The organism is Chryseobacterium sp. G0162 (assembly GCF_003815715.1).
Lineage (GTDB): Bacteria > Bacteroidota > Bacteroidia > Flavobacteriales > Weeksellaceae > Chryseobacterium.
The window spans coordinates 3,763,924-3,879,266 of record NZ_CP033922.1 but is presented as its reverse complement, the minus strand read 5'-3'; the positions used below and the strand labels follow the sequence as shown (position 1 = coordinate 3,879,266).

The window sequence follows — 115,343 nt, the reverse complement described above, 5'->3', positions numbered from 1 at the left end:
TTTTATTTTTCCTATTTTATTCTTCATGGCTGCTTATCAGTAATCTTCTCTGTTTCAATGAAGGCTTTTTCCCAATTACATTGTACCTTTGGGGTATGGAAATTTTGGATATTCTCATTATAGGAGCAGGGCCTATTGGTATCAACTGTGCCATTGAAGCCCAGAAAAACAACTTGAATTATTTAATCATAGAAAAAGGAACCATTGTCAACTCATTATACAATTATCCTTTATATATGCGGTTCTTTTCTACCGCTGAGAAACTGGAAATTGATGGAACTCCCTTTATTTCCACTGCTCCCAAACCGGGAAGGCAGGATGCTTTGGAATATTACCAGGGAATTGCCCGGCAAAAGAATCTGAATATTCACCTTTATGAAAAAGTGTTGAACGTATCCAAAACCCTTGATATATTTGATATCGAAACAACAAAAGGAAATTATAAAGCTAGAAATGTCGTGATTGCCACAGGGTTTTATGATATTCCGAACCTTATGAATATTCCGGGTGAGGAACTTCCGAAGGTGAAGCATTATTATACCGAACCTTATCCGTATGCAAGGCAGAAAGTGGTAGTGATAGGATCAAGCAATTCCGCGGTGGATGCTGCTCTGGAAACGTATAGAAAAGGAGCTGAAGTGACTATGATTATCCGTCATTCAGAGATTTCAAAAAGTGTGAAATATTGGGTAAAACCGGATATTGAAAACAGAATTTCAGAAGGAAGTATTAAAGCGTATTTTAATGCTGAAATGATGGAGGTAAAAGAAAATTTTGTGATTTTCAAGGATGAAAAAAACCAAATTCATGAGATTGAAAATGATTTTGTTCTGGCCATGACAGGCTACCTTCCTGATTTTGAATTTCTGAAAAATTCCGGAATTGACCTGAATGGGGATTGCCTGAATCCGTTTTATAATCCTGAAACTATGGAAACTAATATTCCTGATCTATATCTTGCAGGAGTCGTTTGTGGTGGAAAGGATACACATCTTTGGTTCATCGAAAATTCAAGGATTCATGCCCATATGATTGTTAATTCTATTTTATCTAAATCTTCTGTAAATAAATCATAGCTTTTGCAGTTAAAAAATTAGAAAGTATAAATAATAACCCCTGATTAAGTAATATGTAATCAGGGGTTATCTTATTTTTTCTCATTAATTTTCTTTTAAAACTAAATCCTCCTCCACTTTCTTCTTATCTTTAAGCATCCAGGGAATAACAAAATAAAGAGCTATTGCAATTCCCATGGCCAATACTCCAGTTCCAATCCATAAAGTGTTAAAGCCTAATTTATCCGCAATCAGAGTTCCTATGTAAGGTGTAATGATAAATGCTATGGAAAATGATATCCCGTTCAGTCCCATATATGCTCCTTTATTATTCGCTCCGGATCGTAATGCAGTAATGGTTGACATAAAAGGTAACGTCCAGATTTCTCCAATACACAGCAGTGTCATAGATACCAATAAGGTAATCATGCTATAGTCGAAAGCCAGCATCGCATAGGAAAACCCACAAATGAGAGTACCAATCAGCATGGTAAACGCTAATGTGAAATACTTTTCTGCGATCTGTACCAATCCCATTTCCAATAGAACGATCAGGAATCCGCTATACCCAAGAATATATCCAATATTCTGTTGACTGAGATGTGCAGTATCTTTATAAAAAATGGTCAACGTACTGAATAGCTGGAAGAAACAAACAGAGAATAACATACAAAGTATACAGTAAATCAAAAACTTATTATCTCGATAAGGCGAATTTTCTTTTTTAATAACTATTGCTTCCTTTACTTTTTTCGCTTCCTGTTTAGCCAATTTTGCACGGCCTTTAAAGAACCAAATATACATCAGTCCAGCCAATAAGGCAGCCAGCGCATTACTGTAAAACAGGAATTCATAGGAAATAGCAGACAGAATTCCTCCCAGTGCAGGACCTATAGAAAATCCTAGATTAACGGCCATACGGTTCAGAGAAAAAGCTCTTGTTATATTTTCCGGTTTCGCATATTTGGTAATCGCTACGGAGTTTGCCGGGCGAAACGTTTCGCTTACAATACTCTGAGCAAGAATAATTCCAGCCAACCCAGCTTCTGTCTCAAATAAAGGAATCATACAGAACAAAGGTACGCTGAGCAGTAAACTCAAACTCTGTACCCTATATTCACCAATTTTATCGGTGACCATTCCACCCAGCCATGAACCAATAACCGAACCGATTCCAAAAAAACTCAGGACAATCCCTGAATTCTCAATGCTAAAATGTAAATGATCTGTCATATAAACTCCCAAAAATGGAAGTACCATAGAACCTGCCCTGTTGATGAGCATTACCAACGCCAGCATCCAACTCTCCTGCGAGAGTCCTTTGAAAGAACTCGTGTATATGTTTATTAGTTTCACAATAATATGTTGGGGGGAAAATTTGAAAGTGCAAAGTTAGGTAAAAATCACTGCAACACCCTTTATTTTAAGCCTTTTTTACGAATAACATTTATAAGAATAAACAATCAACTGTATCCTGATAAAAACGAATATTTTCGATATATAAGATTTAAAATCATTTATAAAATTCGTAAATTGCATTAACAACAGGTTTTTTAACCTTAAATTTCATTGAACACCTATAAAAAATCAACCAACAGTAAGAATGGTAACCTACGAAAACTTACACGATACGCTGTCTTTTTATAGTATTGACTGCCGCGAATCCTACTACATATCCTCCGGAAAACCCATTTTTGAATTCCAAAAAACTTCTTTCAGAATGGATTATTATGCGCTTTGTATCTGTACTGCGGGAGAAATAAGTGTTGAAATAGATCATCATCAGTATAAAGCAGATGCACACAGTATTCTGGTGGCTGCTCCGTCTACGATTGTAAAATTTCTGAAAACCAGTCAGGATTTCAGGATGAAATTATTATTCTTCGATAAGAATTTTCTGATCAAAAATATCTCTAACCCTTTTATCATTGAGAAAATGAACCTGTTCTCCAAAGGTTCCTACAGTATTGTAAAAACCACTCCTAAAAATGCTCTGGTATTACAAGATCTTTTGGATTACCTCAAAAAGAAATCCAGAAAACAGGGAAAATTTACTGAAGAAATTGTTCGTACCATTATTTTCAATCTTCTGCTGGAAACCGCCGAAATCCTGGAAACGAAACATACGACAGCTTCTGATAAGGAAGAAGGAAAAAAAGATCTGTTCCTTAAATTCAGTCAACTGATCCGGGAAAATATCAGACAACACAGAACGGTTCAATTCTATGCCGATCAGCTTTGTGTTTCCAATAAATACCTTATCGAGGTCATCAAAAAAGCCAGTGGAAAGACTCCGCATGAAGTTATTGACGAAGCCTTATTGAAAGAAGCTTATGTCATGCTGGGAAATCCGGATCTGACAATTTCAGAAATAGCTTTTGAACTTCAGTTCAATTCCACCTCTGCCTTTGGTCGTTTTTTCAAAAAACATACATCCTTTGCTCCTTCTGAGTACAGAATAACGGAAAATATCCAGTCCTAGGAATTTCGGGATACTAATTCTGACATTAGGGATATACATCGTATTTTGAATAGGGGTACCTTTATCATGTTCATTAAAAACAAAAACAAAATGAGTACGATCAATTCAAAATTCGACAACGTTTTAAATACCTCTGATCAGTTTGGGAAAGTAAATCACGAACCGGATTCAAGCAAAGAAGTTCAGATTAACACTCCTGAAAAGACCATGCCTTTTTCAGACCAGATCGGAAACTATCAAAGAAATAAAGGGATTCCTTTACAATCCTACGAAAACAGCAAAATCTATATTGTCGGAAGCGGAATTGCAGGGATGTCTGCAGCATACTATTTCATCCGTGACGGCCATGTTCCGGGTAAAAACATCATTTTCCTGGACCAGCTTGCTATAGAAGGCGGTTCATTAGATGGAGCCGGGAATCCAAAAGATGGTTATATCATCCGCGGAGGACGTGAAATGGATATGACTTATGAAAATCTATGGGATATATTCCAGGATATTCCTGCTTTGGAATTGCCTGCACCTTACAGTGTCCTGGATGAATACCGTCTCATCAATGATAATGACCCCAACTATTCAAAAGCAAGATTAATTCATAACCAGGGACAAATTCAGGATTTCAGCAAATTCGGATTGGAGAAAAAAGATCAATTGGCTATTGTCAAACTTTTATTAAAGAAAAAAGAGGAGCTTGATGATCTCAGCATTGAAGATTATTTCTCAGAATCATTCCTGAACAGTAATTTCTGGTTCTTCTGGCGTTCAATGTTTGCCTTTGAAAACTGGCACAGCTTACTGGAACTGAAGCTGTATATGCACAGATTCCTCCACGCTATTGATGGAATGAAAGACTTTTCATGCCTTGTATTCCCTAAATACAACCAGTATGATACCTTTGTTACTCCTCTAAAGAACTTCCTGGTAGAGAAAGGAGTACAAATCCAGTTCGATACTTTGGTAAAAGATCTTGATGTTCATATTAATACGGAAGGAAAAACAGTAGAAGGCATTATTACTGAACAAAATGGAGAAGAAGTAAGAATATCCATCGGAAAAGATGATTACGTAATTGTAACTACCGGATCTATGACGGAAAGTACTTTCTACGGAGATAACAATACAGTGCCGGAAGTCACCATAGACAACAGCAGTGCCGGACAAAGTGCCGGATGGAAATTATGGAAAAATCTTGCCGCCAAATCTGAGGTCTTCGGGAAACCTGAAAAATTCTGTAGCCATATTGAAAAGTCTTCATGGGAATCTGCAACATTAACGTGCCGTCCTTCTGCATTTACAGAAAAATTAAAAGAATTATGTGTGAATGATCCTTATTCCGGAAAAACAGCTACTGGAGGTATTATTACAATTACAGATTCTAACTGGGTAATGAGTTTTACCTGCAACAGACAGCCACACTACCCGACCCAGCCGGATGATATCCTAGTAGTATGGGTATATGCCTTATTGATGGATAAAGAAGGAAATTACATCAAAAAAACAATGCCAGAATGTACTGGAAATGAAATTCTTGCTGAATTATGCCATCACCTCGGAATGACAGATCAGCTTGATAATGTGATTGAAAATACAATTGTCCGTACTGCATTTATGCCTTATATTACCTCCATGTTTATGCCTAGAGCTCAGGGAGACCGTCCAAGAGTAGTTCCTGAAGGCTGTACTAACTTAGGTTTGGTTGGGCAATTTGTAGAAACTAACAATGATGTTGTGTTCACTATGGAAAGTTCTGTAAGAACAGCCAGAATAGCGGTATATAATCTTCTTAACCTCAACAAGCAGGTTCCAGATATTAACCCGTTACAGTATGATATCCGACATTTATTAAAAGCGACTCAGGCATTAAATGACTATAAACCGTTCTTAGGAGAAGGAATCTTAAGAAAAATTTTGAAAAACACTTACTTTGAGCATATACTGGTTGACCGTCCTGAAGAAAAAGAGGAACATGAATCTTTCTTTATGGAGCAGGTTGGTAAATTCCAGGATTGGATCAAAGGCGTGAAAGGCTAAAACATTTTGACAATTAATATTGGAAGTCATATTCTATGTATCTATGTGGTAAAATAAAAATTAAATTATTTTGAACATAGTCACATAGAATTTACATAAATAAAAAACAGGACTTATTTCTAAGTCCTGTTTTTTATTTATGGATTATTCCTTATAGCTTATTAAGGCTTAAAAGAATCTTTTAATGTTACTGTACGGTTAAATACCAATGCATCATCCGTAGAATCCTGATCTTTTGTAAAGTATCCGATTCTCTGGAACTGAAGTGGTTCACCCACAGCTACATCTTTCAGGCTTGGTTCAGCAAAACCTTGAATTGTAGCTACAGATTCGGGGTTGATAAAGTTTAAGAAGTCTACATCTTTTTCAGCATCAGGCTGTTCTACTGTAAACAATTGGTTGTAAATTCTTATTTCTACAGGGATTGCATGTTTAGCCGACACCCAGTGAAGTGTTCCTTTTACTTTTCTTAAGCTTTCTTCTGTTCCGCTTCCGGACTTACTCTTCTCATCATAAGTAGCATAGATGGTAGTGATTTCACCATTTTCATCCTTCTCTACTCTTTCAGCTTTGATAATGTATGCTGATTTTAAACGAACTTCCCCCCCTAATTTAAGTCTGAAGAATTTATTATTAGCTTCTTCTTTGAAGTCTTCACGTTCGATATACAGTTCTCTAGAAAAAGGAATTTCTCTGGTTCCTGCATTCTCCTGTTCAGGATTATTTTCAGTTTCTACCCATTCTTCTTTATCTTCAGGATAGTTTTCGATCACTAATTTTACCGGATCTACTACTGTCATTACACGTTTAGCCACCTTATTCAGGTCTTCACGTACACAGAAATCAAGCAATTGGATCTCGATCAGGTTTTCTCTTTTTGCCACCCCTACTTTATCAATAAAATTTCTAATAGAAGTGGGTGTGAAACCTTTTCTTCTCATTCCTGAAATGGTAGGCATTCTTGGATCATCCCATCCTGTCACTACTCCTTCAGCTACTAATCTTTGTAGTTTTCTTTTAGAAGTAATCATGTAAGAAACATTCATTCTTGCAAATTCTCTTTGCTTGTTCTTAACCTTACCTTCTTCATAAACCTGATCCAAATACCAGTTGTACAACGGTCTGTGATTTTCAAACTCCAAAGAACAAAGCGAATGCGAAATTTGCTCTATATAATCGGATTCACCATGAGCCCAATCGTACATTGGATAGATTTTCCAAGCCGTACCCGTTCTATGGTGAGGCTTATTTAAAATTCTATACATAACAGGGTCACGCATATTCATGTTTGGCGAAACCATATCGATTTTTGCACGAAGAGACATTGAACCGCTTTCGAATTCTCCGTTTTTCATTCTTTCGAATAAATCTAAAGACTCTTCAACAGGACGGTTTCTATATGGAGATTCAATTCCTGGTTCTGAAGGGTTTTTTCTTTGCTCGGTAATCACTTCAGAGGGTTGCTCATCTACATAAGCTTTTCCATCTTTAATTAATTGTACTGCCCAATCGTAAAGCTGCTGGAAGTAATCGGATGCGTACAAAACTTTATCCCATTTGAAACCTAACCATTCAACGTCTTTCATGATAGAATCTACGAATTCCTGTTCTTCTTTTTCAGGATTCGTATCGTCGAAACGAAGGTTTACGGGAGCATTGTATTTTTCACCCAGCCCAAAGTTGATGCAGATGGCTTTTGTATGCCCTACATGCAGGTAACCATTAGGTTCAGGTGGAAAACGGAAACGGATTTGATCCTTGTTCAAACCGTTTGCCAGATCATCTTCAATAATTTGCTCAATAAAATTGAGTGATTTTTTTTCTTCTTCCATTAAATTAGCTTTTGTTTATAGCAAAAAAAGTGGTACAAAGTTACGGAAAATTTGGGGTTCAGAAAACCCTAATTTATAACAGCTTTACTATCTTTTTTCATAATTTTTTAAATCATTGATTAAAATGTCCAATCGTCCTTTTGGAGCAACAGTTGATATTTTTTCAGAGCCAGCAGGCTTTACCCCAAAATAAACCCCTTTTTTAGAAAGTTCTTTCTGAAGACTTTCCGCCAAATCCTTATCTCCTATATTGAAATACCGTATCGTATTTTCTCCTGAGAAAGAGACTTTCTGATATCCTGGCACCGTAAACACATAGGTGTTGTTTTTTCTTCCTTCAGAAACTGTGGCACTTACTTTATTGCGGATATAATTACTGATATCATTAACAAACTTTTCATCAACATTTTTAGTATAATTAAGGTAGACTGTAGAAACCTTTTTATCAGTATTCACAAAAATATTTTTATGTACTGCAGTGGAGATACTATCCAAAAACCTGTTATATCTTACAGCATTCTCGTCCAATTCGCGCGTTATATTTTTTTGTTGTGCCAGAATATTAGAGGTCAAGATATTATTAGTTTTAGCTTGTGCTATCCTTCTGCTATCCGAAGCTTCTTTATTCTTTGCGAAATAATCATTCCGACTAGCTTCTATTCTTTTTAAATTACCAATAATAACTCCCGCACCCTTATCTTTTCTTCCATACTGAAGCATTTCGTTAATTGTTTTTGTACTAATTAACCTTGTGGTAGCAAATTTCTCAGAATTTTTGAGGGGTAAATATTCATCAATACTTCCTTCTTCTTGCTTTGACATATTCACTTCTTCTTCTAATGCTTTCAATGCATCTTCAGCATGTCCTTTAAAAGGAGTTTTATACGTTTGGCTTATCGTATAATAGATCATAGATTTACCAAAAATATTAAAGGTATTTTCTTTAGCAGGTTCTATATTTTTTTTCTTTTTTAATTCTCCCTCATCTTCTGAAATGAAACACATAAGTATGAACCGGATTTGTCTATTGGGATATAGATCTGCAAGGTCTTTTTTATAATACCTTTTGAGCTTTTTATAAACAGCCAGTGTAGTAGATGTTCCTGTGTTTTCATAAAACCCACCATCACCAAGATTTCCTATTCCGGGCACCAAATTATAGGTACTTAATATTGGAAATGCCTGACTTTGAGCAACGGCAGCAGAAATGGGAATATAACTACTATTACCTTCTTTTGTTTTGGCAAATTCTTCAGCAATATCTTTTGCGCGAATCCCTTGATTACAAAACTTAACAGGAGAAAAAATAGCTTTCTCGCCTGTATTCATTAATGTTGTATTAAGAAAAAGTAAAGGATTTAAAGGTTTTGATGAACTCATCTTATTTTTAGGATACCACAAATTGAAATAATCCTGATCAAAATAAGATCTAACAGAATCCAAATTCTTTGCATGTACTAATTCAGCAGCTTCCACCATCGCATTGGCTTCTTCCTTTTGCAGGATATAATTTCGATCAACCTTTTTACTGGAAATGGAAATAAGAGGATTAATCGTGAAATCAGAAAACATCAACCCTAAAAAATTGCTGCTAAAATAATTCCTGTTATAAATTTTACGTACTATATTATCCCGTTCTTCCTTCATAAAACTGGCGTCGATATCTTCAGACAAAACATTATTAGTTTTAATGGCAAGGTAAAAATTGGCTCCATTCGATGATCCTGAAACAGTGGAAATACTAAAAATATTTTTATAAAACTGAGGATTGGTAGCATCCGCATTAAGTAGTCCCGAAAGCAGCCATGTTCCAGCTGTAGAGCCACCTCCTTGCCCGGAAATAAGAAACACATCAATAGGTTCATTATTATTTGGATCATCAATATGATGATTATGACGTAGCCATTCATAAAATCTGTCTTCTAAGGTATCTCTATTATCAATTAATGTATTTGCCTTTTTTTCAAATTGAGATACATCTTGATTTGATCTTTTTATCATGTAGATTTTTTTATCCTGAAGAAGTAAAAAATAGAGAGCAAGCAGAACCAAACTTCCAAAAAAAATGTACTCCTGCCAATCATATTTAGCTGTTGGTTTCTTTCTGCTATAGCTGATCGTAATAATAATTCTTGGAGTTGTATATAATAATTCAAAGACCAATACCAAAACAGCAGAAACAATAATTAATATCACTGTAGGAGATATCCATATCAGCTTGGAATATAAACTCAGCACACAGAAAATTAATAAAAAAAGTCCACTCAAAATCAGTACTGCTCGATGAATTTTTCTACTGAATTCATATCTGGATTTTGTATCTGCTCTCTCTTTTTCCTTATAAATCAAAAATAAAAATGTCATCAAAATGCATAAGAAATTGTAGATGATCAGAGCAATCAAAAAGTAGCAATAGGATATTTCTGTACTTAATTCCAATTGTACATCTTTAAAAATGAAAACTATTAACGGAAATACAAGAAAAATAACAAAAAACATCAAAAATGCATTCAATACCTTTTTGTGATTTCTATTGGCTATAAAAAGACGATATAGCTTACTTGACTTTTGATTTAATACAGCTAAAACAGTAAAGGATAAAAACAATATAAGTACAAATAAGGCAATATATGTTAAGTCTTTATCCATCCACTCTTTACGTTCCTCTTTCTTTATCAACTCAACTAAAGATTTTGCCAAACACACCACTAATGTAGTGTTGTAAATAATCCAGGGAGCTATCGCTATATACTTTACCGGAACCTGGTTGCGTTTTTTGTTTCTCCGGCCGTTATAAATCTTTTCGAAACCACGATAATAAAATTCTACGACCTTAGGTTCTGTTTTAGAACCTAAAAATGTTTTTAAAAATGCTCCAGGAATCACCCATAAGGAAATAGTAAGCAATATAAATGCTAACACAATATAAAAAACATTAGGTAGATTTCCAGCATCACTCAAAGCATAAATAAAATCATTACTTACATCTGAAACTACGAATAGTAAAAAAACAAAGAAAACAGACAAAAAGATATAAATCCCATTCGCTTTAATGGTATTATAAATCTTTTCCACATAGTAGATAAAGGTTTCCATGGTATTAGTTTTAGTGGTATTAAAATTACCTAAACCAGGAGTTTTAACAAATCACCCGAAAGGGGTATTTTGATTCATTATTTTTATTAACTTTATAAAAAACTAATCATGGCCGTTTACATCTTAAGCAATCGGAAAATCGTCCGTCATAAAGGCGAAAAAGTAGATTCTTTTTCCAATGACGAATATTCAATTCCTAACTTCAGGATTGCAAAATGTGATTTTGACAGTTATAAGGAACCTACAGCTGCGGCCAAAAAGAAAAAAGACTATACCAACAGAAACATTCTGAATTACAAATTGTTCTCTGAACCTGAAAAGCAAGGCTATGAAGAAGTTTTGAACGTTTTACTGAATGAAAAAGGGATTCAATCCTCTCCCCTTACAGCCAATAATCTTGGCGGAACCCAACGACTATTCTACGAATTATACAAAAATATGTCTGCCACCAAGGACAGAAGTGATGTTCTAATATTCATCCATGGTTATCTGTATGACTTTGATGATGAATTAAAGGCTATTCTTGATCTAAAAAAAATATTCATTGACAATCCCGCTTCTCCTGTTGAACATATTTTATTTGTGAGCTGGCCGGCTTCCGGCAGTATTATTCCATTGAGCTATTTTGATGACAAGGCATCAAGCATCAACTCCGGAACATCATTGTTGAGGCTCTTCTATTTTTACACTCAGTTTTTAAAGGATATTTTTTCCAATCGTGATCTGATCCCATGCAACCAGAGAATTCACATTATGGCTCATTCTATGGGAAACAGAGTTCTTCAAAGTATGTTATACAGTTTAAAAAGGGAAAATATTCTTAGAGTAATTGATCAAGTCATTCTTTTGAATGCTGATGTTTCTTATAAAGTATTTGAAGACTCTGAGGATTCTTTCAATAAATTACCTCTGCTGGCTAACCGGATTTCTATTTATCTGAACAGGCAGGATCTCATCCTGGGAGTCTCCCAGTTTACCAAGAATATTCTTACCCCAAGACTTGGTAAAAACGGACCGAGTGATATTACGCCTTATAAAGATATCGTTTCTATCGTCGATTGTACTTTCGTGAAAGATGATGTATTAAGCAGTTTTAAATTTGAAGTCGGAAACCATTGGGGATACCTTTCCAGTTCGCAGGTACAGAATGATATTTTTCAAAATTTATATGGAGTAGATAGGAATCTTATTAGCAATAGAATTAAAAATAACGAAAATATTTTCACAATTATTTCTTAACGATTAATTAAAAAAATCCTATAAAATCAGCCTTATGTTAAAGTTGACACTGACCTTATAAATGGCATAATGATTGCCAATTCAAATAATAGAGAATTACAATTTTTTTATCATGAAAAATATAAAAAAAAGGTTTTCATATATTTTAAGTTATATAAAGAAAGCCATTTTCGTAAAAGATGTGATTTAAATGAATAATAACCTTTTTAAAAAAACAATTAATTATCCGACCCTATAATTACTTTACCCCTTTAAATATCTCCGGACTCCATTATTATAATTCCTACATTATTTTGCAGGGATTTTTGTTAGTGACTTTTTTATGAATGATGATTAATATATTTCAACTTTCACTTTTGATATATTGATATAAAAATTCTATTATTCTGTTAAAAATCAATAAATTAATTCACCACATATTGTATAATTTAAAATGATTTTAGATATTTACTTATCAAACAAATTAAAATATATACAATGAAAAATCTAAGAAAATTAAACAAAGGAGAATTAAAGAGAATTAATGGAGGAAGACCTCCACTGGGATGTAATAACTGGAATCCGGCTGCAGCTTGTTGTAGAGCATGGGCAGAAGGCTACTGTGGTGGTACCACTTGTCCGGATTCACCTCCTCCATATTGCTAATTAATTACTTCATTCCTATTTTGAGCCCAAATAAACTCTTTCTGAGATTAAAACGGGATTCGAAATTATTTACAAATAAAGCTCCAATGCCTAAACTTTGTGGCATTGGATTTTTTATTAATACTCTTCTATTGGCTCTGAGATGAAATTATTCTACAGCATACTGTAAATTTTGGGGTTCCCCCTTCCCTTACATCTCCTGAATAATTTCATTCCCAAACTATGCCTAATTATCAATTATTTAAAAATATCAGTTATGAAAAATCTAAAAAGACTTCAGAGAGCAGAACTAAAAATCGTCAAAGGAGGAGATATTCCTATTGGCTGTGACACGTGGGATGCAGGAAAAAGATGTTGTAGGGAGTGGCAAACAGAATACTGTAACAGTCCTACATGCCCAGATGCCCCACCACCATTTTGTGGCTAATCTTATTCATCACTCAATAAAAACTATTAAATAACAATCATGAAAAATCTACAGAATAACTCAAAAAAACTAAGCAAAAGAGAATTGAAAATGATCAAAGGAGGAGTTATCCCTCGTGACTGTATGAATTGGGATACAAGATTGAGATGCTGCAGACAATGGCTTCCTGAATCATCGGACAAACCTGTTTGCCCGGACAGTCCTTTTTAATTTAACGGCATTCTTGTATTAAGAGCTAAACCAACAAACTATTTAAAATATTTATTATGAAAAATCTAAGAAAACTAGAAAAAAGAGAATTAAAAAAAATTAATGGAGGAAATACCCCGGAAATCCCTATAGGCTGTGACAGATGGGATTTTAGAGCAAGATGTTGCAAAGAATGGGATTTGGAGAATCAAGGCAGGCCAACTTGCTAATTCCATTTTATATATTGAACTATTATGACTCATTTCTGAGATCTAAGCTGAATCAGAATTATTGATTCATAAAACTCCAATGCTTAAAACTTTATAACATTGGAGTTTTTTATTAAGTCAAGATCCAATTACCTCATCATAAAAAAAATTAATTATGAAAAATCTAAAAAAATTAGAAAAAAGAGAATTGAAAATCATTAACGGAGGAAATATTCCGGTTGTACCCATAGGTTGCAATATATGGGACTCCAGAGCCAGATGTTGCAAAGAATGGGATTGGGAACATTCAGGTAACCCAACTTGCTAATTATTTTTTGAACCACAACAGCTCATTTCTAAGCTCCAGATTGGATTCGAAATTATTTGTAAATAAAGCTCCGGTGCCTAAACCTTGTGGCATTGGGCTTTTTTTTGTGAAGGTATATTGTGCAATGGCATTTAAGCCGATATTACTTTCCAATGCTGAAGTAATCCACCACCCAATATTCTGCTCCTCTGCCAGGGAAATCCATTCATCGGAACCAGCAAAACCTCCTACTAGCGCAGGTTTCAAAATAATATACTGCGGCTTTATGGTTTCTAAAAGCTTTTTCTTCTCTTCCAAGTCTGTAATTCCAATCAATTCCTCATCCAGAGCAATAGGAGTAGGCGTCTGAGCACACAATTCTGCCATACCCTTCCAATTTCCGGCTTTAATAGGCTGTTCAATAGAATGAATATGTAAATCTGCCAATTGTTGCAGAACTATTCCAGCTTCATCTATACTGAAGCCACCATTAGCATCTACCCGGAGCTCCAGCTGCTCTTTTGAAAATTTCCTTCTTAATTCCTGAAGAATAATATGTTCAGATTTCCAATCGACACCAATTTTTAATTTAATGCAGTGAAATCCTTTTTCGAGTTTATCCTGGATCTGTTCTTCCATATATCCAACATCACCCATCCAGATCAACCCATTGATGGTAATAGCAGATTTTCCTTCTGTAAACTCACTTGGAAAATAAAGATTTTCATCCAACTTTAGATTCTGAACAGCCTGTTCATATCCGAACCAAATGGATGGAAAGTCTTTTAATTCTTCTTTTAAGAAATCCGGATTTAGGTCAATATTTTCACAAAGCCATATTAACTTTTCTTCATAGTCCGGCTTATCATCAAAGCTCAGCCCTCTGAAGACTGCACACTCTCCTATTCCTTTCTTTCCATCTTCTGAAATTTCAAGGATAAAGGTCTCCTTATCAAGCAAAACGCCACGAGATGTTCCACTCGGGCGTTTGAATTCTAATACATATTTAAAATAGGATGCTTTCATTATTTTACGCTGTCAATACGCATAAACTCTTCTGCTTTCTCCACCATGTCGATGCTTCCGCAGAAAAACGGAATTCTCTGGTGAAGTTCTGTAGGTTCTACTTCCAGAATTCTTCTGAAACCATCTGTAGCTTTTCCCCCAGCCTGCTCTGCAAGGAAAGCCATTGGATTACATTCGTATAATAACCTTAACTTACCATTAGGTGCCTGAGAATAAGATGGATAAATATAAATTCCACCTTTCAGCATATTTCTATGGAAATCTGCCACCAAAGAACCGATATACCTGGAAGTATACGGGCGGTCGCCTTCTTCCATCTGGCAATATTTAAGATAATTTTTTACTCCCTGAGGGAATTTGATATAGTTTCCTTCGTTGATAGAATAGATCTTTCCTGTTTTAGGGAAAGTCATGTTTGGATGAGAAAGATAATAAGTTCCCAAAGAAGGATCTAATGTAAATCCATTCACTCCGTTTCCTGTTGTATAAACAATCATGGTAGAAGATCCGTAGATTACATATCCTGCTGCAATCTGATTCACTCCTTTTTGTAAGAAATCTTCAAGCTGTACAGGTGTTCCCGGTTCGGTAACTCTTCTGTAAATTGAGAAAATGGTTCCTACGGAAACATTCACATCGATGTTTGAAGACCCATCCAAAGGATCAATCAACACCACATATTTACTTAAATGACCGTTTTCTCCACATTTAATATCAATAAAATCATCATTTTCCTCAGAAGCAATACCACAAACAACCTCTCTTTGAGACAAAGCTGTAATAAAAATTTCATTTGCAATGACATCCAGTTTCTGCTGTTCTTCCCCTTGAATATTCTGGTTTCCTGCAGCTCCTGTAATATCTACAATTCCGGCTTTATTTACTTCTCTATTAACCACTTTTGAAGCCAATCTTATAGCACTCAGAAGACGAGAAAATTCACCTGTTGAATATTGAAAATCGTCCTGCTTATCGATAAGAAATTCTCCTAAAGTCTGTAATGGTTGATTTGACATATTTTTTCTTTTTACTTTTCCCCCAAATTTCGGAAAATTTATTGCATTAAGAAAATTTAATTACAAAAGAGATTAAACACTGTATATCAACATAATACAAACCCAACAAAACATAATAATAAATATCAGCTAATCATTTCTCCCCCATTTCGTTATCCCAAACCAATGAAAAATTCAGATAATTTATTTTAATGTAAAGCATAAATATAGAATGGAAAAACAGGCCTACTTCTATTGCCTATTTTTTCAACCCAAGTTTAGGTTTTTGCAAAAGCCAGCTGAATTTTTATTTTTTATTAAATAGGCTAAAGTACATTTCTATTGAAGTTCAAACATTATAGATGTTCTCTCACTTTTTGAAGTTCAATAAATAAATATTAAATAATATATGGAACAAATAAGAGTCTTAACGATATCTTAATTCCCTCTATTCCTGCATTCAACCATGACCAACTATTTTATTCAAGGGTATTTTAAGGAAATCTTAATTCAACGGTATCATCAGCCTATTTCATATCTCGCTGTAAATTTATAATTTTGTCGTCCGTAAAAAACTCATGTAATTTTTATCTAACAATTTTATTTTTAACAATTTAATGAAAATTTTCAAGTTTGGTGGCGCGTCTGTGAAAGACGCCGACAGTGTGAAAAATGTGTCCATGGTTCTAGAAAGCCAGGGATTTGCCAAATGTTTGCTGGTAATTTCAGCAATGGGCAAAACGACCAATGAGTTGGAAAAAGTTGTAGAACTTTATTTCAAGAAGGATAACTATCAAACTGAGATTGAAAAGATAAAACGAAAACACATTGAGATTGCGGAGGGTCTTTTTCCTGAAAATCATGCGGTTTTTGCTGAAATCAATCTCTTTTTTGACGATATTGATTCTTTCTTAAGAAGAAATAAGTCTCCCAATTACAACTTTGTATATGACCAGGTGGTAAGCTGCGGAGAAATGATTTCTACCAAAATCGTAAGTGAGTATCTGAATGAGATCCAATTTACCAATCAATGGCTGGATGCAAGAGATTATGTAAAAACAGATAACTCTTACAGAGAGGGAGTTGTAGACTGGACAAAAACTGAAGAGTTTATTTCCAATTTAAATCCTGAACTTTGCTATGTAACGCAAGGTTTCATTGGTTCAGACGAAAATAATTTTACAGTAACGCTAGGGAGAGAAGGTTCTGACTATTCAGGAGCTATTTTTGCTTACTGTTTAAATGCTGATGCCATGACGATCTGGAAGGATGTACCGGGAGTAATGACCGGAGATCCTAGAAAATTTAGTGATGTATCTCTGCTTTCTAATATCTCTTATGAAGAGGCTATTGAAATGGCTTATTATGGAGCAAGCGTAATTCACCCGAAGACGCTGCAACCTTTGCAACAAAAAAACATTCCTTTTTATGTCAAATCTTTTGTAGACCCTACTAAAGAAGGCACTAAAATAGGAGCTTCAGACAAAAACCAGCAGGAGGAATCTTATATCCTAAAAGAAAATCAGGATCTTTTAAAAATCTCGACAAGAGACTTCTCTTTCATCGCAGAAGATCATATGAGCTTGATATTCGGACACTTGTCTAAATATAAGATCAAAGTTTCCCTGATGCAGAATTCTGCTATTTCACTGGCATTATGTCTGGAGGATAAATTTAATCATCTTGAAGAGCTTAACGAAGAGCTTCAAAAAATTTTTAAAACCGAAGCAATTAAAAATGTATCTTTATTCACAGTAAGAAATGCGAAGATGGATCACATTGATAAATTTTACCATGAAAAAAATGTATTATTGGAACAAATTTCCAAGAATACACTTCAAATGGTAACACAATAATATTAATTGCGACTAAACACACATGAGTTTAATTTCGAAAAACGATCTGATCAAAGCTTCCGGCTTAAGTAAAATTGGGTTCCTAAAGAATCCAGTAGCATCTGCTGTGATGAGCATTGCTAAAATAAATGAAGTAAATAGACTATACGATAAACTAAAAGATAAGGAAGGCAAAGACTTTTTCGACTCATTTGTAAGAGAAAGAAACCTAAGCTATGTAGCTTTTGAAGAGGATCTGGCAAAAATTCCGAAAACCGGACCGTTTGTTCTGGTTTCCAATCATCCACTGGGTGCTATTGACGGAATTCTGATGTGCAAGATCTTATCGGAGGTTCGTCCGGATTTTAAGGTAATGGGAAATTTCCTTTTGGAAAAGATCAAACCTATGGAACCGTACGTAATCGCTGTAAATCCTTTTGAAAACAGAAAAGAAGCTTACAGCAGTTCTTCTGGAATGCGTGAAACACTCAAGCATTTACAGGAAGGAGGCTGCGTAGGTATTTTTCCTGCTGGAGAAGTTTCTAACAAAAACAATCCTTATGGAGAAATTTTAGATAAAGAATGGGAAAAAACGGCACTTAAGCTTATCAGAATGGCTAAAGTGCCCGTTGTTCCTATGTATTTCCATGCAAAGAACAGCCGTCTTTTTTATCAGGTAGCTAAACTTCATCCAAGTTTGCAAACGCTTATGCTTCCTGCAGAAATGATGAATGATAGAGAGAAACCTATCAGAATCAGGATTGGAAAACCAATCTCTGTAAAAGCGATGGATGAGATGGAAACCATTGAGGAACTGGGAGAATTTCTAAAACGTAAGGTTTATATGATGAAATCTTACTACGAAAAAAGAAAATCTCTGGCTCAAAGCATTAACCTTCAGAATCTCTCTGTTAAATTTCCTTTGTTAAAAGAAGAAAATATTGTTCAGAACATCATTGATGAAACTCCTATAGAAGATATCGTCAAAGATGTTGATAAGCTAAGAGGAACAGAAAAAATGCTGTTCAGCAACGGAAACTACGAGATTTACTTTACCACCTATGAAGAAATTCCTTCAATTATGAGGGAGATCGGACGTCAGAGAGAATTAACTTTCCGTGCGGTAGGAGAAGGAAGTAATCTTCCGTTTGACCTTGATGAATATGATAAGCATTACCATCACCTTTTCCTTTGGGATAATGGTGAGAAAAAGCTGGCTGGAGCTTATAGAATGGCTTTGGGTAGAGAGGTAATGAAGAAATATGGTATCAAAGGCTTTTATACAAGCTCCTTATTTGAATTTGAGCAAGATATTCACCCTTTCTTTAAAAAGGTAATTGAAATGGGCCGTGCATACATCTGTCAGGAATATCAGCAGAAGCCACTTCCCCTTTTCCTTTTATGGAGAGGAATTGTACATGTATGCCTTAGAAACCCTGATCATAAATTCCTGATGGGAGGAGTAAGTATCTCGAATAAGTTCTCTGAGTTCTCCAAATCTCTGATGATTGAGTTTATGCGTTCTAATTATTTTGATTCCGCAGTAGCTCAGTATATCACTCCGAGAAATGAGTATAAGGTAAAGCTTCGAGACAGAGACAAAAGTCTTTTCTTTGACGAAATGGAATCAGATCTTAACAAATTGGATAAGATTATTGACGACCTGGAACCTGAATTAAGATTACCTGTTCTGATCAAAAAATACATTAAACAGAATGCCAAAGTAATTGCATTTAATGTTGACCCGAACTTTAATGATGCTATTGACGGATTGATGTATATTAGAATCAGTGATCTTCCTGAAAGTACGATAAAACCTGTACTGGAGGAAATGAGTGAACAAATCAGAAAGGAGCAGGAAAATAATCCAGCTGATAATCAATAAGTTTTTAGTTTTAATTAAAAAAAGCACGATGAATACTTGCTTTGTATACTAAAACTTACTACTTTTGCATCACTTTAAAACAACGAAGTAAGTCAAACAAAATATAATGGTTTCTTAGCTCAGTTGGTAGAGCAATGGATTGAAAATCCATGTGTCCCTGGTTCGATTCCTGGAGAAACCACTTGAAAACCTCTGATTAGTCAGAGGTTTTTTTGTTTTGTTATTTGTCTACAAATTATATATCTGATTAAGGTTACTAATTTATATTGTAGCATTTTATTCTTCTGTTAATCTTTTAACAGCATTTCTATCGACTATAACAGCCTTAACATCATTGATGATGACTTTATTATTTTTAGGTTCTTTTTGCAGGAATAAATATCCTTCATCGGGCCAATGAATAAAAAGAATTTTACTTTTTTCATTCATTAGCTTTTTTTTGGATTGATATATATTAAATAAAGATGTTCATCCTATCTCCCGACGATTCGAATATAATATAAAAAAGTGTTGTATTTCGATAATCAATTCAGACACAATAAGATTCTTGCTAAAAAGATTCAAAAAAGAAATCCAAAGGATTTTAATATCGAATAATAACAGAGAAAAACACATAAAAACTTGCATAGTATTACAAAATAGTATAATTTTGCACCACTTTAAAAACGACAAAGTAAATCAACAATATAATGGTTTCTTAGCTCAGTTGGTAGAGCAATGGATTGAAAATCCATGTGTCCCTGGTTCGATTCCTGGAGAAACCACTTGAAAAGCCTCTGAATATTCAGAGGCTTTTTATTTTATATAGAATCATAGGATTAAATGTCCTAAAAGTTATTAAAAAAAGAATACGTTTATTCTAAACAGCATGGCTTCCTTTTACCTGATATATTCCAAATACAAAATCGCTTGGATTTGATTTCAGGAAATCATCTTCTAATTGGAAAATATCCTTTAATATTCTTTGTTTTTCAGAATCTGGCATCTCATTTCCTACAAAATGATGTGCAATATCTTTAAATACACTTTGCAGGAGATTGTTCCCCATTGCTTTTTCGTCAACAACTTCAAAATATTCATGAATAGCAGGCATTATACTTTCAGAATCTACACATTCTGAAGGATCTGCAATAATCATTCTTACAACCCCACTTCCATAGTAATTATTTTTAAAAAGATTTGTTTTATATATCCTTTTATATTGCTGAGGGATAAGTTTCAAAGCCTTATTGATATATTGAATTTGCTGTTTGGAATACTGAAGTCTATTTTTTCCAACAAATTCATTAATAATTAAGCAGCCTGTAGGTTTTAAACTTTTAATGACCACATCTTTTAAGAATTGAAAAATATTTTCAAAATGATGGAGAGAGGCATGAAAAAAAACAATATCATATTTTCCCGGCTCAAAATCATACGTCAAAACATTTTCTGCATGAAAAGAAATGTTACGCAGACCTTTATCTTTTGCAATCCCACTTGCAATGGAGAGAAGTTTATCTGAAAAATCAAAGCAATCTATTTTCCAATGAGGATTAAGTTCTGCTAAGCGAAGTTCGTGGCTACAACCTCCTGAACCTAAAGCCAGCACTTTTATCTCTGCTGAATCCTGAAAATAATTTTCGCTGAGATATTCTTCATACGTTTTATTGATATCTCCCGTAACCAGTTTATTCCATCTTGATCTCACTTCGGGAATACTCCAAAAATTAGCTGATTCAATTTCTTTTACATTAAAGGCACTTTTAGTTCTTTGATAAGAATCAATTTTTAATTTAGAGAATAGAAAAGGTAATCCTCTTTGATGAAATTTAATATAAATATCTCTGATGTCTTCTAATGTTAAAAGGCGCATTGCTAATTTTTATCTTTGCAAGTTAATTAAAAAATAAAAGAATGGAAAAAATATTCTTTCTCATCAACATGATCTATTCTCAACCATTATTCATTAAAAAAGTCATACAACAAAACAACAATGAAAACGGAGTATGCATCTGAATGATTCTGAGTTTTTTGTTAGCTTTTTATTCAAAAACTTTCTACATTTGAAAAGCACAATCAATTAATGAACTATTATTTTAAAATTAAATATAAAACATTTATTGCTCTCTCCTTTAATCCAAAATAGTTTATGAAAAATTTAATCCTTCTTCTTTTATTATCGCCATTACTGTGTATGGCACAATTGAATTATAAAGACCTTTCTTTTTTGGCCAGTAACAAAATTGATAAAAATATCGAATACATAAAAAATAAAGGCTATACTTTCAGACAGGAAAGAGCAACAGGCGATGGCACAAAACAAGTTTACTATGAAAAAGGAAAACTGAGCCGCACCATGGTTGTAATGCGGATATTAGATAGTCAAAGTGTTGTGATCTCCTATGTTCCTGAAGACAAAAATAATTTTGAAAATATACAGAACGAAATCCATACAACAGGGTTTAATCTGAAAGGTTCTACCTCCAGCGACAAAGATGTCTGCTCTTCTTACCAATCAAAAGAATATTTTGCTAAACTTTGTGAAGTAAAATTTCCCGGAGCTTCTGAAACATCTTACAACATTACTTTTTACAGAAAGGATATTCATTAAAAGCGATCATATAATAAGTAAGGTACTATTTTCACGATTAAAGTACAATTAACAAGTCACTGATGAGCAAGCTCTTGGAATTAAAAACAGATAAATACAATATTTTCTCAGAAAAAACACCAAGAAAAACTTGCGCGGTATTACAAAATGTTATACTTTTGCAACACTTTAAAACAACGAAGTAAGTCAATACTAAATATATGGTTTCTTAGCTCAGTTGGTAGAGCAATGGATTGAAAATCCATGTGTCCCTGGTTCGATTCCTGGAGAAACCACTTTAAAGCCTCTGATCAGTCAGAGGTTTTTTTGTTTTTATATAATTAATATTTTTGATCAACAATAAACTCCCTCAAATTAAATTTGAGGGAGTCTTTATATTGAAAAGTTATATTGAATCGTATTATTTTTTAATAATAGCTTTCAGGTTTTCTATTTCTTTATTCTGAGAAATGACATAAAGTGTTAACTCTTCAATCTTCTGAAGTAATTTCATTTGAAAATCACCCAGATTCACGCCATCTTTTACAATAGCTTCTCCGGAAGGAATTTCCGGAAGGTGTTTATTTTCTCGTACAAAAGATTCCAATTCCTGAATTGTTGGCATTTGATACTCTGGTCTGATGGAAGATTGCCCGTCAAAATATTTTTGAAAGACATAATCAGCAGGGACATTCATGTCCACAACAACATCTTCAGCATGGATTTTTCCTTTTACCGTAAGCTTCTGATCCGGATTTTGAGTTCCTATTCCTACATTTCCTCCGTCTTTGTTTAAAATCACATTATTTCCGAGCGGATTAATATGCAATGGGGACGTTCCATGACCTTGCATCCAACTGTATCGATCAGAACAACCCAATCTTAAATTGACCTGTGAGGTATCGCCTACTATTAAAGCTCCTTCGCTGTCAGGAAAAACATAGCCTGAAACAAGATGCATTTTTGCTGCCGGTGTTTCAGTGCCTATTCCTACATTTCCGGATCCTTTAATAATAAAAGGTATATTATTGCTTCCGCCAACATCTCTTACTCTAAAATAATGACTTTTATTGGCATTCTGAGGGTTTCCAAAGGATCCCACATCAATAGTCATAGCATCAATAGGATCTGAACTTGGGCTCTGGGAGATATGCAACTTTCCTGTTGGTAAGGTGGTTCCTACACCAATATTTCCATTTGGCATTATACTTAACCTTGTTTGTTTTTTGGTAACCATATTAATAGCGCCATAAGTACCATCATCAATATTATTAACAATGTTAAAGTCACCATAAGAACCATATCTGAAATTAGTACCACTATAAAAAGAGTTTAATTCAAGATCTGCTGTAGAATGATACTTCAATTGCACAATATTACTTCCTCCGGCGGCTTCACTTCTGTCAAAAAGACCTCCAACTACATTGGAATGTCCCTTATCTTTTGGAGCTTTCACATGAAGACTTGTTTCCGGCAAGGTAGTTCCGATTCCCAGGTTATCATTATAATGGGTATAATGTACTCTTTGTCCTGTAAGGGGGCTAGTGTAGACATCTGAAAGCTTTACCTCACTAAAATCCTGTGTATCAAACGGGCAATGATAAGTAATTCTGACATCATATATATTCCCTGAATGGTGAGTGTGAAAAATAGTTATTTTATATTGATTAATATTGGCATCCCAAACAATATCTCCAATATAAATATGATTCGTAATAGGTCCTCCGGTTTCCACAATTCTTGACGTAGTTGGATACCATATCGCATTATCCGGATTGAGTCCTAACTGAAACAGTTTCTTAATATTTCCGACAGTATTTGTGTACATCCATGTACCCACAATTTCTATTTCAAGACGTCCAGACATTCCTCTGTTTCCAAGAAGGATATCCACAGCCTGATCAAATACGTCATTGGGAAAATCAATATTTAGTCTTTTTTTAATATAACTCTTAGGAAATAATTGTGGATCTTCCAGATTGGCAAAGCTATCCATTACGTCACCAAACTGCGCTTCTGTAGGCCTTTTTCCTGCTTTGAAATAAGCTTTTAATTCTGTAATTGTTTTTTTTGCCATGATTAATTTGTTTTTAAAACATCGATCTCTTTTTTCATGGAGATCATGTAGAGTGTTAATTCTTCAATTTTTTGAAGGAGTTTGATCTGAAAATCGCCTACGGATAATCCACTATCAGTCATTTCTTTTGCAGAAGGAATTTCCGGAAGATGGCTTTTTTCAGAAATAAATTTTTCAAGTTCAGCTATCTCTCGCAATTTATAATCAGCTGCAAAAACATGATCTGCTGTAGGAGTCGTAGACACTACAAAGTCTTTAGCTTCTACTTTTCCCTTAAAAGCTGCATTACCATTTCTATTCACTACAAGCTGCCTTCCTCCATCATATGATCCGGTAGATACTACAAATGTATCTTCATGGGCATTTCCAAAGAACCAATTGTTGGCACCATTAGATAATCTTGTCTGGATTCCTTGGGTATATCCTCCATAATCAACACTTCTATCTAAATAAATAGTTGGTGAATAGTCGAAAACTCTTTGGCTTTGAGACTTTACTTCTCCAGCTACTTCCATATTTCCACTGAAAGCACTGTGATTATTTTCCGGATTAAATGAGGCAACTTTGCTTTCATACTTTCCGATATAATAGAGATTAACCTTATCCTTTACACCCACAGCTGCAAAGCCTCCTGCATTTTGGGTTGCATCGGATGAAAGAAAATGATACCCTCTAGCCCACATCGTCTCATAGCCTTTGATCGCAACACCTCCTATAACAGGAGATTCAGTATCAAATAGTATCTTTCCCTGAACATCCAGCGGAGCGATAGGTTTTTTTGTTTTTATCCCTACATTTTCATTATAGTGTACATAATGTTTCTTCTGTCCTGAAAGAGAATTGGTATAAATATCTGAAAGAACTGCTTTGTCAACAACCGCATTTGTTGTTGAGTGGTGTACCAACCTTACTACATACTCATTCCCTCTTGAATTGGTGTGGTAAATAGTTATTTTATATTGTTTAATGGTATTATCCCAAACAATATCACTGATATAAATATTATCAACAATTTCTCCCGAAGCTTCTATAATTCTTGATACCGGAGGTCTCCAAATATTATTATCATTAAAAGCTCCAATAACAATTTGTTTTTTAATTGTCCCTACACTGTTTTGAAAATTATAAAACCCAGCAACTTCAATTTCAAAGCACCCATGAATTATTACATTTCCAAGCAATACATCAATTGCCTGATCTGCTTTTTGTTCGGGAAAGACAAATTTAAAGTTACTTTTCTCTTTATAGTTGGGTGAAAATATATTAGCATCATCCAGATGAGCAAAGCTGTCAATAAAATCCCCAAATTGGCTTTCTGTAGGTCTCTTTCCAGCCTTAAAGTATTCCTTTAATACTGTAATTTCTTTTTTCGCCATGATTAATTAGGTTTTGCATCAATCTCTTTTTTCATGGAGATCATGTATAATGTTAATTCTTCAATTTTTTGAAGGAGTTTGATCTGAAAATCGCCTACGGATAATCCACTATCAGTCATTTCTTTTGCAGAAGGAATTTCCGGAAGATGGCTTTTTTCAGAAATAAATTTTTCAAGTTCAGCTATCTCTCGCAATTTATAATCAGCTGCAAAAACATGATCTGCTGTAGGAGTAGCTGTAATCAATACATCTTTTGCTTCGAGTTTACCATGTAATGCCATATTTCCGGCATCAGATAATACGAGTCTGGCACCACCTCCACCATCTGAAAAGTAATTCCAGAATTGTAAACTATTGGAATATTGCCCTGTCATATTATAAATGGCCCATCTGTTTGCTGTACCCGGTGCTGTTTTAGTCTTATTATCTAAATAGATAGCTCCCCCTTCATTGCTACTGATCTGGGACATAATTGCTCCTTGTACATCAAGTTTCTGCTGTGGAGTTTCTGTGCCAATTCCTACATTTCCATTTGGACTAATTCTCATCAGTTCATTCATGCTGACTGGAAGATCTAAACCGGTCTGCTGAAAACCTGAACTTAAAAATTTAATTCCTTCACTTCCTGTAACTACCGCTGTATTAAAGCGAGGAAAGGAACTAGTTGTCGATAGCCATTTTAATCCAGCATTAGGATCAGCTTTAACTCCAAAACTCATATAAGTTTCTGCACTGCTTCTTAATGATCCCCAGTTATTTACCGAGCCATCTTCATAACGGATCGCCATTGCATTATTCCCTTGTGTACCATCTCCGTTCCCTGCATAAATAGTTCCCCTAACATCCAACTTAGATAATGGATTAACGGTTCCTATTCCTACATTTCCATTAGGTTTTACAGTCATTTTAATATTTTGACTGGTTACGAAATTGATAGATCCAAAGTTAGGGTCATAAGAATTATCATTTTCTATATTGAAGTCAAAGTAATCTCCATACCTTCTTCCTAAGCCTGAAAACCCGGAATTTAATTCCAAATTGGCTTTATTATGGTAAGAGAGGCTCAATATATTACTTCCACCTGTAGCTCCGATGGTGGTAAATTTTGCAACCGTTGCGTTCTGATTATTAGAGTTTTCATGCACTACATTAAGTTTCGTTTCAGGGGTAGCAGTTCCAATACCTACATTTCCATCTCTATTTACTTTTAATGCTATTTTAGCACTTTCTTTAGAGGCTAGATTTCCAACCAATAGGCTCCATTCATTGGTCATCGGCTGAAGAGGAGCAGAAGTGGAGCTATTGCCTCTGTTATCTATTGCTGCCCATCCATCGTTTTTATTAATTGATCTTATTTTAATAAAAACTTTTAGCACCTGGTCTGCTACTCCATAGGTATGAATCGCTCTGATTCGAAGCCTACATTTTCTCCCATTTACATCAACGGTAAAATTATAATTGGGTTCACTATCGATATAATTATTCTTATTAACTGTTCCACATTCTCTCCAGATATCCGGATTTGAATGTGAAACTGCTGCAATATGAGTGGCTCCACAAGCAATATTTCCTCTTGTGTAGGCCAGAGATATTTCATAGAAGCCTCCTGCACTTGCACTGGAAGGTGCAAAATCTAAAAACTCTATATAATCTCCTATCTGATAATTTGCAGGAAATTCTACAAAAGTGGAATACTCTGAAAACTCATCTAGATGAGCATAACTGTCTATTAAGTCTCCAAACTGGCTTTCAGTAGGTCTCTTTCCTGCTTTGAAATATGTTTTTAATTCTTGTTTATTTTTCTTTGCCATGGTTATTTTGATTTTAAAACATCAATCTCTTTGTCTAAAGAAATGATATACAGTGACATTTCTTCAATTTTCTGTAGGAGTTTTATCTGAAAATCTGCCACGGAAAGCCCTGTATCCGTCATCTCTATTGCGGAAGGAATTTCCGGGAGGTGTTTGTTTTCATTAATAAATCTTCCAAGATCCTTGATTCCTCTTAAATTATAATCTGATGCAAAAACATAATCCGCTGTAGGAGTTTGGGTGATGACTACATCTTTTGCTTCTAACTTACCCTGGATAGCAACATTCCCGCTTTCTTTCCAGTTTAAAACATTGAATTCAATATCACCTTTCTTAATTCCTAAGGCACCTCCTGTCCAACCATAAAGAAAAGGGCCATCCAGCAAAGAATTATCACTGTTTTGTCTTTTATATTTTAAGCCATGAGATGAAGTATTTCCACCTAATTGAATAGGAGATCCTGCAGCAATATTAATTCCTCCTTCAACATCCAATTTAGCCTGAGGGCTTGCGTTTCCAATCCCCACATTCCCATTATCAGCAATAGTCATTCTGGAACCATAATTATTACCATCTGCGGCATAGCTCCAGAACTGCAATCCGTTGCCATATCCTCCGGTCATATTATAGATAGCCCATTGGTGAGCGGTTCCAGGCGCTGTTTTATTGGGATTCTGGAAAAAGATAGATCCACCTTCATTACTCCCTACCTGCGATACAATTGATCCTCTTACATCCAGCTTTTGCTGTGGATTTTCTGTACCAATACCTACACTTCCATTGGGTGTTATTCTCATAAGTTCAGAAAGAGCAACCGGTGAATCCTGTGCTGCCTGCTGATAACTAGAAGATAAAAACTTAATTCCTTCTCCACCAACAGTTACCGCCGTTTTATAGCCTGCGTAAGATCCATTACCTGATAACCAGCCATACGCTGTTTTATTATCAGCTTTAACTCCGTAACTCATATAAGTTTCCGCACCACTTCTTAATGAACCCCAGTTATTTACAGATCCATTTTCATAACGGATGGCAAATGCATTAATTCCTTCCGTAGCATCACTTCTGCCGGCAAGAACATTCCCCCAAACATCCAGTTTAGACTTTGGATTATCTGTTCCTAATCCAAGATTTCCAGTATAGTAAACCGAATGTTTTTTTTGCTCAGCCAACGGTTTAACATAGACATCCGAAAGCCTTGCCTGATCTACAAATGCTTTATCATAAGAAAACTGCTTGACTCTTATAGCATAGGGATTCTGATTAGTACTTGTATGATAAATGGTCAGTTTATATTCATTTCTTATTGAATCCCATACAATATCTCCAATGTAAATATTATCTAAAATTGTTCCCGCTGCTTCTACAATTCTAGCCGTAGTGGGATACCAAACAACCCCATCAGGATTAAGACCAAGCTCAAATTGTTTTTTTATAATCCCAACACTTGTCTGATGAGCAAACGTACCTGTAATTTCAATTTCCAAACTTCCGTTCAGATAATTATTTCCCAAGAGAACATCCACCGCCATGTCGCCTTGCTGGTGAGGAAATTCAACATATAGATCTTTATATTTATGGTTATCAGGGAAAATAGTTTTATCGTCTAAATTGGCGTAGCTATCGATAAGATCACCAAACTGACTTTCTGTTGGTCTCTTTCCAACCTTAAAATATTCTTTTAAAGCTGCAATTGTTTTTTTTGCCATAATTTTTGTTTTTTGGTGAATAGTTCCTCCTTTTCCTACTGGACAGGAGGAACTATTTTATATTTATTAATTTATGAAAGGTTAATTAAGGTCTTACAATGAAAGTCCCCTGTAAGATCATACCATCTGTTCCGTCGTGAGAAATTCCACCGATATCAGTCCAGGTTTCTTTTTTGTATATCGTAAGAATCTTTTCTTCAGTACTGAACATATTAGATGTATTCTGAGACACCATTTTGAAATGATGATAAAGTACTCTTCCTTCTTCATCTTTAATCTTCATAGGATCCAGTCCTAATTTTTCAACAGGAAGGAAAAACTCATTTCCGGTCATATCAAATGCTTCTGCAAAGAACCATTCTTCTGTATTGGTTGCCGGATTATTACCATATAAATACAGTTTTGCTTTTGAAGTATCTTTTTCATCTGTATCTATTCTGGCAATTTCTTTCCAGTTCCCCAGAGGACTCATTTTATAAAGGTGATATTTCCCTTTATAGCAAACCTGATCCCAGGATAAGATTACCCAATTGATCACATCAGAATCTACTGGCTCCGAATGATATCTTAAGACAGGTGCTGGCGGATTATAATTTTCTACCAACATGGTTACCGTAGTCTTTGAAGGTAATGAAGGAGCCTGTTCCTGTACCGTTTTAGCTGCAGGAGGTGAAACAGCATAATCTATTGTGGTATACTCCACTTTTCTGGAAGCTACCACACGATAGAAAAGTGGATCACCATAAGGTTTTTCATCCAGATCTTCAAATTCATCATACACTGTCCATGATCCATTTTCAGGGTTTACTTCTACATCAGTAATCTTCACGGTTTTAATATGTTTCATACTTAATATGGAATCTGCATCCAGTTTGTTGGTCGCCCTGTAAATAGAGATTTCATTGATCTTGTGAACATCGGTATAAGAATTGACTTCAATTCTTACTTTGGCAGAAATTCCTAATGTAGCATTATCTACTATCGGTAGTAAGCTTAAAATCTTTGGTGGTTCAGCCGGATTGGTATTAACCAGTTTAATAGGTCCCTGGAATTTACTGAACTCTCCCATTTGCAATTGATTCCCCAATTCTCTTACTCCATAGAAGTAGAAGTTATCCGAAGCCCCATCAAGCGTAAAGTCAGTAAACAATGTTGAATGAGCAGTACCTCCCTGACCTTGGCTGTATACGGCCGCCATTGGAGCCATATCAAAATCATCATGTGTAGTAGGTAGTAAATACCCTGAAGCATCCCTGATATTCTGTTTTTTATTTTTAGGTCTGTGCCCTGCCAGATCATTGAAATCAAAATTATGAATCTGCTGATAAATAATAGGTACTTCCGTAAGTGGTAGGAAACAATTGATCATTGCTTCTTTAATAAAATGACCTAAACGCAGCTGACCTGCCTCACCCGGTACTGCCTCAATAACAGGATAATTAATCGGATACTTTCCATTTTTCCACTTTATTTCATCCAATAAGTTAGCATATCCACTTTGTCCTACTTGTAGCCCAAAATGTTCGTTATGATTCATAATGAAATAATTAATTGCTTCAAATAATATTTTACTGTTCGGAAGTGGCATAGTAAATTTCACAGGACCATCCGGTGGAAACGCTTCAAATTCTGTTTTAGTTGTATTAAGAAGCATTTCAAAGTCTACAAAATTCATCCATCTGTCAGTAAAAAACTCTTCATCATTGCCTCCAAGAGCATTAAGGTTGTTTTTAATTTCCTCAATCTTTGTTGGTTCATATAAAGAAGCTAACAATACAGCATTATTCGCTCTGAAGAACTGTACTGAATATGGCTTATGCTCATATTCTGTGATAAAGCTATAGGTTGACTTTCCGAATTTATCCGGTCTGGTCGCATATTGAGACCCCTTTGGCTTTCTCGGTGGTTTAGGTTCTACAATTCTGTTAGCAAACATCACAGCAGGAACACTGAATTTAGACTTATATTGAGCTCCCTGCATATCTACATTGTCATGATCCACACTCTTAAATCCAAAGATAGAGTATCTTACATCTTCATTTTCAGGTGGTAAGACAACGTCCTCAATTAAATTATTAGCAGCATTCTTATATAGGTATACTCTATAGGAAGGGTAATAATTCACAAGCATATTTTTGCCCATAACAGGATCAGTAAGATATACTGGTGGGGTTAATGGCTTAGATATCATTGTTGCCAGATCATCAGGATGATAATTAAATATAGGTAAGTGAGCTGTATCTTCTTTAATTCTGAAATTTTCATCATAAATATATACTACAAGATCCTTATTTGTTCCAATATTTTCTGTTTTTACTACTTTGAAAACCGATCTGGATTCTTTGGGAACTCCATTATTATAATCTTCTAATGTAAATAACCTTACAATACCATTCAGCCATTCTACAGAATCTGAATTGGATGAAAACTGAGAATGTTGTGCCAGCTTGAATCCAGGGAATGTCACTTTATAAACCCCTCTATGAACCCTATATTCTTTAACAGGTTTATCTATCACTACTCCCTCACTGTTTTGATACTTATCAATTGTCTCATAATGCATCTCTATTTCAGTATTTTTCCAGAATCCTCTACTTTTTTCAAGGAATCTCTGAACAGATCCGTCCGATTGTTGGGTATGAATAATTTCTCTATGAATTCCCCAATCATTGGTTCCGATTTTTACTTTCAATGAGTTCGGATTTTTTGGCCCCCAGGTTGGCGTATTCTGCATATTTTCAGTGGCATTGAACAATCCTTCAGTACCAGGACTGAATGTAGGAAGTACGAGGCTGCTCTGATCGATTACCGGTGAAGTCCCTGAAATAATAGCAGCACTTGGTGCTTTTTTGAACACTGTAAATTTCAATCCTGAAGGTTGTACTTCAATTCCGTTAATGATATAACTTTCACCATCTAATAAGAAAATTCCTCCGATAAAATCATTAATAGTTGTTCCTGCCGGAATTTCCGATTTTAAGATATTTAATGGAATTGAAGGCTGGGCAGACGGAGTTCCTCCCCCTGAACTTGGAAGGGTATAATCTACCGTTTTGATCTCTGCTAAAAGCTGATTATTCGGATGATGATTGATACTGGCTACCTTCGCAGAAATCTCTTTCATTGTATAATTTCTGTAGAAGATTTCCACTTCATCAGCCATAACTTCTTTATCATCCGGGAATATTGCATCCGGATTCAGATAGTAACCATCCTGAAGCGTAGAATCAAATGGAATAGAATATACAATTTCATCCTGATAAATATGATGATCAAAACCAAGTCTTACTAATGTTTTATCCGAATCCGCGATTGCATTTCTACGATCCTGTTCTCCCTGAGAAGTAAGGGTTACAGGATATTCTTTCTGGATAAGGAAGGCTGTTGTTGCCGTTGGAGGTAATAACCTGTTGTTAGGTTTAATCTTGGTGTCAATTGACAGTTCCTCTCCTCCAATCTGCGCTCTGGAGAACCAGTTGATTCCATATCCTTTGTAAAAATAAGTTCCACTTTTATCCTGCTTATGCATATACAATGGAGCATAGGTATCCGGAATCTGAAGCGGTAACGTTTCAAAAGAGTCTGCTGCATTATCAATATTTGCATATTTGGTATCATGACATAGTTCCGGCTTGATCCACATGTAATCATCTGTTTTGCCTGGTTCTACAACACGGTATTCAAGACCTGCATATACCGGGAATGTAAATGAAGAGGCATCCAGTTTATCAGATGATCCAAAGAATGTAGGGTTTACTTCAAGTTCTGGTACCTGTAGATTATAAATACTGATATAACGGTATTTCCCATTATGAGAATATCCTTCGCTATCATACAATCCGGCAGATTGCGGATTATTAGAATCCATTCCTTTATTCAGTTTCATCAGTTTCACAGGCAATGAAAGCCTTTCAATTTCTGTAGAAACAGGAAGAGACATGGAGAGCAGCTGATAGGTCTTATCATCCGAATTGATATCCAGATTTTTATTGGTATAATATTCTGTGATATAAATATATTCGTTTCCAAAAACTTCATCATTGATATCCAGATATCCTAACCCCAGCATTCGTGCTACGTGATAATCCAAAGCAGCAATATTTAAAATATCGAGATTGGACACCTGCATATCTCCATCCTGAGGAAGATTCGTGCTAATATCAACTACCTGTTGTGAACCAGTAGGAGAAAGATTGATTGAAATGGTTTCATTGGCTTTTGGATTCGGCTGATCATTACTCAGCTCTACATATCTTTTGACTACCGTTTGAATATCTCTGTCTAAAGGACCGGTAGAGGCATGTTCCCACTTCGTACGATAATTATCCGTATTTACATACGCACCATCATTATATCTTAACCATGCTCCATGAACAGGATTCTCTTTAGGCAGAGGATCTAGTCTCTCAAAAGCCTTATCGCGCTCGTCAGTAAGAGAGAATTCACCCATTAACTCCCATGCATTTGCCTGATTTCTGCTGATGATAAAATCTGAATAGAACTCAAATTTAATCCCGGTAACAAGACAATTGGTAGGTCTGAAACGCAATGTCTTTCCATTTTCAGCATTAAAATAGGTGTTAGAAAGCTCATTAAAACTATAAGGGTGAGCTCTATAAGAAAGCTGCTGTTGGGATATATTATTCGGGTCTGCTACAGAAAGCGCTTCCAACTCAACTACTGAATTTGACTGTTGATTTTCTACTTCTAACTCTGCAGCAAAGAAAATATCTGTTTTACAAAGAATCTCTACAATTTCATTACCATATTGCTGCATGAATTTAAGAGGGTCCAACATCGGGTTAACAGATTGTCTTACCTGTGTATATTTTGTTTTATTTTTGAAATAGACATAAAAAATTCTCTTGTCACCATTAAACTTATATACCCACATCTTCTTACTTTCGTCAATAAGCTGAGGAGCTTGTCTAAAATCAAAGTGGAAAATATTCTTTTCATAAAGGGCTCTATATACTTTAACGAAATCTTCAGGTTTATTGAAGTTATTTTTGTTGTCGGTAAGTTTTCCTTTAGGTAGGTGATTTTCTCCCAATTCACCTCCGAATCCCCATCTCAAGTGAATTCCTTTGGTACTGTCATCTCCTTTGGATCCTGCAGCCTGAAGGTAGAAATTAGGGGTCTGCAATCCTGAAAACTCATTAAAGGTAATCTCTGTTCCATCACCGCCATTCGTACCACATGTATTGTCACTAGCGTAAGGCTTAGTAATAATATCAAATTTAATGTCCTCTTCCTTTACATCTAATTTGAGATAGCCATAGGGTGCATCGTGGAGCTTAAAAGACGTTTCCGATACATCAACATTATTAACATGTGAGGTAACACAAGTATTAATCCCACTGGATACAAGCCCTGTAAACTCTGAAGTATGTATTCCTTTTACGGTCACCTCATTTCCTACAATCTGATCAATATAAAATCCTTTGATTAATGATTGCTGTGTCCATACAGGTTTATAATTATAAGTGGAATAACAGAAACTAGAACCTGCACCTGTAGTTGCGTAGAAAAAATCTTTGCCATGAATGAATTGTACTGATTGATATTCCCATTCTTTAAATAAAAATGCTCTTGCTCCAGCTACATCTGCTAAGAGTACAGGAGTATTATTAATTTTACCTCCCCAATGCAATTCATAATTCCCTTGTGGGATCGGGTGGCAGTAAACTCCGTTTAATACAACAGGAGTATCATTTACAGAAGGATATTGAGCAGAAAGTACCGGTTCATTTACCTGTCCGTAGAAGGAAACACCGCGTTTTACACCATTATAGGTTTCATTACCACAGATATGAACAACTTCATTAAAGGTAGAGATTCCGGTAACTTCCAGGGTTGCCCCTGGATTACCTTTATTAATAAGATTTGTTCTTGATTCTACACTTCCGTCTGAGCCCAACACAAGAGTTCCGCTGGTTTTTGTGCTTACACTATAAAAAGTAATATAAACTAAAGAATCAGCAAGTATTTCAGCATAAATACGTCTTTCATCGGTTACGATCGAAGGAAATTTTTTACACCATAGTACTTCTCCGCTCACATTAATTCTCATTACAAGAGGGGTTGTTGAGGAATCTATTCCCACAATGGCAAAATCACCGTTTTTGAATGGCATTACCTTCACAAAGGTAGTGTATCCTCCTTGGGAGGGTTTAAAACCTCTGTTCCATTTCATCTTACCACTTTCATCAAGGACTGTAATCAGTCCGGATAGATCTATGCTTCCTACCTGCATTACCCTCCCTTGGTTCCTCGTAGAAGAGTTAACTGATCCTTTGGAACTTATATAATTATGATTTTTTAAAAAACTCATTTTAGATTTAATTAATTGTTTAGTTTTAATTCGTTAATTACCACTCTGCTTCCCGGAAATTCAGTGTATACTGATCCATTCCAGTATTTATACATAAACTGCAGTTTTAATTTCTGATCTTTGATCTTATTACTCTTATGCACGACTAAAATCTGAGAATAGTCTTTAGCATAGATAAGTTGGAAATCTTCAATATGTTCGTTTACTGCATTAAGAACCTGAAGGCATTCTTTCACTTTCTTCAATGGAATTTTCGGATCATTAAACGGTTCCGGATTCCTGATGAGTAATGCCACCACATCATTATTGGTATTAACTATTTTGACAAATTCCGTATTGGTAGGAGGATTTAATGGCTTTAGTCCCATTACTCCTTCAAAAGCCCTGTCAAATACTTCTGAATAGGTATTTGCAAGCCCTTTTAAGTTTGGATTTTCAATACCTTCTGAAGCTAAGATATAAAGGTCATTAAGCTGTTGTGGCTTAAGATCTGCTTTCACTTCATAGATCGCATCCTTCTGTCCAATCACTTCATTTTTATCATTATATTCTTTTAGCTTATAACTTTCTACCTGCTCTTTAAAGTCCTTGTATCTTGAAGTTCTGAATACAAACTCATGAATCTTCTGGTTCTCTTCATATACTTTGTAAGGATCTTCCAATGTTGGTGTAGGCTGTGGCTCATATTTTCCATCTCCGTCATCATCAAAGGCATTGTAGATCATAGCTGTATATAGTTTTTCCGGACTCAGATCCTCCAGTTTAACGGAGTATTTATATGCTTTTGGTGTAACCGGTTTCCCAAGGTTAATGCTACAAGCCATGCCTGTGTTCCCCTGATTAACGTGATTCACATAATTAAGCATCTGCTGAACTCCCAATGGTAAATTTGGATCATCATCACCTTCCCAGTATTCCTTCGTTACCGGTATTGTTTCATGCTTTTTCCAGGTCGAAGGTAATGGATATGGAATACTGATACCTGTTATAGGATCTTTAATCGCGATATTAATACTTCCGATGATCTCCTCAACGTCTATTTCAGTATCATGATGAGCAGCCCACGTTTTCAGCATATTATAGATATAAGGCTTAGTAAATGATAGGACAATTTTACTCTGTTCATTACCATAGAATAATGGTTTTGCCATCAGAAGGTCTCCGTCTACGTTAGGATATGATTTTTTCATATCGATATATGATTTCAGAGAAGTAATTGGATATTCATCTATATTCTTCTTCTTATTAGGGATCTTATTTCCATCTTTATCTTTAAGATCTTCAATGTAGTCTTCATTTTTCTTCTCAAAGTGTCCGATAGGTCCTGCTGTTTTAAAGGCGAAATAATAATCAATGATATGAGGTGTATCTCCATTTACATTATCTTTCAGTTTAAGGTTGATATAGTATACACTATTTGGTCTCCAAACCGGTTGTACCACTTTACTCATGGCTTCCTGCATCAGCTGCATATCTTCTGTTACAGCATCTTGTGACGGGATGGTCTGTTGATATTCATAATCTTCAGCAGTCATCCATCTCACCTGATGAAATAAAGTATGACAAAGGTTAACTGTATTACCATCATCATCACCACATCCACAGTTTCCTAGTTTAAAAATGATATCATAAATGTCTTTTGTTAATTGTACCGCTACAGACATTTTAGCACCTTCAGTATTCAGGTAGCTTCTCAACTTCTCTACAAGGTCTCTTACATATCCTGCTCCCTGGATGAGATTATATTGTGGAAACGCTTTATCAAACTGGTAGATGGCATCGATGAACATGAAGAAACACTTTGAACTATATCTTAATTGAGTTACTTCATCTACTCCCTGATAAACAATGCATTTATTAAGATTATACATAAGCCCGGTAAGGAAATCACAAAGTTTTGTATCTTTTGTACAAGGTTCTGCTTTAGAATTACATCCACAATCAGGAGTAAACTTCAGGTTAAGAGGTTTTTGTGTAGTTTTACTTACCTTAATGATCACTACTTTATTGATGTTTTCTTTCGGATAATCACTTGAGTAACAGATATCAATACCATTAGATTGATCTGTAATTTTTGAGATCACACTATTATGCTTAATCAATCGACTAAGAGGGCCGCTAGGTAAAAACAGGAAGATCACAGAATGTGTATTGAAGTCAACATATGGTGGAGTATTCCCTGAGGTTATCATCATATATTGAGTTTCGTAATCTGTCCATTTAGTGGCTACATTAGACATATCAAAGTTTATGTTCCCATTGCCCCAAAATCCATTATATCCATTTTCAACATGCATTACATCAAAGTCAAGCTCATTGCATTGAGAGGCAGTACATCCTCCGGCTTTCAATTTCTTCATCTGCTCAACAAGTTTGTCGTAGTTAGCTTGTTCATCTGGAGAAAGAACTACACTACTGACCTCACCCGTTGTATTGGCTGTTGCATTCGCCCAGATCTGGTCAATTTGTGCATTGATATCATCAATTTCCTGCTGGTTGGCATTGTATGGAATAATTTCAATCTTACTTACATATTGACCTCCATGATTAGCTGCTTCATAAATCAGTTCTGATGCCAGTTCTGCTTTAGTTTTGGTTACTTCCTCAATCAGGGCATAATTCTGATAAATTGTAGTAGAGAATACATCTTTATAGTATCTGACTGTCACTGAGCTGGCCATTGTTGAAAGTAATAATTCTATACTTGCCGATGCTTCAGGAAGTAAGAGAACCATTGTATTTCCATTGGTAATCTTCAATGATTTAGAAAAATTATGCGGGTTGGATGCATTGGAAACCGTCATATAATCCGCAGCGTCCGATACTGTTCCTAAAAGGTTGTAATAGGCTCCGTTAATGAAGTTATATGGTGCTCCTGCCGGTGGATAATATACCGTTCCAACAGCCTTATCTTTTACATTAGACTCATGCCATACTTTTTCTGTTTTTGTACAAAATAGTGACGAAGCCGTAATTCCGTATTGTTCAGGAATAAACCATCCCGGTTGTGCAGCATCTAAGAATGAGAATGGTGTAGATGCCAAAATTCTGATGGTATCATACTTATCATTTGTTTTCTGCCAGAATCCTAATTTAAATTTATCAAGATTAGTGATTTGATCTGCTTCATCTTTGGTTAATACAGCCTTGTAAGGATTGTATTTATTCCATTTCCCTTGTTTATTAAGGATTTTAATTTCTACATCTTCAATAGAATACTGGTGCTTCACCTGGCGAAGTACGTGGCCTCCCGGCTGCGTTTTCTGAGGCGGGATAAGATCTGTAAATTCAGTCGCTCCGCTAGTATGTCCTCCAATTTTCTCTCCTGCAGCTGTAGTTGGAATAAGCCCTTTTTCAATTTTAATATCAATATAGGTATCTAATGGAATGGTAGGCAGTTTTTCATGATCTTTAACTGCTGATGTCGGAACCTCATTAACCAGTACTACTGGAAGATCAAAAGTTTCATTGGTAAGCATGTGAACTCCTTTGACTGCATTTTTCAATCGCTCTTCTTTCGGATAATCAACATTTGGTGGATCAGATACATAAGTAAGAGGCGGTACAGCACTCGTATCTACCTTATTCTCTCCTTTCTCCCATTTGATACTTAAATGAACTTTAAGCTTAATTTTAAAGATCACCAGCTTAATCTTGAGTTCGAATTTGAATTCTGCCAGGATCAGGAACGGGAATATAAGTTCTACTCTGAAATAGATCGAGATAAATAAGGCAACACTTACAATGAAAAGATTGATCTCTGCTCCTCCTTCCACATAAATATATCCTCCTACCTGTGGTCTTTCAAAACTGATGTGAGCTCCCACTTCAATAGCGGCATACACTTTTACAATAATCAGATTCAGGTTGAAATCTACCCTTGCTCCCGCTTCAATTCCTTTGGCAGCAATCATCAGATAAGATTCTGCCTTAATATTCACCGAATCTTTAAATAGACTAGCCCTGATCGGTTTGTCCCTTGTTCCGAAATTGACATACCATGGCCTTTGATTTTTAAAGAAGAATCCCATCTGAACTTCGGCCTTAATATCAATAAATGACCCGTTATTTTTATTAAGCTGGAAGTTACCTCCTGCTCCAATTTCCAGTGAATTGTCACCGACGATAACGAATGCATAGAATGGCGGAACTTTAGGGTCATCCTCCGTCAATCCGAGACGCTCACTGATAATCGTTAATCCGGCGTCAATCGCAAACATACTTGGTACTGAAAGCAATACCATGGCACGCAATGAAGCAAGACGTCCGTCTAAGGTTGCCAGAGATGCCCCTGCTCCAAAGGAGAATGGTGCGCTATACTCCTGAGTATACTGAGGTCCGATAAATTTATCGGTATTGATTCCTCGCTGCGGATGTACATAATAATCATACCAGGTATCATTTTCTGTCATTCCAATAGCTTTCTTATGAGCAACATATCGGTATCCGATAAGCCCCCTGAATCCGAAGATACCAAATGAACCTAATGGGATCACGAATGGCAATTCGACGCTTGCATCTACCAGGAATCCCGGATATTTAGGATCAAAAGCCATTTCTGCAGAACCGGAAATATTCATTTTCGGCAGCTGAAGAGAAACTTTACCTCTATATTCTGTAGATTTTCCTGGTTCAGGAATGGTAAGAGCCCCTTTGATAATAGCTACTGCAGCACTTGCACTGGCTGTTCCCGGAATTACTAAATCAACTTCTAAGGTTGAAATATGGAAATAATCATCTTTAGTTCCACCGAATTCATCGTTATCAGCAGTATAATAGTATTTTACCCCATTACCTCTTACATCAAGACCTAGTGGATTGATATTAATACCACCATCAAATCCGATATAATTATAGGTACGCATATTACCATTGAACATTCTCTGGATGGTTCCCATATGGATGGCTGTAACTGCCATACGTACCGGACCTAAGTTCAGGTGAAGGTTGGTTGGAATAATAGAGCTCCCGCCTGCGATTTCAAATTTACCGTTAGCATAATAACGGATAGCCGGAAGATCAATTCCTTCTTTTCCTAACAATCTTTCTCCGAATGAACCCTCAGGGAAGGTAATCTTAGTATCTGCTTCCACATAGAAGTTATCATTTTTCTTTCCGACTTCTATTCTTTGCAAATAAAAGTTAAGGATGTTAAAAAGGTTCATTTTCAGACCAAAAGGCAGAATGGCTGCAGAAAGCTTGAAATTTTCTTTGCTTTCCCATTCTCCAACAACATCAATGACCATGTCCGCACCCTGATAATCTTTGAATTTTTTAATTTTCAGCCCAGCATGTAATGAGGAGTGTACTACCTGTCCCTGGTGGAAATCAATATCAAATTTACTGAATCCTAATTCCCATGATTTTTCGGTATCTTTTCCAAGGTTAAACCATAAGGTACGGTTATCATTATCAAGACTGTCTGTAGAAAGACTTGCCAGGAATTTATAATAGTCTTCTTCTTTCTGGAATTCCCTGTAATCTCCGGCAACGGTTCTTAGTCCCATTGGGTAAACAAACTTAAGTTCAGAAGGCGATGCCAAACCATCCATAAAAGTCATCAGTTCATCCATGTTATGAATAGTTGTTTCATTAGAGCTACTCATGGATTTCACTTTTAGATTATCATAATCAAGCTTAAAAAACTTACTGTAATAATCAACAACTTTTGTCTCGGTTCCTACTGTTTTAACGGCGTAGGTAGGTCTAATGGCAATATTTCCTGAAAGCCCTCCGGTTCCGATCAGCATATGATTGGCTGAAATACCGATGGTCTGTTGACTATTCCCTTCAGGATTTTTCTTTTTAAACCATTTTTTCGGAAGGAAAATCTCGGTGTATTCCATATAGACCCCCATAAATTCCTTAGGTCTTCCGTCTGCATCAGCTTCGGCGATATTTTCCGTTTTGCTGAGGTCAATTTTCAGGTTGTGAATATCAATCACAAAGCCTGTGTTTCCAATCTGAGCAGGATTACTCATATTCAGAACCAGATCCATATTGTATCCGAAACCTTTTTCAGTATCCGCATAGAATAAAGCTTCTCCAAAACTAAGGGTTACTTTTTTAGTTTCATCCTCAATGACTTCTAAAGGAGCTGTCGGGTGTTTTAATGGATTTACCGGTTTTAAAATACTTCTGGGAAATTCAATAGCTGCCGACAGCATTAAGGTTGCCTTAAATTTCGGAATGGCTACCTCTTTGATGAACTCATCAATATCCTGTGGCATTAAAGCTTTAAAAAAGGTTTTTACCTTTTCTGCTGTCTCCTGCATGTCGCTGGAAAGCAAGTAGGTTGCAAAAGCAACTAATGAAGCATACTTTCCTGCCGTTTTATTAAAAATATCCTGTACCACGTCTGTAACTGTCGTAGCATCGGATGGCAATGTAAGTCCCAAACTATGTGAGTCATTAATATCCTTCACAAACTGCATCAGAGGCGTGATATTCTGATTCGCTGGTGAGACAAATGTGTTCACAAAGTGCGCGATGGCCTGTTCTTCCGTTACGTTAAGCACCCTAAGGGCTACCTCGAAGATCTGCTGAGGTTCAAAGGAAAAGTTTCCTAAGCTGAAGTAGCGTAAATACGCCAGGATCTTCCATTGGTATTCAACGGTAATGGGAAATGCGGAGATCGCGGTGTCATCTGTTCCGTTCAGGACTAATGAAATCCCTGTTCCCGGAATTTCAATATCGATTCTCTTGGAAACGACAGATAAACTGTAAAACGCTGAATCTCCTTTCGGCCCTTTACTATACTGTAAATCTTTATAATAGATTTTATCGAGGAGGTTAGTAATCCCCGGTTTTAAGAATCCCAGAATGTCCGGGATGTCGTCTTTTGTAACCACAGAGGATAACCTCGGGTAATACCTGTGTGTTACCGGTGTTTGATTTGACATAAAAATAATTTTGTGTTTGGGTGAGTGGAAGGCTTTCGTTTAGGCAAACAAAAGCCTTATTAAGTAGGATTTACTTAATTTCCCGTGGTGATAGAATGTTTCAGGTAAGTTGTTAGATTTTTCATCCTACCTTATTTCTAATATAAATAAACCAATTAGTTTACTAAAAAGGATTATATCCCTCCTTCTTTATATCAATACGATATTTTATCAATTGAGATAATTTTTTCCCTAATAAACTGCTAATAAATTGCATATCACTTCTATCAAACAAATATGCTTGTCGAACTACAGGATCATCTCCTTCATCTAAATAAACAAATAAAAATGACTCTTCAATATTTCTTGCTTCAATAACATAGAAGGGCCGATTTATTATTTTATTATTTTCTTGGAGCCATAATCTAGGCTCTTCTTGGAGCTCATGCTGATTTTCAAATATATTATATGTTAATACATAACATCGTTTTCCTGCAAGAAATAAAAGTTCTCTTAATGCTTTTGGAAATATATTTCCATTATTGTATATAGCTTCCAACTGTTGTATTTCAGAAAGAGAGAGAGGTTCAATTCTTCCTTCGTATTCAATATTACCGGGTTTTGCTGCCGGATTATCTTGTAAATATTTTAAAAATTCTATATTCATAATGTTCTATTCTATTAATTTTAATACAGCATCCATATCTACAGCTTCTGTATGAGCTAAAAATTTAAATTCGATAATTTTATTTTGAGATTTGGCATATTTTTGAGCAGCTTGTAAATATTTTTGACAATTTCTACAAGTATAAAGAATAGATTCCATTTCTACCACAAATCTATTACCTTTATGAAAATGATTTGCAAAAAAATTATACAAAAACTTCACTTCAGTTTCATTAAATCTTGAATCTCCCGCATCATCAAAAGCATTTCGTGCAAAAGTCCTAAATTTCCCCCAATCGTCAGGATCGACAAAATGATGTTGAGCTTTTAAATTAGGAGCTGCACTATATAATTTCTCTGCGGTTGTTTTATAACCTGAAAGGTAATTTTCTAAAATAGTAGGCTCAACTAAAACACCAGATTCGTAACAATTTATTTTAACAAATAAGCGATTTGATCCTTTATAAGAATTAAAAGTTCTTTTCGATATATTTGCAAACAGATCAAAATGCCTCTCATAAAGACTTTTCAGTTGATTTTTTGACAGTGGAATAATTTCTATATTAACAGGATAATTTTTAATTGATTTAGCCCATGTTAATCTATTCTTTTGAAATAAAGTTCCTAAGTGTGATTCACTTGGTAATTTTGACGCCAAAATTTCTATAACATCATCTGCATCAAACATTTCAATAGAATTTTTAGGTAGTGTCTTTGTATCTAATAAAAAATGAATTCCAAGCGGTTTTTCTTTTAATTCATTATATACAATATTATCAATATTTCCGAAATTATCTAAAAACCTCCATCTTGAATCAAAATACATTGCCTCTAATTCTTTTCTTAGAATAGGTTCAGCATAGAATCTTAAAATGTCATCTACTTTTCCTTGATTAGCAATCACTTCAACCATTTTTCTATCGATAATAGATTTGGTATATAAATCACGCCAATTTGCTGCAGTATTAATCGTAGAACTATTAAGTTTAGCAAGTTGATTAGGCTTAAGATTTTTAAACTCTGCTTGAAAAACTTTTTGATAATCTACTCCTCCAATATTTGGTAGTTGAATATAATAACTATAAAAGTAAGGATATTCATTCTGAAGTTTTGCTTTATAAGTAAACATTGCCATATCTTCTGCTCCGACTAAATGATTGGCAACACTTTTAATCTCATCAGATAGTGTATTAAATGTAGTCTGGTTTGAAACAAGGTCTCTTGCCGCATTAGCTGCTTTTCTTCTTGCATAAATAGTAGCCCCAGCACTTAACATTGTTAACCAAAAAAATACTCGAGCCACTTTTTGTGCTGTTTCATTATCACTTGTGGTAGCAATATAATTGGCAGCACTATAACACATAGCTGAAGTTACAGAAAACACTTCAAACCCCGCTTCAACCCCCCTTAAAGTAAGTACAACGTCCTGAGTAGCCGATGTTGCGCGAATAGCTTTACCAATCTTTGTTACATATTTAAGGTATTTTAAATCTTTAATAAGTCCAACACCTCCAGTAGTAAAGAAAATTAAAATTTCAGCTGCTATATCTATTCCTGTAGACCAGGCTGTGTTAATCTCTTTAATTCTTTCATAATCTTGGCAATAATAATATACAAAAGCAGGCAAAATCGGGTCCTTTGGAAGATATTCTTTAAGATTTTCAAACTCTTTAAAACCGATCATATTCAAAGGTTGATAAAGATGGAATTCCATTTCCTTCTTCTCAATTTGTACTGATGCATTAGGGTCTAAAAAAATGTATTCTTTACTACTTCTGTTATGAGTAATAACCCTTGTTATTGTTACTTTCTCTCTATTTAAATCTTTATTAATAGTATATTCTGTATCAGAATTAATTTTAAAGTTAGGATTGTTAGATACTTCATTATATGCAAATTCAAGAGTTACATAATAGTTGTCATCATTGTCCGGTTTATAGTATTGCTCACCTTGGGAAGTCTGAAAGTATGCATTAGGATTTGTTCCATCTTCAGTTGGAGTAACTCCTGAAGGAATAAATCTAAAATCATATTTACTTTTTTTCCAAACTTGATATAACCCATAAATAAAATTCCTTCTATATGTCTTTTCATTTGCAAAAAAGCCTACTACTGGAGAGATATATTGTTTAGTATCATCATCAAAAAGCCTAAATAATAAATCAAAATTAGTATACACCCCACTTCTCGTTTTTAAAAGAAATATTAGAAAGGTTTCCCCATCTTCAGGAAAAAGATAAAAAGAATGAATTATTTTTAAAATATTAAATTGAGCTTCATAGGAAAGACTTGTTTCATTAATAAAAGTCTCAATAACTTTAATTCTTTCAGAAGCACTAAGTAGTGATATTGCGCTAGAAGGTAAGACATGACATAAATACTGAAATCTTTTATTATCTTGTTCTAATAATATTGTAGAATCCCATGTTGCAGGTAATGTAGCTGGTGAACCGAAAAGAAGACTTTCATCTTTATAAGAAAGATTATTATGGAAGTTTACAAGTGCATTATAATAATTATCAAAAGGCCTATAGACTCCATTATAAAATTGATCCTCATTTACATCAAAGGCTAACTCTTTTGTATTCAATAAATCTTTATATCCCCAATCTATTAACAAATGAGCTATTGTCTTATCTGTTTTTGTTAAATAAGATGTAGTAATTGGTGAAGCAATATTATCTATATAATTATGTGCATCTACTCCTACTGGAATTCCATTAATTAGATTTAAAATACTCTGAAGCTTCTCTATTGCTAATATATCTAAAACTTCACGATATATTTTATCAATTCTGAAACATATTTTAATAATTCCTTCATATAAAATTTCCTTAGAAGCATCTGAAATTTTAATACCATCAATTTTATTTTTAAAATTTTTTGTAAAGAAATTTCCTTCTTCTATATTAGAATAATTGGACTGTAAGTCTCGATCTGTTCTTACTTTTTTACTATAGTTTGGACTATTTACATTTAAATTCTCAGGAGGATATTGGTCACTATTTGAAAAGTCAATTTCTAAATTATTTATTTTAAATTCATATTGTGAATAAATAAAATACTTCTTATATCCATTTGTTAAACTTCCTTTAAACTCAACTCGATCAATCTTAAAAAGATCTCCTTTTTTCGCAAATTCAAAATCTTCAAACCAGTTTTCTGGTTTCAATAAATTATCTATTTGATTTTCGTATTTCTTATAATTTACATATACAGAGGATTTACAATATCCTTTTTTTAACTTTTTGTGCTTTCTATCACTTTCATAGTAATCAATTTCTCCTATATATGTATATAAGATCCCTTTATAATAAAAATTAAGTAATTCACCCTTTATATTATAATAACTAGGTGAAATTTCATAATTAGCACCATTGATTTGTGGGGAAATTCCCTTTAATCTTACGGGAATTCCATTTTTAGCTGTTAATATTGCTGATTCCATTTTTACGATTTAATTTTTTCATAAATATTATTATCAACACTCGATACAAATAATGGTATCCATTTTGAATATTCCTCAGAAGCAAAGACCATATCATCTGTTGTCGTTACATATACTTTATTCGTAGGTGTTATCAGAACTAAACCTCCTGATTGATTCTCACCTACTATTGCCAAGCTATATTTCTTATATTTTACTCCATCAATTGAGGTATAAGCATCATTCTCATTTAGAAGCTCGTTTTTGAAATAAAATTTAGCATTGTTAATCTGATTGCCTATAAGATTTATAAAAACATTATTCTCATCTTCTGTTATTCCTAATACCTTTTTACTTGGTAAAGTACCATCTGCTACATGCAATGATAACCCTGTTATAGATGTTCCATTAGAATCATTGTATACTTCTGTTTGGAAATAATAAGGAGTTTCAGGTTGATAAAAATTATTCCGTTTATCACTATAGGAAACTGTACCACTGTTAGAATTATCCTGATAAGCAGCTCTACTTTCAAAAAATGCACCTACATTCTGCCGGATATTATTCAACAACGTCTCATAAGTAACCCTTTTCAGACTATCCGTATCATTTTTCATGATCAGATCCTCTACTTTCTTGGTAGTTACTGTTGCAATATCTTTACCTCCTGCCTTATTTTCAAAATCAATCAATAATAAATTCTGATCAATTACATAAACAAGCTCACTTCCTCCTTTAGACTGAATTTTTGGAGTCACATTAATCAATCCGAAAATATCATCAATGTCTTTCAAATCATAAGTTGTACTTACAGCAGGATCACCTGGATTTGGACCAGGAGTTTCAGAAGTAATTTTCACGGTTTTTCCTTCATAAATCAACTGTATAAAAGAAGCAACCGTTTTACCAGCACTTGTTTTATCTAATCTGAAAGTAATAGGTTTTGTGAAATTGGTGTCCACTCCATTAGCTGTTCCCTGTAGTAAATTTTTACCTCTGATAAAATAATCTTCATTGGGAGTATCTTGTAAAACGCCTTGTTTTACGTACATCGCAGCAGCATCGTTATTATCAGTTGTAAGTTGAACTACCAATGATGGTTGTGCAACCAACTCTTTTACCGGCCATCCTGCTTCAAACTGCTCTAAAGAAAGGTTCGTCGTGGTTTGTCCAATTTTAATATTATGGGTACTTCCTTCCAGATTCTGATTTCCATAGAAATTATAAGATCTCTGTCGGCTTCCCTGAATGTACAGATAAGTTGTATCAGCTGTTTTAAAACCTGAAATCTGATTACCAATTTCTTCTACAGTTTGCCGAACAGAGTTATCACTCATATGGATTTTTCCTTTCCCCTGCGTATGCAAACCATAAAAGGCTGCAATATCAAGGAATTGGGTGGCTGTTTCTCTGATGAGTTTCTTTTTAAAAGAAGTATTTCCTATGGCCTGATCTAAAACGTGGTCTGCACTTCGGGCAAAAGCCAGATTTAATTGAAATGGGTTTGGATCGTTCGCTACCGTATAGTCTCCTTCGTTCAATACGATATCAATTCCTACACTTCCTGTAGCATTTCCAAGATGCGTTCCTCTTGGGATCATAGGCAGTTCAAAAGCTTTTTTAGGCTGTTCAGTAGCATTACCTCCTGTGACCTCAACTTTAGAGATCTTAAGGAAATAATCATCAATAAGATCAGTTTCTAATTGGGAATTTCCTACCGGAAACCCGATATGCTGAGCCGTAAACTGAGGGACAGTAATTCCCAGCATATTATAGAGTCCCTTAAATTCTTTTCTGATGACGTCTACAAAACCTGTTACTCCTGTTCCATCCTTAATGATGAGGTTAGAGTCAAAGAAGTTGGATCTGTTCAGGCCTCTGTATACGATATATTTGATCGCTAATCCTTTAATCGGCTGATTAAAAGGCTTCAGGATCGCATTTACTTTAGTGGCATCTGTACCACAAGGTTGTAAAAATACCTGTCCCTGGCAAATAGTATATATTTTGCCGGTACCGCTAAGGCTTACTTTGGAGGTGGTCCTGAATACAGTACCATTGGCTCCAAACTTTTCGGCCGGGCTTTGTGAGAATGCTTTTCCTTTCTCCAAGAAGAAGAAAGACTCCGGCAAAAGATCCGGCCGTACATTAAGCCCCTTGCTGTCGGGAGCTGTCGATAAGCTTCCCGATGGAATATTTTGTGGCATTTTTGTGATTTTTGGTGTTAATAAAAGATAAGACGGTGGTAATAATAAGTCTGGTAAAACTGAAAAAGTATTCTGAACCCTTAAGGTTAATGAAGGCTGTAAGAATAATAAGCCAGGTTATTTTTTAAAGAGTGTTTTCTTAAAATTTAATATGATTTTTCTTCATGCATCTTAGCGGCTTCAATAATTTTTTTATTCAGAATTTTTTAGGTTTTAACAACTGTTCAATAAGGAAGAAAAGTTTTATTTTTCCGGAAAAGACAAAACCCTTCCTTTACAATCATTCCGGTTGATTGTAATATTGATTTTCACAGTGAAATAATCCCGGGACTATTTCGTAAAAATTACATATCCGTCTTTATCTTTTGGTAAATTTTGTAAGTTTCTCCAGGTCGCGTTGATCTTACGCTCTCCTTTCCAGATAAATCTGCGCTCAAAGTGCGACAGGTCTTTAAAGGTTTTCCAGTTTCCGCCCCATTCCCAGCCATGTCTGGCAAAGATTTTCACACATTCGTACCAGTCGGCTACGCCATCATTATCCCAGTCTTTCGCAGTGTCCCAACTTGCTGCTTTTCCGTCGATAATCAGGCAGATGTCTACCGCTAATCCGTAATTGTGAATACTTTGACCGGCTTTGGCATTGGTGACTTTCTTTCCGGCTTTTGTTCTTCCCTGCGCATATAATGCATCCTGTTCCTTAAAGGACCTTAATCCCTGAGTAATCCTCACTTTTGCTCTCCCGGTAAGGGCTTCATCACATTCTTTTACAATCTGTGTGACTTCTTTCCTTACCAATGGATGGAGATTTTTTATTCTGTTTTCACTTGGTTTATCCATGGATGGTTTACTATTTTGTGATTTGGTGTTTGATTCTTAAGCAAAGCTATTTCAGACTGACGTCAAAACTTGGCGTGTTATATTGCATTATAAAAAAATGTGAAATGGTGTACTACCGCAGACCTGAACCTTTATCATCAGACAGGATAGCGATGCTAGGCATTTGGATAAGCAAGTGTGCAGTCATTATAGCTTGTTGTTTAATTCTAAAGCAAAAGTATAGGTCTTTAACGTCAAAACTTGACGCAATATATTTTTTTCGAAAAAATTTAATCACAGAAGCAGGACTCACCGAAACTGGCTATTTAATAATGGTGGAAGAGGGAAATTAGAAAGTTTCTACTCTATCATTAAAACAAGAATCCGGCAACAGACTTACCATTCTATTGCCGGATTTATTTATTTCTGTATTCAGTTACTTCTTACATTTACTATAGTCCGAAATAATCTGTATCAGATTTTGTTCGTTTTTAAGATCAAGATTTTCACTTTTAAGCTGGTCAGAAACAGACTTACAATCTTTAAGATAGTCTGCCAGCTTTTCAGATAGTTTATCATTGGATCTGTTGTCCAACATTTGCCCTTTAGGCTGCAAATCTGTTTTGATGACATATTTCTGATGCTCCACAGGATCCTGAAGGAGCATAATCTTATTCTCTTTTGCTACCAATCTGTAGAAATAGGAATTATTACCATACAGACTTCCATAATTCTGCATTTTCTTCATGAACTCTCCTTTTACATCCAGTCCGTAGTAACATTCTTCATTTCCATTGGGGGAAACACAAAAATGTACTCCTGAATCGGCATCATATACTTTGGTAGCCATACTATTCATTCCTGGAAGCTTTTTCTTTACAGTTACCCTTTGACCAAACTTGTCGGCTCCATCCTGAGGTAATTTTTGGCCGGTTCTTTCCGGATCCAGCATTTCAAACCAGATGGTAATGGCTCCTTCTGTTTTCTTTCCTGATTTCTCCACCACATATCCAGGAACATCATATAAATTAATACTTCGATTGACAGCATCATTCATTTTTGCCTGATGAAGTTCCTGATTTTTATAGTAAGCCTGATGTTCAAGCGTATAGCCTTCAATAAAAAGATTGGCAACAAACTCATTGATAAATGCATAATCTGAAGGCGCATAAGGTCTTGTAGCTGTAAAGGTAAATTCATTATTATCAAAGGTTTTTACCAAATAAGTTTTTAATCCCTGATTAGTCTGATACATAGAAGCCACCTTCACACCATCCAGATCAGTCACTTCCAGACAGGATCCTGTATTATTGAATCCTACACAGTTAAACGCTTTTGAATACCCAATAATTTTAGACTGATAGCCTCTACTATTGATGAGAATTTCTCCGTTTGATCCCATTCTCGGATTATAGAGGCTTCTGATATTGTCAAGTCTGCTTTTTCTCGCATTATCTTCAGCAATACTGTTGGTTTTTGCAGCCAGGTATTTGTCGCCCAAATTTTCTCTCGGAGTACTAAAGAACTTCTCCAATTCGGCTTTATCAAAACCATTTTCATTGAAAAGGTGATATTTTACGGCCAATTGATAAGCTACAATTCTATCTACCTTAAATGAGGTAACCAATACTTCATAAGGAATCTGGGTGGTTTTTCCGTCTGCTGATTTCATATCCAGGTAATATAAAAATTGCTCTTTTGCCAGGGTAACTCCTTTTAAGTCTGCATCAAAAACTTTTTCATTAGCCAGATTATAAAACTCAAAATGGTCTCTGTAAGGTGATTTCAGGATTCCTACTTCCTTTTCATTGAAGAGAATCTTATCTTTTTTCAGCTGTATCTTTTGTGAAAATACTACCCCCGAAAGCATTAAAGTAAGCAATACATATATTTTCATAGTTCCTTGTTTAAACAATTAGTTTTAAGTAGGGAAAATACGAAAAAAATGGATAGGGAAAAGTAGAGAAACTGGAAATGGGACATTGAGATTCTTCCTTCGTAAGAAGGACAAATCTTGAAAATTCAAAAAAGGATTTATGACAATATAAAAAGAACTTAAAAATGTATTCTTATTACAAGAACTTCCCTATTCCAGCATCAATCTTAGAGTCTTTACTGATTCTTAAGCCAATTCAGACATTCTGTAATCTGCATTTTACTGATAAATACCTCAGCGCTCACTTCCGGTTTCGGAGAAAGTTTTAATTCTACTTTCTGGCTAGAATGTTTGATAATTTCTGTAATCGCTTCTTTATTGATAATAAACTTACGGTTTACTTTAAAGAAAACCTGAGGATTCAACTTTTGGATAATATCCTTGATGGTATCATCATAAATATAGGTTTGGTTATCCATTGTTGTCAGGAAAAGGTATTTCCCGGATGCAAAGAAATAAGCTGTATTTTGTTCATCTACAGGCTTCAGTTTATTTCCTTCTCTTACCATAAAACGTTTCATCACTTCAGCATCGTCTCCCTGACGTAACGTGGAAATAGATTTCAATACAGGTTCAGGGTCAAAATTATTCCTGATGGAAACAAATTTCTGCAATGCCTGATGAAGATCTTCCTCCTCAAAAGGCTTTAGTAGATAATCTATTGTAAAATGCTTGAAAACGCGCATTGCATATTCATCAAATGCCGTAATAAAAATAATAGGAGTAAAAAGTTCTACCTGTTCAAAGATCTCCAGACTCATCCCGTCACCAAGATGAATATCCATAAAAATAAGATCGGCAGCATCATTTTCAAAGAAGTCTATTGCCTTTTTTTTGGAACGAAGAACTACGACTTCCGTAACAGGAACGATGCTTTGTTTATCCAAAAGATCTTTCAGATAATTAACAGCCAGCAATTCATCTTCTATAATGGCAATTTTCATAAATGCAAAAGTACAAAAAAACCGCTAGAACGATTAAGCTCTAGCGGTTTCAGGGGTTGTTAATATGAATATGTTATAAATTAGGATTATTCTTCTTCGCACTCATTGGATATTCTATCGTATATCTCGGATCATTCTGCTGAAGAATATAGTCCTTACCGTTAATGGTATGTTTAATTTCTTTCTGGTTGGCTCTTCTCAGATCAAACCATCTGTGCCCTTCTACAGCAAACTCTCTGGTTCTTTCATCAAGGATGAAACTCATAAAGTCTGCAGCATTCATTGAGGTTATCGTATTCTGAACAGTAGTATATCCTTCCGGAGTATATCTGTTTTTAAGAACTTTTAATAACGTTTGTTTTGCTTCATCAAGTTTATTCAATTTCAGTAAAGCTTCAGATTTTATAAAATACATTTCTGTAGTTCTGAAAGATACCTTAAATTCTGAACTTCCTTTTTTGATGATCTTATACTGACTTCCATTTTTTTCAAAAGAAAGTTTAAACCTTTTATCTGTATTGCTATTAAATTTTGAGATCAGTTCAGAAGAGGCAAAAGATAAGTTCTGTGCTGCACTGTCAAATACATCATCCAACGCCATAATAGATTCTACAGACATATAATGATGAGGTGCAGTAGCACTTGTATTCAGGTCAACCAAATCCCCTTTCATAGCTAATGCCTGTTCTGCATAATACAAAGCTTTGTTCCAGTCACTTTGATAAAGAGCTGTTCTGGCCTGTAAAGCCATTAATGCAATTTTAGAGAATCTATAGTTGATACCCGCAGTCTGCTTCTGCTCTACCATAAGACCTTCTGCCTTACTCATATCTGCATGAATCAGATTATAAACTTCCTGTACGCTGGATGGCTTTAATACAGCTTCAATATCCATTTCAAGATTGATAGGAATACCTCTGTCTGTAGAAGCTGTAGCACTATTGTACGGTTTTGCATACAGATTAACCATATCAAAATAGGTATAAGCACGCAATGCATAGGCTTCTGCAAGAATTTGCTGTTTCTCAGGAGAATCTGCCATTGTTTTAACGCCTTCGTTAATGATCTGATTCAGGTAAAAAATTACTGAATAAAATCTCACCCATGGAAATTCTGCCGTTGCGGAATCATTATTCGCATCTTTCCACATCGCAATTTCACGATAAACATTGAAATCACTGATATTTTCGTTGATCGTTATCTCATCAGTACGAAGAACTGACAAAGATTTGTGGTTAGGATATTTTGCATACGCTGAGGTAAGAACCTTACGGTAATCTTCAACATTGGTTGGAATTACTTTTCCTTCTGGCTGAATATCCAAAAATCTGTCACATCCTACAGAGGTAAAACTGATAATGGCCAATGCTATAATAGTTGTTATTTTTTTCATTTTTTCAAGTTTTAAAAAGAAACATTAAATCCTACTGTCACAGATTTAGCAATAGGCTGTGCATAAATATTACCATACGTTTCCGGATCAAAATATCCTTTGTATCCATTACTAAATACAAATAGGTTACGTCCTTCCACACTCAGTCTCAAACTGCTGATTCCCATAGGTGCCGTAAACTCTTTTGGAAGCGTATAGCCCAGACGGATACTGCTGATTCTTACATAACTGATTTCCTTTGCCCATACATCAAGCAATCCATACGTATTGGAACGGTTCCCTGCAAACCATTTATTAGCCATCCAGCCATTTGGATTGGCATCCATATCAGGACTTGTAATTCCTGGTAATGAACCTCCGGCTTCATAGATTTCTCTTGTATAATTTCTTCCTCTGTCCAGCTCCATTCCTCTGTAAGAAGGACTACGCATTACCGTCTGCTTAAAATTGAATGTTGCAGAAACAGTAAGGTCAAAATTCTTAACTTTAAAGTTGTTGATGATTCCTCCTGTAAACTTAGGATCCCTGTCTCCTACATAAGTAAACAGATTTCTCAGTTCTTCATTTGTTAATTTTGTATCTACGAACTGCCCTGGCAGGAAGTCTGCATATACATCATATAGTTTGAAGAAATCTTCAGCAGATACCTTTTCATTTCCTCTCCAGAATAATGGGTTTCCTGAAGCATCCATCCCAGCTGTTTTTAAAGCAAAAATGGCATTTACAGGAAGTCCCTCTCTAGATGGCAACATCGCATTATCACGAGGCTGTTCACTCAATACTCTACTCTTATTGTGAGCAAAGTTGATGGTAGTAGACCATTTGAAGTTTTCTTTATCGATGTTTCTTGTAGATAACGCCAATTCAAAACCTTTGTTCGTAAGGCTTCCCCAGTTCATCATGGTATACTCAAAACCTGATTCAAGAGGAGTTTCTTTCATACTGATCATATCCGTTCCTTTTCTGCTGTATACATCAGCAGTAAGGTTAATTCGGTTTTTGAATAATCCTAAATCAAGACCAAAGTTGACATTGGTTGTTTTTTCCCAACGAAGTTTATCATTTGGCGGACTGATCACATTGATGACATCTTCTCTCATTCCCGGAAGAATATTCGCATAATTGTATTCCCCAATAAAGAAAGGCGAAGTATTACGGTCAATATTTCCCTGTAGACCATAAGACGCTCTCAATCTCAGGTTGGAAACAGGTGTTACATTCTGCATGAAATTCTCCTTCGTTACCAGCCATGAACCGGAAACAGCCCATATTGGAAGATATTTATACTTTTTGTTAACTCCAAATAAGTTCGTCCCGTCATATCTTACACTTCCGAAGAAAGTATATTTCTGATCGTAAGTATAGGATGCTGTAGCAAACATAGAAGCATATGCATTCTCTACAGGTGGCATTTCGCGGTATGTTTCATACTTCTTTTCAGCAGCGAAATTAGCACTTGGGAAAGCAATTGGAGTTGCTGTTCTTGTATTTTTGTTATATCCAAAAGCTCTGGTAAGCGTTGTGTTATCTTCCGTTTTACGAAGCTCCGTTCCTGCCATCAAATCAATTTCATGTACAGAATTGATTTTCGTACTGTAAGTTCCCTGTAATTTCCAGTTGTATTGGAAGAAATCATTATCCCAGTTTTGTTTGATATCTCCGGCAGGCAGAAAATATTTATATCCACCGTCTTTATAATAACGGGTTGCCTCCTTCATCTTTCTGGTAAAATACGTCTCTTGTCCGGCATATTTTTCAGTCTTGTTAGTATCATACTGAATACCTAATTGAGACGTGAATTTCAGATTTTTTGAAACTTTATATTCTAAATCCAAAATCGCCTTTAATGAATGGTTTTTCAGCGTATAACTTGTATTCTGTCTTTCTTCAAGGAAGTTGAAAGGAATATAAGTATCTGCAAAACCATCGATATCTTTATCATATCTGTAGCTTCCATCCGGATTAAACGGATTCATGTACGGATTGGCATTTCTTGAATAATTAATAGGGCTTGCAGCAGCATCTGCATCCGTCATAAATGATTCTTTCTCACTTTGAGTCCCGAAAACAGAGATCCCAGCCGTTAATTTATCGCTTAACTTATAATTATTCTTTAAAGTAAGGTTATAACGCTTAAATCCTGTACCAATCGTTGTTCCTTCTTCATCATAATACCCTAAAGAGAAATAGTAATCTGAAGTTTCTCCACCTCCGGAAATACTTACTCCATACTGTTTATTGATGGCATTTCTGTATAACAGTTTTCCCCAATCAGTGGTATTGTTTCTTAACGCATTGATTTGGTTAAGAGTCAATGGACTTAAAGCTCCCAGACCACCAGTTCTAAAATCATTAAGCTGGTTATTCTGAGTTAAAATTCTCATCACCTCTCCTTTATCTGCACGGTAAGTAAGATCTGCACGCTGGGCAAGCATCAATTCAAGATCTACTTTCTCTGATGCATTCATCAGGTTTAATTTTTCAAAATCAGGACGGGCAGTTACGAAAGTATCCGCAGAGAAGTTTAACCTCATACTCCCTTTCTTTCCTCTTTTTGTGGTAATGGAAATTACCCCGTTTGCTGCTCTGGCTCCATAAATAGCCGTTGCTGCAGCATCTTTCAGAATAGTGATATCTTCAATATCATTCGGGTTCAACCCTGCAATGGAAAAGTTCTGAAGCTGGTCAATATTATCTTTATCACTGAAGTTTGGAACATCATTTCCTTCTAATGGAAGACCATCAATTACCCATAGCGGATCCTGCGGTCCAGACAGAGAAGCTGTCCCACGGATTCTGATCTTTGCAGGCCCACCCGGAGACCCTGTTTCCGGAGTCACTACTACCCCGGCAATCTGCCCGGATAGCATCTGGTCTACACTCGCCACCCCAGCCTGGCTGATGTTATCCATTTTTACGGTAGCAACCGCTGAAGTCTGCTTACGTTTTTCAATTTTCTGATATCCCGTAATGATTACTTCCTGAATTTTATTTTTATCTGAAACTTCAGAAACCAATCTTACGATATAGTTTGTTTTATCTTCATTGATCTGGATGATACGGGATTCGTACCCTGGAGAACTTACCAGGATAGATTTAGTTCCTACCGGAATTTCCAGTATAAATTTCCCGTCCTTATCAGCTACTGTACCTACAGATACACTTTCGATAATTCCGTCCAGATCAGTTTTTGTAGAAACAGACTGCGTTTCTATTTTGATAGATGCTCCTGCAATTACGCTGGAAGTATTACCGTCTTCTATCTTTCCTGTAATGGTCTTTTTTTCCTGAGCCAACGCAACCTGAGCCGCTAAAAGAGGTAAAAGGATTAGAGTTTTTTTCATTGCTGTTTATTTGTTTAAAGCCTCTTCAATACGAATGATTAAATCTGTGTAATGTGCTCTTGAAGCGTCATCACCTCTGTATCTGGTATTGTTCAGTAAATTCAGAACCTTTTGCAGCTCTGCTCTTTTATACGTTGTTACTTCAGATACTCTCTTCATGGATGAATAATTGATGTTTCTAAGATTTTTACCTTCTTCATGATAGTTGCAGATCATTGGCATATTTAATGTCTGATCTGTCTTCAATGTTTTTACGGCTGTTTTTTCGAATAATTTGTTCACCGAAACAATCAATGCATCCACGTAGTTCTTTTGTGCCATCTTCTCAAGCATCGTAAGGCTTCCTTTCTTGTTAAAAATGGCTGTTCTTACCTGTTCAAATAAGTTTTCTACTGTATAGATCTTATCTTTTGAACCAGAAACCTCATGCTTCAACTCGTTCTCAAGGAGTCTAAGCAATCTGTCATCCATAAACAGGGAGTAGATATTAGCATACTGCATTCCTCTCGCTAAAGTATATGGAGTCTGCTCAAATGGTCCCATAGGTGAATTTTTAACCGAATATGTTTTCTCAGTAATCGGATTAAAGAATAACCATTCCGGAAGATTGATCGAGTTTTTAACCAGATAATCCACTGCTCTTTTCTGGGTTTCAGCGGGAACTGCTTCATAGGCCTTTTTCTTATTACCAAAAACCGTATTATTCAGGTAAATCCCTCCTACATTAGCCATTACATGTCCCGTATACAGATCCCATTGGCCAATAACGCCCATGTATAACCTTCCTGCATCTGTATAATCTTTTCCGTCCTCATAGGTCCATTTTAAAAGATTATTGGCTACAACTTTTAGGTTTTTCATTCCATATTCGCTGGCTTTCATCGCGTCATCACCCAGATCTTCAGACTGCGAGCGCGGATCTATTGTTTCCAGGTAACTTTGTTGTTCACCATAGAAATACAATGGATCATCTTCATGCTTTTCTATTAAATTTCTAAGCGCCTTTTTCTCTACGAATTCATCAGGATACCAACGGTAGCCCCACTCAATTGCATATTTATCATAGATTCCGATCTTCGGAGTGATTGCAGTAACACCATCTTCCGGCTGTGCCACGTAATTGTAACGGGCATAATCCATGATAGAAGGAGCTGTCCCCCCCATTTTATCGGTAAATTCTTTAGAACGAAGAGATTCTACCGGGAATGCAAAAGAAGATCCCATATTGTGCTTCAATCCGAAAGTATGCCCCACTTCATGAGAGGATACAAAACGAATGGCTTCACCCATATATTCATCACTGAATTTATTTCCTCTCGCTCTAGCATCAATAGGCCCTATCTGAATTCTCATCCACTCCTGAAGAGAAGTCATTACATTGTGCCACCAAATGATGTCTGCTTCAATAATTTCACCACTTCTCGGATCTACTACAGATGGTCCCATCGCATTAGACTTAGGAGAAGCAGCGTATGTGATTACGGAATATCTTACATCATCAATATCAAAGTCTTCATCTTTTTCATCCGGCATTTTAGCGATGACAGCGTTTTTGAACCCTGCCTGCTCGAATGCCACCTGCCAGTCATGAACTCCTGCAATGATCTTTTCACGCCATTGTTTTGGTGTGGAAGGATCTATATAATAAACAATCTGTTTTTTAGGCTCTACCAGTTCACCTCTCAGATATTTTTCTTTGTCTTCATCTTTAGGCTCTAAATTCCAACGCGTGATGAAAAATTTCTCATCCATTTTCTGCTGCTGGTCATTAAAGAACCAATGCTTTTCACTGAAAAATCCTACTCTTGCATCTGCCACCCTTGGTTTCATTGGAACTTTAGGAAGCAATACCAGATTGCTGGTTACTCCAAGTGTTACCGGAAGATCCACACCACCTTCATTCACTGAAGTACTCAGTTGAGATTTAACAACAAGGTTTTCCGGAAATGTTTTTACTCCTTCAATAAAGGAAAGACTTGATTTTACTGAACCACCAAGACCTACATTAGCCAACACATCATTAAAACTTTTCTGATTTCCATCAAAAACCTTATTTACTTTAATGGCTACCGAAGTAGAATCACTGTTTTGGGCTTCAATATCAAAAACCTCAATGACAGATTCTGAAAAGTTGTCTTTAACAGATTTCGTAATAGCATCATTTTTAGGAGAAGACACCTTCGCTTCAGAAGTTTTCACCCATACCTTTTTAGCGACTCTGTCCCTGTGAAAAGAAATGATCTTATTTTCATAGTTCATTCCCTTATTAAGGCCTGCCTCATTTACCTGCATTGGGACCTGAGAGAGTTTGTTCACTACCAAAAACTGACGTCCCATCAAACTGTCAGGAATTTCAAAATAAAGATCTGTTTTTACCTGAATGGTATTGAAAATCCCTTTTTTGTAAGTCCCTTTCTTAATCAGTTCGTCAATTTTTTTTGTCTTTTTTGATGATGAAAGATCTGTTTTTTCGGTTTTGTCCTTGGTCGTTTTTACAGTGTCTTTTTTCTGTGCCAGAACTGCCGGCGATGCCATGGCTAGTCCAAGATACAGTGCAAGCCTGTAATTCTTCATTAAAATAGTCCGATTCATTCCAAATAGTAAATATCTTAGTTTCAGTTGGCAAAGCTATAGGTATAGTGACTTATATTATATGTATTAGGGAGTGAAAGGTGATTATTCGGGAGTGAGTGGATTTTTTCATTTTAATTCATTAATGGCAAAAAACATATAAAGTTTTCACCATCTACAGAAATATGAAGCGAATTTTGTTTAAAATATTCATAAACCTGATTCAAATAATCAATTCCGAATTTCTCTCCCAGAACAGCCTCCGTTTTGGGCTGATAAGTATTCCTCACAGTAACTCCTTTCTCATCCACTTCTATCGTAATTTCCAAGGGTTGATCTATGGTCGCAACATTGTGTTTTATAGCATTTTCCGTTACAATCTGAAGTGACAAATACGGGATTCGTTTCTTTAAACTTTCAGGATTTTTTATAACCAGTTGAAAATTCAGTTCTTCATCAAACCTGCTTTTCAGAAGTTCCATATATTTCTGAATAAAATCAATCTCTTTGGCAACAGCTACAATATTTTCCTTAGGCGGAACAATCAGGTACCTATAGATTTTTGAAAGATTCATGGTAAATTTCTGGGCATTGTCTTTATTAATTCCTATCAGCATATAAAGAGAGTTCAATGAATTGAACAGAAAATGCGGATTGATATTATTCTTAAGCTGCTGAAGCTGGTTAATCACTTCTGCCTTGTGCATTTTTTCATTCTCAATAAACAGCAGATTTTTTTCAGACTGTATTTTTTCTTTTTCCCTGTAAGCTATATTTGTAGACCGCTGGAATAAAATAAAAACCGTTACAATAAGAAATAAGGCAGCCAGAAATATATAAACGGTATAAGCTTTCACCTTATTTGTATTTTCATCAATGATAAAATTGACATGATTCACCACCGCATACCCGTCAAAGTTATCTGTTTTCAAAGGTTTTATAAAGCGTGTAACTTCCATCCCCAAATACTCTGAACTAGCAACTCCTTCTGTGTATCCTGATTTTGTACTACTACACAAAGTATCCTTCGATTGAATATCTGTAAAATTGAAAACATTTTTCCCGATGTACTTCTTTTCAGGATGGGTAATACAAATTCCTTCTTTAGTAAAAACGTAGGCATACGTATTCGAACTTTTATCTACATTGGTAAAATATTGATGAAGATCATCTAAACTTACTGTAGAACCGTAATAAAGAATATTTTTTTCTGGCAGTACAAGAGAGTCATAACTTACCCAGTACATACTATCTTTACGGCTTATCAGAAGGTCTTTAAAATGTCCGGAACCATTATTTTGTATGGTGATAGAGTTTTCTGTTTTATTCCTCTCTTTGAAAAGACCGGATAGAGGGTTATTACTTTCATATTTTCCGGTGTTACTATTGTCATAATAATACCAGCTGTATGTTAACAGGTTTCTTTTTTTATTCAAATCATTTAAAACCAAAGAATAATCTCTATAGTTTTTCAATCCGTCTTTTTGAATCAATTCACGAAGCAGATACTGATAATCTTCAATATTCCTGAATTCACTTTCTACAGATTCATATTTCCTGAAAAATGTTTTTTTTGCAAAATCCTCATTATTTTTACGGTTATCTTCGGCAATTAAAAGGCTTAAAACTGCAAAAGCCACTACTGCAATCAGGCAGGTGGATAAAGCGGCAACGTAAATAGATTTTTGGGATAAGGCGTGTTTAAAGCTAATACTCAATTCTTCTGCATTCTTTATTTCTACAAAAGATCCGGTAATACCTGAAGGTAAAATCTATAATTTCACAATCTTATTTGTAGATAATTTATTCGTTTGCAAAGATATAACAAACATCCCAGGACCATAGAGTGAAATAAAATTATATTAAAACTATGTTAAATACAAACAATTCTGGCAAAAAATAATTAAGATAAAATGGTTTCCTTTCTAAAAAACAAAAACTGCCATAGATATAGCAGTTTAAATAGATTCAAGTTTTTAACTTTCTCCTACATCTTTTTTAATAATTCTTCGGCATTCAGGACAGTTGAAAATTCTTCATGCAAATTGGCAAGTGCCATGAGATGAACCAATTCTGCGTCGTATTTTTCTCCATGTATGCCCACTCTGTCAAAAGCCGCAGTAGCATCTGAAATAACATAAGTTTCATATCCGAAATTCCCAGCCATTCTTGTTGTGGTAGAAACACAATGATTGGTTGTAATTCCTAAAATAACTACAGTATTTATTCCCTGAAAATCTAATTTTTCTTTCAAATCAGTTCCTATAAAAGCACTGTTTACATTTTTAGTGATAATACACTCATCATTTTGAGGCAAGGCATGATCATTAAATTCAAATCCCGGATCAGATTCATGCAATTTAGATTGAGGATGGGCTGAGCTATGCCGGATATGAAATACCGGTAAATTCAATTCACGCCATCTTTCCAATATTTTTCCACTTATTTTTTCTGCTTCTCTATTATTTCTGTTTCCACCCCAATAGCTTTCATCAAGAAATCCTTTTTGAATATCAATAAGAATTAAAGCTGGTTTTTTATCTCGTAGTTTCATATTTTTTTATTTAAAAAGTCTGCTCATCATAAACTTTTTGTATTCATCGGTCAAAGAACAATCAAAAAGATCAAATACATGTACTGCTCCGGGAACTACCCATAATTCAGTAGCAACACCTGCCTGATATAAAAGTTGGGAAAACTCAATACCTTCATCTCTCAAAGGATCTAGTTCACAAGCTACAATTGTAGTTTGAGGTAACACAGAAAAGTTACGATAGAGGGTAAGATCTGAATACATTATGCTTTTTCCTCTATTTTCTTTGTCCAGAAAATGCTGCCATGCTATTTCAGCATATCTTCTACTCCATAACGGTGAATCTGTAAATTCTTGCATAGAAGGAGTATTCAGCTTATTATGAATGACCGGATACAATAAAAACTGATGTTTTATATTATTAATATTCTGATCGGCAGCCATCTGAGTGACCGCTGCAGCTAAATGCCCACCAGCGCTTGCCCCCATTATGGTAATCTGTTCAACATTTATTCCCAACTGTCTTTCTCCTTCTCCAATCACCCATTTCAAGGCATCAAAACCGTCTAAAATAGGAACGGGAAACCGATGCTGAGGAGACAATCTGTAATCTACAGATATAATTGTTGCCCGTAATTCATCAGCAATCTCAAACATTTGGCTGTCTACCTGTTCCGGCAAGCCGAAAACATAACCACCGCCGTGAAAATAAATCAATGTTCTATTCCTGTCATACTGCTCAGGTTGATAAATATGAAGCCGTATTTCTCTGCCATCCACCAAACTTGGGATGAAAATATCTTTTACCTTGATAGAATCTGGTCGGTGAACAGGATGAGTTTCTGCAAATTCTATTCTTTCCTTTTGGAGCACTTCTGGAGCATTCAAAAATATATTCTCATCGATTTCCAATGAATACGGAACATTATCAATACATGCTTTCAGCTCCTTATTAATTCTATTTAAATCCATAACATTACCCTATAATAAAAGTCTATGAAAACAGCGCATATACACTATATCTCCTGTTTTATTTGTAAATTTAAATCATCAATCCTGAACAGTACAAGTCTGCAACAGATTGTATGGAGCAAACAAAAATGTTAGTATGAGTATTAAAGAAACATCCACCAATAACGAGAATAAAAAAACGCTAGAATCCAGCTGTTCTGAAATTTATGCAGTGAATCTTATCAGTGGTCGATGGATCCTTTCTATCTGCTATCATCTCAAACAAGAAAAGCTAAGATTTTTTGAACTGAAAAACAGAATTCCCAATATTTCCGAAAGAATGCTTACGCTTCAGCTCAAAAAAATGGAACAGGAAAACCTGGTAGTGAAAACAGTGTATGCTGAGGTTCCTCTCAGAGTAGAATATGAATTATCTGAAATAGGAAAAAAATTGCTTCCTGTCTTAAGCCAATTGGAAGTTTGGGGCAAGGAACATAAAGAGTCTAAGAAAAAGGAATAATTATTTATTATGATTTTGTTATGAAAGAAAAAATATGGACTTACTCTATCCTACTTTTTAAATTGCCTACATAATCAGGATCTCAGGGTCCAAGTCTTAAAATTAGTTAATATCATCATTCAACTTCCCGATTCCCATCTTTATATTTTGAAAATTATTTATCTTCGCTTCAAATCTTATTTGAAAATGAAGAAGATCATCTCCGGGATATCTATTTTTTGCTCTATTGTCATCTCTGCTCAGGAGACCATACAGTTTCAGGAACTACCATTTAAGGAAATTATCGCAAAAGCCAAAAAAGAAAAGAAATTGGTTTTTATTGATGCTTATGCTTCCTGGTGTGGCCCATGCAAAATGATGGAAAAAAATGTTTTTCCTCAGAAATCAGTGAGTGAATATTTCAATACCAATTTCATCAATGCAAGATTTGATATGGAAAAAGGAGAAGGAAGAGATCTTGCATCTAAATTTGGTGTACGATCCTATCCCACTTATCTTTTCCTAAATGGCGAAGGCGAGCTTGTTTCCAGAAATACAGGCTATATGGAAGAAAGTATGTTTGTAGCAATGGCCCAGGATATCAATTCACAAGGAAATAAAAAAGGATCTCTGAAAGAAAGATTTGCTAACGGAGAAAAAGATCCAGAGTTTCTAATCAATATTATGAAACTTAACTCCGATACAGATTACGGGTTTGCAAAAAAGGCTTCTGAAAGATACTTTGAAAATAAAAAAGCAGCTGACCCTCTTTCAAAAGATGAAATAGGATTTATGCTATTTTTCCTGAAATCTACAGAAGATTCCAACTATAAAGCTTTTGCTTCCAGAAAAGCAGAGATCATCAAATACCTTCCTGAAGAAACGTACAACGAATTTGATGCCCAATTAAAGCTTTCAAAAATTGTAGAACAGTCCATTGATGATAAGAACAAAAAAATCAATGATGAGTACTTTATGAAAATGGCTGAACCATTGGTAGGAAAACAAACAGCGATGACGAAGCTCAATCAGACCAAGCTTACCTATTACGAACGAAATGCCAATTTTCCGGAATACGAAAAAGCAGCATTGGATTATTACAAAGCTTCGGATACATTTAACCCTGATGAACTTTTAAGAGCAGCATGGGTATTTGTTGATAACATCCAAACACCATCTTCATTAAAGAAAGCAACCGAATGGGCTGAAAAATCGGTGATGATGGGAGAAAATTCAGAAAACACTTATATCCTGGCTAAACTTTATTTCTTAACAGGAAATAAAGAAATGGCCAAAAATTACGCTGAAATGTCTAGGAATATAGCTATTCAGGCTAAAAGAGATTCCAAATTAGCGGAGGAATTATTAAATAAAATAAAATAAACACATTGATGAAATACAGAGTATTAATGGGAGCTTTGGCATTTCTGAGCATAGGTTCACTAAAAGCTCAGGAGCAAGATCAAAGCGAAGAGAAAAGTTTGTATGTAAAAGGTAATGCTCTTTTTTTACCAATAGGTATTCTCAATCTCGGCGTAGAAAAGCAGATTAGTCCCAAATATACTCTTCAGGGAGATGTCTTTATCTCACCATGGAAGTCTTTTTCAGGACATGAATTGCAATTTTACTCTGTTTCTGCTGAAGGAAGATATTATTTCAAAGAAGCTTTCAAACACTGGTATATTGGAGCTAACGTCTCTGTTGCTGCTTATAATGCACAGAAATGGAATTACTGGAATGACAATAGCGTCTCTGTAGCAGACAACGGAGAAACTTTTATTATTTCAAATCTGTATCAAAGAGGTTTTTCTATTATGTTAGGAGTCACAGGAGGTTATCAATTTCAGTTATCTGAAAGATGGAATCTTGATCTTTATGCCACTATTGGAACTGCACAAAGTTTTTATAAAGGGTATGACAGAACTACAGGAAAACGTTATGACATTGGGGTAGAAGGACTTAATAAAAGTGGTGAAATTTTGCCTTACAGAGGTGGAGTTATGATCTCTTACAAATTTAAATAATACAATGAAGCCATTCGGAAAAAATCATATTATCATTTCTGTTATCACGTTTGTGATCCTTTTTTTAATGAATTACCTTGGAAATGATCTTCCAGATAAATTACAAAGAGCCTTATTAACTGCTTTTGCAGGGGTTGTAGGTTTAACAATCGGACTCTTTATATTAAATAAGGGCAAAAATGATAAAAATCCGCCCCAAAATTTTGATTAATGAAAGGTTGGAAGCAGAAACCGTGAGGCTGGAAGTTACTTTTAGTCATATTATCACTCAATGACCTCCATAACTTCCAGCCCCAAACCTCCGACCTATTTTAGTTAATCTTCGTACACCATATATCGGGTTCTAATCTTTTCAAAATCTTCCAGATCTTTTTTCCACGAAGCTTTAATTTCCGGAATTGATTTTCCAGCAATAATCTGCTTTCTGAATTCATCAGTCCCGGAAAGAGTATCAAACCAAAGATTTTTCAAAAAGAAATCCAGCTGAGGATTTTTGTAGTTTTGATAAGCCTTGATTACCCATTCAAGATTCAATTCTCTTAAATCCTTAGGATAATTGGACAAGTCTTCACCATAACATAATTTCCCGTTCAAAAATGGATCTTTTGCTCCGTAGCTTGGCTTTGGAGTAAATTTGTATGGAAGATTTTCAGTCCATGGTGAACCATAGATCTGGAAAGGCTGATCCGTTCCTCTTCCTACAGAAACCTGGGTCCCTTCAAAAAAACACAAACTTGGGTATAAATTAATTGCTTTATCATTAGGCAAATTCGGTGATGGCTTATCCAGCATCAGATAACGTTGTTTTTTGTGGTAGTTCTTCATTGGGATTAAGGTATATTTTGCCTGAACTCCATTTTTCAGCCACTTTTCTCCATTCACCATTTTTCCATACTCACCAATAGTCAGCCCATAAACAACCGGAACCTCGTGCATTCCCACAAAACTAGCCCATTTTTTTCTCAAAACAGGTCCGTCAGTATATCCATCATGTGGATTGGGACGGTCCAGGACCATTACTTCAACATTATTTTCAGCACCCGCTTCCATTAAATAAGTTAACGTAGAAATGTAAGTATAAAATCTTACACCCACATCCTGAATATCAAAAACTACAAGATCTATTCCTGCCAATTGTTCAGGCTTTGGTTTTTTATTACTGGCATACAGGGAAACAATAGGAATTCCGGTCTTCACGTCTACTCCATTTTTTACTTTTGCTCCTGCATCAGCATCTCCTCTGAAACCATGTTCAGGCGCAAAAATAGCTTTGATTTTTACTCCATTCTTGACTAAAAAATCTACCAAATGAGTTCTGTCACTCATTAAGCCTGTCTGATTCGTCACTACTCCAATGGTTTTATCCTTCAATAGAGGTAGATAAAGCTCAGGCTGATCTGCCCCGGTTTTAAAATCCGGCTGAACTTGAGTTTGAGAATAATATTGGTTGAATACTCCTAAAAAAATTAGGCAAATCAGAAGTAAATTTTTAATTTTGAAATCTAAATTCATAAGCTTGAAGTTTCCTTTATATTTCTCTAGAAAAATAGCGTTTTCCAAAGATAACAAAAATAACCTATCAAGGGTTATCATCTTCATTGGCAGGCTTTCCGTAGCACTGGGAATTATTGTTTCTCTAATTACTGTAGCCACCGGATTCGGTTCTAAAAAAGCTATTAAAGAGAGACTGGCAGATTTCAGCGGACACATCACAGTAAGATCTACCCGATCCAACTCTTCCTATAATACTTCGGTTTTAGATAATCAGGGATTGAATATTGCCAAGATCAAAGAACTTCCGGATGTGGAAATTATCCAAAAATATGTAACGGTTACCGGAATTATGCGTAATGAACATAATTTTGCAGGAATTATATTTAAAGGAATTGGAAAGGATTTCGACAGTTTAAGGTTTAAAAAATTCCTAATTGCCGGAACTACACCCAAGGTGACAGAAATAGGGTTCAACAATGATGTTGCTATTTCACAAAAAATAGCCAATGATCTTCACCTTAAAGTCAATGACAGTATCGTTACCGTCTTCTTAAAAGCCGATCAAAAGCCTCTTTACCGAAAGTTTAAAATTATCGGAATCTACAGAACAGACATTAAGCTCATCGATGAACAGTTTGTAATTGGTGGAATCAATCATGCAAGAAAAATTCAGGATATGAAACCTGACGAAATTGGCGGAATTGATATTTTCCTGAAAAATGTCAATGATATTGATAAAGATTTCCCGGACATTGAAAAACTGATCGGATATAAAAACTATGCTGAAAAGGCAACAGAAAAATTTCCACAAATCACTGACTGGATAAGCATCTTTGATACCAATATTGCGCTCATCATCATCATCATGCTGGTTGTAGTGGTTATCAATATTATTATGGTCCTTCTGATCCTCATTATTGAAAGAACCAACTCCATCGGTTTACTTAAGACTTTAGGTGCAAGCAATGCTCAGATCAGGGCTACTTTTATCAATTATACCCTTATCATCATGATCCCAGGGCTTTTATATGGAAATGCTATTGGGTTGGGATTAATTCTTATCCAGAAATTCTTTGGAGTGATTAAGCTTAATCCGGAAAATTACTACGTAAGTACAGTACCGGTAGATCTTAACCCTATTGCTATCATTTCTATTTCATTAGGGATTTTGGCGATATCTGCTCTTGCCTTAATTATTCCGAGTTATCTGATCAGTAAGATTTCTCCGGTGAAAGCCATTAAGTATAATTAACCTTATTATTGGGTTTAAAATTAAGCTTTTACTCATCTGTTTTGAGCTTTAATCACTCATGATCTCCATACAGATAATTTTAAAAGCATTATCTTTGCACCGCATATAAAACATTTATGAAATACGCAAAAAATATCCTTGAAACTATAGGAAACACACCATTGGTAAAACTTAACAATGTACTGGGTGAAGATTTTCCAGCATTAGTTTTAGCAAAAGTTGAGACATTCAACCCTGGAAACTCTGTAAAGGACAGAATGGCTCTTAAAATGATCGAAGATGCCGAGAAAGACGGCAGATTAAAACCTGGAGGAACCATTATTGAGGGAACTTCAGGAAATACAGGAATGGGATTGGCATTGGCTGCCATCATCAAAGGGTACAAATGTATCTTTGTTACCAATTCCAAACAATCTAAAGAAAAGTGTGATATTCTTCGTGCTGTAGGTGCTGAAGTAATTGTTTGCCCTACGGATGTGAAGCCTACAGATCCGCGCTCTTATTATTCTGTATCGAAAAGACTGGCTAAGGAAACAGAAAACGGTTGGTATGTAAACCAATATGACAATTTATCCAACAGAACTGCTCACTATGAGTCTACAGCACCTGAGATCTGGGAACAGACGGAAGGAAAACTGACTCACTTTGTAGCAGGAGCTGGAACAGGAGGAACTATTACAGGATGTGGAACGTTCTTCAAGGAAAAAAATAAGGATATTAAGATAATTGGAGTTGACACTTACGGTTCTATCCTTAAAGAATTCCACGAAACCGGAGAATTACACTACGACCACGCGTATACGTACATCACGGAAGGAATTGGAGAAGATATCATCCCTGAAAACTACGACATGTCTGTTATCGATCACTTTGAGAAAGTAACGGATAAAGACGGAGCGATCTATGCAAGGAAACTGGCTAAGGAAGAAGGAATTTTCTGTGGATATTCTGCAGGAAGTGCCATTGCCTCATTGATTCAGATGAAAGATCAGTTTACTAAAGATGATGTCATTGTCGTTTTACTTCATGACCACGGTTCAAGATATGTAGGAAAAATCTACAATGACGAGTGGATGAAGGAAATGGGCTGGCTGGAATAAGCAGTAAGGCAACAATATTATAAAGTAAAAAATCAGAGCATTTTGCTCTGATTTTTTTATGGTTGAATATTATCTTTTAAAATAGTCTTGAGTAAAGAATAGTCTCTTTCACTCATTGATTTTCTGGGAAACATATAACTGTATTTTCCTTCAAGGGAAATGAAGTCATGGTTGCTATCAAAAAATTCAAAGTCTTTCCATTCACTGGTTTCTTTTTCACCATCAATATTGACTGTGAAAAAATTCTGTTCAATTCTTATTTCGTAAATCTTACACTTTTCCAAAATATTCAGGTAGTGATTAACCTGCTTTTTCCATCTTGAGACCTTATTAACACTTACAGATAAGTAAACAGCACAAAGCAACAAGATAAAACTAAAAAAGTACAAGATACCTTGGCTTTCCTTGCTGAAATTATCTTTCAGAAGAAATGCAATCAGTAAAATAACAGCAGCAGCAATGGTTGTTATTGTTTTACTTTTTGTGGTAGGAGAAAAAAGCAGACTCCCTTGATTTCCGCTAAAATAAATATCTTCAAAAATCGCTCTCTCAGGTTTTAAAGTAATCACTTTTTCCTCACTCATAATATTGTTGCTTTAAAAAGCTACAAAACTAAGCTAAATATCTTCATATTGGTCACTGATAGCCGAAAGTTTGTTCATCAGCTCTCTGTTTCTTCGTTTTAAAGCATCCAGTTTTTTCAACATATTATGAATAACTTCCAGACCTGGAAGATTAATTTCAAGGTCATAATGCCAGTTGGCAAATTTTTCCAGATCCGGCAGGTCTTCATACATGAGGTAATGAACTTCATTTTCAATGTGTATATTCAGCAGACCATAATCTACAAGTTCATCAAAAAAGGTGATTTCTATATTGTATATTCTTACGAGTTCTTCCCGTGATATTCTTTCACTCATAGCCTAGGAATTTTTAAGTTGTTCAAAAAGCTCTCTCTGCTTATCGGTAAGGTTAACAGGCATTTTCACTTCGTAGGTTACAAAAAGATCGCCATGTTCCCCATCTTTCTTATAGACAGGAAAACCTTTACCTTTCAGTCTTACAGTCATTCCGCTTTGGGTTTCCGGTTTTACTTTAAGATTAACACTTCCATCCAGTGTATTTACTTTTACGTCTCCGCCTAAAACTGCGGTATACAAATCAATAGCAACTTTTGTTTTAAGATCATCACCTACTCTTTCAAAATCATGATCTACAGGAATATTGAATGTGATATAAAGATCACCGTTGGGACCTCCATTCACTCCAGGATTTCCATGTCCTTTTAATTTAATTTTCTGCCCATCATAGACTCCGGCAGGAATCGTAATTCTTACTTTTTTACCATTGATTTCAAAAGTTTGCGGATGAGTTACAGCAGCATCTCTCAAATTCAGGGTTAATTCTGCCTGTACATCTTGTCCTTTGAACTTTCCCGAAGCTCTTCCTCTTGAACTTTTACCAAAGCCTCCTGAAGAACCGCCAAACATATTTTGGAAGAAGTCTGAAAAGTCTTCACCTTCACCAAAGTCTGCACCGGAATAACCACCACCGTAGTTCTGCTGCTGGTACTGCCTTTGTTGTTGCTGAGCTTTTTCATACTCTTCCCCATGTTTCCAGTTTTCTCCATACTTATCGTATTTTGCACGATTTTCCGGATTGCTGAGAACTTCATTGGCTTCATTCAGCTCTTTGAATTTTCTTTCTGATTCTTTATCATCAGGATTAAGGTCCGGATGCAGCTTTCTGGCTAATTTCCGGTACGCCTTTTTAATATCATCCTGGGTTGCGCTTTTATCTACGCCTAAAATTTTATAGTAATCTATATAAGCCATAGAAACGATGTTTACTCAAATTTATGAAATTTAGGTCTGAAAATTGCATAACAAAGTGTTAAAAATAAACCTATCTTTGATAAAAACCGCTACATGAAAGAGGTACTGAAAAACTACTCCGGAATCATATTTTTACTTCTGGGGATCACAATCGGAAGCATTATAGGAATCGTTGCTCCGGGTTTTGTGGAATACATTAAACCGTTGGGAGACATTTTCCTGAATCTTCTCTTTGTAAGTGTTGTACCTTTGGTCTTCTTTGCTGTATCTAATTCTATAGCATCTCTGGAACAGCAATCTAAATTCGGGAAGATCATTCTTATCATGGCACTTACCTTTCTGTTCTTTATTCTTACTGCTGCTATATTTACCATCTGTGCCGTCTATCTGTTTCCGGTTTCCGGAGTTTCGGGAAGTTCTGAAATGATTACAGAAGCGGCAAATGAGGACAATTGGGGAAATAGAATTGTAAGTTTCTTTACCGTGGGAGAATTCACTGCCTTGTTTTCAAGACAAAATATGCTGGCACTCCTTATTTTTGCTTTCATGACAGGTTTTGCAGCCAGAAAAACGGGAGAAGCAGGAAAACCTTTCAGAGTTTTTATAGCATCAGGATATGAAGTGATGAAGGAACTTCTTTTATTGGTGATGAAATTGGCACCTATTGGGTTGGGAGCTTATTTTGCCTATCAGGTTGCTACATTAGGTCCACAGCTTTTTGGATTTTATGCTAAACCTTTAGGGTTATATTATGTTGCAGGAATTATTTATTTTCTTGTTTTCTTTTCCATTTATGCGTTTATGGCGAGCGGACAGAAAGGAGTGAAAAGTTTTTGGACTAATGCTATTTACCCAACTCTTACTGCAATAAGTACCTGCAGCAGTTTTGCCACTATGCCCTCGAATTTACAGGCTGCATCTAAGATCGGAATTCCGAATTCTATTGCCAATCTAGTGATCCCAATTGGGACAACGCTGCATAAAAATGGATCTTCTATGTCATCGATTATCAAAATTTATGTAGCTTTTTTAATTATTGGAAAAGATTTCTTTGACCCTGCCAACTTACTCTTAGCCTTGGGCATCACTGTTTTTGTAAGTATTGTGGCTGGTGGAATTCCTAATGGTGGATATATTGGAGAAATGCTGATGATCTCAGTGTATAAATTGCCTCAGGAAGCTATTCCAGCAGTGATGATTATCGGTACCCTGGTAGATCCTTTAGCTACTGTTTTGAATTCTGTGGGAGATATTGTCGCCGCCATGTTTGTCAACCGGTTCGTGAAGGATTGATAATTGACATACATCTGGCTATGCATGAGATTTCCTTTGTCAGAATGACAACAACGTGAAATGATGCTATATAGCACCAAGCTTTAGAGCTTATTCGCTGCGTTGTACCGGTTCCAGGTTTTTATACTCTTCCGGAGTAAAAAGTCTGTATTGCACTTTGAATGTCTTTCCTAAAGGAGTTTCTAATGAGAAACCTCCCGGTCCGAAACCGTCAGTCACATCCAACGTAAAATGGGAGTATTTCCAGTATTCAAAAAGATCACGGTCTATCCAGAATTCATGTCCATTAATGGTTCCGATCATGGCATCATTCATTCTTGGGAAAAAACCTCCTTTTTCGAAACATTGCGGCTGGGTACCTTCACAGCAGCCTCCTGCCTGGTAAAACATCAAAGGACCATATTTTTCTTCAAGTTCACGGATGACTTCAAGTGCTTTTTCTGTTGCAGAAAGTCTTGATATTCGCGTTTCCATTATTGTTTATTTAAAATTACTGTTATTCTTTATAAAAAGTCCGGCAAATATAATTTGCCGGACCTGCTCATTCATCATGTTTAAATTGAGCCTGTGATTCTGTCATTGAGCCTCATCATATTTTAGCAAATTTGGGTTTCCCCATTTTATTGTAGTCATCTGAGATATCAGAAATGTTTCTTATTGCGTGAGGGATAGTAAGGGCGGCGAGGAACGAGCCGGTGCGCAATGTAATGAAGTACCGAAACGAAGTGAAGCCCTGCATAGCCCGACCGTTTGCCTCGGGAAAAGCCAAGGCAATCGGGCACGTCCTACATAATATTAAAAGAAACCTAACTTATTTTTGTTATAGGAGATCAGCATATTTTTGGTCTGACGGTAATGGTCAAGCATCATTTTATGATTCTCCCTTCCAATTCCGGATTGCTTATAACCTCCAAAAGGAGCTCCTGCCGGATATGAGTGGTATTGATTTACCCAGACTCTTCCTGCCTCAATCTGACGTGGAATATTATACAACTGGTGTGCATCTCTCGTCCACACCCCTGCTCCTAATCCATAGATGGTATCGTTGGCAATTTTCACCGCTTCTTCTTCATCCTTAAAGGTAGTAAAGGCCAATACAGGACCGAAAATCTCTTCCTGGAAAATTCTCATCTTGTTGTTCCCTTTGAAGATTGTAGGCTGAATATAGAATCCTTCTTCCAAGTCTTCCCCAAGGTGATTAATATCTCCTCCTACCAGTACTTCAGCTCCTTCATCTACCCCCAGCTGGATATAGGAAAGGATTTTTTCTTTTTGAATTTTGGAAGCCTGAGCTCCCATCATTACAGTTTTATCCAGAGGGTTACCTACTTTGATCGCTTTTACTCTTTCAATTACTCTTTCGATGAAAGCATCTGCTATTCCTTCCTGAACCAAAAGTCTTGACGGGCATGTACAGATTTCACCCTGATTAAGGGCAAAAAGAACGGCACCTTCAATAGCTTTATCTAAGAATTCATCATCAGCATCCATCACGGAGTTGAAGAATACATTAGGTGATTTTCCTCCCAACTCAAGCGTCACAGGAATAATGTTTTCTGTTGCATACTGCATTACCAAACGTCCTGTAGCTGTAGATCCTGTGAAAGCCGCTTTGGCAACTTTAGGATTTGTTACCAATGCTCTTCCAAGCTCTGCACCGAAGCCATTAACAATATTGATAACTCCAGCGGGTAAGAGATCTCCTATCAGCTCCATTAAGATCATAATAGAAACAGGAGTGCTTTCTGCAGGCTTTAAGACCACACAGTTTCCAGCAGCCAATGCAGGAGCCAGCTTCCATGTTGCCATAAGGATCGGGAAGTTCCATGGAATAATCTGAGCAATGACTCCCAGAGGCTCATGAACAATCAAAGATACAGTATCCTTGTCCAATTCATTGTGAGACCCTTCTTCTGCGCGAATGACGGATGCAAAATACCTGAAATGATCGATAGCTAGCGGAAGATCAGCAGCCAGTGTCTCTCGTACTGCTTTACCGTTGTCTATGGTTTCTACTGTGGCAAGGTATTCTAAATTCTGCTCTATCCTGTCTGCAATTTTATTAAGAATAATACTTCTTTCTGTGGATGATGTATTCTTCCAAGTCTGGAATGCTTTGTCTGCTGCATCTACCGCTAGCTCCAGGTCTTCTTTTGAGGAGTGGGCTACCTGGGTAAAATTCTTACCATCAACGGGTGACACCACATCAAAATATTGTCCTTTAACAGGTGGTGTGAATTTCCCGTCAATATAATTATCGTATCTGCTTTTGAACTCGGGACGCTCTAAAAGAGTCGTTGATCTTGTTTCTGTAAGAGTGCTCATATCAGTATTTATTTTAATTTTTCAATACCGCCAAATTACACGGATGCATGAAAAACCTATAGCACAATCGTATAAAAAAAGTGCAAAATAGTACAGAACTCAATTTTATTATTTTCTTAACAGCAACGTTGAATCAAATTCATTATATTTGAGTTACTGCCTTTGTCAAAAAATTTAGAAATGAATAACAATAGTAAGATTTTATTAAATACTCCTGAATTACACAAGGAAAACCAGCTATTGAGTCTTGTTGAAAACCAGACAAAATTCAATCTAAACAACTGTGAATTCAGTATCTACGAGACGCATAAAACTGCTTTCGGAGTAAAGCTTCATTTTGAAAACATTGCCTTTACCGCAATGCTGAGAGGTAAAAAACATATGAAGCTGGATAACAAAACCAATTACTTTGATTATTTCCCTGGAGAAAGTATTTTAGTTGCTCCCGGTGAAACTATGGTTATTGATTTTCCTGAAGCCGATGACACTCCTACACAATGCATCTCTTTAAGTTTGAATCCAGATTTTATTGAAGATTCTCTTAATTACTTAAACTATCATCTTCCCAAGGTAGATGAGGTCTCACAATGGAACATTCAACTGGATGAGTATTTTCTTTTTAACAATAAGGCATTGGCATCTGCCACCAACAATATTATGAGAATAGCCATGGATGATAACACTCAAAAGGATATCATGGCCGACTTCGCCCTGAAAGAACTGCTGATACGGCTTATGCAGACACAGGCCAGAAGCATGGTGGAAAGGAATATTGTAAAGAATAAATCGAGAATTGGATTTGTAGTGGATTACATTAAAAGAAATCTGCACCAGAAACTTTCTATTGAGAGTATTGCGAAACTTGCTTATGTGAGTAAATCGAATTTCTTTAAAATGTTCAAAGATGAGCTCGGAACTTCCCCGAATGATTTTATTCTACAGGAAAGAATCAGTAAGGCCAAGGAATTACTGGCTACCCAAAACAGCATTAAAGAAACAGCCTACCAGACCGGGTTTTCAGATACTAATTATTTTACCAGAGTTTTTAAGCAACTGGAAGGAGTAACGCCTAAGAGCTATCAGAATAATAGGATGATTGTACGAGAGTAAATTTATGTAAGGAAGTTAATAATCCCTTTTACTTAATTTAGTTTTCTTACTAATTCAAATAAAAAAGAGCTCCATTTTCATGGAGCTCTTCTTATTTATATTAAAAATATTAATTCTTAATAATCAGCATTCTGCTTAATATTCGGGTTAGCCTGAATTGCAGTAATAGGAATTGGCCATTGCCATTTAGTGCTTCCAGCATCAAGAGTTTGTTTAACAGCTGGTGCTCCTGTACCATCAAAAAGATCTCCTTTACCTGATCTCTGAACAGAAAGACCTAATCTTTTCAAGGTATACCATCTGTCATTTTCAAATGCAAGCTCCAATCTTCTTTCTTTCAGGATAGCATCTAGAAGAGCCTGCCCTACTTCCGCTCCAGGAGTAAATGTAGTATATCTTTCAGCTCTTAACTTATTTAGTAAAGTAAGAGCTGTCGCTTGATTACCTGATCTATAATATGCCTCAGCAACATTCAATAATACTTCAGCTGATCTAAGATATTTAATTGGTACTATATTAGATGGACCTCCATTTCCAGCATATTTGGTAACGTGATTGTATTTCTGCTTACTATAAACACTGGTAGTGAAATAAGCAGTTTTTCTAACATCCTTATCAGTATATGCTGTATATAAATCATAATCTACAACAAATTCTGATCTCAAACTAGGTACTGCCTGATTATATGCTGCTCCCACTGTATTTTGTTCAGCCGGTGCATTCAATATCTGGAATAAAACACCATCAGTAATTTTAGACAATCCTTCGTTTTGTTTCCAAATACTGAAAAAATTATCTTTCGCTGTAATGCTTGGTGAAAGTCCTAATGCTAATTCTCCATACTTTGTTGTATTATCGTACTCACCTTTATAAAGATAAACTCTTGATAATAATCCGTATATAGCAGCTTTACTCAATCTTCCTTTATCTGCGTCATTTTGTGTAATATTGTCAGCTGCAGATAAAAGATCAGCAATAATCTTATTATATACTTGCTCAACAGTCAGGTTTCTGGATGACGTACTATTTAAAGGAGAATATGTTTCTGAATAATAAATTCCGATTGAATTCTTTGCTCCTGCAGATTGTGTTGGAATTTGAGAATATGCTCTTACAATATCAAAATGAACAATTGCTCTAAGAGCTTTTGCTTCGGCTTCAATATTTGCTTTTTGTGCACCTGATAATACTCCATTATTGATATACTTCAAAACAAAGTTAGCTCTGCTGATAGCAAGATAAGCAGTATTATACAAGCCTGTAGTCTGTGAATTATCTGAAGAAAACTCGAAGTTTGATGCTGCGAAATTTGTATTTCTTCCCGAAGCCGTACGAATTAAGTTATCTGTAGTAAGATCTCCCATAATTAGTTGACTCCCTGTATCTCCACTATAGTACCCTCCTACTTTAAGTGCTGTATACGCTCCATCCATAGCTTGTCTGAATGATTCAGCTCTGGTCATTGCCTGGTCCTGATCTTCATTAACGGATGATATCTGGTCTAAATTTCTGTCACAAGATGTTAACGAAACAAAGGCTGTTAACGCTGCTAAACTTATTTTTATTATATTCTTTTTCATAAAGCTATTCAATATTAAAATTCTAATTGTAGTCCCATTAGGATTGTTCTTACAGCAGGATAAGTGTAAAGGTTAAATGATCCCGGTACAAATAATGATGTAGAGTCAGCAGATCCTACAGAAACTTCTGGTTCTCCGTGGAATTTAGTTACAGTAAATAAATTCTGTCCCTGTACATATACTCTAAGTTTATTAATAGGTGATTCTTCTCCAAGAAATGCTTTATCAAATGTATATCCTAATGTAAGGGATCTTAATCTTAAGTAATCTGATTTCTCAATCCATTGATCAGAATCACGCATACCATTACTGTCTACTTTTTGGAATACTCCCGTATCACCAGGTTTTTGCCAAACATTAGAAGCAGCTTGCGCCATATTTCTTCCTGCAACAGCCAAAGTTGGATCAACTGCCGCCGCGTACATATTGTTATAAGTATATCCTCCTAACTTGAATGCGAAATCTGCACTGAAATCAAGTCCTTTATATTGAATTGTAGTTCCGAATCCTCCAAAGCTTTTAGGGAATGGAGATTTATCAGTAAGAGGAACTGCATTGGATGCACTATAAACATTGGTAACATTTCCTGCTTTATCATAATATAAAGCATTTCCATTATTAGGATCAACACCTGCAAATCTCACATTATAGAATACATAAGGAGTTTCACCTACTTTAAGATACGTATATCCTAAGTTTCTTTCGGTTTGCCCACCTGCTAACTTGTCAAGAGTTGATTTCTGGAAAGAGATGTTAGCATGTAAATTCCATTGGAAGTCTTTCTTTTTGATAACATCTACACTAAGCTCAGCTTCAAGACCTTTTTGAGACATATCCCCTGCATTAACATATTGATAAAGTCCTCCTTCTTGTTTATCTAAAGGTACAAGTTGTACAAAGTCTTTTCTCTTATTCTGATACACCTCTACAGATCCACGAATCCTTCTTTTCCACATTACGAAATCTACTCCTACGTTGGTAATAGCATTAGACTCCCATTTAAGATCTGTGTTACCAATAATGTAGTTACCTTGTGAAGATGTTCCAGGATATAAAGCACCATTAGCACCATATAAGCCGTAACTGATGTTGTTTACATTATAATAATCCGGCAATGTTCCGTCATTACCAGTTGTTCCGTATGATCCTCTAAGTTTTAAATCATTAATAAAGCCTCCTTTCATGAAGTCTTCTTTTGCAATATTCCATGCAGCACTTGCAGACCAAAATACACCACTTTGATTGTTAGCTCCGAATCTTGATGAAGCATCTCTTCTCAATGATCCTGTTACTAAATATTTACCTGCATAATCATAATTGATCATACCAGCTAAACTGAACAAAGTATTTCTAGTCTTAATTCCCGTAAATGTGTTTCTATCCGAAGGTGTAGTGATAGTAGGAACATTAAGTACAGGAGATTTCAGCCCGTAAGCACCACCATTCATTGTTTCATTGAAATTATCATTATATTCGATAAATCCTAAGAAATCAAAGTTATGGCTTCCAAATGATTTTTTATAATTAATAGAGTTATTCCATGTATAGTTAAATCCATAGAATGAGTTCTTATTCAATGAACCTGTTGGAACACCATTTACGGTTAAATCAAGGTTTGACCCTTTTTTCAACCATGAAGTACCCATGTACCAATCGTAAAGTCCGTTAAAATTAGTTTTAAATTTAAGGCCATCGATAATTTTGTATTCTCCAAATAAGGTTACGGGAATTCTCAATCTCTGATCCTCCAATGTATAATTACGAATTTGCTCTACAACGTTTGACCCTGCTCTCATTGTCTGATTATAACTTCCATCTGGGTTATAAATCGGTTCGTATGGTGCATATTTATACATGGCCCCAAACGGGTTCTGAGTATTGTTTCTGTCTCTGAAATTCTGAGTAACCTGATACTGAACTCCAAGGTTGATTCCTACATTAAGTTTTTCACTTAATTTGTTCGTAAATCCGAAGTTACCTGTATATCTTTTAAGTCCATCGATATCTCTGATAATTCCGTTATCAGAATCATACCCTAATGAGTAATAGAAAGTACTTTCTCTTGACCCACCTTGCGCACTGAATAAGTAAGATTGGATACTTGAAGGCTTCAACAAATCTTTTTGCCAATTATGATCGAACGCAGCTAACCTGTCCATCTCATCCTGAGGTCTTGCTTTAAAGCCTAGATACCCCAATTGATTTTGGAAAGTCATTAACTCTCTCGAATTCATCATGGTATAGTTATTGTCCTTCAATCTTTCACTGAATCCAAATTTAGTTTCAAATGAATAATGGGTTTTTCCAACTTTTCCAGCTTTTGTAGTCACTACAACTACTCCATTTGCTCCTCTTGCACCATATTGTGCTGTAGCAGCAGCATCCTTAAGAATTGAAATAGACTCTACATCCGCAGGGTTAATTGCACTAAACTGTCTTGCAGTCATGTACATTCCATTTACAACATAAGTAGGCTCTGAAGAACCACCAACACCAGCAACCCCTCTTACCTGGATTGTAGCGGCAGCACCTGGTTGCCCTGTTGTACTTTGTACAAATACTCCAGAAGCTCGACCCTGTAAAGAGTTACCAATAGATGTTGTAGGAGAATTTCGTCTGATTTCATCCCCTCCAACAACAGCCTGAGCCTGGGTAATTTCATCTGCTTTTTTCTTCTGATATCCAGTAACGATTACCTCATCGATCTTATTCTCCTTCAGAATAGAATCATTCTTAGATTTTTGCGCATAGGCAGCTTGTCCTAAAAAAAACAAAGCTCCTGCACTTAATACATGTAACTTCACATTCATATTAACAGATTTTAATATATTCAAGGGGACAAATATGTTAATAAATATTAACACCATCAATTTATTAAAACCTGAAAACCGCCTTCTACAAAAGGATTATCCGCATATAACTCTAAAAAACGATAAAAAAAAACTTCAATTATGTTTGAAATTTTAAAGAATACCAAAGTATTTTAAACATTCAAGATATTTTAATGAAAAACAAAATAAAAATTAATATACACCGATTAAGATAATAAAGTGAAAAAAATAAACAAATAAGAATTATATAAATGAAAAAAATAAAACAAACTCTAATGAGTTTTGAGTCAAAATCAGTAAAAAAATGAGTGCTTTTTAGTGAAATAACACCAAAAATAACCTGATAAAAATCAGGAAGACCGTCTAAAAAGACAGTCTCTGTAAAAATAAAATTAAAAATCCGTTAATATATCATATCCAAAAATTAGTCTAAAACGGCAAACTTTTGAGAGTGTTTCCTGACTTTATTTTTGTCATTTAAACTATATTTTTCACAAAATAAATTAACCCCTTTCTCTTTTTTAGTGTAACGATTATCTTTTACAAAAAAGATAATCGTCAATCAACACATATCATATTAGCATATCACTATTGCTACCTTTCAGCAAACAACAGTAAGGATCATAAATTCTGTAAGGACCCTTAATAAAGAACATGGAAACAATATATTTTCCACACTGACAAGGTTTTATATAAATTATTGTATATTAATTTAAAAATGAAATAAGAGAAATTAATAACAAGTTTATATATAAAACAATAAGTATTATCGGTTTTATAACAGAATCATTGAAAAAATGAGTGTTTTTAGTGAAATACTATCAACCTATAAAAAGAATGAGACTACCCAAAAAAGAGCAGCCTCATTTAAAATAATTAAAATTTGTTAGTTTTTATACTTCATTTCAGAAGCTAGTTGTTTATTATTTTAATACCCAGGATTTTGATTGGTATTTGGATTGTTGATCAATTGCCAAGCAGGTATTGGCCATAAGTCTAGTCTTTTAGAAAAATAAGGACGTCCCTTACCTTCTATCACTTGCTGTGCTTTTCCAAATCTCTTTACTGAAAACCATCTGTCTGCTTCTCCATACAGTTCTTTTCTTCTTTCCATTAAAACATCATCTAATGTCACCGCAGCTAACGGGGCAATTCCCGCTCTGGCTCTCACCTGATTCACAGGGGTTAATGCATCCCCGGATGTTTTCAATCTACATTCAGCAAGAGATAAAAGTACATCTGCATATCTTATAATAGGTACATTATCTGCACCACTACCAGGGTTACTATATTTTCTAAAATAATTTCTCCCTTGAGCAATAGCAAACATTTTTCTTGTATCACTTGCATCAAAAATACTCATAAACTGTGTACGTAATGAAACTTCACCTCTCCCACCTACAAGAGCAGGATAAAAAAAGAACGCCTGGTTTCCGCCATCTGTTTCTGTAAAATTAATTTTGAAAATATGCTCTGTTGAAGTGGAAGCTGTAAACAATGCTGTATAGCTTGCAGAAAGTGAATAACCTTTAATATTTTCCAGAATGGTTTTCGCATCATTATACAAACCTATTTCCATATAGGTTTTAGCCAATATCACCTGAGCAGCATCCAGGCTTAGGAAAGTTTCGGACTTTTCGTTATTATTTTTGAAAAATTCTATTGATTTTTTCAAATCGTTGATGATAGATTGATACACAATCTCTTGTGAATCTCTTTTAGGACGGATAACATCGTCTGCAATATAAATCGGAGTTGTAACATAGGCCACTCCTCCAAATAGGCGTACTAAATTTAAATACATTAATGCTCTTGCAGCATAAGCCTCCCCTAGTACCTGGTTTTTTACAGGATTAGTAATTGTATTTCCCTGGATTGGCCTTGTTTCCACCTGGTCAATAATAGCATTACAAGTTCTAATTACAGTGTAATGTCCTCCATAAATACGTCTTACAGACAAATTAGTATCTAAAAAATTACTGGCACCTGCTTCAGCAAATTCGGAAAAAGTACCGGTATGTGTAAAGTCATCTGCAAAAAGGCCATCAAAAAAATGTAATTCTCCTCCATAGACATATCGATTCTGCATGTTATTATATATCCCATTTGTTGCAGTTCTGGCAATAGCATCCGTTTTTATGAATCCATCTCCTACCTGTCTGTCAGTATCCACTGTCTCGCTCCCCACCATATCTCTTCCACAACTTACTATAGTAAGTAAAGAAGAAGAAACTATCAGATATTTAATTATATTTTTTTTCATTTTTAGTTTTAGAAATTTAAGTTAATACCGAATTTAATTGTTCTGTTCATTCCTTGGGTAAAGAAATCTGTTCCGGTGGCTACGTTTGATTGCCCAAAAGCATTTACTTCGGGCTCCGGTCCACTGTATTTTGTCCAGGTCCAAAGATTATCCGCCGCTATAAAGAATCTCAATGTCATGTCACCTATCCCCAGCGTTTTTCTAGGCAAAGTATATCCAAGCTGAACTTCTCTTAATCTGATATAAGAAGCATCTTCAACGAATCGGGAAGACGCTCTGTTATTCCATGACTGATTAAACCCTCTCACAGGGCGTGGTAAGCTTGCATTAGGATTATCCGGTGTCCAGTAATCTGTCTGATCAGCTAGCTTTCCAAATAAAGGGTTTCCTGAAATACCAGCAAATGTTTTAGAAGAGTTATACATATCTTGTCCAAAAACAAATATTATATTAGCTGACAAATCAAAATTTTTGTACCTAAATGTATTCCTGAAATTTCCAAAGAAATCTGGTTGTGATTTTCCTAAGAAAATCCGGTCATTTGAATCGATAACTCCATCTCCGTTAACATCTTCATACTTCACATCACCGGCCCTGATCCCCTGATCAAACAAAGCTTTAGGAATTTCATCATTTGATCTGTAAATTCCTATTGCATTAAGCCCAAAAAATGCTCCTGACGGCTGACCGACATCAATTCTCGTTGCAAATCCAAAATCTATCGGAACAGGCTGATCTCCTAAAAGCTTAGTAATCTCATTTTTATTAAACGTAATATTAAACTGTGAGTTCCATCCTAAATTTGTTGCTTTTAGTATGGCAGCATTAATACCAATTTCATGTCCTCTATTATACATTTCTGCAGCATTAGATCTATAAGTTTCAGCTCCATTATCCAAAGATAATGTTCCATTTACCAAAAGTTTACGTGATTTTTTATAATAAAAATCATACGTAAGATTGATTCTATTCTTAAATAAACCTAATTCTAGTCCCGCATCCGTCTGACCAGTTCTTTCCCAAACCAGATTAGGATTAGCAAGAACCCCTGTAGTACCATAGATTGGGTTCATATTATACGTGGGTAACAGACCATATGTATAAATTTGGGCCGTAGGAGATACATCAAAGTTTCCTAAACCTGATTGGTTTCCAAGTTCTCCCCATCCAGCTTTTACTTTTAACGAACTCACTACATCTTTTTTAAACCATTCATTATCCGAGATCACATACGCAGCTGAAACTGACGGGAAGTATTCGGTTCTATTATCATAAGCCAGCTTTGAAGAGGAATCTGCCCTGAAGGTAGCATCAATAAATAAATTATTGAAAATCTCTAAACTTAACCTTGAAAAGTAAGAAAATGTTCTGTTTCCCAATGATGGATAATAGGAAGCAATGGTTTTTTGAGAACCTGCGTCTGGTGAAGTAGCCCCTAAAGGTATATTTTGAGTTTGAATATCGGTAGCAAATGTTCTACGGTTAAAATATTCCAATCCTCCCATTAATGTGAAACCAAATTTATCACTTATCCTTTCACTGTATGTTATGGTATTAAACGCTGTAAAAGTATTGTACAACCGTCCATTGTAGTCTGCCTGTCCTTTGGCTCCTCTTCCCTGATAAGTATCTAATGGAAACAGACGTGATTCATCATAATTGATCCTTTCCAAATTAAATCGTGTCACCATATTGAGCTTGGAAGAAAATTTAGATTCAAGCCCCAATGAAGTGTTTACCCCGAAAACTTTTGTCAAACTTTTTACATCTGTAGCATTCTGTACTGGGTTTGAAAAGGTCCATGTGCTTGTATTATAGCTGCCGTCAGGATTCCAAATATTTTGTCCGGGTGCTTCTAAAACGGCAGCACTTAAAGGTGCATATATATTATTATCCCCGTTAATTCTATTGATGTTTTCATTAGAAAGTCTCACAGAACTTACCACTTTGAATATATCATTAAGTTTCTGATCCAGATTCAACGTAAAAGTCTGTCTATTGTACTCCTGCCCTTTTATCACTCCTGACTGGTCAAAATTGGAGAAACCAAGATAAAAAGTAGTCTTATCAGTGCCTCCCGACGCGCTGGCACTCAATTCATATAGTGGCTGGTCTTTTCTATAAATCTGACGGATATAATCATCTCCAAAATCAGAACGGTAAAAATCTTCAATAGACTGTCCGGAACTAGGATTCCAGACACCATTAGTTGTAGACCAGTATGTTCTTCCTCTGCTGGGAGTAGTATTAAATTCAGCTAAATCAAGCATCTTGTAATAATCTCCAGCTCTCATTTTTTCAAATGTTTTGATAGGATTCTGAAAACCTACAGTTGAATTTAAACTGAAATTTATTTTCCCTCTTTTTCCTTTTTTGGTAGTGATCAAAACAACTCCATTAGCAGCACGGGATCCATAAATAGCGGCAGCAGCGGCATCTTTTAATACTTCAATATTTTCTACATCAGCAAGATTCAATTGAGATAATAAATTTCCGGTTTGTCCTCCATAGCTCACATTTCCACTGGGAGAATTAGATGATATAGGAACTCCGTCCACAACATATAAAGGATCATTACTGGATGTTATACTGGAAACTCCTCGGAGCCTTACATTAAATCCCGCTCCCGGCGCTCCTGATGTGGGAGAAACCTGTAGTCCTGTCGTGGCTCCTTGCAACAGTGCATCTGTGCTGGCTGCGGATACTTTCGTCAAATCATCTGCTTTTACCTTAGAGATTGATGTCGTAACTTTTTTCGACGACTTGGTACCATAGCCTACTACTACAATTTCATCAATGTCTTGTACCGAAGTCGTGTCTTTTTTCACTTTTTGTGCCCAAGCTGCCTGTCCCATAAAAAACAGCGCCCCCACACTTAATACTCGTAATTTCACATTCATCTTTAACAGTTTTTAATATCTAGATCACAAATATGTTAATAAAAACCATCAGACTCAACTTTCAAAACACTAATAAACAAGCGTTTAAACAGAAATAATTTCATAAAAAACAAATAATTAAATGAAACTAATTAGCAACATGTTGGGAAAAGATAAAAAAAAACAACACTCTTAAATATTAACAGAATTTTAACAATTTTAAAAAATTTAAGCCCCTTACTTATATATAAGAAATTAAATAAAAAAAATAAACCAAACGATTATCTTTAATAAATAACATTCAATACCAAATAGTAAACATTCTCAGTAAAACAACATAATTATTATAAAATAATCACACAAACTCACCTTAAATAATAAAAAAAGCACCTCATTCAATGAAATGCTTTATTCTTATTAATTATGACAATATTTATTTTTGACAGCCATAATATCTAGCCCCAATTAAAACAGGATTTTCAGCTTCTATGGAAGTAAGACCAAATCCTTTATAGTCTGGATTCACAGACTGACTTAACTGCTTTCTATGAAGCTTTTCATAGGTTTCAAAATCGATAGCCTTTCTATGGTTAAGATTTTCAAATAAATTCCATTTTTCTACTACAGCTTTCCAATTAGAAGATACTTTACCGGCAAATACCTTTGATTTTGAACCGCTGCCGTATCCCAGAAATCCGATTTCTTTTCCAGACAAATCTTCGTTTTCATTAAAAGAAGTCTGAAGACCAGAGAGAAATGCCATAAAAATAGAAGCTGTATACATATTTCCTATTTCTGAAGAAGCTCTTTGGGTCTTTTCAATCGCCTCATTTATCAGTTGCTGATACCCTTCAGATTTGGCAACTGCTTTCTGCTCGTCCGGAGTTTCATAGGAAATTCCATTTTCCAAGCTATAGATTTCTGTAAAGACTCTTTTTCCATGAAAAGCGTAAGGAAGATGAAAAATAATATACTTCCAATTCTGATAAGGTTTTTCTTTATCTGTAATCTCTTTATAATGTTGATAGGCTTCTCTTATTCTATCCTGATAACACTGATTGGAATACTGCCCATCAAAAACTGGTTCATCCGTAAAGATCTCTATTTTGTCAGGATACATTTCCGGAGCTACACTCAGATCATCTTTTTTATATTGCCTTCTTGGTTTAAAGAAATCAAAAACACTTTCTGTAGCGACTCCCCAGTTATTTTCAATTTCTAGAAGATCAGGTTTGGCAGAAACCAATAGAGCAACCGCACCACCTCCTTGGGTATATTCTCCTGAAGAAGCCAATTCATATTTTGCATAATCACTGGCAATTATCACCGCTTTTTTATCAGGATTTACTCTTACAAAATCTAATGCATTATGCAAAGCATCTACTCCACCAACACAAGCAAAGGTCATGTCTATTACATCACAGTTTCTGAAAACTCTTTCACCATATTCTGCTTTCAATACTTCTTCAACCATCTGCATTGCATAAGAAGCAGTAGGTTTTGCGGCATCCAAAGCACTTTCTGTCCCTAGATAAATTCTTGAAATCTCTTTAGGATTGATCTGGTAATCCTGAATTAATCTTAATAATGCTTCTGCCGCAAAGGTTGCAGCATCTTCATGCACATCAGGCAATCCCATTTTATGAAGCCCCAGCCCCTTCTCCAGTTTTGCCGGTTCTATGCCTCTTTTTTCAGCCAATTCTTTAATTTCCAAATACAAAGAAGGCACATAATAGCTCGCCGCTTCAATTCCAAAACTCATAATTTTTTAAATTTTAAACGAATTTATGAAAGATAACGCAAAAAACAGCAGTGAAAATAACTGATTTTTGTAATATTATTAAAAATAAACAAGATCCAGCTAAATTTCATAAAATCACTTTTTCACCCTTTTCTTTTAGGTGTAAAATCCATTCAATATCGTAAGCAATACTGTTCAGATCCATCTATAAAAAGAAAGCCGGCATAATAGCCGGCTCTAGATCTTATTTATATATTATTTATAATTTTCAATAGTCTTGTTGATAATATCAATCTGTTTATTGATACTTACTGCGTTTTGTGGATTTTGTTTCAGCAATTCCATTTTTTTACTTAAACCATCCTTCAGCATTTGTACCACCATCATTTTAGCCTGTGGATTATCTCCTATCTGATTTTTTGCGTATCCTAAAATTTTAGTCACGCTTTCAGTAGCTTTTAAGTTATCAGATGACATGATCCAGTTGTATCCTTCTTCTGCAGATTTGCCCAGTTCCGGATTCTGAAATTTGATAAACGGATAAAATGCTGCCAATGGAGCAATTTTTGGCATTTGAGAAATTACTTTATTTTTTACAATAATGGGAAGTAACTGCGCCTGCAAATCATCTGAAGCACCATCCAGATCTATTTTATCAGCTAATGAATTAGCTTTTGAAGGATCGTTAGTAAGAATAGCTCCTAACGAACTTCTTTTTACAGCATTAGAAACGGCCCCCATTCCTTTTTCAAAGAGCGGAAGATATTTTTTATCTTTTGTTTTTGCCAAAGCAGCAATTGCTGCAGCCTGCGTTAATGTTTTAGGATCATTGGATGCTAATTTTTCAACCTCAGCTCCCAGAGCTTTCATTTGTTCAGGATTGCTAAGATCAACTAATTCCAAAGCCTGAATTCTCACTCTGAAGAACGGATCTTTCAATGCTGCTGCCAATAATTTTGTTACAGCAGGACTTTTTCCTGTCTGATCTTTTATTCCTGCTAAAGCATTATATCTGTTTTTAAACTCTTTGGAATTTGTAAACTGTAAAAGATTTTGTTCCGGAGTTTTCTTATCAGTAATATCTGCTAATAAAACACCATCTGCATAATATTTACCAGATCCGGGGCTTTGGAAACATCAAAATTGAATGTATTCTTTGCATCAGCGTTTACCCAAACATTATACCTCTTCGGCTTGCCATTATCATAAACATCAATAGCCAAAGGAAATTCAAACATCTGGTCCTGGGTTTGATTAATCGTCACAGCAACCTGTTTTTTTACAGGTTCAAATGTAAATGAATAGTTGATTTTTGGATTTCCGCTTCCGAAATACCATTGATTAAAGAACCAATTCAAATCTTTTCCGGAAACTTTTTCAAAGGAAAGTCTCAACTGATGAGCTTCTGCATTCTGATATTCATTGGTCTTCAGATAATCATTCATTCCGGCAAAGAAAGCATCATCTCCTAAATAGTTTCTTAGCATATTCAGAATTCCGCCTCCTTTCTGATAGGTTACCAGATCAAATACATCTTCACGTGATGCATAATTGAATCTTACCAGGTTTTTATTAAAATCTGACGGATTATGAATGTATCTGTTCACATCAGTCATCAGGTGATAATCGGCTTGGTCTTTTCCATATTTATGTTCATTCCAAAGGTATTCGGAATAATTAGCGAAAGATTCATTGACTGTAAGATTGCTCCAGCTTTCTGCTGTAACCAGATCTCCAAACCAGTGGTGAAACAATTCGTGGGCAATGGTATCTTCCCATGTATTCTCATCAATAAGCTGTCCCGGTTTTTGAAGAATATCACTTCCGTGAAGGGTTGCTGTTGTATTTTCCATGGCACCACTCACATAGTTTCTACCGGAAATCTGAGCGTATTTAGCCCATGGATAATCATAATTCATTCTTTTAGAGAAAAAATCAATCATTTCCGGGGTATTCCCATAAATCTGTTTTGCGTAAGGTTCGTATTCTTTCTCGATATAATAATCAACCGGAATGTTTTTCCATTTATCTTTTACAATAGCATACTCTCCTACTCCCATGAAGAAGAGGTAAGTTGAGTGTCTTTTATCCATTACCCAGTGATCGGTTCTAAGTCCGTTGGATTCTTTTTGAGAATCTTTCAGTATCCCATTCGAAAGGGTCACATATTTATCAGGAACCGTCATATAGATTTCCTGTGTGGTCTTTTGATTAGGTTTATCAATGGTTGGAAACCACGCAGAAGACGCTTCAGTTTCTCCCTGTGTCCATATTTGTGTAGGAAGTTCCGGATCTGTTCCTTGAGCATTAATGAAATAAAGACCTTTTGCATCATTAATAGCTACACTTCCTTGTTGTTTCACTTCGTTCGGACGTGAGGTATATTTGATATAAACTGTATAATCCTGATTTCTCTGATAGGTTTTATCCAGTGTAATTTTCAGAATATCATCTTTATATTCGTATTTTAAAGGAGATTTTTTTCCATTATTATCAAGAGCTACTTCATGAATCAACATTGCTTTTGCATCGAGGATCAGCTCATTGGTCGCATAAAAATAAGGTGAGGCAGTCAGCCATTCTTCCCCATTCATCTGTTCTTTCTGATAGTCGAAGTTTACCTTCAGCTTTGTATGTTTCAGTTCTGTCACCTTGGTATGGGTAGCCCTGTACACTTTTTCTCTTCCTGAAGTTTCGGTTTGAGCTGATACATTGGCGGAAAACAAAATTCCAAGTATTGCAATCGATAAAATGGCCTTTCTCATCTGTCTACTTTATAATTTTAGAGTTTATTTTTTTATTATGATGTCGAAAATATCATTGACTAATGTCTCATAGTCTCCTGTTTTCAATTGTTCTTTTGTTTTGGCAAAAGCTTTTTTCAATTCACTTTCCGGATTTTCGTCGTCAACAATTTCTGCTGAAGCAACCCCTTTTAACTGAAGCACAATATTTTTCAGTACTTCAGGATCGGCATTTTCTTCAATATTTATTTTTAAATACTTCATGATCTTGTGATTGGATTTATAATTATCCCTTTTCTTAAAGGGTTGAAACCAAGTTCTTTCAAATTTAAAACTTATTTTAGAAACAATGGGTCTGTAAGTCCTTTTTAAAAGAGATTTTTATGGAAAAAGTAGTGTTAAGGAAGCTGGAAGCGATTATGAGCCTAAATTGAATCTTCAGTCATTCTAAAATAGTCCTTCTCTGCGCTGGAAAATACTATAAATTATAAATAGATTCTCCATTTTACTGCGTTTCATTCAGAATGAGAGTGAGCAATCATTATTAACAATCAAAATAAAACATTGGTCATTTTATGCCCCAAAGGATTTCCTTACTTTATGTATTATTTTTCCCTGATTACTTTTCCGTTTTTATACAAAAACACCCTCTCACAGTTCATCTGTCTGTCAGCATTATAAACCTGCACATTTTTAGCATTAATACCATTCATTTCAGACAGCATACGGGTCTCCCAATTGTTATAAAAAATAGGCTCTCTCAGTATAAAATGTGGATTGGTTTTCAGTTCGGTAAACATATCATATCTTAAACATACCACCCCACTTTCAATATTTTCGGCTTTCAATGTTTTACTCAGTTCATTAAACATTTTAAGATTAAACTGATTGGCATAGATCCAGGCATTCTTCACACTCATGTTAGTGATAAGTAGAAGAAAGGCTATTGTTGCAAAAAGAGAACTGATTGTTTTATTTCCCAATTTGAATTTAAAGCAGAAATAAATAACTCCTGAAATAACCAAAAGTGTATAAAAAAGTCTTATAGCTCCGAGGCTTCGGTTATCAAATCCAAAAAGGGTAGGAATATAGGCAGAAACATAGAAAACACTTACAGCTAGTACTATTGAAATTAAAGAAATTAATCCTATATTTTTAATGTCTTTTAATTTGCTTCTAAAATCATACCCGGAGAAAACTTTATAGACTATAGAAGACATGAGCAATGCTAATAGTATCTCTATAACATGTAGGTTTTTAAGATTCACCACACCTTTATAAATTCCAACAAAAATATCTTTTACAAACAGCTTTACCGTTAAAATAGTCACATGCAGCACTCTCTTCAATTGAAAGATATTCCCTACTTCATCTCTTTGATAAGAGTGAGCAAATATTCCCGGCTGAATCACTTTTCTAAAAAGAACAATTGATCCAAGTGCTAATCCCAGGAATACCATTCTTTTTTTATTCTCTTTAATGAAATAAAGATTCAGAAGAATAAGTGGAAGAAAAATCTCATAACTTAATACTGAAAGAATAAAAAACAAAGAACTGAGCCAAATATTTTTCCGGATATAGATATAATAAACACTCAGACTAAAAAATATTGTTGCCAGATTTGAATTCAGCATGATTGGAGAAAACTGAATACTTGTACCTATTAAGGAACAGGAATACAGCAAAATAATCAGACTCGCCAATTCTCTTGACATCATTTTTTTTGCGACCCAATAAATAGCGATCAACGAAAGAGGAAAAAAAAGTATTCCTAAAAGATAAATAGACGCGTCATACTTTGAAAGAAAAACTAAAGTCCCCGTCACCCATCCGGATACCGGTCTTGCCGCCATATTAGAAGAATCCAGATAGGAATAGATATAACTGAAATAAGGTTCCGAGATATGTCTGGCGTTGTAAGCTTCTTTTAAGTCATCCGTTACAATAACATTTTCTGTAAAAACACACAGTGCTATATAAAGATTGTAAACAACGATCAGAATATTCAGAAATATCAGATACGTATTGTTTAATTTTTTTTCCATATTATTTTTTCAAAATTTGTGGTGAAATAAACTCTCACAAACTTCAAAAATAGCAGAAATCCGTCAATTACAAAAGATAATAAACAGTTGAAACTATATTAAATAGCTACAGGAGCCTTAATTCCCGGATGTGGATCATAGTTTTCTAAAGTAAAATCTTCAAAATTGAAATCAAAAATATTTTTCACTTCAGGATTCAGTTTCATTGTAGGAAGTGGTCTTGTTTCTCTTGAAAGCTGTCTGTTCACCTGTTCAAAATGGTTATTATAGATGTGAACATCTCCAAAACTATGAACATAATCCCCTACTTCAAGGTCACAAACCTGTGCTACCATCATCAATAACAATGCGTAACTGGCAATATTGAAAGGAACCCCCAGAAAGACATCTGCACTTCTCTGATACAACTGCAATGATAATTTTCCATCGGCTACATAAAACTGGAATAATGCGTGACAAGGTGCCAATGCCATATTAGGAATTTCAGCGACATTCCATGCGGAAACAATTAGCCTTCTGGAATCCGGATTCTTTTTGATCTGGTCAATGACTTCTGTGATCTGATCTACTACTTTTCCGCCTGCTCCATTCCAACTTCTCCATTGTGCCCCATAAACAGGTCCCAAATCACCATTTTCATCGGCCCATTCATCCCAGATGCTTACTCCGTTATCTTTAAGGTATTTAATATTAGTCTCTCCTTTCAGGAACCAAAGCAATTCATAGATAATGGATTTCAAATGCACTTTTTTAGTGGTTACCAATGGAAAACCTTTTGACAGATCATATCTTAACTGATACCCGAAAACACTTCTTGTGCCGGTACCGGTTCTATCGGTTTTATCAGTTCCGTTGTCTAAAATATGCTGTAAAAGATCCAGGTAGTTTTGCATTTCGAAAGGAATTTTATGCCCCAAATTTAGTAAAAAAGCATGAAAAAAAGCATCCATTATATGAATGCTTTGTATAAGATGCATATCCGTTTTCTATTAAACAATTGTATATCTGTTATCTACGGATATTAAAAATTTCTATTTATTTTTGATACTATTATAACACGGTAACACTAATTTTTTCACTATTTCCACTGATCGATTTCAGCTGACCGAATCTGTTTTTGTCAATAAATTTATCGTTTGAATAATCCAATTCCACCGGACCAAATTTTACCAATTTCTTGAATTTACTTTGATCGATAATATCTTTTGTTCCGTAATCTATGGAGATATCACCTATTGTTTTCAATTTTCCAAGTCTGCTGTTATCCATGATATCATCTCCCCAGTAATCTATAGTAAGATTTCCTATCTTCTTTACTTTACCTGCCTTCTCTCTGTTAAAAGCAGTGTCATCCCAGTAATCTACAGCAATATTTCCGATACTTTTTAGCTTACCTGCTTTTTCTCTATGGGTGAAAGAATCATCCCAATAGTCTATTTTGACTCCTCCAATGCTTTTAAGTTTCCCGTATTTAATCTTATCAAAAACATTATCCTCATAATATTCAATCTTCCCGTTCAGATCAGGAGCATTGAAATCGGAAATCGATCCGTCTGCATTAAGGGTTATTACAAAACCTTCTACAGTAAGTTTTACCGTTTCAAGATCATAAGTTTTCCCTGAAACAGCAGCACGAACCTGCGCATTGATCACCAAGCTACCTAATAAAAAGGCAAAGAGAAGTAAATTTTTAAATTTCATAGCATTAAAGATTGATTTACCAGATATGCTCAATATTCTGATTCATATTGTTGATGGTAAATATCTCTCCCATTTTCTTGCCAAACATTGCTTTTACTAAAGGAGATTCTGCAGAAACAGTCATGATTTTCTGTTTTTCACAAAGAATTTCTCCCATAGAAGCTGAAACATAGAATAATCCCTTATTGGTTTTCACCAAAGCACCATTCTGCACTTTCTCAGAAGGATCTGAAGTGATCTTTTGCAAAACAGCTTGTTGGTTCAATACTTCATTAAGCTGTCTCTGAAGATTATTAATTTCCTGCTGAAGCATTTCTCTGCCGGTTTCATACTTGTCACCCATTGAACTTTTGGTGTCATTATTAGAAGCACGGGTTTCTGCGATCAAATTTTCAAAATACTGGATCTTATCTGTTATTTTAGCCTTAATGATGTTTATTATTTCCTGTTTATTCATTATAATGCTCAAGTAGTTGTATTGTAGACGGATAAGGTCATCCCACCAAAATCGTAGATTTTGCCCCCTTTCAAAAAAAGGGGAATGGAGTACCATTTAAAAACTGATTGTTAAAATTTTATTTTTCAAATACGGCGTAGTCTGAAACTTTGAAATTAAAGTCTTTGCCTTCATCGAAGTTTCTTTTTGTTTTTTCAAATACATTTCTGAATGTTCCTGAAATATTCCCATCTTCAATCGTAAAGTTTACAGGCTCTTTTGACATGTTTAAAACAACCAGCACTTCATCTTTTCCATTTTTTCTTACGTATGCTAAGATCTTGTCATTAGCAGTGGTATTCAGCAAATAAGTGGTCACATTCGGATCACCACCTCTCAAAGCAGGGTTGAAAGTCTTTAAATTCAATAATGTTTTATAGAAATCAGCAACCTGATAGGTTTTGGTCCATTTAATAGGATCTTTCTCAAAAAACTCGAGCCTTTTCATATTGGGAAGTTCCTGACCTGAGTACAGCAATGGAATACCGTTCCATGTGGCTGAGAATACCGCCATTGGTTTTGTAATGACTGCATATTTTTCATATTCTGTGCCGTTCCAAGAATTCTCATCATGATTCGCTGTGAACCAGGCTCTCATTGAGTTGTCTCCAATATTGGAATACTGCACCAATAAGTCCTTAAGCTCCTGAAGCGGTTCATTCTTTTTATAATAATCAGCAGATTTGTGCATCCATTTCCAGGAATAGCTTGCATCGAAAACTTTTCCGTATTCAGGGCTTTCCAGCTCATCAAATTCTCCTAACCAGAAAAGAGGCTTTACCTTTTCAACTTCCGGACGTGCCTGCTGCCAGAAATCAACTTCTACCCATGAAGCTAAGTCACATCTGAAACCATCAATATCCGTTTCTGTTATCCAGAATTTCATTGCATCAATCATTGCCTGGCGCATTTCCTGATTTTTATAATCCAGTTCAATGATATCATCCATTCCGGAAGCAATATGGAATTTCCCGTCCGGATCTTTCAGATAAAATTCAGGATGGGTTTTGGTCCAGACATGATCCCAACCTGTATGATTGGCAACCCAGTCAATAATAACTTTAAATCCAAGTCTGTGTGCTTCATTCACCATCGCTTTAAAATCCTCCATTGTCCCGAATTCAGGATTAATGGAAGTATAATCTGCTGCTGCATAAGGGCTCCCCATGCTTCCTTTTTTATTTTGCTGAGCAATTGGGGTAATTGGCATAAACCAGAGCGTTTTTACTCCCATTGCTTTCAGTCGGGGCATTTCTTTTGCGAATGCTTTAAAAGTTCCTTCCTGAGTATATTGTCTGATATTTACTTCGTAGATATTAGTAGTATGTTTCCATTCTTTTGGCAGTTCTGTCATCTTCCCAGTATTTTTTTGAGTGGTACAGGAAACAATTCCCAGACCAATTACGGCTAATAAAATTAATTTCTTCATTAATCTATTTTTAACAAAAGTAAGGATTGTTTTTCAGGGAAAGAGGCTAAAAAGTAAAATTACAGAAGCTATTTTGAAATAATACAGATCATAAAAACATTTGACTTATGGGACATTTTACTTTATGATGGAAAGAGTTAGATCAGTCCTATAAATTTGAGGCAAAGCTTTTAAATAGATTCTGTTCTATTTTTTAGAAGCAAATATGGGAACCAATTTTATTTCATGCAGGCGTATTCAGTATTAATAAAAAAGCCCCGGATTCAAAAATCCGGGGCTCTATTTTATATCTCCATCTTATCTTTCTTCATCGTTATCATCTTCATCATCAAAGATGTCATCGTTGTAGTCTTCTTCCTCATCATCATCGAAGCTGTCATCTTCATCTGAGAAGTTTCCTCCAGCCCCAAAATCATCCTCAAAGCTAAAATCATCCTCCATAAGAGGCATGGCTGATTTCTTTTTAGATCCTCCAGCGTTTCCGCTTTTGCTAGGCGCTTTCAAAGGAACATTTCCAAATCTGAAAACGGTAATAGGATAGGTAACTCCTTTCTTCTCGTCAATGATTTCTACAAGTTCACAATAAAACTCCCAAAGATCAAGAAGTCCATATTGAAACTGTGCTTTGTCTCCTACATTTTCAAAAGCTTCATCAATATATACATCTGACATAATCTCCCCATCACCATCATCACTCATATCTTCGAGTGGGACACTTTTTACGATTGTTCCATCACTCTCTAACAGATTAAAAGCAGAAAGTTCTTCTCCTTGCAGATTGAACGCACTTTTAATTCCTAAATGTAAATTCCATAATGTTTGTTTTCCTTTAACTTCAATATCACGGAAAATATCCTCTTTCGCATCTAATATTACGCGGACTTTGTAAACCATATCAGTTTCTTAAATTACTTTTTTGCCTTTATAATTATGATAAATCTCTGGTGCAAATATATAATAAATGACAGGTGACAAAAAAATATTTCAGGATTTTTTAAAATATTTTTTTTTCTTACATTTTGCCGGAATTATTTACTTTTTTCTAGCATAAAACTGAACTTCGTTCCTTCAAGATAAACACTTTCTACGGTAATGTTTTCGTTATGAGCCTCAAGGATATGCTTTACGATGGCCAGTCCTAATCCGGAACCGCCCTCTCTTCTGCTTCTGCTGGTTTCTACACGATAGAAACGCTCGAAGATTCTTGGAAGAATTTCAGACTTGATTCCCATTCCGTTATCAATAACTTCAATCAGTACTTTATTTCTTAAAATACTTGTTTTTACAATCACTTTTGCTTCCTGTCTGTTGGCATAGTGAATGGCATTTGAAATAAGGTTGATAAAGACCTGTGAAATTTTCTGTTTATCAGCCTCCACCAAGATTTGTGGATGCAAAGTCTGGATCTGTAATGTGGTATTATGTTTTTCAGCTTCAAATTCAAGAAGGTCAAAAATTTCCTTGATCAGAAGATTCACATCAAATTTGGAAACGGTAAGATTAATCTCCCCGGCTTCGAGTCTGTTGATCATATCAAGATCAGTAACAATGGCAATAAGCCTTTCCACAGATTTATCGATTCTTTCAAGATATTTATCACGAATGGTCAGGTTATCCACTCCACCGTCTCTTAGGGTTTCTACGTAGCCCTGGATAGAAAACAAAGGTGTTTTAAGTTCATGGGAAACATTACCGATATATTCTTTACGGTAGCTTTCCATTTCCTTCATCATATCAATTTCAGTAGCTCTCTGCTGATTAAGGTCTGAAAATCGTTCTCCCAATTCTTTAATGGTGATATTCTCATCATTATCATTCACCATTTCCTGCGGAAGTATCCCGGAAAGCCCTTTCACCTGCTTTCTTCCGTAATAATTGAAAAGAAGCTCCAATACGACGCAATTGATAATAAAGATAAGCACAATACAGATTAAAAGACCCGTCTTAAATAAAGGGGTCTCATAATAAATATCTTTAAGTGAGTCGAAAATGACCACTAAGAAAAGCATTACCAATGTCAGCAGACAAGAGGCAACAAGTGTAAGCCTGTAAAATTTCAATTTTACAAAGTTTTAAAGATTGAACGTAAAGGTAAGGTTTTTAAAGGATTAAACAATTAGTTTATATCCAATTCCTTTTAAAGTCTGAATGGTATTAATGCCCAATTTTTCTCTCAATCTTCTGATGTGAACATCAATAGTTCTTTCTCCTACGATCACATCATTACCCCAAACTTTTTCAAGAATTTCTTCTCTTTTGAAAACCTTTTCAGTGTTAGAAGCCAAAAGGTAAAGTAAGTCAAATTCCTTTTTAGGAAGAAGAAACTGCTGTCCGCTTTTGGAAACTCTGAAGTTATCTTTATCAATCACAAGATCACCGATTTCGATCAGCTTGGCATTGTCAGAAACCTGAGAGGTTAGTTTCAATAAAGCGTTTACTTTAGAAATTAAAATTTTCGGTTTGATCAGTTTTACAACATAATCATTAGCTCCTGCCTGGAAGCCTGCTAACTGAGAAAACTCTTCGCTTCTTGCAGAAAGGAAAACAATAAGTGTCTTTTGGAGTTCTTTCACTTTACGAAGTTCCTGACAAGTTTCAATACCATCTTTTTCTGGCATCATTACGTCCAGTAGAATAAGATCAGGAATTATTTCCTTAGCTTTTTCTATTCCCTCATTACCATTGGTAGCAGTATAGATTTCATATCCTTCCTTTTCAAGGTTGTAAGATAGAATCTCTAAAATGTCCAGTTCGTCGTCTATTAAAAGAATTTTTTTGCTCATCTTCTAGTTTAAGAATTCCCACAAAAGTAACTATTTTCATTGATTTCATCTATTCGCCCAATGTTAACTAATTATTAAAAAGCAAATCCTGTCATTTGAATTAAAAAATCAACAATAAAAAGAATAAATAAATACATTAAAATCAAATATACGAAACATTTTTTAAAAAACAAACAAAATAAAACCTTAAAAAAAACAAAGATCAATAAGTTAAAAGAACTATAATTCATTAATACAAACTTCACAATTAATTAAAATTCTCCTAAACTTTTCTTAAAAACTTAGCCCTTATTTTGCCCTTGAAAAAGAAGTAAAAGAAGTAAAATGAAAAAACAACTCCACAAGAGCATTATGCTGCTTGCCTTGTTTTCTGCTGGTTATGCTTTTGCACAAAGCCAAATTCTTGAAGGTAGGGTACTGGATGAGAAAGACAACACTCCTATAGAAGGTGTAAAAGTAAAGGTAAATGACCAAGAAGTAGTTACAGACCTTTCCGGATACTATTCTATCAACTTATCCCCTGGTACGAACTATATAATAACAGTAAGCTCCAACGGGTACAACAAAAAGGAGATCAGTGAAGTTATTGTAAAAAATGACGGCAATACTCATCTTGATATTGTTTTGGAAAAACCAACTGCTAAAGAGAAAGAGATTGAGGGAGTTGTCATTAAATCTAATGCAAGAAAAGAAACCATAGCTTCTACCATCGGATTACAGAAAAATGCGGGTGTAGTTTCTCAGGTTATCGGTATTGAAGCAATTAAAAGAAGTCCGGACAGAAACACTGGTGAAGTTCTGAAAAGAGTTTCCGGGGTGAGTTTATTTGACGGAAAATATATTGTAGTAAGAGGATTATCTGACCGTTATAACCAAGCCATGTTAAATGGTATTCAGTTATCCAGTACGGAGCCGGACAGAAAGACATTCTCTTTTGACCTTTTCCCTGCCAATGTTATCGAAACGCTTGTCATCAACAAAACCTTTATTCCTGAATATACCGGTGAATGGGGAGGTGGTCTGATTCAGGTAAACACTAAAGATATTCCCAATAAAGATTTCTTCAATGTACAAGTGGGTGTAGGAGGTAACAACATTACCATGAACCATGAGTTCTTTATGCAGAAAGGAGGAAAATGGGACTTTCTAGGAATTGATGACGGTTATAGAAAATTACCTACCAATATGCCTGCAAAGAATGCTTTCAGTATTCTGAATGAAGGTCAAAAAACAGATATTGGTAAAGGGTTTACTAAAAATTTAGGATACAATACGGTAGGATATCCTGAAAATGTAAGCTTACAGTTAGACGGAGGTTTCAATACAAAGGTTTTCGGAAAAGATTTGGGGGTTATTGCAGTTTTAAACTACAGTAACAACAAAAGAAGAACCGTAACCAACAACCGTTTCTTTACCATCAACGACGAAATAGCCAATACAAACTTCGATTATTATACTGAAAAATATACCAACGATGTTATTCTTGGCGGGATGTTGAATCTAGCCCTGAAGTTTAACAGCAACAATAAAATCTCCCTAAAGAACATCATCACCAACAATACGGTGAACCACATGTCATTCAGATCAGGAAAGGATTTTGAGTTCGATCCTATCAATGGAACCAATATTGAGGCAAGAGAAATAGGATTTAAAGAAACCATTTTTTATAATTCTACCCTTTCAGGAACTCACAAAATAGATGCTCTTGGCGGATTTACCGTAAACTGGTACGGAAGCTTCGGGATCCTGGATCAGTATATTCCTTTGTTACAGCGTTTGCAGTACAACCAATATACGAATATGCAAGGAAGTCCTTATCTGGCGTTAATCTCGAATGGTCTTTCCCAGAAATCAGGAAGTGTTTTCTATTCTACATTGAGCGATTATCTATACAATGCAGGAGGTGATATTTCTAAATCATTTACTTTATTCGGACAGAAGCAAACCATTAAGGGTGGATATTTATTCCAGGTAAAAGACAGGATATACAACTCAAGACCTTTCTCTGTAAGGCTTGAAAAATATAATCAGGGATTACTTTCCCAACCTTTTGAGACGATTTTTAATCCTGAAAACTTCGGAACTGACGGTAGATTTACATTTGATGAAATTGCCGGAAACCAATACCGATATATTGCCAACACAATCCTTAATGCAGGATATTTACAGTTTGACAACAACTTTACACCATGGTTAAGAGCTATTTGGGGGTTAAGAGTTGAAAACTTTGATCAGTTGGTAGGGAGTACAAAAAGAAGCGATGATCGATTTGTAAATACAAGGGTTACAGACTTCTTACCAGCAGTTAACCTGACTTTCAAAGTAAATCCTAAAATGAATATACGTCTTGCCGGTTCTCAGACTGTGGTAAGACCTGAGTTCCGAGAAGTTTCTCCTTTGGCATATTATGATTTTGATTTGGGAGCTACAGTAATTGGTAGTAAAGATATTGAAAGAACTAAAATCACCAATGCAGACCTTCGTTGGGAATTCTATCCAAGAAACGGTGAGATCCTTTCCGTAGCTGCTTTCTATAAAAATTTCAAAAAACCGATCGAATTGTACTTTAACCAATCGGGGGTAGGAACAAGTAACACGTTCAATTATCTGAATGTAGATAAGGCTGATGCTTATGGAGTTGAATTGGAATTCAGAAAAAAACTGGATTTCGTAAGCACTCTTAAAGACTTCACATTGGGTGGTAATTTCGCTTATATTAAAAATAAAGTAACCGATGAGGCTACCAGAATTGACAGACCCATGCAGGGGCAGTCTCCATACACCATCAACTTAAGTCTTCAGTATGATGCTGAGAAGTCAGGATGGTCTTCTACTGTACTATTCAATATGATTGGAAGAAGAATCCTTTACGTAGGAAATGATCAGGTTCCACCAATCTGGGAAGCTCCAAGACCACTTTTAGATTTCCAGATTGCTAAAAAAATATGGAATAAAAAAGGAGAGATCAAGCTAAACGTTTCTGATATTCTGAACCGTCGTGCAAAATTCTATCACGATCTGAACAATAACAAGAAGTACGATACTACTGATGCTCTTGCCATAGATCGATTAACAGGTACCAACTTCAGTTTAACACTTGGGTACAGTTTTTAATAATTCATTCAAAATAATCTAATAAAAATAATTTAATTCTTACAATATGAAAAAGTTCGTTTTATATTCTTTAATGCTTGGTGCTTTAGTGTCAACTACTGCATGTAGAAATATAGAAGAAGATGGACCGACCATCGTTCAAAATGGAGGTAACGGAAACGGAGGGGATACTGAAAACCTAATTCTTTCAGGAAAAATCACATCTGATCTTACCCTTAAAGCTAATAAAATCTATAAGCTGAGAGGATTAGTATATGTAACTAAAGGAGCAACATTAACTATTGAGCCTGGTACAAAAATCGTAGGTGAAGCTGATAAAAATGGAGCTTTAATCATTACGAGAGGAAGTAAAATCATGGCTAAAGGAACTGCTACCAATCCAATTATCTTTACTTCAGAAAAACCTAGTCCAAAAAGAGGTGACTGGGCAGGTCTTGTTATCTTAGGAAATGCACCTACCAATGCCACTTTTAAAGGACAAAACGGTGTTGGAGAAATGGAAGGAGGTATCAATGACGCTGATGGTCTTGGACTTTATGGAGGAAATAACCCAGCTGATAACAGTGGTGTATTACAATATGTAAGAGTAGAATATGCAGGATATGCTTTCTTACCGGATAAAGAGATCAACGGGATCACATTCGGAGGAGTAGGTAACGGAACTCTTGTAGACTATGTTGAGGTTGCTTACGCTAATGATGACAGCTTCGAGTGGTTCGGAGGAACGGTAAACTGTTCTCACCTTATTGCCTACAAAGGTCTTGATGATGATTTCGATACTGATAATGGTTATTCAGGGAATGTTCAGTTCGGTATTGCTGTAAGAGATTCTCAGGTTGCGGACGTTTCCGGATCTAATGCATTTGAATCTGATAATGATGCTAATGGTTCTGTTACTGCCCCTCAAACCTCAGCTACATTCTCTAACATGACCATTATTGGGCCAATCAACTCTGCTGCCCCTGGTCAAATCAATGCTTTATTCCAAAATGCATTACAGATCAGAAGAAACTCTTCTATCTCTGTATTCAACTCTGTATTCACAGGATATCCTGTAGGTCTGTTTATTGATGCTACTAAAGGAACTGCAACGGATCTTAATATTACAGGAAATAGATTATTCTTTGAAAACAATGTTTTAGCAGGAAATACAACTCCTCTGAAATTCGGACCTTCTACTCCTACAACGTATTCAATAGAACTTCTTACCACTTGGTTTAATAATGGTGGAAACTCAATCTTAGGTTCTACAGCTGATATAAAACTTACTAACGCATGGGCTCCTGGCGGAACTACTCCGAACTTTGCTCCTGCTTCAGGTTCTCCACTATTGACTGGAGCTAAATTCACCAATACTAAAGTAAGTAACTGGTTCCAAAAAGTAGCTTACAAAGGTGCTGTGGCAGACATTAATGATACTTGGTACGCTGGATGGACCAACTACAATTTATAAAATAATATAGTAATTAGATTTTATTCATAAAAAGCCTTCGGAAGTTTTTTCCGAAGGCTTTTTTTAGCATGATTATCCAAAATAACGGATTATAGCAGTTTTCAATATTAAGACATTTTAACATGTAAAGCCTCAACCTTATCTTTTGTAGCCTTAAAAATGATGGTTTGACTAACCTATTAACCTTCTGATTTTAAGTTTTGGCTAAAGCCCAGCCCTTTTTGATATTGATATCAATAAAAACAGCCACCGGAAATCCCGGTGGCTGATTCACAAAAAACAAGTGTATAAAAAATATATATACATTCTATTTAACTTCTCCAGAACAGGTTCCCGTCGTGCATCAGGGCTTCTATTTTAGATATTCTGGAAACAGCTTCAGCAGAACATGAAGCGTCTGCTAAAACAATTGCGGCGGCATCCCCCGCTTTAGGCCACTGCTGATTTCCTTTGTCATCCAAAGGAACAATGCTTTGAGTCGCAAACTGTAATGCTCTTGACAAGGCAAATTCAGTAGCATAACCATAGAGTTCTGCAATCAGATTGGCTTTCTGTAACATACTTCCGGATCCGAAAGTACTCCAGAAATCCTGTACATTATCATTCCCGATCAAAACATTTACACCATATTTTTTCAACGTTGGGATTGGCATGATGGTCTTTTTAAAGGGTACTGATGAAGCGATTCCTACTTTTCCGGCTGCCAGTTTCTCTGAAATTTCCTCTGCCTCTTTTGGAGAAAGATGAGCCAATGCAAATGCATGACTTACAAATGTCTTCCCTTGAAGTGCAGGATTTTCAATCGTTTTATCAATCAGATAGTTGATCGTCTTCATTCCGGACTCTCCTACTTCATGCAGGTGAATATCAATTCCTTTATTATGATCCAGTGCCAGCTGCACTGTAAAATCCATTACTTTTTCAATACTTCCATCAAGGCTAAACGGATCTACACCGCCAATAAAAGCTACACTTTTTAATTTTGCGGCTTCCTTCATTAAAGGAGCTGTTTCTGTATAATACACCCCATGTTGTGGAAACGCAACCAACTCTGCTTTAAAGGAATCTTTTTTATTTTGAAGCGCTTGTTCTAAATGTTCCAATGATTTTAATCCTGAGGTAGGATCAATATTGAAATGGGTTCTTGCAAAATGAGTCCCATAATGCTGTTGCAGACTGATAAGCTGTTCCGCCCTTTCCACTGAAGTTTTTAATAGCTCAGGAATGATCTCCTGTTCATAAGCGATCATATCCTTTACCGTTTTTCTTTTAGAAGAAAGTGCCTGCCAGGGAAGACCATACCACGTTTTATCCAGATGAATGTGCATATCCCTGAAAGCAGGAAGCATCAGATACCCATTGGCATCAATAGCTTTGGAAGCTGGATCATTAGCCTTTACCGATTTAATTTTTCCATTTTCAATTTCGATACTGAAAAGGTCTGTTTTTGTTCCGATAACCTCTTCATTTTCGTATTCAAAACCTGTTTCCAGGCGGACATTTTTAAGGGAATAGTTTCCTTTTGCAGTTAATTGATAGGGAAATTGCATGATTTAATATTTTAACCCTACAAAATTACACCGGCTTCTTATGAAAACCGGTGTATCAATTATGTCTTGTTTTGTATAAATTATTCCTTGAATTGAGATGGCGTCATTCCCGTTTGCATTTTAAAGAATTTCGAAAAACTGGCATGATCGTAAAAACCCAAGTCATACACAATATCTTTTACAGACATTTCCGAAACTTTCAAAAGACGCTTTGCTTCCAGTAAAATACGATCCTGAATAAGAGATGATGCAGAAGCATTGAGATTTTTTTTACAGACGATATTCAGATAATTGGCAGAAATATTCAGTTTATCTGCATAAAAGGAAACAGATCTTTCAGTTCTGAAATGTTCATCAATCAGGTGTAAAAATTTAGAAATAATGGGATTTGAATTGTAAACTTCAAAATCCTTAAAAGCGCCTTCCACAGTTTGGCTCACCAATAAACCAATCAATTCACTTCTCTTTTTGATCAGTTCCCAAAATATGTTTTCACTACTCAATTCTTTTTGAATGGCCTGAAATTCATACAGGAAGGTTTTAAAAACATCTTGGGAAAGATTAATTACAGGATGATTCTGATAATAAGAAGCTGAAAATCTCAGTGATGGCAAAAAACTTTCAAACCAATCCCTGCTAATCATCAATTGATAGCCTACCGTCTCTTTTTCAATCACCCATTGATGTACCTGATCCGGAAAAACAAGATGAATCTGATAATCCTTTACCTGATGTTCCGTAAAATCTATAGTATGGGAACCTACTCCATGTTCAAAAAGATTGATGATAAAAAAATCATGTTTATGGGGATCATCAATGGAACGTGCCCCATAGAGTTCATTAAACAGCAAATGACAGCCACTAAGCTGGTTCTCGCTAAACTCCTGAATTCCTAAAATGGGAAAATAATCTGTATGATAATTCACGCTACCTGAATTTCTTCTAAAATTAATAAAATTTATGTGAGAAAAAATTAAAATAGCCACAAAAGAAGTATAAGTATCCTTTGTGGCTAAAACACCAACTCAATTATATATCTGAATTTTATGATTCTTTACTATTGAAACATCTCTAGATCATTTCCAATAAGACGAAAAATCTTATACTTCCACCATCAATAATTCATTTGTAATTAATCTATATGCCTATATGGTAACAAAAATTATTTCTCAACCAATAGGTACATAGGTGATAATACTTAAAAGCAAATATTGGGAATCGCAACGGCGCTAAGGTTTAGTTCATGATGCTGTATTTAAGGCGCAAAGATTTTATCTCCGATAAAATTTAATACCACTTTTATAATCTGTAAATATTATTTTTTATGATTTCAGGATCATAGCTATTTCTTTAAAGCCTAATGATTCGGCATGTTGTAAAGGTGTTTTTCCTGCATGATCAGGAATCGTAAGATCCGCTCCATGATCTTTCAGGATCTGGACAATTTCCTGGTATTTTTGGGTTCCGTTTCCAAGAATTACCGCTTCCATTAAAGCTGTCCAGCCTAATTTGTTCACATGATTGACCGGAAAACCTTTTGTTTTAACGAGCACCTTCACGGTTTCCACATACCCACGTTCACAGGCAGGAATCAAAGCTGTTCCATTATAACGATTAAACAAATCGAAACGGGCTCCATTTTCAAGATATAGCTTTACCAATTCCGTTTGTCCGCTTGCTCCGGCGTATAAAAATGCACTGTCTAACTGGTTATCCTGAAGATTAACATTTGCTTTATAGGAAACCAACAGCTTTGCCATTTCGGTTTGTTTCTCTACGGTTGCGATCAGCAATAGAGAACGGCCTTTTCCATCTCGTGTGTTCACATCTGTTCCGTTTTCCAAAGCAGATTTAACAGCAGAAATATTATTCTTCTTTACCTGATTGATGATGTCTTTTTCCTGCATGATATTCTCATTTGAAAAATTCCCGGATCTCTCCTGACAGGCACTCAGACTCCCGAATGCTAAAAGAAATACCAATATTTTCTTCATTTTAAATTAAATTTAAAAAACTACATTTCCCTGATATACCAATGATTCAACATTAGAGATTCTTGATACCGCTTCCGCAGAACAACTGGCATTCAGCAAAACAAAATCTGCTTTATCACCTGTTTTAGGCCATTGCTGAGTTCCTTTATCATCCAATGGAAGGATATTTCCGGTTGCCAGTTTTAAACTTCTTGATAATAAAAACTCAGTTGAATATCCGTACAGCTGTGCCATTAAATTGGCTTTCTGAAGTACACTTCCGGTTCCAAAAGTATTCCAATGATCTACAATGCTGTCATTTCCTGTCAGTATCGTTACCTTATGTTTGTATAAAGTAGGAATTGGCATAATCAGTCTTCCGAAAGGAATAGTAGAAACAACTCCAATCTGTGCATTGGCCAGTTTTGCAGCAATATCTTCCTGCTTTGCTTCATCTAATTTCGCCAGTATAAAACAATGGCTCAAGTATGTTTTCCCTTTTAAAGAAGGGTTTTCATTTACTTTTTTTATCAGATATTCTACCGTCTTCAATCCGGAATCTCCCGTTTCATGGAGGTGAATATCTATTCCTTTCTTATGGTCTAAAGCTAGCTGAACTGTAAAATCCATTACTTTTTCAATATTCCCATCGACATTGAAAGGATCTACTCCACCAATAAAATCAATATCCATCTTCGCAGCCTCTGTCAGATACGGTGCCGAATCTGTATAGAATACTCCGTGTTGCGGAAAAGCCACCAGCTCTGCTCCGAAACCTTCCTTTTTATTTTCTAAAGCTTTCTGTAGATTTTTTAAAGACTGAAGCTTTGAAGTAGGTTCAATATTCACATGGCTTCTGGCATAAGATGTTCCTTTTGATTGCAATAATTCAATCATTTTCTCAGCTTTGAATGTTGATTTTTTCAGCATTTCGGGGAGCATTTTCTGCTCCAGCTCAATCATCCCCTTTATTCCACCGGTTCTTTTCCTTACAGCCTGCCATTTATCTCCATAAAATGTTTTATCCAGATGGATATGCATGTCTTTAAAGGCGGGAAGCATTAATAAACCTTTCGCATCTATAGCCTTTGCATTAGGTTGGTTTGCAGTAATTTTAGAGATTCTCCCATTTTCAACTTCTACATAAAACAGATCAGTCTTTGTGGCGGAAACTTCTCCTTCGTCATATTCAAAACCAGTTTCTAAACGAACATTTTTTAGGCTCAATTTTCCTTTTGCTACACTGTTTTTCTCATCCAAAAAAGGGGATGCTGTCATGATATTAGGTATTAAAGTTAATCCTGCCATTGCCAGTGCTGAATTTCTGATAAAATCCTTGCGGGACATATTCTTGTCTGAAGTCTTCATTTCCAATCTATTTATGACAAAATTAAAAAGAAGTGTTCTGAACAAAGTGTATAGTTTATTACAAAATCTGTATAATTTATACTTTTTTATCACTGTAATAAAAATCTCTATAATAATACATTATTAATTATTTTCTCACCAAAATATCTTCTTATATACATATCATTACACTATAAATCAGTCTCTTTAATACATTTCAAGTAATGAAACATGAACTTTATTTTTTTTGTATAATTTATATTTGTAAGAAAAAAAAACATGAAAAAATTGATTAGCTTGATTTTAATAGGTATCACATCTATTGCGTTTGCTCAAGTAGGTATTAATACTGAAAATCCTAAAGCAACCTTGGATGTTACCGCAAAAAAAAACGCTTTAGCAATTGAAGGCTTATTACCTCCAAGATTGACGCGTGCAGAACTTACAGAGAAAGGTAATACTTTATATGGAACAGAACAGGATGGTGCCATAATATATATTACGGAGGCTTCCGGAGGAGATCGACAAAGCCAAAGAGAATATATTGAAGGTAAGGGACTTTATATCTTTGATGCGGAAGCTTCCAACAATGAAGGAAGATGGATGTGCCTATATTGTTACGCTTTTCTTTAATCAAATTAATAAATAAAAAAGAGACTGGATTTTAAATTTACCTTTGAAAAAATATATGAAAAAATTAATTAGCATTATTTCGATATGTGTAACTTCTGTTGTATTTGCCCAAACAGGAATCAATACAGAAACCCCTAAAGCGACCCTTGACGTTACTGCCAAAAAAGATGTCCTAACCATTGATGGATTATTACCTCCCCGATTAACCCGTGCAGAACTTACGGCTAAAGGAAACTCATTATATGGAAAAGAGCAGGATGGTACCCTAATATATATTACGGATGCTTCTGAAGGAGACGCACTTAGCCAAAGAGAACATATACAAAGTAAAGGTCTTTATATTTTCGATGCTGATGAGGCGAATCATGAAGGACGATGGATGTGCTTACTCTGCTATGGTTTGGCTTAATAAATTTAATTCTTGATACAAAACAAGAGACTGCCTTTTAAGACAGTCTCTTGTTATTTATAAATTAGAATATTCAAATTTTCTTACGGCTTCCAGCGTCATATCAATTTCTTTTTCTTTGATCGCATCACTGATAAAGTATGTTTCATAACCACTTGGTGGCAGGTACACTCCATTTTGAAGCATCTGATGGAAGAAATTATTGAACAATGAATGATTTGCTTCCTGTGCCTCATCAAAGTTTGAAACCCTGTTGGTATGGAAGAACACAGACATCATAGATCCTTTTCTGTTGATTTTATGAGCAATTCCTTTTTCATTTAAAATCTTTCCAATTTCAAGATCTAAGGTTTGGGTTGTTTTGCTTAATCTGTTGAAAAATTCAGCATCGTTTTTAATCAATTGAAGCGTTTTTAATCCTGCTCTCATCGCCAACGGATTTCCACTTAATGTTCCAGCCTGATATACACCACCTTTTGGAGCCAGATGATCCATAATTTCGTTTCTTCCGGCAAAAGCTCCCACTGGAAGTCCACCTCCGATTACTTTTCCATACGTTACCAGGTCAGCTTTTACATTGAAAAGCTCCTGTGCTCCACCGAATGCTAATCTGAAACCAGTCATTACCTCATCAAAAATCAATAAAGCTCCGTTTTCATCACAGATCTTTCTTAAGTTTTGTAAGAAATCATTCTCAGGCAATACACATCCCATATTTCCTGCAACCGGCTCTATAATTACAGCAGCAATTTCTCCCGGATTGAGACGGAATAAATCCTGAACCTGTTCAAAATCATTATAACGAGCTAATAAAGTATCTTTTGCGGTACCTTCTGTTACTCCTGGAGAATTTGGATTTCCAAAGGTAGCAGCTCCACTTCCTGCTTTAATTAAGAATGAATCCGAATGTCCGTGATAGCAGCCTTCAAATTTTACGATCTTATCTCTTTTAGTATAGCCTCTTGCCAGTCTTACAGCACTCATACACGCTTCCGTTCCTGAAGAAACCATTCTGATCTGGTCAATATTCGGAACGTTTTCGATGATGAATTTAGCAATTTCAGTTTCCAGTTCTGTAGGGGCACCGAAAGAGAATCCTTTTTCTGCCTGGATTTTCAGTTCTTCCAATACTTCAGGATGCGTGTGACCTAAAATAGCAGGTCCCCATGAATTGATGTAATCGATATACGTATTATCATCAGCATCGGTAAGGTAAGCTCCTTTTGCAGATTTCATGAAAACAGGAACTCCTCCCACTGATTTGAATGCTCTTACCGGAGAATTTACTCCTCCCGGAATGTATTTGTAGGCTTCATCAAATAAAGCCGAACTTCTTTGATACTTCATATATATTTGTCGTTGGTTGACAGTTACGGGTTGGCGGTTAAGTGTCAACAATAAACTCTCAACAAAAAATTTAAATTAGTTTCTTGGTTTTTTATCAATCAGATAAATCAGCTGTCCTGCAGATGGCTGCTGTCCTTCATCCATTCTGTTTTTAGCGTATAATTTATGTAACTTGATTCCGAATTTCTGGGCGATATCATGCATATCCTCTCCAGATACGGCTTTATAAGTGGCTGTATTTCCTGATGAATTTTTAGATTCAAGAAAAACGATATCATTTTTCTTCAATGTTTCATTGTCCAGTTCATTCCATTTCATCAGGCGGCTTTCGCTGACCTTGAATTTATTAGCAATGAATTTAATATCGGTATCTTCAGGAATGATAATATATTTCAGCCCGTCGTTCGGGTGACTTTTGATAAGAATAGAATTCAAAATCTCAGCTTTTGTTTTGATTCTCTCCACTCTTTTCTGTTGCTGTGCGTAAGAAGTCTGCTTATAAGGAACTTCTACGGTCACCGGCTCTTTGGCTTTCTTTGTCGCTTTTGAAGGCTCCAGTTGTGCCATAAAAGTTCTGTCATCTTTCAGATCCGGGTACATTTTAAGAACAGCATACAACACTTCATTAGAACTGGTGTTGTCGTATTCGTATAACTTATACTTTTCAATTTTGGTGATCAGAATGGAAGCATAACGAGGATTGGTTGCATATCCGGCCTTTTTTAAGCCATATGCCCACGCTCTGTAATCCTTCATATCCAGGTTGAAAAGATTAGCGTAATATTTTCTGGTAGATAAAAATATAGAGTGATCTTCGTAAGATTGTCTTGGATCGTCATACACCCGGAAGCACTCGTTAGGAGCATCGTCTGTATGTTTCATTGTTTTACCGGTCCAATCTTCTTTACATTTGATTCCGAAGTGGTTTTTACCTTCCTGTGCCAGCCTGCTTTGCCCGCCTCCTGTTTCAAGAAGTCCTTGCGCAAGAGTAATAGAAGCAGGAATTTTATATTTTTCCATTTCCTCTACTGCATATTTTGCAAATTTTTGGATGTATTGATCTTCGGTTGCCCAACTCTGGGCAGAAAATTTTGATAAAACTAAAAGGCTTATGGATAGAAAAAGTCTTTTCATGTTTTTCAATTTTACTTATATAATTAAATTTCTATTCTGTTTTTCTAAAAGCAGATTAGCTCCCTCAATCCCCTGTAATCCACCAGTATGAAAGCACAAAATCCTGCTATTTTCAGGAAAATAATCTTCTTCAATCAATTCAAAAACCTTCTGCATCATCTTTCCTGTATAAATCGGTTCCAGAGGAATGTTGTATTTCTCTTTGAAATCATTGATAAAACGGATATTCTCATCACTTATTTTACCATAACCTCCAAAACATGAATCTATTAGATTAAAATTCTGTTTCAAAGTTAATTCAAATATTCTATTTTCAAGTGAAGCATCGTTAACGACCTTAAATCCTATAACTTTCTGATTATCTTCACAAAATTTTGAAATTCCGGCAATGGTTCCTCCCGTTCCAACTGCGGTGCAAAGATAGTCAAAATCTTTTGTTTGCTCATTGAGCATCATTTTCACCCCCTCCACGGCCTCTCCATTAGTTCCTCCTTCAGGAACAACCAGAGCATTAGAAAACTCCTGCTGCAGGAATTCTGTCAGCTTTTCTTTATGACGGTATTCTTCACGGGTGACAAATTTCAGGTTCATTCCGTTTCTTTTGGCAAACAGTAAAGTTGGATTATCCCGCCATTTGTCCTGTAATTCTTCTCCTCTGATAATTCCTAATGTTGGAATACCCGCTAGATTACCTACCGCAGAAACAGCAGCAATATGATTGGAAAAAGCTCCTCCAAATGTAATAATATAAGGTTTTTCAGGGTTTCCTTCCAGATAACGATTAACATTATAAAACAACTTCCAATATTTATTTCCAGAAATCTGGGGATGGATAAGATCTTCTCTCTTGATGAAGAGTGTTACATTTTTATGAATCTGGATTTCCTGAATGGGAATAGTTTCTGTTGGGAATTGTAATAGCATTTTAGTTTTTTAGACTGCTCATGGGTTATAGGGTACAAAAATAATAAAAGATTAATTATTAAGTTTCCCACGGATTGCACAGGTTTTCACGGATGATGATGTTGTACTGATGCGTAATATATTTAAATTTTTAGGTTGGGCTAAAGCCCACCCTATTGATGTTTTTTACAAATATTTCCTAAAGTTCCAGAACTTTCTCTTACGCAAATAATTCAGATTGTTTTCATTAGCATAGGCTTCTCTTTCAAATGAGATCCTTCTGTATGCCTGGTAGCCATCTTTTAGTTTGAAAAACCAGTAATAATATTCAATAACATAGAAAATGTAGAAGAATATGATGAGCATTTCCAACTGTTGCCGCAGGTGGATTTTTTCGTGGTTAATAAGTGTATTATTTTCCTTATCTTCGGGTTTCCTAATGAAGATAAAGGGAAAAAGAGCAATGCCGTTAATTTTTAATTTTTTTAATGGCTTTTGGCATACAATTATCATACTAACAAATATAAAAAGTTTTTTGACTTTGCATTTAACTTATGGCCCATTATGACATCAAAGAAGGTGAAGACTTTTATTATAATGAACAGGGATACAAAGTTTTTACAGAAAAATTTCATCTGAAAAGAGGATATTGCTGTAAAAGCGGCTGCAGACACTGTCCTTACGGGTACGATAAAAAGACTGATACATTCATTAAAAATGATAAAAAAAATAAATAAAATGAAAAAATATATTTTTATTTTGTTGGCATCTGCTACATTAGGTTTAACTTCTTGTAGCCCGTTTCAGGTACGTTCAGATTATGCTGAAACCGCCAATTTCAATTCTTACAAAACTTATAAAATAAGAATTGATGATCTAAAATTGAATGATATTGATAAAGACAGAGTTCTGAATGAGCTTTCGAGACAACTTCAAAGCAAAGGACTTCAATCCGGAGAAAATCCTGATCTTATTATCAACGTAAAAGCAAACCATAAAAAAATTACGGATATACAAAGTTCTTCCCCTTACGGAATGTGGGGTTGGGGTGGACCTTTCGGATGGGGTGTTGGAATGAACAGAACATGGACAAGCAATTATAATGAAGGCGCCTTAATCGTTGACCTTATTGATGCAAAATCCAATAAATTGGTTTGGCAAGGTATAGGAAGCGGAATTTCTGTAGATTCTCCAAAATCTAAACAGAGACAGATTCCTGAAATTTTGGCTGAGATTATGAAAAATTATCCGCCACAGAGAAAATAAAAAATTATAGCTATTATTATATAAGCCGGTACTTTTGTGCCGGTTTTTTTATTTTTATGACCGGGATTATTCAAGTATAGGTTTCGAGATTCGAAGGACAAGTTCAGAAATACAGGTTTTAGGTTTATGGATCACAATATTAAATGTCTCCAAGATGAAAGCGATCGAGAAATTTCCTATCATGTATGTTTACTAATTGGAGATCATTTATCATAATCAATCATCATTTATAATTCAATGGTGAAAGCTAAATGCGGTACATTCAAAATTAATAATAATGTAATTTCTTATTCATGAAAATGTAGTAATCTTGTGGGAAATTATATTAATATGAAAAAAATTATCTTATTCTCTGTATTCTCGGGACTTGTCTATGCCCAGGCTCCTACAGGATACTACAACTCGGCCAATGGATTGAGTGGTGCTGCACTTAAAACTGCTTTGAGCAGCATTATTACCAGCGGACACCAGGACAAAGGCTACAATGGATTATGGACTGCCTATAAAACGACCGACATTGATAAAGACTACGAAAATGATGGTTCTATCCTTGATATTTATTCAGAAAAACCTGTAGGTGCTGACCCTTATAAATATACTCCAGGATCAAACCAGTGCGGGACTTATTCTACAGAAGGAAACTGTTATAACAGAGAACATATTATCCCTCAAAGTTTATTTAATCAGGCTTCACCAATGGTGGCTGACATTCATTTTATCAGAGCTACAGATGGCAAAGTAAACGGAATGAGAAGTAATTATCCGTTTGGAAAGGTTGGAAGTGCAACTTTTACCTCTAAGAATGGATCAAAGCTGGGTAATTCTGTTTCTTCAGGATATTCCGGGGTCGTTTTTGAGCCGATTGATGAGTTTAAAGGGGATGTTGCCCGTATGATCTTTTATTTTGTAACGCGTTATCAGAGTAAGCTTTCTTCTTTTTCTTCAGGAAATATGCTGGGAAGTTCTACATTTCCCGGACTTCAGACCTGGGAATTGAATGTTCTTTTAGCATGGCATAATCAAGATCCGGTATCTCAAGCCGAAATTAAAAGGAATAATGCATCATATACTTATCAGGGTAACAGAAATCCTTTCATTGATAACCCAAGCTATGTAAATCTTATCTGGGGATCTCAACAACCAACCAGTGATACTCAAGCTCCTACAACTGCTACAGGTTTAGCCATTTCTTCCAAAACATCCAACAGTATTTCTCTTACATGGAATGCTGCTTCGGATAATGTGGGAGTTTCTGCTTACAATGTTTATATGAACGGAAGTCTTCAAACTACAATAAGTTCAACTTCTACAACGATTTCAGGATTAAATCCTTCAACTACTTACAATTTCTATGTTGTCGCCAAAGATGCTGCTGGCAATTCATCGTCAAACAGTTCTACCGTTTCAGGAACAACGAATACAGGAACGTCAACTCCTAATCCATCTACAGACTGTGCCAATGAAAATTTCGAATCCATTCCTGCTGCAAGCTCTACTTATTCCACCAAAACATGGAGCAATGGCGGTATTTCCTGGACTGCTACAGACTCCAGAACAGACCAAACGATCAATAATAAGGCTATTACTGTAAGAAATGGATCATTAACATCCGGAAGTTCGGCAAATGGAATTGGCTCTTTAACAGTAACTACACAGTTGAAATTTTCAGGAAGCAACGGGGTTCTTGATGTAAAAGTAAACGGAACAACAGTGGGTACGGTTCCTTATAGTATGGCTGCTACTACAACAACTATTAATAATATTAATGTTTCCGGGAATGTAACGGTAAGCCTGGTAAATAACTCAGCCAGCAACAGAGTGGCTGTTGATGATCTGAAATGGACATGTTATTCAAACTCTGCTGCCAGGCAAGCTAAAAGTGTTACCCAAGCGACCACGCAAAACTTTAAAATTACTCCTAACCCGATCACCAATCAGGAGATCATTGTAAAAGGTGAAATTAAAGATATTAAAAGAGCTGAAATCTAT

The 115,343-nt window shown here is 35.5% G+C and carries 80 protein-coding genes, 3 tRNA genes and 1 pseudogene (1 of these 84 running past the window's edge); 30 read left to right on the top strand and 54 right to left on the bottom strand.

Annotated elements, in window-relative coordinates; translation table 11 throughout:
• The first annotated feature begins 95 nt into the window (after positions 1-95).
• Positions 96-1,076 carry a YpdA family putative bacillithiol disulfide reductase gene (locus EG344_RS17460; RefSeq protein WP_123910656.1) on the top strand — a complete coding sequence of 327 codons (981 nt, stop codon included), beginning with the start codon at positions 96-98 and terminating at the stop codon, positions 1,074-1,076.
• 84 nt (positions 1,077-1,160) lie between these two features.
• Here EG344_RS17460 and EG344_RS17455 read toward each other — a convergent pair whose 3' ends face one another.
• Entirely contained in the window at positions 1,161-2,354 is a 1,194-nt protein-coding gene (locus EG344_RS17455) for an MFS transporter (protein WP_123911841.1), read from the bottom strand.
• 421 nt (positions 2,355-2,775) lie between these two features.
• Here EG344_RS17455 and EG344_RS17450 point away from each other — a divergent pair, with 421 nt between their 5' ends.
• Both EG344_RS17450 and EG344_RS17445 read left to right on the top strand, forming a co-directional pair.
• Positions 2,776-3,537 carry an AraC family transcriptional regulator gene (locus EG344_RS17450; RefSeq protein WP_317126478.1) on the top strand — a complete coding sequence of 254 codons (762 nt, stop codon included), beginning with the start codon at positions 2,776-2,778 and terminating at the stop codon, positions 3,535-3,537.
• A 90-nt stretch (positions 3,538-3,627) separates the two neighbouring features.
• On the top strand, positions 3,628-5,568 hold the full coding sequence (locus tag EG344_RS17445) for an oleate hydratase (RefSeq protein WP_123910654.1): 1,941 nt from the start codon (positions 3,628-3,630) through the stop codon (positions 5,566-5,568).
• Positions 5,569-5,729: 161 nt separating this feature from the next.
• Here the strand turns inward: EG344_RS17445 and EG344_RS17440 are convergent, their stop codons facing one another.
• Both EG344_RS17440 and EG344_RS17435 read right to left on the bottom strand, forming a co-directional pair.
• Positions 5,730-7,400 (bottom strand): glutamine--tRNA ligase/YqeY domain fusion protein, encoded by a 1,671-nt coding sequence (locus EG344_RS17440; RefSeq protein ID WP_123857167.1) that lies wholly within the window; start codon positions 7,398-7,400, stop codon positions 5,730-5,732.
• Between the two features lie 87 nt (positions 7,401-7,487).
• Positions 7,488-10,496, bottom strand: a complete 3,009-nt coding sequence (locus EG344_RS17435; RefSeq protein ID WP_123910653.1) for a G-protein coupled receptor — start codon at positions 10,494-10,496, stop codon at positions 7,488-7,490.
• A 108-nt stretch (positions 10,497-10,604) separates the two neighbouring features.
• On the opposite strand from EG344_RS17435, the gene EG344_RS17430 reads away from it, so the two are divergent.
• The 6 genes from EG344_RS17430 to EG344_RS24025 all read left to right on the top strand — a co-directional run bounded on the left by EG344_RS17430 (position 10,605) and on the right by EG344_RS24025 (position 13,533).
• Positions 10,605-11,735: an alpha/beta hydrolase gene (locus EG344_RS17430; protein WP_123910652.1), complete on the top strand. Its 1,131-nt coding sequence runs from the start codon at positions 10,605-10,607 to the stop codon at positions 11,733-11,735.
• Between the two features lie 477 nt (positions 11,736-12,212).
• Complete coding sequence (locus EG344_RS24045; RefSeq protein ID WP_164464460.1) at positions 12,213-12,380, top strand: bacteriocin-like protein; 168 nt, start codon at positions 12,213-12,215, stop codon at positions 12,378-12,380.
• A 256-nt stretch (positions 12,381-12,636) separates the two neighbouring features.
• Entirely contained in the window at positions 12,637-12,807 is a 171-nt protein-coding gene (locus EG344_RS24040; protein ID WP_164464459.1) for a bacteriocin-like protein, read from the top strand.
• Between the two features lie 39 nt (positions 12,808-12,846).
• Positions 12,847-13,017 carry a hypothetical protein gene (locus tag EG344_RS24035; RefSeq protein WP_164464362.1) on the top strand — a complete coding sequence of 57 codons (171 nt, stop codon included), beginning with the start codon at positions 12,847-12,849 and terminating at the stop codon, positions 13,015-13,017.
• A gap of 56 nt (positions 13,018-13,073) precedes the next feature.
• Entirely contained in the window at positions 13,074-13,226 is a 153-nt protein-coding gene (locus EG344_RS24030) for a bacteriocin-like protein (RefSeq protein ID WP_164464458.1), read from the top strand.
• Between the two features lie 154 nt (positions 13,227-13,380).
• Complete coding sequence (locus EG344_RS24025; RefSeq protein ID WP_164464457.1) at positions 13,381-13,533, top strand: bacteriocin-like protein; 153 nt, start codon at positions 13,381-13,383, stop codon at positions 13,531-13,533.
• On the opposite strand, the gene EG344_RS17425 is transcribed toward EG344_RS24025, so the two are convergent.
• Both EG344_RS17425 and fbp read right to left on the bottom strand, forming a co-directional pair.
• Positions 13,534-14,538: an o-succinylbenzoate synthase gene (locus EG344_RS17425; RefSeq protein WP_123910651.1), complete on the bottom strand. Its 1,005-nt coding sequence runs from the start codon at positions 14,536-14,538 to the stop codon at positions 13,534-13,536. It abuts the gene before it with no gap.
• Positions 14,538-15,554, bottom strand: a complete 1,017-nt coding sequence (fbp, locus tag EG344_RS17420) for a class 1 fructose-bisphosphatase (protein WP_068944199.1) — start codon at positions 15,552-15,554, stop codon at positions 14,538-14,540. The genes EG344_RS17425 and fbp overlap by 1 nt, the downstream gene beginning before the upstream one ends.
• A gap of 596 nt (positions 15,555-16,150) precedes the next feature.
• Here fbp and EG344_RS17415 point away from each other — a divergent pair.
• The 3 genes from EG344_RS17415 (at position 16,151) to EG344_RS17405 (ending at position 19,434) form a co-directional block, all read left to right on the top strand.
• Positions 16,151-17,389, top strand: a complete 1,239-nt coding sequence (locus EG344_RS17415; protein WP_123910650.1) for an aspartate kinase — start codon at positions 16,151-16,153, stop codon at positions 17,387-17,389.
• A 22-nt stretch (positions 17,390-17,411) separates the two neighbouring features.
• Entirely contained in the window at positions 17,412-19,253 is a 1,842-nt protein-coding gene (locus EG344_RS17410; protein WP_123910649.1) for a lysophospholipid acyltransferase family protein, read from the top strand.
• A gap of 108 nt (positions 19,254-19,361) precedes the next feature.
• Positions 19,362-19,434: transfer RNA gene (locus tag EG344_RS17405), tRNA-Phe, on the top strand.
• A 95-nt stretch (positions 19,435-19,529) separates the two neighbouring features.
• Here EG344_RS17405 and EG344_RS24020 read toward each other — a convergent pair.
• The gene (locus EG344_RS24020; RefSeq protein ID WP_164464456.1) at positions 19,530-19,682 is read right to left on the bottom strand and encodes a hypothetical protein; all 153 of its coding nucleotides are present in this window, start codon (positions 19,680-19,682) and stop codon (positions 19,530-19,532) included.
• 262 nt (positions 19,683-19,944) lie between these two features.
• Here EG344_RS24020 and EG344_RS17400 point away from each other — a divergent pair.
• A tRNA-Phe gene (locus tag EG344_RS17400) sits at positions 19,945-20,017 on the top strand.
• Positions 20,018-20,112: 95 nt separating this feature from the next.
• Here EG344_RS17400 and EG344_RS17395 read toward each other — a convergent pair.
• A complete protein-coding gene (locus EG344_RS17395) occupies positions 20,113-21,108 on the bottom strand; it encodes a class I SAM-dependent methyltransferase (RefSeq protein ID WP_123910648.1) in 996 nt (331 codons plus the stop codon).
• Between the two features lie 276 nt (positions 21,109-21,384).
• Between EG344_RS17395 and EG344_RS17390 the strand changes: the two genes are divergently transcribed.
• On the top strand, positions 21,385-21,846 hold the full coding sequence (locus EG344_RS17390; protein ID WP_123910647.1) for a hypothetical protein: 462 nt from the start codon (positions 21,385-21,387) through the stop codon (positions 21,844-21,846).
• 202 nt (positions 21,847-22,048) lie between these two features.
• A tRNA-Phe gene (locus EG344_RS17385) sits at positions 22,049-22,121 on the top strand.
• Between the two features lie 125 nt (positions 22,122-22,246).
• Here EG344_RS17385 and EG344_RS17380 read toward each other — a convergent pair.
• The 18 genes from EG344_RS17380 to EG344_RS17295 all read right to left on the bottom strand — a co-directional run bounded on the left by EG344_RS17380 (position 22,247) and on the right by EG344_RS17295 (position 62,822).
• Positions 22,247-23,902, bottom strand: coding sequence for a hypothetical protein (locus EG344_RS17380; protein WP_123910646.1), 1,656 nt, complete (start codon positions 23,900-23,902; stop codon positions 22,247-22,249).
• A 2-nt stretch (positions 23,903-23,904) separates the two neighbouring features.
• Positions 23,905-25,278: a hypothetical protein gene (locus tag EG344_RS17375; protein WP_123910645.1), complete on the bottom strand. Its 1,374-nt coding sequence runs from the start codon at positions 25,276-25,278 to the stop codon at positions 23,905-23,907.
• A gap of 2 nt (positions 25,279-25,280) precedes the next feature.
• Positions 25,281-27,089: a hypothetical protein gene (locus EG344_RS17370; protein WP_123910644.1), complete on the bottom strand. Its 1,809-nt coding sequence runs from the start codon at positions 27,087-27,089 to the stop codon at positions 25,281-25,283.
• A gap of 2 nt (positions 27,090-27,091) precedes the next feature.
• The gene (locus EG344_RS17365) at positions 27,092-28,798 is read right to left on the bottom strand and encodes a hypothetical protein (RefSeq protein ID WP_123910643.1); all 1,707 of its coding nucleotides are present in this window, start codon (positions 28,796-28,798) and stop codon (positions 27,092-27,094) included.
• Positions 28,799-28,883: 85 nt separating this feature from the next.
• Positions 28,884-35,132 (bottom strand): hypothetical protein, encoded by a 6,249-nt coding sequence (locus EG344_RS17360; RefSeq protein WP_123910642.1) that lies wholly within the window; start codon positions 35,130-35,132, stop codon positions 28,884-28,886.
• A gap of 11 nt (positions 35,133-35,143) precedes the next feature.
• Complete coding sequence (locus EG344_RS17355; protein WP_123910641.1) at positions 35,144-42,034, bottom strand: hypothetical protein; 6,891 nt, start codon at positions 42,032-42,034, stop codon at positions 35,144-35,146.
• Positions 42,035-42,197: 163 nt separating this feature from the next.
• Entirely contained in the window at positions 42,198-42,680 is a 483-nt protein-coding gene (locus tag EG344_RS17350) for a hypothetical protein (protein ID WP_123910640.1), read from the bottom strand.
• Positions 42,681-42,686: 6 nt separating this feature from the next.
• A complete protein-coding gene (locus EG344_RS17345; RefSeq protein ID WP_123910639.1) occupies positions 42,687-46,127 on the bottom strand; it encodes a hypothetical protein in 3,441 nt (1,146 codons plus the stop codon).
• Between the two features lie 2 nt (positions 46,128-46,129).
• Positions 46,130-48,313 (bottom strand): hypothetical protein, encoded by a 2,184-nt coding sequence (locus EG344_RS17340; protein ID WP_123910638.1) that lies wholly within the window; start codon positions 48,311-48,313, stop codon positions 46,130-46,132.
• A gap of 330 nt (positions 48,314-48,643) precedes the next feature.
• A complete protein-coding gene (locus tag EG344_RS17335; RefSeq protein ID WP_123910637.1) occupies positions 48,644-49,150 on the bottom strand; it encodes a M15 family metallopeptidase in 507 nt (168 codons plus the stop codon).
• Between the two features lie 415 nt (positions 49,151-49,565).
• Positions 49,566-51,026 carry a hypothetical protein gene (locus EG344_RS17330; protein WP_123910636.1) on the bottom strand — a complete coding sequence of 487 codons (1,461 nt, stop codon included), beginning with the start codon at positions 51,024-51,026 and terminating at the stop codon, positions 49,566-49,568.
• 215 nt (positions 51,027-51,241) lie between these two features.
• Positions 51,242-52,009, bottom strand: a complete 768-nt coding sequence (locus tag EG344_RS17325) for a LytR/AlgR family response regulator transcription factor (protein WP_123910635.1) — start codon at positions 52,007-52,009, stop codon at positions 51,242-51,244.
• 73 nt (positions 52,010-52,082) lie between these two features.
• Positions 52,083-53,402, bottom strand: a complete 1,320-nt coding sequence (locus EG344_RS17320; protein ID WP_123910634.1) for a RagB/SusD family nutrient uptake outer membrane protein — start codon at positions 53,400-53,402, stop codon at positions 52,083-52,085.
• An 11-nt stretch (positions 53,403-53,413) separates the two neighbouring features.
• Positions 53,414-56,746, bottom strand: a complete 3,333-nt coding sequence (locus EG344_RS17315; RefSeq protein ID WP_123910633.1) for a SusC/RagA family TonB-linked outer membrane protein — start codon at positions 56,744-56,746, stop codon at positions 53,414-53,416.
• Between the two features lie 6 nt (positions 56,747-56,752).
• Positions 56,753-59,338, bottom strand: coding sequence for a zinc-dependent metalloprotease (locus EG344_RS17310; protein ID WP_123910632.1), 2,586 nt, complete (start codon positions 59,336-59,338; stop codon positions 56,753-56,755).
• Between the two features lie 113 nt (positions 59,339-59,451).
• Positions 59,452-61,035 (bottom strand): histidine kinase, encoded by a 1,584-nt coding sequence (locus EG344_RS17305; RefSeq protein WP_123910631.1) that lies wholly within the window; start codon positions 61,033-61,035, stop codon positions 59,452-59,454.
• A 269-nt stretch (positions 61,036-61,304) separates the two neighbouring features.
• A complete protein-coding gene (locus tag EG344_RS17300; protein WP_123910630.1) occupies positions 61,305-61,871 on the bottom strand; it encodes a cysteine hydrolase family protein in 567 nt (188 codons plus the stop codon).
• Between the two features lie 6 nt (positions 61,872-61,877).
• Positions 61,878-62,822, bottom strand: coding sequence for an alpha/beta hydrolase (locus EG344_RS17295; RefSeq protein WP_123910629.1), 945 nt, complete (start codon positions 62,820-62,822; stop codon positions 61,878-61,880).
• A gap of 136 nt (positions 62,823-62,958) precedes the next feature.
• On the opposite strand from EG344_RS17295, the gene EG344_RS17290 reads away from it, so the two are divergent.
• The 4 genes from EG344_RS17290 (at position 62,959) to EG344_RS17275 (ending at position 65,535) form a co-directional block, all read left to right on the top strand.
• Positions 62,959-63,321 (top strand): winged helix-turn-helix transcriptional regulator, encoded by a 363-nt coding sequence (locus EG344_RS17290; RefSeq protein ID WP_123857197.1) that lies wholly within the window; start codon positions 62,959-62,961, stop codon positions 63,319-63,321.
• Between the two features lie 186 nt (positions 63,322-63,507).
• Entirely contained in the window at positions 63,508-64,683 is a 1,176-nt protein-coding gene (locus tag EG344_RS17285) for a thioredoxin family protein (RefSeq protein WP_123910628.1), read from the top strand.
• 8 nt (positions 64,684-64,691) lie between these two features.
• The gene (locus EG344_RS17280; RefSeq protein WP_123910627.1) at positions 64,692-65,324 is read left to right on the top strand and encodes a DUF3575 domain-containing protein; all 633 of its coding nucleotides are present in this window, start codon (positions 64,692-64,694) and stop codon (positions 65,322-65,324) included.
• A 4-nt stretch (positions 65,325-65,328) separates the two neighbouring features.
• Positions 65,329-65,535 carry a hypothetical protein gene (locus tag EG344_RS17275; RefSeq protein ID WP_065398796.1) on the top strand — a complete coding sequence of 69 codons (207 nt, stop codon included), beginning with the start codon at positions 65,329-65,331 and terminating at the stop codon, positions 65,533-65,535.
• A gap of 104 nt (positions 65,536-65,639) precedes the next feature.
• On the opposite strand, the gene EG344_RS17270 is transcribed toward EG344_RS17275, so the two are convergent.
• Positions 65,640-66,836: an exo-beta-N-acetylmuramidase NamZ domain-containing protein gene (locus tag EG344_RS17270; RefSeq protein ID WP_123910626.1), complete on the bottom strand. Its 1,197-nt coding sequence runs from the start codon at positions 66,834-66,836 to the stop codon at positions 65,640-65,642.
• Between the two features lie 4 nt (positions 66,837-66,840).
• Here EG344_RS17270 and EG344_RS17265 point away from each other — a divergent pair, with 4 nt between their 5' ends.
• Positions 66,841-68,070 carry an ABC transporter permease gene (locus EG344_RS17265; RefSeq protein WP_123910625.1) on the top strand — a complete coding sequence of 410 codons (1,230 nt, stop codon included), beginning with the start codon at positions 66,841-66,843 and terminating at the stop codon, positions 68,068-68,070.
• Positions 68,071-68,186: 116 nt separating this feature from the next.
• Positions 68,187-69,170 (top strand): PLP-dependent cysteine synthase family protein, encoded by a 984-nt coding sequence (locus EG344_RS17260; protein ID WP_123857203.1) that lies wholly within the window; start codon positions 68,187-68,189, stop codon positions 69,168-69,170.
• A gap of 56 nt (positions 69,171-69,226) precedes the next feature.
• On the opposite strand, the gene EG344_RS17255 is transcribed toward EG344_RS17260, so the two are convergent.
• Genes EG344_RS17255 through EG344_RS17245 form a run of 3 tightly spaced genes read right to left on the bottom strand, consistent with a single transcriptional unit; the run spans position 69,227 to position 71,005 of the window.
• Positions 69,227-69,754, bottom strand: coding sequence for a hypothetical protein (locus EG344_RS17255; protein WP_123910624.1), 528 nt, complete (start codon positions 69,752-69,754; stop codon positions 69,227-69,229).
• Between the two features lie 33 nt (positions 69,755-69,787).
• Positions 69,788-70,090, bottom strand: a complete 303-nt coding sequence (locus EG344_RS17250) for a chaperone modulator CbpM (protein WP_123857205.1) — start codon at positions 70,088-70,090, stop codon at positions 69,788-69,790.
• Between the two features lie 3 nt (positions 70,091-70,093).
• Positions 70,094-71,005 (bottom strand): DnaJ C-terminal domain-containing protein, encoded by a 912-nt coding sequence (locus EG344_RS17245; RefSeq protein WP_123910623.1) that lies wholly within the window; start codon positions 71,003-71,005, stop codon positions 70,094-70,096.
• 93 nt (positions 71,006-71,098) lie between these two features.
• Here EG344_RS17245 and EG344_RS17240 point away from each other — a divergent pair, with 93 nt between their 5' ends.
• Positions 71,099-72,298 carry a dicarboxylate/amino acid:cation symporter gene (locus tag EG344_RS17240; protein ID WP_123910622.1) on the top strand — a complete coding sequence of 400 codons (1,200 nt, stop codon included), beginning with the start codon at positions 71,099-71,101 and terminating at the stop codon, positions 72,296-72,298.
• A 90-nt stretch (positions 72,299-72,388) separates the two neighbouring features.
• On the opposite strand, the gene EG344_RS17235 is transcribed toward EG344_RS17240, so the two are convergent.
• Together EG344_RS17235 and EG344_RS17230 are read right to left on the bottom strand one after the other, a co-directional pair.
• Positions 72,389-72,772, bottom strand: a complete 384-nt coding sequence (locus EG344_RS17235; protein ID WP_123910621.1) for a DUF779 domain-containing protein — start codon at positions 72,770-72,772, stop codon at positions 72,389-72,391.
• A 321-nt stretch (positions 72,773-73,093) separates the two neighbouring features.
• A complete protein-coding gene (locus EG344_RS17230) occupies positions 73,094-74,623 on the bottom strand; it encodes an aldehyde dehydrogenase family protein (protein ID WP_123910620.1) in 1,530 nt (509 codons plus the stop codon).
• A 180-nt stretch (positions 74,624-74,803) separates the two neighbouring features.
• On the opposite strand from EG344_RS17230, the gene EG344_RS17225 reads away from it, so the two are divergent.
• Positions 74,804-75,733, top strand: coding sequence for an AraC family transcriptional regulator (locus tag EG344_RS17225; RefSeq protein ID WP_123910619.1), 930 nt, complete (start codon positions 74,804-74,806; stop codon positions 75,731-75,733).
• Positions 75,734-75,849: 116 nt separating this feature from the next.
• Here the strand turns inward: EG344_RS17225 and EG344_RS17220 are convergent, their stop codons facing one another.
• The 15 genes and pseudogenes from EG344_RS17220 to EG344_RS17150 all read right to left on the bottom strand — a co-directional run bounded on the left by EG344_RS17220 (position 75,850) and on the right by EG344_RS17150 (position 98,225).
• Positions 75,850-77,313 carry a RagB/SusD family nutrient uptake outer membrane protein gene (locus EG344_RS17220; RefSeq protein WP_123910618.1) on the bottom strand — a complete coding sequence of 488 codons (1,464 nt, stop codon included), beginning with the start codon at positions 77,311-77,313 and terminating at the stop codon, positions 75,850-75,852.
• Positions 77,314-77,327: 14 nt separating this feature from the next.
• The gene (locus EG344_RS17215) at positions 77,328-80,123 is read right to left on the bottom strand and encodes a SusC/RagA family TonB-linked outer membrane protein (protein ID WP_123910617.1); all 2,796 of its coding nucleotides are present in this window, start codon (positions 80,121-80,123) and stop codon (positions 77,328-77,330) included.
• A gap of 949 nt (positions 80,124-81,072) precedes the next feature.
• On the bottom strand, positions 81,073-82,407 hold the full coding sequence (locus EG344_RS17210; RefSeq protein ID WP_123910616.1) for a RagB/SusD family nutrient uptake outer membrane protein: 1,335 nt from the start codon (positions 82,405-82,407) through the stop codon (positions 81,073-81,075).
• A gap of 8 nt (positions 82,408-82,415) precedes the next feature.
• Positions 82,416-85,307 carry a SusC/RagA family TonB-linked outer membrane protein gene (locus EG344_RS17205; protein WP_123910615.1) on the bottom strand — a complete coding sequence of 964 codons (2,892 nt, stop codon included), beginning with the start codon at positions 85,305-85,307 and terminating at the stop codon, positions 82,416-82,418.
• 412 nt (positions 85,308-85,719) lie between these two features.
• Complete coding sequence (locus EG344_RS17200) at positions 85,720-87,048, bottom strand: hydroxymethylglutaryl-CoA synthase family protein (RefSeq protein WP_123910614.1); 1,329 nt, start codon at positions 87,046-87,048, stop codon at positions 85,720-85,722.
• 234 nt (positions 87,049-87,282) lie between these two features.
• A pseudogene (locus EG344_RS17195) lies at positions 87,283-89,792 on the bottom strand (M1 family metallopeptidase).
• Positions 89,793-89,816: 24 nt separating this feature from the next.
• Positions 89,817-90,035: a hypothetical protein gene (locus EG344_RS17190; RefSeq protein WP_068944240.1), complete on the bottom strand. Its 219-nt coding sequence runs from the start codon at positions 90,033-90,035 to the stop codon at positions 89,817-89,819.
• Positions 90,036-90,376: 341 nt separating this feature from the next.
• The gene (locus EG344_RS17185; protein WP_123910613.1) at positions 90,377-91,816 is read right to left on the bottom strand and encodes a hypothetical protein; all 1,440 of its coding nucleotides are present in this window, start codon (positions 91,814-91,816) and stop codon (positions 90,377-90,379) included.
• Positions 91,817-91,914: 98 nt separating this feature from the next.
• Complete coding sequence (locus tag EG344_RS17180) at positions 91,915-92,709, bottom strand: thymidylate synthase (RefSeq protein WP_123910612.1); 795 nt, start codon at positions 92,707-92,709, stop codon at positions 91,915-91,917.
• Between the two features lie 157 nt (positions 92,710-92,866).
• On the bottom strand, positions 92,867-93,517 hold the full coding sequence (locus EG344_RS17175; RefSeq protein ID WP_123910611.1) for a hypothetical protein: 651 nt from the start codon (positions 93,515-93,517) through the stop codon (positions 92,867-92,869).
• A gap of 16 nt (positions 93,518-93,533) precedes the next feature.
• Positions 93,534-93,974: a hypothetical protein gene (locus EG344_RS17170; protein ID WP_123910610.1), complete on the bottom strand. Its 441-nt coding sequence runs from the start codon at positions 93,972-93,974 to the stop codon at positions 93,534-93,536.
• Positions 93,975-94,092: 118 nt separating this feature from the next.
• Positions 94,093-95,442 carry an alpha-amylase family glycosyl hydrolase gene (locus EG344_RS17165; protein ID WP_123910609.1) on the bottom strand — a complete coding sequence of 450 codons (1,350 nt, stop codon included), beginning with the start codon at positions 95,440-95,442 and terminating at the stop codon, positions 94,093-94,095.
• 297 nt (positions 95,443-95,739) lie between these two features.
• A complete protein-coding gene (locus EG344_RS17160) occupies positions 95,740-96,336 on the bottom strand; it encodes an IS1096 element passenger TnpR family protein (protein ID WP_123910608.1) in 597 nt (198 codons plus the stop codon).
• Between the two features lie 134 nt (positions 96,337-96,470).
• Entirely contained in the window at positions 96,471-97,502 is a 1,032-nt protein-coding gene (locus EG344_RS17155; RefSeq protein WP_123910607.1) for a sensor histidine kinase, read from the bottom strand.
• A gap of 48 nt (positions 97,503-97,550) precedes the next feature.
• Positions 97,551-98,225 carry a response regulator gene (locus tag EG344_RS17150; protein WP_123910606.1) on the bottom strand — a complete coding sequence of 225 codons (675 nt, stop codon included), beginning with the start codon at positions 98,223-98,225 and terminating at the stop codon, positions 97,551-97,553.
• Between the two features lie 324 nt (positions 98,226-98,549).
• On the opposite strand from EG344_RS17150, the gene EG344_RS17145 reads away from it, so the two are divergent.
• Positions 98,550-101,339 (top strand): TonB-dependent receptor, encoded by a 2,790-nt coding sequence (locus tag EG344_RS17145; RefSeq protein ID WP_123910605.1) that lies wholly within the window; start codon positions 98,550-98,552, stop codon positions 101,337-101,339.
• 46 nt (positions 101,340-101,385) lie between these two features.
• Positions 101,386-102,792: a hypothetical protein gene (locus EG344_RS17140; protein ID WP_123857227.1), complete on the top strand. Its 1,407-nt coding sequence runs from the start codon at positions 101,386-101,388 to the stop codon at positions 102,790-102,792.
• A 311-nt stretch (positions 102,793-103,103) separates the two neighbouring features.
• Here the strand turns inward: EG344_RS17140 and EG344_RS17135 are convergent, their stop codons facing one another.
• The 4 genes from EG344_RS17135 to EG344_RS17120 form a co-directional block, all read right to left on the bottom strand.
• Positions 103,104-104,342 carry an amidohydrolase gene (locus EG344_RS17135; RefSeq protein WP_123910604.1) on the bottom strand — a complete coding sequence of 413 codons (1,239 nt, stop codon included), beginning with the start codon at positions 104,340-104,342 and terminating at the stop codon, positions 103,104-103,106.
• A gap of 80 nt (positions 104,343-104,422) precedes the next feature.
• On the bottom strand, positions 104,423-105,268 hold the full coding sequence (locus EG344_RS17130) for a helix-turn-helix domain-containing protein (protein ID WP_123910603.1): 846 nt from the start codon (positions 105,266-105,268) through the stop codon (positions 104,423-104,425).
• Between the two features lie 396 nt (positions 105,269-105,664).
• Positions 105,665-106,336: an ankyrin repeat domain-containing protein gene (locus tag EG344_RS17125; protein ID WP_123857230.1), complete on the bottom strand. Its 672-nt coding sequence runs from the start codon at positions 106,334-106,336 to the stop codon at positions 105,665-105,667.
• Positions 106,337-106,348: 12 nt separating this feature from the next.
• Positions 106,349-107,683, bottom strand: a complete 1,335-nt coding sequence (locus tag EG344_RS17120; RefSeq protein ID WP_123910602.1) for an amidohydrolase — start codon at positions 107,681-107,683, stop codon at positions 106,349-106,351.
• A 276-nt stretch (positions 107,684-107,959) separates the two neighbouring features.
• Between EG344_RS17120 and EG344_RS17115 the strand changes: the two genes are divergently transcribed.
• Both EG344_RS17115 and EG344_RS17110 read left to right on the top strand, forming a co-directional pair.
• Positions 107,960-108,295 (top strand): hypothetical protein, encoded by a 336-nt coding sequence (locus EG344_RS17115; RefSeq protein WP_123910601.1) that lies wholly within the window; start codon positions 107,960-107,962, stop codon positions 108,293-108,295.
• Positions 108,296-108,350: 55 nt separating this feature from the next.
• Positions 108,351-108,704 carry a hypothetical protein gene (locus tag EG344_RS17110; RefSeq protein ID WP_123910600.1) on the top strand — a complete coding sequence of 118 codons (354 nt, stop codon included), beginning with the start codon at positions 108,351-108,353 and terminating at the stop codon, positions 108,702-108,704.
• 57 nt (positions 108,705-108,761) lie between these two features.
• Here the strand turns inward: EG344_RS17110 and hemL are convergent, their stop codons facing one another.
• The 4 genes from hemL to EG344_RS24295 form a co-directional block, all read right to left on the bottom strand.
• Complete coding sequence (gene hemL / locus EG344_RS17105; RefSeq protein WP_123857234.1) at positions 108,762-110,051, bottom strand: glutamate-1-semialdehyde 2,1-aminomutase; 1,290 nt, start codon at positions 110,049-110,051, stop codon at positions 108,762-108,764.
• 75 nt (positions 110,052-110,126) lie between these two features.
• On the bottom strand, positions 110,127-111,185 hold the full coding sequence (locus tag EG344_RS17100; protein ID WP_123910599.1) for a glucosaminidase domain-containing protein: 1,059 nt from the start codon (positions 111,183-111,185) through the stop codon (positions 110,127-110,129).
• A gap of 15 nt (positions 111,186-111,200) precedes the next feature.
• Entirely contained in the window at positions 111,201-112,109 is a 909-nt protein-coding gene (locus EG344_RS17095) for a 1-aminocyclopropane-1-carboxylate deaminase/D-cysteine desulfhydrase (protein WP_123910598.1), read from the bottom strand.
• A 165-nt stretch (positions 112,110-112,274) separates the two neighbouring features.
• A complete protein-coding gene (locus EG344_RS24295; protein ID WP_123910597.1) occupies positions 112,275-112,601 on the bottom strand; it encodes a hypothetical protein in 327 nt (108 codons plus the stop codon).
• A 41-nt stretch (positions 112,602-112,642) separates the two neighbouring features.
• Between EG344_RS24295 and EG344_RS17085 the strand changes: the two genes are divergently transcribed.
• The 3 genes from EG344_RS17085 to EG344_RS17075 form a co-directional block, all read left to right on the top strand.
• Positions 112,643-112,825, top strand: coding sequence for a DUF5522 domain-containing protein (locus tag EG344_RS17085; RefSeq protein WP_007842321.1), 183 nt, complete (start codon positions 112,643-112,645; stop codon positions 112,823-112,825).
• A 1-nt stretch (position 112,826) separates the two neighbouring features.
• Entirely contained in the window at positions 112,827-113,354 is a 528-nt protein-coding gene (locus tag EG344_RS17080; RefSeq protein ID WP_123857238.1) for a DUF4136 domain-containing protein, read from the top strand.
• A gap of 330 nt (positions 113,355-113,684) precedes the next feature.
• Positions 113,685-115,343 carry the 5' portion of an endonuclease gene (locus EG344_RS17075; RefSeq protein WP_123910596.1) on the top strand. 135 nt of this gene lie beyond the right edge of the window, so 1,659 of the gene's 1,794 nt are visible here — the first part of the coding sequence; the start codon lies at positions 113,685-113,687; its stop codon lies off the right edge, out of view.

What these genes read in the sequence shown, in the direction of transcription:
- EG344_RS17205 (WP_123910615.1), bottom strand. Translation starts at nt 85,307, where the DNA reads ATGAATGTGAAATTACGAGTATTAAGTGTGGGGGCGCTGTTTTTTATG.
- EG344_RS24040 (WP_164464459.1), top strand. Translation starts at nt 12,637, where the DNA reads ATGAAAAATCTAAAAAGACTTCAGAGAGCAGAACTAAAAATCGTCAAA.
- EG344_RS17170 (WP_123910610.1), bottom strand. Translation starts at nt 93,974, where the DNA reads ATGAATAAACAGGAAATAATAAACATCATTAAGGCTAAAATAACAGAT.
- EG344_RS17360 (WP_123910642.1), bottom strand. Translation starts at nt 35,132, where the DNA reads ATGAGTTTTTTAAAAAATCATAATTATATAAGTTCCAAAGGATCAGTT.
- EG344_RS17410 (WP_123910649.1), top strand. Translation starts at nt 17,412, where the DNA reads ATGAGTTTAATTTCGAAAAACGATCTGATCAAAGCTTCCGGCTTAAGT.
- EG344_RS17370 (WP_123910644.1), bottom strand. Translation starts at nt 27,089, where the DNA reads ATGGCAAAGAAAAATAAACAAGAATTAAAAACATATTTCAAAGCAGGA.
- EG344_RS17150 (WP_123910606.1), bottom strand. Translation starts at nt 98,225, where the DNA reads ATGAGCAAAAAAATTCTTTTAATAGACGACGAACTGGACATTTTAGAG.
- EG344_RS17455 (WP_123911841.1), bottom strand. Translation starts at nt 2,354, where the DNA reads ATGCTGGCGTTGGTAATGCTCATCAACAGGGCAGGTTCTATGGTACTT.
- EG344_RS17310 (WP_123910632.1), bottom strand. Translation starts at nt 59,338, where the DNA reads ATGAATCGGACTATTTTAATGAAGAATTACAGGCTTGCACTGTATCTT.
- EG344_RS17395 (WP_123910648.1), bottom strand. Translation starts at nt 21,108, where the DNA reads ATGCGCCTTTTAACATTAGAAGACATCAGAGATATTTATATTAAATTT.
- EG344_RS17160 (WP_123910608.1), bottom strand. Translation starts at nt 96,336, where the DNA reads ATGGTTTACAAAGTCCGCGTAATATTAGATGCGAAAGAGGATATTTTC.
- EG344_RS17450 (WP_317126478.1), top strand. Translation starts at nt 2,776, where the DNA reads ATGGATTATTATGCGCTTTGTATCTGTACTGCGGGAGAAATAAGTGTT.
- EG344_RS17250 (WP_123857205.1), bottom strand. Translation starts at nt 70,090, where the DNA reads ATGAGTGAAAGAATATCACGGGAAGAACTCGTAAGAATATACAATATA.
- EG344_RS17390 (WP_123910647.1), top strand. Translation starts at nt 21,385, where the DNA reads ATGAAAAATTTAATCCTTCTTCTTTTATTATCGCCATTACTGTGTATG.
- EG344_RS17440 (WP_123857167.1), bottom strand. Translation starts at nt 7,400, where the DNA reads ATGGAAGAAGAAAAAAAATCACTCAATTTTATTGAGCAAATTATTGAA.
- EG344_RS17260 (WP_123857203.1), top strand. Translation starts at nt 68,187, where the DNA reads ATGAAATACGCAAAAAATATCCTTGAAACTATAGGAAACACACCATTG.
- EG344_RS17080 (WP_123857238.1), top strand. Translation starts at nt 112,827, where the DNA reads ATGAAAAAATATATTTTTATTTTGTTGGCATCTGCTACATTAGGTTTA.
- EG344_RS17425 (WP_123910651.1), bottom strand. Translation starts at nt 14,538, where the DNA reads ATGAAAGCATCCTATTTTAAATATGTATTAGAATTCAAACGCCCGAGT.
- EG344_RS24025 (WP_164464457.1), top strand. Translation starts at nt 13,381, where the DNA reads ATGAAAAATCTAAAAAAATTAGAAAAAAGAGAATTGAAAATCATTAAC.
- EG344_RS17200 (WP_123910614.1), bottom strand. Translation starts at nt 87,048, where the DNA reads ATGAGTTTTGGAATTGAAGCGGCGAGCTATTATGTGCCTTCTTTGTAT.
- EG344_RS17325 (WP_123910635.1), bottom strand. Translation starts at nt 52,009, where the DNA reads ATGAAAATTGCCATTATAGAAGATGAATTGCTGGCTGTTAATTATCTG.
- EG344_RS17230 (WP_123910620.1), bottom strand. Translation starts at nt 74,623, where the DNA reads ATGAGCACTCTTACAGAAACAAGATCAACGACTCTTTTAGAGCGTCCC.
- EG344_RS17300 (WP_123910630.1), bottom strand. Translation starts at nt 61,871, where the DNA reads ATGAAACTACGAGATAAAAAACCAGCTTTAATTCTTATTGATATTCAA.
- EG344_RS17165 (WP_123910609.1), bottom strand. Translation starts at nt 95,442, where the DNA reads ATGAAGAAATTAATTTTATTAGCCGTAATTGGTCTGGGAATTGTTTCC.
- EG344_RS17445 (WP_123910654.1), top strand. Translation starts at nt 3,628, where the DNA reads ATGAGTACGATCAATTCAAAATTCGACAACGTTTTAAATACCTCTGAT.
- EG344_RS17140 (WP_123857227.1), top strand. Translation starts at nt 101,386, where the DNA reads ATGAAAAAGTTCGTTTTATATTCTTTAATGCTTGGTGCTTTAGTGTCA.
- EG344_RS17235 (WP_123910621.1), bottom strand. Translation starts at nt 72,772, where the DNA reads ATGGAAACGCGAATATCAAGACTTTCTGCAACAGAAAAAGCACTTGAA.
- EG344_RS17190 (WP_068944240.1), bottom strand. Translation starts at nt 90,035, where the DNA reads ATGAAGTATTTAAAAATAAATATTGAAGAAAATGCCGATCCTGAAGTA.
- EG344_RS24295 (WP_123910597.1), bottom strand. Translation starts at nt 112,601, where the DNA reads ATGATAATTGTATGCCAAAAGCCATTAAAAAAATTAAAAATTAACGGC.
- EG344_RS17245 (WP_123910623.1), bottom strand. Translation starts at nt 71,005, where the DNA reads ATGGCTTATATAGATTACTATAAAATTTTAGGCGTAGATAAAAGCGCA.
- EG344_RS17435 (WP_123910653.1), bottom strand. Translation starts at nt 10,496, where the DNA reads ATGGAAACCTTTATCTACTATGTGGAAAAGATTTATAATACCATTAAA.
- EG344_RS17210 (WP_123910616.1), bottom strand. Translation starts at nt 82,407, where the DNA reads ATGAAAAAAAATATAATTAAATATCTGATAGTTTCTTCTTCTTTACTT.
- EG344_RS17345 (WP_123910639.1), bottom strand. Translation starts at nt 46,127, where the DNA reads ATGGAATCAGCAATATTAACAGCTAAAAATGGAATTCCCGTAAGATTA.
- EG344_RS17330 (WP_123910636.1), bottom strand. Translation starts at nt 51,026, where the DNA reads ATGAAAATATATGTATTGCTTACTTTAATGCTTTCGGGGGTAGTATTT.
- EG344_RS24045 (WP_164464460.1), top strand. Translation starts at nt 12,213, where the DNA reads ATGAAAAATCTAAGAAAATTAAACAAAGGAGAATTAAAGAGAATTAAT.
- EG344_RS17355 (WP_123910641.1), bottom strand. Translation starts at nt 42,034, where the DNA reads ATGTCAAATCAAACACCGGTAACACACAGGTATTACCCGAGGTTATCC.
- EG344_RS17350 (WP_123910640.1), bottom strand. Translation starts at nt 42,680, where the DNA reads ATGAATATAGAATTTTTAAAATATTTACAAGATAATCCGGCAGCAAAA.
- hemL (WP_123857234.1), bottom strand. Translation starts at nt 110,051, where the DNA reads ATGAAGTATCAAAGAAGTTCGGCTTTATTTGATGAAGCCTACAAATAC.
- EG344_RS17100 (WP_123910599.1), bottom strand. Translation starts at nt 111,185, where the DNA reads ATGAAAAGACTTTTTCTATCCATAAGCCTTTTAGTTTTATCAAAATTT.
- EG344_RS17430 (WP_123910652.1), top strand. Translation starts at nt 10,605, where the DNA reads ATGGCCGTTTACATCTTAAGCAATCGGAAAATCGTCCGTCATAAAGGC.
- EG344_RS17280 (WP_123910627.1), top strand. Translation starts at nt 64,692, where the DNA reads ATGAAATACAGAGTATTAATGGGAGCTTTGGCATTTCTGAGCATAGGT.
- EG344_RS24035 (WP_164464362.1), top strand. Translation starts at nt 12,847, where the DNA reads ATGAAAAATCTACAGAATAACTCAAAAAAACTAAGCAAAAGAGAATTG.
- fbp (WP_068944199.1), bottom strand. Translation starts at nt 15,554, where the DNA reads ATGTCAAATCAACCATTACAGACTTTAGGAGAATTTCTTATCGATAAG.
- EG344_RS17285 (WP_123910628.1), top strand. Translation starts at nt 63,508, where the DNA reads ATGAAGAAGATCATCTCCGGGATATCTATTTTTTGCTCTATTGTCATC.
- EG344_RS17270 (WP_123910626.1), bottom strand. Translation starts at nt 66,836, where the DNA reads ATGAATTTAGATTTCAAAATTAAAAATTTACTTCTGATTTGCCTAATT.
- EG344_RS17415 (WP_123910650.1), top strand. Translation starts at nt 16,151, where the DNA reads ATGAAAATTTTCAAGTTTGGTGGCGCGTCTGTGAAAGACGCCGACAGT.
- EG344_RS17145 (WP_123910605.1), top strand. Translation starts at nt 98,550, where the DNA reads ATGAAAAAACAACTCCACAAGAGCATTATGCTGCTTGCCTTGTTTTCT.
- EG344_RS17340 (WP_123910638.1), bottom strand. Translation starts at nt 48,313, where the DNA reads ATGCCACAAAATATTCCATCGGGAAGCTTATCGACAGCTCCCGACAGC.
- EG344_RS17220 (WP_123910618.1), bottom strand. Translation starts at nt 77,313, where the DNA reads ATGAAAAAGAATATAATAAAAATAAGTTTAGCAGCGTTAACAGCCTTT.
- EG344_RS17295 (WP_123910629.1), bottom strand. Translation starts at nt 62,822, where the DNA reads ATGGATTTAAATAGAATTAATAAGGAGCTGAAAGCATGTATTGATAAT.
- EG344_RS17335 (WP_123910637.1), bottom strand. Translation starts at nt 49,150, where the DNA reads ATGGATAAACCAAGTGAAAACAGAATAAAAAATCTCCATCCATTGGTA.
- EG344_RS24030 (WP_164464458.1), top strand. Translation starts at nt 13,074, where the DNA reads ATGAAAAATCTAAGAAAACTAGAAAAAAGAGAATTAAAAAAAATTAAT.
- EG344_RS17215 (WP_123910617.1), bottom strand. Translation starts at nt 80,123, where the DNA reads ATGAATGTGAAGTTACATGTATTAAGTGCAGGAGCTTTGTTTTTTTTA.
- EG344_RS17180 (WP_123910612.1), bottom strand. Translation starts at nt 92,709, where the DNA reads ATGCAAAACTACCTGGATCTTTTACAGCATATTTTAGACAACGGAACT.
- EG344_RS17175 (WP_123910611.1), bottom strand. Translation starts at nt 93,517, where the DNA reads ATGAAATTTAAAAATTTACTTCTCTTTGCCTTTTTATTAGGTAGCTTG.
- EG344_RS17120 (WP_123910602.1), bottom strand. Translation starts at nt 107,683, where the DNA reads ATGAAGACTTCAGACAAGAATATGTCCCGCAAGGATTTTATCAGAAAT.
- EG344_RS17095 (WP_123910598.1), bottom strand. Translation starts at nt 112,109, where the DNA reads ATGCTATTACAATTCCCAACAGAAACTATTCCCATTCAGGAAATCCAG.
- EG344_RS24020 (WP_164464456.1), bottom strand. Translation starts at nt 19,682, where the DNA reads ATGAATGAAAAAAGTAAAATTCTTTTTATTCATTGGCCCGATGAAGGA.
- EG344_RS17365 (WP_123910643.1), bottom strand. Translation starts at nt 28,798, where the DNA reads ATGGCAAAAAAAACAATTGCAGCTTTAAAAGAATATTTTAAGGTTGGA.
- EG344_RS17290 (WP_123857197.1), top strand. Translation starts at nt 62,959, where the DNA reads ATGAGTATTAAAGAAACATCCACCAATAACGAGAATAAAAAAACGCTA.
- EG344_RS17240 (WP_123910622.1), top strand. Translation starts at nt 71,099, where the DNA reads ATGAAAGAGGTACTGAAAAACTACTCCGGAATCATATTTTTACTTCTG.
- EG344_RS17375 (WP_123910645.1), bottom strand. Translation starts at nt 25,278, where the DNA reads ATGGCGAAAAAAGAAATTACAGTATTAAAGGAATACTTTAAGGCTGGA.
- EG344_RS17125 (WP_123857230.1), bottom strand. Translation starts at nt 106,336, where the DNA reads ATGAAGAAAATATTGGTATTTCTTTTAGCATTCGGGAGTCTGAGTGCC.
- EG344_RS17320 (WP_123910634.1), bottom strand. Translation starts at nt 53,402, where the DNA reads ATGAAAAAAATAACAACTATTATAGCATTGGCCATTATCAGTTTTACC.
- EG344_RS17255 (WP_123910624.1), bottom strand. Translation starts at nt 69,754, where the DNA reads ATGAGTGAGGAAAAAGTGATTACTTTAAAACCTGAGAGAGCGATTTTT.
- EG344_RS17380 (WP_123910646.1), bottom strand. Translation starts at nt 23,902, where the DNA reads ATGGCAAAAAAAACAATTACAGAATTAAAAGCTTATTTCAAAGCAGGA.
- EG344_RS17085 (WP_007842321.1), top strand. Translation starts at nt 112,643, where the DNA reads ATGGCCCATTATGACATCAAAGAAGGTGAAGACTTTTATTATAATGAA.
- EG344_RS17135 (WP_123910604.1), bottom strand. Translation starts at nt 104,342, where the DNA reads ATGCAATTTCCCTATCAATTAACTGCAAAAGGAAACTATTCCCTTAAA.
- EG344_RS17275 (WP_065398796.1), top strand. Translation starts at nt 65,329, where the DNA reads ATGAAGCCATTCGGAAAAAATCATATTATCATTTCTGTTATCACGTTT.
- EG344_RS17185 (WP_123910613.1), bottom strand. Translation starts at nt 91,816, where the DNA reads ATGGAAAAAAAATTAAACAATACGTATCTGATATTTCTGAATATTCTG.
- EG344_RS17460 (WP_123910656.1), top strand. Translation starts at nt 96, where the DNA reads ATGGAAATTTTGGATATTCTCATTATAGGAGCAGGGCCTATTGGTATC.
- EG344_RS17110 (WP_123910600.1), top strand. Translation starts at nt 108,351, where the DNA reads ATGAAAAAATTAATTAGCATTATTTCGATATGTGTAACTTCTGTTGTA.
- EG344_RS17225 (WP_123910619.1), top strand. Translation starts at nt 74,804, where the DNA reads ATGAATAACAATAGTAAGATTTTATTAAATACTCCTGAATTACACAAG.
- EG344_RS17315 (WP_123910633.1), bottom strand. Translation starts at nt 56,746, where the DNA reads ATGAAAAAAACTCTAATCCTTTTACCTCTTTTAGCGGCTCAGGTTGCG.